This window comes from Flavobacterium sp. 38 (assembly GCF_057799715.1).
The window spans coordinates 55,787-171,129 of the sequence record NZ_JBYNWZ010000003.1 but is presented as its reverse complement, the minus strand read 5'-3'; the positions used below and the strand labels follow the sequence as shown (position 1 = coordinate 171,129).

Here is a 115,343-nt window from a genome sequence, read left to right as displayed (position 1 = left end):
ACTCACAAATTCAGTTACTGAACTGTCAATGCTTAGTTTTTTCTTTTTTCCGGTTGATTTTACTGGAATTTTTTTAGTAGTTTCTTTTATGAAAAAAGTATCGACTTCGATTTTTAGTTCTACTTTTTTTGAAAGCAGTTTTTTGATGTTATTGTCTTTTTCAACATCCGTATAAGCCATAATCGGAATCTTTCTGTTTTTTCCTAAAAGTACCAAATGGCTTAAAGGAGTCTGAAGCTCATTCACAATAATTCCTCTTACGTTTGGGAGAATATCTGGTGTTCCGTCCAAAATAATAATTTCATCAGCATTTGGTTTTACGCTTTCTAATTCTTTGATTTTGTATTTTTTTAGAATTCCAATATTACTGCCGCGTACGACTTCCTGATATTTTAATTCGCCAAAAATATAATCAGATTTCACACACGGAATTTTAAATTCTTCTCGCTGAAACCAATTCATCATATCTGGATTGTTGAGATAAAATTTCAGTTTTTCGCCAATAAATGTTGATTTTTTGACCATATTAAAAAAACGCTCGATTAATGAAATGGGCATGTGATCGGATGCAGCTAGTTCAAAAATCCATTTGTCTGTTCCTTTAATGTGATTTAAATTTCCGAGAAGAAAATCTCTGTTTTTTTCGGTATCACTGTAATTTTCATTGTTGAATACTTCAAGATCTTGGCTGTAGCCTAAATAATTGACCACAAAATCGTAATGAAGCGGAATAAGACTGCTGTTGAAATAATACATTTTTTGTTTTCGAAGATCGTAAATCACTTTTACTGATTCGATATTCGAAAATTTATCAGACAAAGGTTTTCCTTTAAAAGCTTTATATGCCTCATAATCTTTTAAAGACGATGAAAATCGCTGCGCACTTAGAGAAGTAAAAGCGAGCAAAATAAATAAGCAGTAAAGGACTTTTTTCATTTTTATGGGTTTTTTAAGCAAGTCTTTTTATACGCTGATGAAACGGATTCGCTTCGCGAAAACGCTGATTTACGCAGATTTTTTTAAATTGCAAAAAAAATGAAATCCGTTTTTTTCCGCGTTTTCGCGATAGCGAATTTGTGTCATCCGCGTTATGTATCTTCATGAATTATATGACAATAAATGTACTTAAAAAAGCAATAAGTTTTATCTACTGCGGGATTACTTAAACTAATGCAAACCATTGCGAGATTTTCTACTATTTGGCGTACCTTTGCAACCTTAAAAATTAAACATTTCAAAATGAAACGAGTAGTTGTTGGACTTTCAGGTGGAGTAGATTCTAGTGTTGCAGCTTATTTATTGCAGCAGCAGGGATACGAAGTAATTGGCCTTTTTATGAAGAATTGGCACGATGATTCGGTTACTATTTCTAACGAATGTCCGTGGCTTGAGGACAGTAACGATGCTTTGCTTGTTGCTGAAAAACTAGGAATACCGTTTCAAACCGTTGATTTGAGCGAAGAATACAAAGAAAAAATCGTGGACTATATGTTCAATGAATACGAAAAAGGACGAACTCCAAATCCTGACGTGCTTTGTAATCGCGAAATCAAATTTGATGTGTTTATGAAAATTGCTTTGAGTCTTGGTGCAGATTATGTGGCAACGGGACATTACTGCCAAAAAAGCGAAATTGAAGTTGACGGAAAACCAGTTTATCAATTAGTTGCTGGAGTTGACAATAATAAAGACCAATCTTATTTTTTATGCCAATTATCTCAAGAGCAATTGTCTAAAGCTTTGTTTCCAATTGGTGCTTTAACAAAACCTGAAGTACGTGAAATCGCTGCTGAAATGGAATTGGTTACGGCAGAAAAGAAAGATTCTCAAGGTTTGTGTTTCATTGGAAAAGTTCGTCTTCCAGAATTTTTACAACAAAAACTACAGCCTAAAGAAGGTAAAATTGTTCAAGTGGATAAAAATGATCCGATTTATAATGCTGAAAAATCAGAAGGACTTTCTTTAGAAGAGCAATTAAAATTAGAATCTAAAAAGTTAGAATATCTGCCAACAATGGGAAAAGTGGTTGGAAAACACCAAGGAGCTCATTATTTTACCGTTGGACAAAGAAAAGGTCTAAATGTAGGCGGAACAACAGATCCGTTATTTGTAATCGCTACAGACGTAGAAAGCAATACTATTTATACAGGTTTATCGAGCCAGCATCCTGGTTTGTTCAAAAAAGCACTTTTCGTTGAAAAATCTGAAGTACACTGGATTAGAGAAGATATGACGCTGAAAGCAGGTGAGAAAATGGAAGTGATGGCGAGAATTCGTTACCGTCAGCCTTTGCAAAAAGCCGTTTTATATCAGTTTGAAGACGTTATGTACGTTGAGTTTGAAGAACCGCAATCTGCTATTACAGAAGGACAATTTGTTGCTTGGTATTTAGAAAATGAATTAGTTGGTTCGGGAGTAATTTCTTAGCTTTATACTTTAATTGGGGTAATCCCTATAAAGTATAAATTGATGAGATATAACTTTACCTTTCTTTTATTACTTCTTTCGTTTGCGGTATTTGCACAAGAAGATGCATGGGTTTATTTTAATGGAAAACCCAATGCACAAGCTTTTTATGATAATCCGTTAACTGAACTTTCTCAAAAAGCTTTAGATCGAAGAACGAATCAGAATATAGCATTGGATGTTACCGATGCACCTTTAGAAACTTCGTATGTAAATCAGATTAAAGCGAGTACAGGAATCACGGTTATGGCACAATCTAAATGGCTGAATGCGCTTCATATTCGTGGAAATCAATCTAATATTAATGCTTTAAAAGCATTGTCTTTTGTGACTAAAGTAGAGTTTGCAGACAGGACTTTAAATTCTACTTCAAAAAGTGTGTCTACCGCAAAATCAAGTCAAATTGCAGATAAATTAGAAACTGCAGTTGATTATTCTTATGGCAATTCGGCGAATCAGATTCAAATGCTAAACGGTCAGGTTTTGCATCAGCAGAATTATACAGGAGCAGGAAAAACAATTGCTGTTTTAGATGCAGGTTTTCCGGGCGTGGATACGGCTCAGCCATTTGAGAATCTTAGAAATAATAACAGAATTTTAGGTGGTTACGATTATACCACACGAAGCAGTAATTTTTATGCTGGAGGCGATCATGGTACAAAAGTGCTTTCTACAATGGGAGGCTACAAAGAAAATGCTCTTGTAGGAACAGCTCCAAATGCTTCTTATTACCTATTTATTACCGAAATTGTCGCGATAGAAAATCCTGTAGAAGAATCGTTTTGGGTAGAAGCTGCTGAAAAAGCAGATGTTCTGGGCGTAGATATTATCACAACTTCTTTAGGGTATTTTGAAGATCGAACCGAACCAAGATACAATCATGTTTACAGCGAGATGAACGGAACGACTACTTTTATTTCCCGCGGTGCAGAGATAGCGTTCAATAAAGGAATATTGGTTTTGGCTTCTGCCGGAAATGAAGGAACACAGCCAGAAAATCATATTGGTTCTCCCGCCGATGCTGTTTCGGTATTGTCAATTGGTTCTGTAAATGCTACAAAAACAAGATCGAGTTCTAGTTCTATCGGTCCAAGTTATGACGGAAGAATAAAACCTGATGTAATGGCGCAAGGCGTTTCTGCTGTAGTGGCGAATGCAAACGGAACTATCGGAACGGCGAGCGGAACTTCATTCTCATGTCCGATTATGGCAGGAATGGCGGCTTCGCTATGGCAGGCTTTTCCGTCCAAAAGCAACAAAGAAATCAGACAGATGATTTTGGCTTCTGCAGATCGATATGCTAATCCAGATAATAATTACGGATACGGAATTCCAAATTTTGGAGCCACATTAAGTGTAGACAGTTTTATAGCTGAAGCTTCTTTTGCGGTATATCCGAATCCAGCTAAAAATGAAGTTTCGTTTTCTTTTTTGAATGAAAACAACACGGCATCGGTGACTATTTATTCGATATTAGGACAAAAATTAATCGAAGAAAAAATCAATAATTCAAATCCAGTTCTTTCTTTGCAATCCCTTCAAAGCGGACTTTATGTTTATAGTTTTGATGCTGGTACTCTGCATAAAACAGGAAAGATAATCAAGCAATAAATTTTAATGAATAAAATCACGCAGCTTTTCAATATAAAATACCCAATCATTCAAGGCGGAATGATCTGGAACAGCGGTTACAAATTGGCTTCAGCAGTAAGTAATGCAGGAGGTTTAGGACTCATTGGTGCAGGCTCTATGTATCCAGAAGTTTTAAGAGAACATATTCAAAAATGCAAAAAAGCAACCGATAAGCCTTTCGGTGTCAATATTCCGATGTTATATCCAAACATTGAAGAAATCATGAATATTGTGGTTGAAGAAGGAGTAAAGATTGTTTTTACTTCGGCAGGAAATCCTAAAACATGGACTTCTTTTTTGAAAGAAAAAGGGATTACAGTTGTTCATGTGGTGAGCAGCAGTGTTTTTGCCTTAAAAGCGCAAGACGCAGGTGTAGATGCCGTCGTAGCGGAAGGTTTTGAAGCGGGAGGGCACAACGGGCGTGAAGAAACCACTACTTTGACGCTAATTCCGATGGTTAAAGAAAAAATACAAATTCCTTTAATCGCCGCGGGTGGAATTGCCACAGGAAGAGGAATGTTGGCTGCAATGATTTTAGGAGCAGATGGTGTTCAGGTTGGAAGCCGTTTTGCCGCATCTGTAGAATCTTCTGCACACAATAATTTTAAAGATACGATAGTTAATACTACAGAAGGAGGTACTCAATTGACATTGAAAGAATTGGCTCCTGTAAGATTGGTGAAAAACAAATTTTATCAGGATATTCAAGACTTGTATCAAAAATGCCCTTCTAAAGAAGAATTAGTACAGCTTTTAGGGCGTGCGAGAGCCAAAAAAGGAATGTTTGAAGGTGATTTGGAGGAAGGCGAATTAGAGATCGGCCAAGTGGCAGGACTGATTCATGACATTTTACCAGTTGAAGAAATTGTTCAACAAATGATAGCCGAATTTGAAGTCGCATCCAAAGAAAAGACTACATTTGAGTTTTAATTGACGGCAAGAAATAATTTATGAATTCTATACGCACTTATATACTATTACTTTTTTTAGGATTTGGTCTTCAACAAGTTCAAAGTCAGTCCTATCATTTTAAGACTTCAGGCTTTAGCGTTCTAGAAAAAAACGAAAGAGGAAAATGGGGTGAGTGGTCGAATCTCGATTTGGTAAATCTTTCAGTCGTTTTAGATACCAATAAACATAGAATTGTAGTTTATTCTCAAGAAATCCAACTTTTCAGTATTTTAGATTACATCGAAAGAGAAGAAAATGATACTGATATAACCTATTCTTTTTTGTGTAAAGACAACGACGGAAAAGAGTGCAAACTGTCAATCATCACCCGAAAAAAACAAGACTACCGCAAACAGCTTTATATCAATTATGACGATCATATAATTGTATATAATATTTTTAATGTGTAAGTAAAATATTATATTTTTGTTTGAGATTAAATTTCTGTTTCTTCTATAAGTTATTACGTTCTATCACAATGGATAAAAAAAAATACTTAGTATTAATATTATTATTGAATTTATTGATTTCATATGGCCAACAATGGAAACAAAATTTTAAAATTGTTGAACCTGTAAGAGTTAGAGATAATGCTTTTGGTTTTTCTGTTTCTACTTCTGAGGGTTATGCGGCATATTCAGCTGATGAAGCTAATATTGGAGGCATCGAAAATGCTGGTAAAATTTATATAGCTAAGCAAGATTGTGACGGATGGTCAATTTATCAGGAATTAACTCTTCCTGATGCTATCAATTATTGTGGTTTTGGAACTTTAATAATGATGGAGGGAAAAACGCTTGCAATCGTAGGTTGCGATCCTGTAAGAGGACTTGGCGGAAAAGCAATATATATGTATGAAAGAGATTCAGATGATTTATATAAATTGACTCAAAAGATAGCTCGATCTGAAAATATAATATATGATAACTACGGAACTACTCTTGCAATATCTGGAGATTTTATGGTTGTTGGTGCTTTTTATAATAGTACAGATGGAAATTTATCAAATTATTTGGAGAATGCTGGAGCAGCATATATTTATCATAAAAATTCAAATGGTAGTTGGGATTTTATTCAGAAAATAGTTGCCAGTGATAGAGAAAGAAGAGATAATTTTGGAAATTCTGTTTCTATTTACGGAAATACTATTGTCGTTGGAGCAGTTGAAGAAGGGATTAATTGGGCAGGCGCCGTCTATGTTTTTGAAAAAAATAGTAATTCAAATACATGGAGAGAAGTTCAAAAATTAACTGCATACGATTTTCGAGGTTTGCAGGACAGATTTGGTGAAACTGTGAAAATTTATAAAGATGAAATCATGATTTCTGCCCCAAGTGAAGATGATTATGATTCAGATTTAAGTGGAGATGGCGGAGGACCTTTAACTTCTTTAGGTTCAGTTTATATTTATCGAAAAAATGCAGGTAATCAATGGACAGGATTTCAAAAGATAAGAGCTTCTAACTCCTCGGTTTCTGCTGGTTTAGGTGGGAAAATAGAAGTTTTTAATGATAAAATGGCAGTTGGGGGTGGAGAAAGAGAATATGACAATAATGGAACTTTAACGAAAGTGTTTGGTCGTGTTTATATGTTTCAAAAAGATAGCAATAACAGATGGAATGAATCTCAGATTGTTTACCCTAAGATAAAAAACAATAGTGATATGTTTGCTAGTACAATCTCTATGGATAAAGACGATCTGTTTGTTGGAGCATGCTGGGCAGCATTAGATGCTAATGAGCAAAATTATGTGGGTTATGCGGGTGCTGCGTATATATTTAATACTTATGATTTTGTGCCTACAGAAAAGCCAACTTTAAAATCGGTTCCAATTTTAACTTCATGTGCCGATTTAGGAAATGGATATTCGTCCAATTTTGATATGACTTCAATAGAGGAAAATTTAGTTGAAAATGCAAGCAATTATGTTTTTACTTATAAAGACCAAAACGATAATATTCTCTCGTCACCATTACCTTTAATGTATTCAAATTTAATTCCTTTTGAAGAAAAAATTAATGTTAGAATAGCGAATAAGAATAATCCTGCCTGCTTTGAAGACACGCATATTGAACTAAAAACAATAGCTACTTTTAGTGTAAATAGCATTCCAGAGTTTTATGAATGTGATTATAATAAAACAGGATACGCAAAGTTTGATTTATCAAATATTAATTCGCTTTTAATAAATGATCCAAGTCAATATAAAATAACTTATTTTGATAATGAAGGAAATGACATAACTTCAAAAATTAACGATTCATACATTAATTCAAATAAGAATCGAGAAGAAATTTTAATTAAAGTGCTTGATTTGAATACTTTGTGTGAAGTTGCTTCTAAAATAATTTTAAATGTGTCAGATTATAGTCTAGATTGCACATCAAAAGAAGAAGAAAAAGAATATGTTATTCCAAAGTTTTTCACACCAAATGGAGATGGCATAAATGATATTTGGGAGATAAGCGGTACTATCACTCATAAATATCGTATTGATATTTATGACCGATATGGAAAGCTTTTAAAACAATTACAAACTAATTCAGGCTGGGATGGTAATTTTAATGGAAAACCTATGCCTTCAACTGATTATTGGTTTCAACTAATTTTTGAAAATGGTAAAACGGAGTCAGGACATTTTTCGCTTAAGAGGTAAAATATCTAATTATTCAACATCCTTAATAAACTCATCATATTCTAAGTAGAACATTTCCAGCGCATGCATTTTTTCATTGAAAAAATCGAAAATAGTCTCCCAAGTATTTTTATTGCTAAAACCAACGCCTAGTTTTTCGACCCAAATTCGGCTGATGTTTTTACCGCTTTCTAGCGTATAATTTTTTTCAAAAACTAGATCTTTAATAAACTCTTCTTCTAGAATATTTTTTAAAGCTTCCAATTTTTCGAAGTAGGCAATACGTTTCTCATCGCTTCGGTGTTCAATGTCAATTAAAACCTGTGCCTTTTTATTGTCAACGTAAAATTTAAAAGAGAAATCTTTGATTTTGGTATCATAAAGCACCCATTTACGAGGGTATTTTTCGGCAAATGCTACCCAAAATTCTCTTTTTATTCTTTGCGATTCTTCTCTGCTGTACATTTTTTTAGGCTTTAAGATTAGAAAACTTGCGGTACTGCGTTTTCTGGAGTATATTTATGTTTTATTTGAAAATACAAAAATAAGCTTTGATTATGAATTTTCAAGACTTTTTAAAATATGTTCCCAATATAATTCCAATAGAATTATCAGCAGTGACATCACACTTAAAAATGGCTCCCAAAGAGCGTATAGAGGGATTAAAAAATCTTGATATTGAAGGACTAAACGCTAGAATGGCGGGAGTAATGATGCTGTTTTATCCAAAACAGGAAAAAACACATCTGGTTTTGATCGTCAGAAATGCTTATGATGGAGTCCATTCGGCTCAGATTGCATTTCCAGGAGGAAAGTATGAAAAGGAAGATTTAAATTTTGAAACCACAGCACTTAGAGAAACACATGAAGAAATAGGGATTACGAGAGATAAAATAGAAATTATCAAACATTTCTCTCCAATGTATATTCCGCCAAGCAATTTTTTGGTGCATCCGTTTTTGGGAATTGCCAAAGAAGAACTTTCTTTTTATCCCGATGTGCGAGAAGTAGCCGGAATTATTGAATTGCCCATTTCTGTTTTTTTAAATGATGATATCATTATCGATGCCAGATTATCAACTTCTTATGGAGCAAATATTTTGGTTCCTGCCTTTAATATTCAAAATCATGTGGTTTGGGGAGCCACAGCAATGATTTTAAGTGAATTGCGAGATGTGCTGAAAGCTGCAATCGCGAAATAAATTTAGTAAAGTTTAGTTAACGATTTGATATTCATTTGGATAACTGCAAATCGTAGAAATTGTGTAAAAGTGTTGCTAAAAGAATAATTTTTGTATGTTTGCGAACTCACAAAAAATAAGACAAATTAGTTATGGGATTGTTTAAGCGAAATCCTTTTGGGCATATATTATTCATCAAGAAATGGTTAATCCGAGTTCTTGGTGCGATGACTCATAAGAGATATAGAGGTTTTAATGAATTGCAGATTGAAGGATCTGAAATTATTAAAACGCTTCCAGATACTAATGTTTTGTTTATTTCCAATCATCAAACTTATTTTGCAGACGTTGTAGCTATGTTTCACGTCTTTAATGCCAGTTTATCAGGACGTCAGGATACCATTAAGAATATTGGTTATTTATGGCAACCAAAAATGAACATTTATTATGTTGCGGCCAAAGAAACGATGCAAGCTGGATTATTGCCAAGAATTTTAGCCTATGTTGGAGCTATTACAGTTGAAAGAACTTGGCGCGCTAAAGGTGTCGATGTTACTGAAAAACGTGATGTAAACCCAAATGATACGGAAAATATCAGAATAGCGCTTGAAGATGGTTGGGTTATTACTTTTCCACAAGGAACTACAAAATCGTTTAAACCAGTTCGTAAAGGAACTGCACATATCATCAAACAGCACAAACCAATCGTTATTCCGATTGTAATTGATGGTTTCCGTCGCTCGTTTGACAAAAAAGGACTTCGACTAAAGAAAAAAGGAATTCTGCAATCTTTCATCATCAAAGAACCTCTTGATATTGATTATGAAAACGATACCATCGAGCAAATCGTAGAAAAAGTAGAATACGCAATCGAACAGCACCCTTCATTCTTAAAAGTTATTCCAGCTGAAGAAATAAAAGCGCAGGAAGAACTCAACAGATTGAGACAGTGGGAGTATTAGAATTTTAGATTGTTTTTTGTTTTGTTGAGTTAAAATGAAGCTCAACTTTACGCCCTTCGACTTCGCTCAGGGTAACAAATAAGTTTGTTTCAAGTTTAGGGTTTTTAGTTCAAAAAACTTTGTCCCTTTGTAACTCTGGACCTTTGTAACTTTGATTAAAAATCTATCTTCTTCAACTCTTTATAATTCGCGTATAATCTGCGTAAAAGCGTTCCGTAGATAACTCTGTAAAAACACCAGAACAATCCGAAGAAGCCTAAGATTACAAGAAACAAGATGCCGATTGTAACAAACATGGCTTTTCCGTTCATGGCTAGTTTATTTCTAAGAAATTCCATATCCGGATTGTATACAAAAGCAATAAAGAAGCTCAGAATCGCTGTAATTACAATCATTCCTAAGTTATACCATACGTAATACTGAACCGTTTTACGAGTCTTTAAAATAGCGCTCATCAGCGATTTTGTAGCTATTGTGGTAGAAATTGTTTTATAATTTTTATAAAAGATGTAAACAAAAATCAATACAACTATATAATTGAAATACGTTAGAAACTCTAAAGCAGTTACAATTTCAGGGTGATTCATTTTATGCAATACATCGTCTGTATTGATGAATAAATTCGAAAATGTCCAGAAAGAAATTTCCAAAATGCTAATAATCAAAATCCATTTTACAATAGAAGATGATTTTTTGTGAATCATTTTGTAAATCTCCGTTTCAGAAATTTGTTGAAAAGAAGCAGCGCTCTTTTGCCAGTCTTTTTTTAGTAAATCCAGTTCTTTCATAATAATTTTTAAGGATTTAGTATTTTTTTAAGTTTCCCCTTAATTCTGTTCATTTTCACGCGCGCATTCACTTCGCTGATCCCTAAGGTTTCAGCTATTTCTTGATAATCTTTGTCTTCTAAATACATAAAAACTAATGCCTTTTCAATGTCATTCAATTGATAAACTGCTTTATACATCAGTTTAATCTGTTCTTCTTCTTCATAATTGTAGTCAACATCTTTTACAAAATGCTGATGGTTTTCATAATCTACGGTCGAAATAGTTCTTTTGGTTTTTCGGTATAAGGTAATTGCTGTGTTTAAGGCAACACGATACGTCCAAGTCGAAAATTTACTGTCGCCTCTAAATTTTGGATAAGCTTTCCAAAGCTGAATGGTAATCTCTTGAAACAGATCTTTGTGAGCATCTTCGCCAGCAGTATATAATCTACAAATCTTGTGGATTATATTCTGATTTGCCTGCAGCTGCGCAACAAATGACTGTTCTAGATTTTCGCTCATATTTATATTAGTAGTTGTGAAATCATTTTTGTTACAGTTGAAAATGTTTTTTTTGCCACAGATTAAAAGATTTTATTGATTTTTTTTTGAAATGTTTTATAAATCCTTTCTAATCCTTTAATCTGTGGCGAAAAAACTAGAAATTTTTATCTCGATAATAATTAATCGTTAAATCTATGAACTTACTATAACTTTCGATTCCATCTTTTTGGTTGTTCGTTTTTAAAAAATTATCCCAAAGAAAGTGAAAACCTTCGTCTATAAACGTGTCGTATTTTTTCCAGAAATCTTGGCTTTCTTGATAGTTTTTTAAAATTCCAACGTGAACAGTTTTCTTCAACTGGTTAAATATCTTTTCATTTTTATATTTCCAAATTCCTAAACAATAACTTAAGGTAAAGCTGTATCCTGAATATTGATAATAAAGATTTTCGTTTTTAACAGAAGCCAAAACTCCAATAAAATTGCATTCACTTTCGCTTGCAAAACCAATCTGATGTGCCATTTCGTGAGATGTGGTTAGAGGAAAATTGTACATTGGTAATAAATAATTGATCTGAGCTTCGTTTGTAAACGGATTTAAATAACCGCCAAATCCCATATAAGTTAATGGAACGCTGAATAGTGATTTTTTTACGCTTAAAGTTTTGTATTTAAAATAGGGATGTTCTTTTGCTAAATTATCATAACCATTTAAAATCATCTTAAATGATTCTTTCTGCGAATACGGAAAAACAACTTTAGCACTATCGTTTTTTGTGATTTGAAATTGAACTTCATTTGTTTTTGCAATCAATCTTTTAGTAAAAGCTAATAGATCGGCATCGGTATATTCTCTTTTAATTTCCATTTTTTGGAAGAGAGGTTCGCGATAATAATTAAAAGCCCATAGCAGATGGAAGAAAAAGTAAAAAACAGAGATTTTGCCTAAGATGGTTAAAAGGTGATCTTTCCAATCTGTTTTCCAGGTTTTTCTAATTTTCCAAAACCAGCTGATAATAGAAATAAGTAAAAGGCCATAAATGATGTCGCCGACAGAAAAAGGAATTTTACCTAAAAGCATTCTTGAAAAATGAGAAATTCTAATGAATAAATTCTTGCTGTAAAAGCCTTCAACAAAATCGGGAAAGTAGGGAAGGATTTTATAAAAAATGATTTGGACAAGAAGAAATAAAGGTAAAACGTATTTTGATTTCACAGTAATTTTTTTGGATTCGTAAATATAAAAAGAAGTTAGCCACGAATTGCACGAATTTTCACTAATTGATTAATTAGATAAACTTTGGAACCATTATAATTTGTGCTAATTTGTGAAATTCGTGGCAAAAAAGCGTTAAACTTTGTAACTTTGAGGCTCTTAATTGTTAAACATCAAACAAAATATAATGAGTCAAGAAATTAGAAATCTGGAACCAAAAGCACTTTGGAACAAATTCGCAGATTTAAATGAAGTTCCGCGTCCATCGAAGAAAGAAGAGCGTGTAATTGAGTTTATGAAAAACTTTGGAAACAGCTTAGGTCTAGAAACTTTCGAAGATGAAATCAGAAACGTAATTATAAGAAAACCAGCGACTCCAGGAATGGAAAATCGTAAACCGATCGTAATGCAAGGGCATTTGGATATGGTGCATCAAAAAAATGCTGATACTATTTTTGATTTCGATACGCAAGGAATCGATATGTATGTTGATGGTGACTGGGTTCGCGCGCGTGGCACAACACTAGGTGCTGATAATGGATTAGGAGTAGCGACAATTATGGCTATTCTAGAAAGTAAAGATATTCCGCATCCTGCAATTGAAGCTTTGTTTACGATTGACGAAGAAACGGGAATGACAGGTGCTTTAAACCTAAAAGGCGGTATTCTTCAAGGCCAGATTTTATTGAACTTGGATACAGAAGAAGATGATGAAATTGATATTGGATGTGCTGGCGGAATTGATGTAACAGCAACTAGAACCTATCATGAAGAAGAAGTTCCAGAAGGTTCTGTTGGCTATACTATTACAGTTAAAGGCTTAAATGGCGGACATTCAGGAATGGATATTCATAAAGGTTTAGGAAATGCCAATAAAATAATGAATCGTTTATTATTTGATGCATTTGAGAATTTTGGTTTGCAAATCGTTGAAGTAAATGGAGGAAGTCTTAGAAATGCAATTCCGAGAGAAAGCGTTGCGAAAGTAATTATTTCTCAAATGTTTGATGAAGCGTATGTGTATGATATGCAGGAAATTATTTCTGATATCAAAGCAGAATACAAAACAACTGAGCCTAATTTGTCTATTGAAATCGTGAAAGGCGATTTGCCTGAAAAAGTAATGGATTTAGGAGTTCAGGAAGGGATTATCAGAGCGATTTATGCTGCTCAGAACGGAGTGTATAAAATGAGTGCAGATATGGCTGATTTGGTTGAAACGTCAAACAATATTGCTCGCGTAGTGATTAAAGATGGAGAAATCTTAGTAGGCTGCTTAACACGTTCTTCTGTTGAATCTTCAAAATTTGATTTGGCTAATTCATTGCGTTCTGCTTTTGAATTGGTTGGTTGCGAAGTAGAGCTTTCAGGTTCTTATCCAGGATGGACTCCAAACGTGAACTCTGAAATCTTAGAAGTTTTAAAAGATATTTACGAAAAACAAAATGGAGAACAACCAAAAGTTGTGGCTTGTCACGCAGGTTTAGAATGTGGAATTTTAGGAACAAATTATCCTGATATGGATATGATTTCTTTTGGACCAACTATTCACGGCGCACATTCTCCAGATGAAAGAGCAAGTATTTCTTCTGCTCAAAAATATTGGAAATTCGTTTTAGAAATTCTTTCTAATATACCAGTTAAATAGAGTGTTCAGTGTTCAGTTTTTTTAGTGTTCAGTCTAAAAAAGTGATTAGTGATTAAAGTATAAAAAAAGTGGCCATTGGCCACTTTTTTTGTTTTATAAGAGTTTGTTTTTAAAAGAACAGTAAAACACTGAACACTAAAAAAACACTGAACACTGATTACTAATTTCTCTTTAAGACTTTATATTGTTCGTAACAAGCGCTGATTGCATCCATAATCTGGAGATCATTTGCACTTTGAATGAAAGAATCAGAATAGTTGCAGCGATGCATGATTTCGGGGATTTCATCTTTGCTGATGCCTAATAATACGGCTACTGTTTCTCGGTCGTATTTCGATTCTAAAAGCGTTCGTACCGTATCGTCTTTTTTCATTTCCTTTAGTTTCTTGAGTTCTCTGGCATTTTTACCAAAAAAACCATAGAGTACGTCGGCGGGATTAAAAATAGATCCGAGGACTTTTCCGAAAGCATTTGGTGCGTATTCTCCAGCCTCGTAACCTTGAGTAAGTCCAGATATGCTATAACGATAGTTTTCTTTTGTTGGAATTAATTTAGAATCGATTTCAAGATAGCCTGTCAAAGAAAAAGGAGCAATAACAACTTCTTCCAAAGCAATTGCTTTTTCGGTAAGTTGAATTCTAGTCACTTTATTTTTTATCCAGTCATTTGTAACTCTGATTCTTAACGATTGAAATCCTAGAATAGAAAAATGTAGTGTATCGTTGACTTGAACATCAATTTCGAAATATCCTTTTTCGTCAGATTTTGCACCACGTACTTTATTGGTGTTAATGATGTTTACCCCAGAAAGCGGTTGCTTGCTGTCGTCATTAATAACATAACCTGATACTCTTTGTGGAACTGTTGGCTGTGTATCTTGCGTATCTTGCGCAAAACCAAGGTTGGCGAGAAGTGTAAAAAAGAAAACTGCGAAATATTTCATATCCTGATTTAAAGCTCTAAAAGTAGTAAATCGGGATTAAATATCTCATAGTCTTGGAATTTAATTATAAGAAAATTAACAAAGGCAGCAGTATTGCTTTTTTGAATTGCAAAACTCATTTAAAGACAATGAAATTCTAGTAAAAAAAATCCCAAATTCCAAGTATGTCTGGAATTTGGGATTTTGTATTTAAGAAATTGAATTATTAATCTCTTCTTGATCTTCTTGGTCTTGAGCTATCACCGAAGTTGTCTGAACGTCTTGGAGCTCTGTCTGAGCCACCTTCTGTTCTTGGAGCAGAACTTCTGAAACCGCCTTCTCTTCTTGAAGATGAGTTTCTGTCGCTTCTAAATCCTCCATCTCTTGAGCCACCATCACGTGAACCTCCGTCTCTTGAAGAATTTCTATCACTTCTAAATCCACCTTCACGTCTTGGAGCAAAGTTTCCGTCTCTTCTAGATCCAGAATCTCTTCTTCCGCCACGGTTGTTGTGGTCACGTCTTCCGCCACCATCATTTTTAGAAATCTCAACATTAATACGACGACCTTCTAATTGAACATTGTTTAAAACGTCCATTACTTTGTCTGTAAATTGTGGATCTGTGTTAAAGAAAGAGAAACCTTCTTTTACATCAACTTTAAAGATGTCATCACGACCTAAATCTAATGTTTCTTTCAGGTAATCTTTTAAAGACATCCAGTCGAAGTTGTCTCTTGAACCGATATTTACGAAATAACGAACTGCTCCGTTGTTGCTAAATTCTCTTGGTTCAGAATCTCCTCTTTCACGTCTGTCTGAAGATTGAGTAGAAATATCTCTGTTCTTTTTGTAATAAGCAATAAAACGGTTAAACTCTACTGAAACCATTTTCTTAATCAACTCTTCTTTAGATAAATCTTCCAAAACATTGTTGATTGCTGGTAAGTAGTTGTCAATTTCGTGATCAACCTCAGTATCTTTAATTTTGTTTGCTAAGTGCAATAACTGAATTTCGCAGATTTCAATTCCAGATGGAATAGTTTTTTCTTCAAATTTCTGTTTGATGATTCTTTCAATAGAAGAAATTTTACGTAATTCACTTTTTGTAACAATTACAATAGAAGTACCTAATTTTCCAGCTCTACCAGTACGTCCAGAACGGTGGTTGTACGTTTCAATTTCGTCAGGCAATTGATAGTTCACAACGTGAGTTACGTTATCAACGTCAATTCCACGTGCAGCAACGTCGGTTGCAACAAGCATTTGGATTTGTCTTCCACGGAAAGATTTCATTACACCATCACGTTGCGCTTGAGATAAATCTCCGTGTAACGCAGCGGCGCTATATCCATCTTCAATTAACTTTTCTGCAATAGCTTGCGTGTCTCTTTTTGTACGACAGAAAACTACAGAAAAAATGTCTGGATTAGCATCAGCTAAACGCTTTAAAGCTTCGTAACGATCACGAGCATTTACTAAGTAAAATTCGTGAGATACTGTAGAAGAACCAGAATTTTTAGTTCCTACAGTAATTTCTACTGGTTCGCTCATGAATTGTTTTGCAATTCTGGCAACCTCTTGCGGCATAGTTGCAGAGAACAACCATGTGCTTTTTTCATCTGGAGTATCTGATAAAATAGATACAATGTCTTCGTAGAATCCCATGTTTAACATTTCGTCTGCCTCATCAAGAACACAGTAATCTATGTTTTTAATGTTTACCAAACCTCTGTTAATCATGTCTTGCATTCTTCCTGGAGTTGCCACAATAATTTGTGCACCTCTCTTTATTTCTCTTGCTTGCTCTGTTATACTAGCTCCTCCGTAAACTGCTACCACATTAATACCTTTTTCGTATTTTGAGTAGTTTTTAAGTTCGTTAGTAATCTGTAAACATAACTCGCGAGTTGGCGATAAAACTAATGCTTGTGTATTTCTGTTGTCAGCATCAATTTTTTGGATTAGCGGAAAACCGAAAGCTGCCGTTTTCCCTGTCCCTGTTTGAGCCAACGCAACCATATCCGTGTCTTTTTCCAATAATAGGGGAATCGCCTTTTCCTGTACCTCTGACGGATTTTCAAATCCTAGATCTAAAATCGCCTTCAGTAACGATTCATTCAATCCTAATTGTTCAAATTTATTCATATGTGTTTTAAAATAGGGTGCAAAATTACTGTTAATTATTCAGATAAACTAATGCAGTTTTAATAATTATGCATTTGTTAAGAATTGATTATCAAAAAGTTACAGTTTTATTAAAATTATTTTTCAGATACAATGAAGAAATACGCTAAAAAACACGTCGTAAAATGTAAAATTTAGCGTCTAAAATGTTGTATTTTAAACAATTATTTTGTGGTGCTCAGAAAATCAATTAGTTGCTTAACAGCTTTTCCGCGATGACCTATAGTGTTTTTGGTTTCCAAAGGCAGTTCTGCAAAGGTTTCAGTAAAATTTTCAGGTTTAAAAATAGGATCATAACCAAAACCGTTTGTTCCCGTTTTTTCCTGTGTAATATTTCCTTTTGCAATTCCGGTAAACAAATATTGCTGCCCTTTTAAGTTTAGAGTGATAACGGTCTTGAACTGGGCGCTGCGATTTTCTTCATTTTTTAAAGCCTCCAAAAGCTTGTTCATATTATCATCTGCATTTTTTTGCTCGCCTGCATATCGGGCAGAATATACTCCAGGTTCTCCATTTAAAGCGTTTACTTCTAATCCCGTATCATCTGCAAAACAATCGTAGCCATATTTTTGAGTTACATAATCGGCTTTCAAAATGGCGTTTCCTTCAATAGTATCAGCAGTTTCTGGAATGTCTTCCAAACAGTTAATATCTTCTAAGCTTAATATTTTAATGCTTTCAGGAAGCATACTTTGAATTTCTGCGATTTTATTTTTGTTGTTTGAAGCGAAAACGAGTTTCATAGAATTAAAGTATTTAAATGATTTTCAACACAAATTTAGAATTCTTATATTTGATATGTTAGCTAAAATTCAAATAAATGCAATTATCAGTACTTTATAAAAAAATCTTGCCTTTTGTAAAGCCGTACAGAAAAATGGTAATCGCAACTTTACTGCTAACTTTTTTAGGATCGTTTGCAGCTCAGGTAAATGCTGTCATCTTAAAATATACTGTAGATACCATCAATAATTTAATGGTTGCTCATGAACCATTATCAAAAGGATTTCATTTACTCGGAATAATTAGCATTGTTTTGTTAACTAAAGAACTGGTCAATTCGGTAGTTCAGTTTGGACAAAAATTCTACGGAGAAAAACTCCGCATTTTTATCACTCGTGATATTTCTCAAACGATCGTCGAAAAAATTCTAAGCTACAGAATGGAATTTTATACCTCAGATGAAAATGAAAGCGGTAAACTGCAGACTAGAATAGATGCCGGAATTAGTAGTTTGACACGATTGGTTCAAAACTTTTTTATAGATATTCTCCCTCTTTTTGCAAATGCATTTGTGGCTTTGGTTATTATGTTTTATGCTAATGTGTATGTTGGCTTGGTGAGTTTATGCATTATTCCTATTTACTTTTACATTAGTCAGTTACAGGCAACGAAATTGAGCGGTTTTAGAAGAAGAATGCGTAATTATCGCGAAACAAAAAACAACGGAATCATCAGTTTAATCGAATCGATAACGGTTATAAAATCGTTTGTTCGTGAGCCTGCTGAAGCCGATCGTCATCAGAAAATTCAATTTGAAATGACCGAAAATCAGCTTGAAACGAGAAAAACGAGTTTTATTTTTGAGAGCATAAAAAGTTTTGTTGAACAGATTGGAGTGGTAATCATTATTATTCTGACAGCTTATTTTGTTTTGAATAATCAAATGACAATTGGAGCGATCATGTTTCATATTATGTTGTTTAATAATGTTTCGTCGCCAATTCGTCAATTGCATCGAATTTACGATGAAGTAAACGATGCTTTGATTTATTCTGAAGGTTTCTTTGATATTTTGGAAGCGGATAATGAAATTGAAACTACGGGAGATTTTATTCCAGAGAAAATTATCGGATTAATTGAAGTTAAAAATGTAGATTTTAAATATCCAAACGGCACTCAGGCACTTTATGATGTTAATTTTACGGTGAAACCAAACGAAACTACGGCATTAGTCGGATTAAGTGGAGCTGGAAAAAGTACGATTATTAATTTATTGGATAAATTTTATTTGCCTTCTTCGGGACAAATACTTTTGGATGGAAGAGATCTGAAAGATTACAACACCGATTTTCTTCGAAAAAATATTGGCTTGGTTCTACAGAAAAACCATATTTTTAAAGGTACAATCGCAGAAAATATTCTCTACGGAAATCCAGAAGCCACGCATGACGAAGTCATAGAAGCAGCAAAACAAGCCTATATTCACGAACAAGTTATTCAATTGCCAAAAGGCTACAATTCTGATGCGCATTTGCTTTCTGGCGGACAGCAGCAGCGTATTGCGATTGCAAGATTGTTTCTAAAAAATCCCCCCATAATATTTCTGGACGAACCAACCGCCAGTTTAGACGCTATTGCAACAGAGCAGATTAAAAAATCTTTGGATGCTATAAAGAAAGACAGAACCGTAATTATTATTTCGCACAGCATTTCGCAGATTATTGACGCTTCAAATATTGTGGTGCTAGAAAAAGGAAGATGTGTAGAAAAAGGAACACATGATCAATTGTATGATAATAAAGGAGTCTACTATCAAATATTTATGGCAATGGCCAATAGTTTAAACATCGAGAAAATTACGCAAACTTTCGATTGAAACTAAAAACAAATTTATCTACTGAAAAAGCAAATGCAATTCCGAAGGTATACGCTAGAATATCCGACCATAAAAATCCTTGTCCTAGAACATATCTACCAAAAAGTGTTTTTCTAAGTTCAATCATCCATTCTCCTTGATAAAGCTGTAAAAACTCAATGCAATAACAAATAAAAAGTGAAATTGCTGCTAAAAAGAAAAAGCTTTTTAGAGGGAAAATGATTCTAATCAGAAAGTAAATCATAACGGCATAAAGAAAATCGCCAATCCAGAGAGGGACAAATGAGATTTTTCTCGAAAGTATTCCCAAAATAATGACGCTCAGGAAAATTATAAGATAATAGATTCTTGGTTTGTTCAATTTGATTATTTTATAGAAACAAATCTACAATTCTTTTAGACAGTTTTGATGTGTCCACTTTGTCAAAGTTCCAAACTTTGACAAAGAGAAAATATTTTAGTAGGAGAAGTTTTTTAAGTCTATCCTGTTTTTTAGTCTGAGTTTTTTTGTCTGGCTGAGCGGAGTCGAAGCCTTACTAGTACTCATAACGTATTTCTATTTGTGTTTTTATTTTTTCAAAGCTTTGCTGACACTAAATGTTATAGAATAATTTCCTCGTTTTAAGTCTTCCTGAGCGGAGTCGAAGGACATGCTAGAAACTCGACAAAGAGAATCGACAATCTTTGCGGGGCTTCGACTCCGCTCAGCCTGACAAATGGCAATCTATTTGCAAATCTTTGCGTAGACGCACTGCTGTGCGTCTCTACAGAATATCTTTGCGTTTCTTTGCGGTAAAACTCGTCCTATATATTCTCAAAACACCTTTAATAGTACATTTTTGCGGTACAAAAAATACAAACACCCATCTACATTACTTTATTTCATAAATTTATCGGTTCAATTAACTCACTATCAAAATAACCACATGAAGGCAAAAATTTTTACCCTGATTGCAGCTTTGTTTCTTTTCTTAAATCAAGGCTATTCTCAAAAAGACAATTCGTTTAATATTAAAAAGCAATTGGATTATTGCGCAGAACAAGCATCAAAAACCTTAAAAGTAATTCCGAATGACGGAACTTCTCCGAGAACAGTTCCAAACGGAAGCAAAGAATGGAAATTTGTTGGCTACAAAGATTGGACAAGCGGATTCTGGCCTGGAGAATTGTGGTTTTTGTACGAAGCAACCAAAGATAAAAAATGGGAAAAGGAAGCCGATAAATTTAGCCGTTTTCTAACGCCATTGTCTGTTTCTAAAGCGGGAGATCACGATTTAGGTTTTCAGGTTTTTAATAGTTTTGGAAACGGGTATCGTTTGACAAAAAATCCAGAATACAAAGAGATCATTTTAAAAACTGCTGATACATTGGCAACACTTTTTAATCCGAAAGTGGAAACAATCCAGTCTTGGCCTCACAATAAAATGGGCGGTCACAATACCATTATTGATAATATGATGAATTTGGAGCTTTTGTTTTGGGCTTCAAAAAACGGAGGAAGCAAAAAACTATATGATATTGCTGTAAAACACGCCGAAACCACAATGGCAAATCATTTCAGACCAGATAATACTTCTTATCACGTAATTATTTATGATTTCGAAACGGGTAAAAAGATAAAAGGCAGAACCGCACAAGGTTATAGTGATGACAGTATGTGGGCGCGAGGGCAGGCGTGGGCTATTTATGGTTTTACAATGACTTACAGAGAAACAAAAGATCCTAAATTTTTAGATTTTACTCATAAATTAGCTCGTGTTTATTTGGATAAATTAACAACAGAAGATTTAATTCCTTATTGGGATTTTAATGCGCCAAATATTCCAAACGAACCAAGAGATGCTTCTGCTGCGGCAATTGTTTCTTCTGCACTTTTAGAATTAAGTTCGTACACAAAAGACAAAAATTTAAAAAAAGAATATTTAGCAAAAGCTAAAAAGATGATTGTTTCGCTTTCAGATCATTATCAAAGTCATGATGTTAATTCAGCATTTTTATTGCATTCAACGGGTCATAAACCTGCAGGAAGTGAGATCGATTGTTCTATAAATTACGCAGATTATTACTATCTTGAAGCACTTTTAAGACTTCAGAAACTAAAATAAAAGATTATGCTAAAGAAAATAAGCCCAATTGCATTTGCGGTAATCACAGTTTTAATGCTTGTAAGCTGTAAAAACACTAAACAAAAACTGCAAGAGTATGTTGTTACGTATAACAAAACGATAGCTCCAAGTTTTAGAGCAGATAATGTAACCCTTACTACAGCAAGAGGTTATATTAACGATGATAAGATCGAATTGCGTTTTGAAACCGATTTAGAGCAAAATGAAGCAAATAAATCGGCTGCAGTTATTTCTTTTCCGAAATTGATCAAAGGAATGATTGATAAAGATCAAGTTCCAAGACAATTGATTGAAGAAGGAGTTCAGTTTGATGTTTATTTTCTAGCAGATGATAATACAGTTCTAGACAAAGAAGTGCTAACTGGCGAATCTCTGAAAGATTTTTTGAAATAATGAGGTAAGTTTTACAGTAAAATAAACCGTTTTAATTCTTACATATTAAAAGTCTCTTTAAACTTTATTTAAAGAGACTTTTTTGTATTTGAACTAAAAGTAAAATCTAAAACAAACGTTTTTATTCTTACAATTTTTTCTTTTTTAAGTACATAATGAGTTTGTATTCAAATAATTATACAAGTGTTTTTTGTTACTGGGTGTTGTTTTTATGTTGTGAATTAGTTATGTTTGAGTTAAAAAATAACTATTAAACCAAAAAATTATGAAAAAAATTACCCAAATCGCATTTGCTGCTGCTTTTGCATTGTTTTTAGTTAGCTGTAAAAATACCAAGCAGAAAATCCAAGAACATGTAAGTAATTATAACAATTCTTCTTCTATAAAAGGAAGCGGTATTACGAGCACAACGGCAAAAGCTTTTCTAAATGAAAATAAAATCGAAATTAGGATTGAAACCAATTTAGAAGAAAATGATGCAAACAAATTAGCCTACAAAGAATCTTTTCCAGCTCTGTTAAAAGAAATGGTTAAAAACGATCAGATCTCTTCTTCGCTAATTGCAGAAGGAGTAAAGTTTGATGTTTATTTCTTGGCCTACAATAATGCTATTTTAGCACAAGAATTGGTAGATCAGGAAGAATTGGCAGTTTTGGAAGGAGCCGCGAGCCCAAATAAAGAAACGGCAAAATTATAGTTTTAAAAAAACCTCTTCATCTGAAGAGGTTTTTTTAATTTATGAGAACTGCGTAACGTTTTTCAAATTATCTGGGAAATATTGATCAGATAAATTGGCAAATTCGTCACCTCGCATGAAAATACTAATGTCTACGTCTGCAAAACTGCTTTTCCCTGCCGCAGCCAAAAGTTCATTTGCAGCATGAAGTGTATTTTTATGAAAGTGAAAAACTCGTTCAGACTTATCTGTTACGACCAAACCTTTCATCAGCATTTTATTTTGCGTTGCCACTCCAGTTGGACATTCGTTATTATGGCAGCGAAGCGCTTGAATACAGCCTAAAGAAAACATAAATCCTCTCGCACTGTTGCACATATCGGCTCCCAATGCAATTGCATGTAAAATAGAATAGCCAGAAATAATTTTCCCGCTTCCGATAATGCGCATTTTTTCACGAATCCCTAAACGGACTAAAGTTTTATTAACGAAAATTAATGCAGGTTCAAAAGGCATTCCAACACCATCTGCAAATTCTAGCGGAGCTGCTCCAGTTCCACCTTCTGCGCCGTCAACCGTTATAAAGTCTGGATAAATATCTTCGTTGATCATCTCTTGGCAGATCGCTTCAAATTCGGCAGTATTTCCAATACACAATTTAAATCCGATTGGTTTTCCGTTAGATAAATCGCGTAATTGTTTAACGAAATGAATCAATCCTTTCGCATCAGAAAAAGCATGATGACCGGGAGGCGAAAGAATTGTAGTATGCGGCTGCACGCCTCTAATTTTGGCAATCTGTTCGGTGTTTTTTGCCGCCGGTAATACACCTCCGTGACCCGGTTTTGCACCTTGCGAAAGTTTAATTTCGATCATCTTTACATTCGGAAGATTGGCTTTTGCAGAGAAATTTTCGGGACTAAAATTTCCTTCTGCATCACGGCATCCAAAATATCCCGTTCCGATCTGCCAAGTAATATCTCCGCCTCCTTCTAAATGATAATCGGTTAATCCTCCCTCTCCAGTATTCTGGTAGAAATTTCCTTTTTTTGCACCAAGGTTAATGGCACGAACGGCATGTTCGCTTAACGAACCAAAACTCATAGCCGAAACATTAAATAACGAAGCAGAGTAAGGCTGTTTACAATCTTTTCCGCCAACTAAAACGCGAGGAAGTTCCTCATTTACTTTTGCCGGAAAAATAGAATGCTTTATTCCTTCGTAATTTTCTGTGTTTAAGTTTAATTGTGTTCCAAAAGGAGTATTCGAATCAATATTTTTGGCTCTTTGGTATACTAAAGAACGCTGATTTCTAGAAAAAGGCTTTCCGTCTGTAGATCTTTCAATAAAATACTGTTGGATTTCAGGCGCAATCATTTCAAACAAATACCTGAAATAGCCCAAAACCGGAAAGTTTCGTAAAATAGCATGTTTCTTTTGCGAAGCATTGTAAACTCCAACAATCAATAAAAGAGGAATAATAAAAACGAGTAAATAACCGCGTCCAGTATAGTAGTAAATTGCAGCAACAATTAGAAACAATAAGAATCCGTAAATAAAGAATTTTTTTCTCATGTTTTTAAAAAATTAAATAGGTAATAAATGTAATCTTAGTTGAATCTTAAACGCACATAAACGTGTTTGATTCCTTTTTTGTCCGATTCTCTTTCGTCGATTTCTAAAATATCGGTCAATGATTTAAGCATCGGAGTCAGTTTAGAATAACCATAATTTCGAGGATCAAATTCAGGTTTTTTCTTCACAATCAAATTCCCGACATCTCCTAAAAATGCCCAGCCATCGTCGTCTTCAATGTCGGTAATGGTGTCTTCTATCAGTTCTATAGTCTGTTTATCTATTTTGTGAAGTGCCTTGTCCGAAGGTTTTTCTACAGGTTTTTTAGTATCAGCAGCGACTGCTTTTGGCTTTTTCTTTTGAGTGGCGCCGTCTAATACTTCAATATAAATAAATCGGTCGCAGGCAACAATAAACGAGTTTGGTGTTTTCTTTTCTCCAATACCAATCACTTTCATACCCGATTCGCGAAGTCTTATGGCAAGTCTTGTAAAATCGCTATCACTAGAAACAATGCAGAAACCGTCTAATTTGCCAGAATAAAGCAAGTCCATGGCATCAATAATCAAAGCAGAATCTGACGAATTTTTTCCAACTGTATAACTGTATTGCTGAATAGGAGTAATAGCATGTTCTAATAAAACGCCTTTCCAGCCATTTGCATTAGGTTTTGTCCAGTCGGCATAAATCCTTTTTGTGGTTGGCGTTCCTAATTTTGCAATTTCTTCCATCATACCTTTTACATTACTGTAAGGCACATTGTCTGCATCAATAAGAACTGCCAGTTTTAAATCTTTTGAATTGCTTAAAGGCATTATTTTAATATTTAAAATTAAATACTCTCAAAGTTAAAATTAAAATTGGTTTTTATAAGAATCCAATGCCGAATAAGTTTTTCAATTAGCACTAATTAGTTTCATTATAAATAATATTCAGTAGTTATAAAATTAATTAAAGATAAATTTGTCTTTTATATAAAACCTATATATCTTTGCTAAGAATAATTAAAGGATGTATGTTTTCAAAAGCGTGTGAATACGGAATAAGGGCTTCAATATTTATTGCAACCAAATCTTCAAAAGGGATTAGGGTTGGAATAAAAGATGTTGCAAAAGAAATCGATTCTCCAGAACCATTTACCGCCAAGATTATGCAGATTTTGACCAAAAATGGCATTATTCATTCGGCAAAAGGAGTAGGGGGCGGTTTCGAGGTTTCTCCAGAAGCATCAAAATCAATAAAATTAATTCAGATTGTAGATGCGATAGATGGAAATAAAATTTACAGCGGCTGCGGTATTGGTTTAAAAGAATGTTCAGAAGAGCATCCTTGTCCTGTTCATCATGAATTCAAGAAAATACGAGGTTTGCTTTTAGAAATGCTGACTAAAACTACTTTAGAACAACTCGCTTCAGACGTAAAATCGGGCGATTTCTTTTTAAAAACATTGAATATAAACGATTAATATTAAATAAATTATCTTAAAAATGAATACAAAAACCAAAATTTCACTATTAATCCTAATGGGATTTTTAACAATAACTTCTTGCGGTAAAAAAGAAACAGCTCCAGCAGATCAAACTGAGACAACTGAAACTTCTACAGAAGGAGAAGCAGCTCCTGTAACCCCAGCAGCAGAAGAAAATGTATTAGTTATTGAAGGAAATGATCAAATGCAGTTTAATACAAGTGAGTTGAAAGCGGTTGCAGGGAAACCAATCAAACTGACTTTAAAACATGTTGGAAAAATCCCTAAAGAAGCAATGGGACACAATTTAGTGATCTTACAAGAAGGAACAGATCAGTCAAACTTCGCTTTAAAAGCAAATGACGCTAAAGCAACTGACTATATTCCAGAATCTGAAAAAGCTTCAATTATTGCGCACACTAAATTATTAGGCGGTGGAGAAGAAGATACAATCGAGTTTACAATAGACAAAAAAGGCTCTTATCCGTTTATTTGCTCTTTCCCTGGCCACGTGGCTATGATGAAAGGTGTATTAATTGTTGAATAAAAAAACAAAATAAATACCACAGACTCCAATGTTTTAAGTTGGAGTTTTTTTTAAAACTAATAAAAGATAAAATTGTCTTTTATTTCAAATTCCCCCCAAGGAAATGAAAAGAGAAAAAAAATTATGGCTAATTTTTGCACTAGTGATGAGCATATCATTTGCAGTGCTTGGTTATTATGGTTACGAAATTTATCAGCAGGCACCCCCAGTACCGAAAGAAATAGTAACCGATTCAGGAAAAGTTGTTTTTAGCGAAAGCGAAATTAAAGACGGACAAAATATCTGGCAAAGTATAGGAGGCCAGGAAGTGGGATCTATCTGGGGACACGGCGCCTATGTGGCCCCAGACTGGACCGCAGATTGGCTGCATAGAGAGGCACGTTTTATACTGGATATTTATGCAAAAAAGGATTTTAATAAGAAGTATGCCGAGTTGGATGCCGAAAAACAATCGGCTCTGAAGATTCGTCTGCAGCAGGATGTGCGAACAAATCGTTACAATGCCGAAACAGGTGTTCTTACTATTTCTGAAAACCGTTTGGCTGCGATTGAATATTTAAGCGAATATTATAAAGGTCTTTTTACGAATGATCCAAAATTTGATAAACTGAGAGGCGACTATGCAATTCCTAAAAACTCTATTACAGATGTAGATAGAATGCATAAAATGAATGCCTTTTTCTTCTGGGCGACTTGGGCAACAGTAACCAATCGACCTGACGGAAATATTTCATATACACACAACTGGCCTTCAGACGAATTGGTTGGAAATGTTGCAACCACAGAACTTTTGGCTTGGTCTGGAGTAAGTATCATTTTGTTGATTTTGAGTGTCGGAATCTTAGTTTTCTATCATGCAAAATCAGGAGAGGAAGAAGAATTTCCGCTGCCAAAAGAAGATCCGATTATCAAACAAGGCAAAACCAAATCGATGGGATTGGTAACCAAATATTTCTGGATTGTAAGTTTACTGATGGTGCTGCAAATGGTGTTCGGAATTATAACGGCGCATTATGGAGTTGAAGGAAATGGACTCTACGGAATCCCAATTGATAAAATTCTGCCGTATGCCGTAACGCGTACCTGGCATACGCAATTGGCTATTTTCTGGATTGCAACAGCTTGGCTGGCAACAGGATTATATATTGCTCCAGCAGTTTCTGGTAAAGATCCTAAGTTTCAATGTTTTGGCATTAACTTCCTGTTCATTGCTTTATTGATTATTGTTTTAGGTTCAATGGTCGGACAATGGTTTGGAGTAATGCAAAAACTGAATTTAGTTCAAAATTTCTGGTTTGGGCATCAAGGTTACGAATATGTTGATTTAGGTCGTTTCTGGCAAATTTTCCTTTTGGTAGGACTGTTTTTATGGCTGGCTTTAATGATTCGTCCGTTGCTTCCAGTTTTAAAGAAAAAAACAGAAGAGAAAAACCTAATCATATTGTTCTTAGTTTCTTGTACTGCAATCGCAATGTTTTACGGAGCCGGATTAATGTGGGGAAGACAAACCAATTTAGCCATTGCAGAATATTGGAGATGGTGGGTTGTTCACCTTTGGGTTGAAGGTTTCTTCGAAGTATTTGCAACTGTTGTAATTGCCTTTTTATTTGTTCGCTTAGGATTATTAAAAACCAAAACAGCGACTTTAAATGTGTTGTTTGCCACCATTATTTTTATGGCTGGAGGAATTTTAGGAACATTCCACCACCTGTATTTCTCTGGAACACCAACGGCGATTATGGCATTAGGAGCAACTTTTAGTGCTTTAGAAGTGGTTCCGCTGACTTTAATTGGATTTGAAGCGTATCAAAATTATAAACTGTCAAAATCAACAAAATGGATAGCCGATTACAAATGGCCAATTTATTTTATGATTTCTGTAGCATTCTGGAATTTCCTTGGAGCAGGAATCTTCGGATTCATTATTAATCCGCCAATAGCACTGTATTATGTGCAAGGATTAAATACAACGCCTTTACATGGACATACGGCTTTGTTTGGAGTTTACGGAATGTTAGGAATTGGTCTCGTATTATTTGTACTAAGAAGTTTATACCGAAATGTAAGCTGGAATACCAAACTGCTTAGTATTACTTTCTGGTCTTTGAATATTGGTTTATTTCTGATGGCCATTCTAAGCCTTCTTCCAATTGGAGTTTGGCAAGCAATTGAAAGTATTAATCATGGAATGTGGTACGCGCGTTCATCAGAATTAATGCAACAGCCTGCAATGATTACCTTAAAGTGGCTTCGTGCCATCGGAGATTCGATTTTCGGAATCGGGTTCATTACTATGGCCTGGTTTGTATTTGAACTCACATTAAAAAACAAAAAATAAAACACAAAACTTAAAAAATGATTATCATGGAAAATTTAAAAAACAAAACAATTGGATCATTTGTAGCTGAAGATTTTAGAACAGCTGCAGTATTTTCTAAATACAAAATAGATTTTTGCTGTAAAGGAAACCGAACAGTTACCGAAGTTTGCGAAAAACAAAATATTGACGCAGATGCATTATTAGAAAATGTTCTACAGGTTGCACAATCAGAAAATAACGGAAACATTGATTTCAATTCTTGGCCTTTAGATTTATTGGCAGATTATATCGAGAAAACACATCATCGTTATGTGGAAGAAAAAACGAACGTAATTCTTCCGTTTTTAGATAAATTATGTAAAGTTCATGGAGCAAATCATCCAGAATTATTTAAAATAAATGAATTGTTTATTGGGTGTGCAGGTGAATTGTCTCAGCATATGAAAAAAGAAGAATTGGTTCTGTTTCCATTTGTGAAAAGAATGGTGAAAACGAAAGAATCTGATGGAATTTTATCGCAACCATCTTTCGGAACGGTTTCTAATCCGATTGCGATGATGATGAACGAACATGATAATGAAGGAGAGCGTTTTAGAGAAATTGCTGCTTTAACCAATAATTATAATCCGCCGGCAGATGCTTGTACCACTTACCGAGTAACTTTTGCCATGCTGAAAGAGTTCGAAGCAGATTTGCATAAACACATTCATTTGGAAAATAATATCTTGTTTCCAAAAGCAGTTCTTCTTGAAAAAGATTTTGTTGAAGTAGAATAAAGGTTAATTTAATAGTTGGAAAAGCACCGATAAAATATATCAAAATGATAATTGTCGGTGTTTTTTTTTAGCCACGAATTTCACGAATTGCACCAATTTTTTAATTTTAATTCAATTTCTCAAATTTTGCATTTGCATTATTGTAGACAAAGTAAATATTAGTGAAATTTGTGAAATTCGTGGCTAAAAAAAATAATAAAAATGCACGTTATGAATTCTCAAAAAAGCTGGATACTCTGCTGTTTTTTTAATTTTCTGATTGCCTGTATTTTCGGATTATTAATGCGTTTTATGTATCTCTTTCCGTTAGATTTTCTAAACTACAGCTTTCTGCTTCATGCGCATTCGCATACAGCTATGTTGGGCTGGGTTTATTTGATCGTTTATGTTTTGATCGTTCATTTTTTTATTCCAAAAGAAAAAAGTCAGAAACCTATTTATAACCGTTTGTTTTGGCTGACAGAATTTTCAGTAATCGGAATGATGATTGCTTTTCCAATGCAAGGATATGCTTTGTTTTCTATTGTTTTTTCGACCTTGCATATTTTACTAAGCTATATTTTTTGCCGTTTAGTTTGGAAAGATTCACCCAAAGAAAAAACTCCAGCGCAAAAACTTTTACTGACTTCTATTTTGTTTATGATTTTATCTACTTGTGGAGTCTGGTGTCTTGGACCGGCCGTAAGCACGTTAGGAAAACAAAGTGCTTTTTATCAGATTGCCATTCAGTTTTTTCTTCATTTTCAATTTAATGGCTGGTTTATATTGGCAATTTTAGCTTTGTTTTTAAAACAATTTCAAAATAAAATTGATGAGATAAAATTTAGAAAGTTTTACTTCTTTATGGTTATTTCTACGCTTTTAACCGTCTGCTTTCCAATTCGCTGGTTTGTCGAAAATGATATTTTGAGTTCTATCAATGTAGTGGGAGTTTTAATTCAATTGGGAGCTTTTATTTATTTCTACAAAATGCTAAAATCTCAAATTAGCACTTTTAAAAGTTCTTTAGATAAAACAACTAAATTGGTTTATGGTTTAGCTTTAACTTCCCTGTTTTTGAAAGTCGGAATCCAATTGCTGACCATTTTTCCCAATTTGGCTGAGGTTTCACACCAAATCAGAAATTTTGTAATTGGTTTTATTCATTTAACGACTTTAGGAATCATAACCGGATTTTTGTTTGGGATTTTGATCCAGAATAAAATGCTTTCTTCCAATTCTTCTGCTTTAAAAATAGGAGTAAAGATTTTTATTTTAGGATATATTTTGACTGAAGTTTTATTGTTTTTGCAAGGCTGGTTTTTCTTTTTTGGAGGAGGAAGTATTTCAGGATATTTTCAGAGTATTTTGATATTCAGTATTCTTTTGGTTTTAGGCTTAGCTTTAATTATGGTTTCTATAATAAAATTGAAATTTGAAAATTTAAAAAAAGCCACAGATTAAGAAAAAAGTCTCAGAGAGACGACATGTTTGTAGAAAAATAAGATAATAAAGAAAAGAAGCTCCAGCGGAGCGACATATTTATATATTCATATTAGGAATATAATTTTGCTAACGTGATAAATATGTCGCTCCCGCTGGAGCTTTAAAACGTGACGTGTAATGTTTCTATAAATATTTCGCTTCTCCGAAGCTTAAATGAATTCCATTATATAAAAAAACAAGAGCCGATTTTATCATAAACCTGCTCTTGTTCTTACTAATTAACCTATTTAAAATATCTATATTTTCCCTGCTTCCTGATTTATGGTTTCAATAGTCTTTTCATTATTTACTCCTAAACCTTCCTGCTGAAAAATTAATTCTCCTTCTGGATTAAAAACACTAATAATATTCGAATGCGAAAAATCTATTGGAGATATTTTTTTGTAATTAACGGCTAAAACTGCTGCAAATTCACGTGTATTTTCTTCCGTTGAACGAAGGAAAATCCAAGGATCTTGATTCATTTTATTTTCTATGGCAAACTTTTTTAATCTTTCTGGAGTATCAGTTTTTGGATCTATACTCACCAAAATCAGTTTTACGTGTTGTTTTGTTTTGGCATTCAGTTTAGATTCAATATCTCGCATATCGGCTACCAATCTTGGGCAGGCTGCTTTGCAGCTGGTGTAGATCATTACCATAACCAAAACATTTCCTCTAAGCGATTTCAATTCAATATTTTTTCCGTCCTGTGTTGTCCATTTAGATGGAAGATTGTAAATCGATAAATCACTAATTTCCTTCTTTGTTTCTGCTTTATTTTCTTTTTTATCTGCTTCTTTACAGCTGTAGAAGGAGAAAAGAAGAATAAAAGCAATTGCTATGTTTTTCATTTTTAACTAAATTAAATTTTAGGTTTTGTCGTGCTGGCACATCTAAATCATAGATTTCGTGTTGAATATTGTGCTTTCAAACTTCCTCTAAAAGCATATCGCATAAAAGCGGCATAGTCCATTAGATCGGATGCGTTTACAGAGGCGCCTCCGCAGAAGAGATTTTTATCACTGCTTTTGTCTTTTCTAGATTCTCCCGATAAAAAAATGCTGTTAAAATCAGATGTCCATTCCCAAACTAAACCGTGCATGTCGTAAACTCCCCAATAATTTTTGAAAGTTTTTCCAATCTCATTTTCATACGTCTTCGATTTCTCGTACCAGGATAAGATATACTCGTTAAATTCTTTTTTAGTTCGTGCGTCTATTTTTTTAGTGTCGGCCATAGCTACATATTCCCATTCGTCCATTGTTGGCAAGTGTTTTCCTTGACATTCGCAGTATTTTTTTGCTGCAAACCAAGAAACGCCGGTTACTGGAGATTTGGCTTTTGCATTTCCAAAATCAAGATCAGTTGACCAGTAAGCCAAATAACTTTTATCGGCAAAAATTCCTTTAATCTTTGATTTTTGATAAGAAGGATTTTTCTTGACAAATTCTAAAAACTCAGCATTTGTCACGGGATAAATGTCAATATAAAAAGATGTTACAGTTACTGGTTTTTGAGAAACGGCTCCATAAAGAGGGACAAAAGATCCCTCTTTTATGAAAGCCATTCCTTTTTCCTGAGCTTTCATGACACTAAGTGCAGAGAAAAAGAGAATAATAAGTATGAAAATGTATTTTTTCATGCTAGAGTTTGCTGTTATCTTAAAGCTTTTACCATTTCTGGAGTAACTTCTGTTTTATTATTTCCCCAGCTGTTATAAATGTAGGTAAGCACATTAGCGATTTCATCATCAGATAAATTCTGAGCTGGCATTATGTTGTTGTATTTTTTCCCGTTAACAGTTACTTCTCCCGTTAAACCATGCAAAATTGTTTTAATAGCACGTTTAGAATCGGCATTTAAATAATCTGATTTTGCCAAAGGAGGGAAAGTACTTGGAATTCCTTGTCCTTCAGATTGGTGACAGGCAAAACAAGTTGTTCCAAAAATTTCTTTACCAATTTTAATTTTCTCTTCAACGGTACGTTTTGGAATCGCTGTTGTTTTTGAAGCTCCAGTTTCAGGTATTTTCTGGATTGTTCCGCCCTCAGGCAAATAAATACCTTCTTGAATAGTTCCAGAATAAATGTTTTTATTTTCTTTTCCTTCTACTTTTAGCATTCCTAGTGCCCCTTTATTAAATGCTCTGAAAATAGAGTGGTCAACCAAAATAAAAGTTCCTGGTGTTTCTACTTTAAAATCAACAATAGCAGCGCCACCAGCAGGAATCAAAGTAGTCTGTACATTTTTATTGACAACAGTTCCGCCTTCAACATGAACATTGTCGAATATTTCACCAATAACATGGAAAGAAGAAACCAAATTTGGTCCACCGTTTCCAACAAATAAACGAACGGTTTCACCCACTTTTGCTGTTAATTCATTTCCATTTGTTAATGACCCCACTTTTCCGTTAAATACAACATAATCAGGAGTTTCTTTTACTGCCTTATTCATGTCAAATGGCTGAAGGCCTTTTGCTCCATATTCGCCTTGAGTGTAAAAATCACCCTGCATTACGTAATATTCTTTGTCAACTGGTGGAAGTCCGCCTTCTGGTTCAACCAAAATCAATCCGTACATACCGTTTGCAATGTGCATCCCCACAGGAGCAGTTGCACAGTGATATACATATAAACCAGGATTTATCACTTTAAAACTAAAAACTTTTTCATGACCAGGAGCCACAAGAGAAGAAGTTGCTCCACCTCCTGGACCAGTTACAGCATGTAAATCGATATTGTGAGGCAATTTATTATCCGGATGGTTTTTTAAATGAAATTCTACTTCATCGCCCACACGGGTTCTAATGAAACTTCCGGGAACTGAGCCACCAAATGTCCAATAGGTATATTTTACCCCATCTGTCATTGTGCCTTCTTGTTCCTTGATTTCCATGTTTAATTTTAACTTCATTGCGGTTCTGTCGCCAACAGGTTTTGGAACGTGAGGAGGAGCTGTAAGTTCGGCCTCCATTTCGCCTTGAGTTGTGATGTCTGCGTAAATTTTATCTTGCTCTTTTTTACAGCTTCCTAAAATTAGCAGCATAAATAACGAACAGATTAGAGCACTCGTTTTAATCCGGGTTTTGGTAGTTTGTTTCATGATCTATTATTTTGTTTTGTGTTAAATTTTTAAACAAAAATAAAAGACTTTTTTATCCTTTATTATGATATTAATCATGTTTTGGCATAATTACAGCGTGAAACAGGGCTTTTTGGGAGCAAACAAAGAGGCGCAAAACTGTATTCTTTTTTTGCAGCAGAATATTTTTTAATAAAAATAATTGAGGCTCTTCATTTTAAATTAATAATGATTATTTTTGCTCGCTGATTAAGTAAAAAAAATTACTACATATATTATGGTAAAAGATTTATTCGAAAGAATTCAGGACAATAAAGGACCTTTAGGAAAATGGGCTTCTCAAGCAGAAGGTTATTATGTTTTCCCAAAGTTAGAAGGAGAGTTGGGTCCTAGAATGCAATTTCACGGAAAAAATATTTTAAACTGGAGTTTAAATGATTATTTAGGTTTAGCTAATCATCCAGAAGTTCGTAAAGCAGATACAGATGCAGCAATTCAGTTTGGTGCAGCTTATCCGATGGGAGCTCGTATGATGTCTGGACACACTACTTACCACGAACAATTAGAAAATGAATTGGCAGAATTTGTAATGAAAGAATCTGCTTATTTATTAAATTTTGGTTACCAAGGAATGGTGTCTATTATTGATGCTTTGGTTACTAAAAATGACATTATTGTTTATGATGTTGATTCACATGCATGTATCATTGATGGTGTTCGTTTGCACATGGGTAAACGTTTCACATACAAACACAATGATTTGGAAAGTATGGAGAAAAACTTGCAACGTGCTACTAAAATGGCAGAAGAAACAGGCGGAGGTATTTTATTTATTACTGAAGGTGTTTTTGGAATGCGCGGACAGCAAGGAAAATTAAAAGAAATTGCTGAATTAAAGAAAAAATACAATTTCAGATTATTAGTAGACGATGCTCACGGTTTTGGTACTCTAGGAAAAACGGGTGCTGGAGCAGGTGAGGAGCAAGGGGTTCAAGATCAGATTGATGTTTACTTCTCTACTTTTGCAAAATCTATGGCTAATATTGGTGCTTTCGTAGCGGCTGATAAAACAGTTATCGATTATTTGAAATACAACTTACGTTCTCAAATGTTTGCTAAAGCATTGCCAATGATTCAAACTATTGGTTCTTTAAAACGTTTAGAGTTATTGCGTCAGTCTTCTGCAATTAAAGACAAACTTTGGGAAAATGTAAATGCATTACAAAGCGGTCTTAAAGAAAAAGGATTTAATATTGGTGATACAAATACTTGTATCACACCAGTTTACCTAGAAGGAAGTATTCCTGAAGCAATGGTAATGGTAAACGATTTAAGAGAAAATTATGGTATTTTCCTTTCTATTGTAGTTTATCCAGTTATTCCAAAAGGAATTATCTTATTGAGAATGATTCCTACGGCTTCTCATACTTTAGCTGATATCGAAGAGACTTTAACGGCTTTCGAAGCAATTCGTGAGAAATTAGTTAACGGAACTTATAAAGAAATTGCAGAACGTACAACTGTTGACGTTTCGTAAATTCTAAAAAAAAAAATAGATTTCCTTAAGTGGGAATTATGTAAAAAATCCATTTGTTCTACGAATGGATTTTTTTTTGAATTGAATTAACTTTATACTATAATCACAAAATAAAAATGGAAAATATGAAAAAAGTACTAACACTAACAGCAGTACTTGCCTTGTCGATTTTTGCTTCATGTAAAAAAGAAACAACGACAACAGAGCCAGTACAAATTACGCCTAGTCCACCTAAAGAAGCAGAAATTGTAGAACCGGCAGGGGATCAATGTTATGCTTGGAGAGCTAACGGAAGTGTTATCGAGATGAGTTTCAACGTAAATTCTCATCAAGAAGTAAACGGGACAGTAAGTTATAATTTGGTTGGAAAAGATAAAAACGAAGGAAGTTTAATTGGAAATATGAAAGGAGATACTTTGGTCGCAGATTATACTTTTAATTCTGAAGGAGTTTCATCTGTTAGAGAAGTTGTTTTTCTTCAAAAAGACGGAACTTTTATTGAAGGATATGGAGATGTAGTAGAAGCAAATAACAAAGTTTCTTTTAAAGATAAATCAAAGCTAAAATTTGATCAAAAAAATACTTTGGTAAAAGTAGATTGCAAAGTAGAGTAATGATGTGTTTTATAAAGTGAAAAATCCATTCGTTTTGGGGACGAATGGATTTTTTTATTTTTTACTTTTAATTTTGTCAATGTATGTAGAAGAATTTCCGTTCCAATAGCATTTAGAACAATGTTCATCAATAAATTCATGCTTACAATTTTCATATCCATAAATATAATGTGCACATTCAGGACATAAATTTCTCATCTGTGACTTATCTATAAAAAAATCACTTTTGCATTCATCGCAGGATGCTACTAAAGTTTTATTAAAATTCATTAAACTAAGGACTAGGCACTAAACACACTAAGGACTAAAAAAAAACTAAAGATTCTTCAAATACGTCTTTCTCTGACAGTGAATAGTAGGATTAAAGTTTTTCCAAAGCAAATGAATTGCATTGTTCTCTAATAGCTCAGGAGTTCTGATACAAGTTTGAATTCCTTTGGCAGAAAACGTTTTATAATATTCATCAAAAATAATAGCTGTAACACCCTTGTTTTGATAGTCAGGATGAACTCCGATGAGGTAGAAAACAACGTCTTTACTGTGTTTTTTAGCTTTTAATAACTGCAGGAATCCAAATGGGAACAATTTTCCTTTTATTTTTTGCAAAGCTTCAACAAAACTCGGCATTACGATACTAAAAGCTACTAGATTATCATCCTTATCAACAACAAATTTGATATATTCTGGATTAATAAAGCTGATATATTTCTTTTTAAAATATTCTTTTTGAACGTCAGAAATAGCGACAAACGAAGCCAGTTTTTCGTAAGATTCATTAAACAAATCGAACATTTTGTCTACGTGAGGCATAATGTCTTTTGTTTTGGTAAAATTAAGCGCTTTTAATCCGTAGCGCTTTTTGATTAACTCTTGCGCTTTCTGAAAGAATTCTGGTTTTACATTCGAAAAAGGAAATATACTTTCTATATATTGTTTTTCAACCTGAAACCCTAATTGCTCCAAATGCGTTACATAATACGGGTGATTGTACCATGTAATCATGGTTCCAATTTGGTCATATCCTTCAGTAAGAACCCCAACTTTATCTAGATTCGAAAATCCCATTGGGCCTTCAGCATGCTCTAAATTGTGTTTTCTTCCCAGTTCATACACTTTTTCAAGCAATGCTTTTGTAACTTCAATATCATCAATTACATCAAACCATCCAAAACGCACTTTTCTCTTATGCTGATTATTAACTTCAGACCAATTGATAATGGCAGTAATACGTCCAACAATTTTATTGTCTCTGTAAGCCAAATAAAAGTAAGCTTCGGCATTGTCAAAAGCAGGATTTTTAGTTTTATCAAAAGACTCCAATTCGTCTGAAATAATAGGCGGCACCCAATATGGGCTATCCTTATATAGTGAAAAAGGAAATTTGATATATTCGGTTAATTCTTTTTTGCTTTTAGCTTCTTTAATTGTAATCATTAAGGTGGTATTGAGTGTCCTCTATAAAAGGGTCTAGTTATTCAGTTTATTCGTATTTAGCTTTACGCTTTCGTTCTTTTTCTTGATAGTCAATAGCTTTTTCATTATCAGGATTCTTTTTTGCTCTAGCGGCTGCTTTATCTTCAACCACCTTCTCTTTGTACCATCCATCATAACGCCATGATACGCCAACACCGCCATATAATATAGAAGGTGTATTTTTGAAATTGGTACTTATAGAAGCATCAACCTGCATGTTGGAAGAAAGCAGAAAAGCAGCTCCTCCGCGAAGAATCGAATCGCTGTAGAAATCGCTTTTATAGCCTTGATTTTCAACGAAACCAGACCATCTGTCATTAAATCCGTGCGTCAAAGTTAATACATATCCGTAACTTGGATAGTCAGTTCCAATATAATCTGCAATAATATTAGTCACAAAAACCCAAGCTCCGCCTCCTAATAAATTTTGTGTGATAATCGAAACTTTAGGAGAAATAGCGCCATCAGGAGAAAAATAATAAGGATTATCGGCTCCAACAAAATTAGCTCCTGCAAAAACAGAAACAGCCGGAATAAGCTCTCGCCATTGAAAATTTCTATTGGCTTTATAGCTGTAGATGTTTACTTCTTTTTTGTAATTTTTGTACGGATCATAAACAAGATATTTAGCTCCTAAAACCGTGCGTCTAAAATTATTCTTTTTGTAGCTGGTGTACGGAGTATCAAAATTCTCGGTTTGATATTGTAAATCAGCGATGAATTCTAATTGTTCTAGAAAAGCACCATATCGAATAGTTAAATCTGTACCAAATCCGCTGGCATCGTAGTCTAATAAGTCGTGTTTTTCTTTAATGCCGTAAACACCTAATTCGGCTTGAATAACAGATTTTCCAACGGCGTAGGCAGACATTGTTTCACCTGGGCGATTTGAGTTAATGACGTCAGTATATTGCGCAAAAAACAGTTGTGGAATAAAAAAAAGTACCGGGGCAAGTAAGTTTTTAATTTTGAACATATAATTTTTTTTGAGTTGAAAAATAATAACGCATTTCAAATGTACATATTTTATTATTTATTTAAGATTCATATTTTATTTTTAAGCAACGGATTTATTAATTTTGGAAAAAAATATATAGTTATGCAAGAAGCATCTTTTTCAGGTTTGTTCAAGACCATCATGTGGGTTATAGCTTTTTATTACATTTTTAAATTTTTAGCTAAAATCTTTTTGCCTGTGTTGGTTAAAAAGGCAGTAGAAAATGCCAGTGAAAATTTTCAAAGACAACAGCAACAATATAATCAAGGTAATAGATATCAGAACAATAGCAATACAAATAATAATGATGAAATAATCATTAATACAGCTAATGCTAAAAACCCGCGCGAAACCAAAAAAGTGGGTGAGTATGTTGATTACGAAGAAATAGATTAGATTTGTGTCCTGAAAATTTAGGATTCATTTTAACCCAAACCAGCCAAAATTGAAAATAGTAAATAAGTTCTATCCGCATGCCCTTGTAGTTCTGGGCTTTATTCTTGTTTCATTAATTTATTTTTATCCAGTTCTGCAAGGAAAACAAATTTTCCAGTCTGATATTGCTCAATACACCGGAATGGCAAAAGAGCAAAATGACTTTAGAGCAGTAGAAAATGCAGAACCTTATTGGACGAATTCTGCTTTTGGCGGTATGCCAACATACCAGCTTGGTGCAAATTATCCGAACGATTTTATAGGTAAAGTTGATGACGTATTGCGTTTTCTTCCGCGTCCTGCAGATTACTTGTTTTTATATTTCCTTGGCTTTTATGGCTTATTATTAGTTTTAAAAACAGATCCGCTAAAAGCTTTTATAGGTTCAATTGCGTTTGGTTTTTCAACTTATATGATTATTATTCTAGGAGTTGGGCATAATGCCAAAGCGCACGCCATTGCTTATATGCCTTTGGTTATTGCAGGTTTTATACTCGTTTTTCAGAAAAAATACATTTGGGGAGGTTTGCTCACCATGTTTGCCGTGGCATTAGAAATTAGTGCCAATCACTTCCAAATGACCTATTATTTATTGATTTTCTTATTGATTCTAACAGGTTATTACGCTTTTAATTTTATAAAAGAAAAAGATTTTAAAGGACTTTTAATTTCTTGTGGCGTTTTATTAGTTGCGGGGATTTTTGCGTTAGGTGCCAATGCCGGTAATTTAATGGCAACACAAGAATATGCTAAATACAGTATTAGAGATAAAAGTGAGCTGACATTTAATCCAGACGGATCTAAAAATGAAACGACTGCTTCTATGACTACAGACTATATTACAGAATATAGTTATGGAATTGCAGAAAGTTTGAATTTAATTGCTCCAAGAATATTTGGAGGTTCAAGCCATGAAAATGTAGGCACAGACAGCCGTATGTACGCCTTTATGGTAGAGCAGGGAGTTCCTTCGTCTCAAGCTCAAGATTTTGTTTCTGGAATGCCAACGTATTGGGGAGATCAGCCAATTGTTTCAGCGCCAGCTTATATAGGGGCTGTCGTTTTCTTCTTGGCTGTTTTAGCTCTATTTATTGATGATAGAAAAATTAAATATGTTTTCCTTGCTGGGGCGCTTTTCACTTTAGTGCTTTCATGGGGAAAAAATTTCTCTTTGCTGACAGACTTTTTTATTGAATATGTTCCTCTTTATGATAAATTTAGAGCTGTTTCATCCATTCAGGTAATTCTAGAGCTATGTTTTCCTGTTTTGGCTGTTATGGGATTACAGTCATTCTTTAAAGCTAAAGACGAACCAAAATTACAGCAGAAAGCATTAGTACAGACAGGAGTTTTTGGTTTGGGAGTATTGGTAATTTTGTTAATAGCAAAAAGTTTCTTCCATTTTACAGGAGCGAGCGACCAATATTTCATGGAAAGCTACGGACCAGGTTTTGTTGACGCTTTAAAAGAAGACAGAATGACGATGTATTATGCAGATATCTTACGATCTGGATTTTTAATCGTGGTTACTTTTGTTGTATTATGGATGTTTATTAAAAACAGATTCTCTCAAACTACAACTTTAATCGTTATTGGAATTGTAATGATTTTTGATTTGTTTTTTGTGGATAAAAAATATGTTTCGGCAAAAGATTTCGTAAGTCCGGTTCAGATTGCAGCGCCTTTCCAAGAAACTCAAGCAGATGCTCAAATTTTAAAAGATACTTCTGTTTATCGTGTATTCGATCTTCAGGGACAATTACAGGGAAGATCTTCTTATTTCCATAAAACAATTGGAGGTTATAGTGCTGTAAGACCTAGAAGAATGCAACAATTATACGATTATCAAATTGCTAAAAATAATCTAGAAGTGCTTAATATGTTGAATGTTAAGTATGTGATTCAGGTGGACAGTACAGGAAATCAAATTCCGACTGTTAATCCAGATGCTAACGGAAATGCTTGGTTTGTGGAGTCTGTAAAATTGGTAAACAAGCCAGATGATGTCATGAAAGCCTTGAATACTTTGGATACTAAAAAAGTTGCAGTATTTAATGTTCACGAGCATGAAAATAAATTTCAAAATGCGAGATTAAAGAAACCTTTAGATACAACTGGAACGATTAAAGTTGTTACTTATAAGCCAAATTACATTAAATACAAATCAGACAAAGAAAATGATGGTTTAGCTGTTTTCTCTGAAATGTATTATAAAAATGGCTGGAATGCTTATATAGACGGTAAATTAACAGATCATTTCCCTGTTGATTATGTTTTGAGAGCAATGGAAGTTCCTGCAGGAAAACATACTATCGAATTTAAATTTGAGCCTCAGATTATCAAAACTGGAGGAACAATTACTTTAATAAGTTCAATTGGAATGTTGTTGCTTTTAGCTGCGGGGATTTATTTCGAAAAATTCTACCGCAAAGATTCACAAAGTAGTCACAAAGACACACAAAAATAATTTAGAAAATCTTTGCGATTCTTAGCGAGCACTTTGCGAATCTCTGTGAAACAGAATAAATCTTAAATGGAACAAAAAAAACTTTTAATAATTACCTATTATTTTCCGCCTGCGGGTGGGCCGGGAGTACAGCGTTGGTTGAAATTTGTGAAATATTTGCCAGAATTTGATGTACAGCCTATAGTTTATGTTCCAGAAAATCCGACTTATCCAATTGTTGATGAAGGATTGGTAAGCGAAATATCAGATAAAGTAATTGTTTTAAAGAATAAAATTTGGGAGCCGTACCAATTGGCCTCTGTTTTTTCGAAAAATAAAACCAAAAAAATCAGTTCGGGAATTTTTCCTCAAAAGAAAAAACAGACTTTCTTAGACAAAACGTTTCTTTGGGTTCGAGGAAATCTTTTTATTCCAGATGCGCGTGTTTTTTGGGTAAAACCGTCTGTTTCTTATTTAGAAAAATACATTCAGGAAAATAATATCGATACGATTGTAACTTCTGGACCACCGCATAGTTTGCATTTGATTGGTTTGGAATTGCAGCAAAAATTGAAAGTGAAATGGTTTGCCGATTTTCGTGATCCTTGGACAACGATCGGATACCACAAAGCACTTCGATTATCTTCTTATGCGGAGAAAAAACATAAAAGTCTTGAGCATAAAGTACTCAATTCTGCAGACGAAATTATCGTAACAAGTAAAACTACTAAAACTGAATTTGAAGCGATTACCAATAAGCCAATTACGGTAATTACAAATGGTTATGATGTTGAAACGGTTGAGAAACAAACATTAGACACCAAATTTACTTTAGCTCATATTGGTTCTTTCTTATCAGACAGAAATCCGCCATTTCTCTGGGAAGTTTTGGTTGAATTGCTAAAAGAAGTTCCAGAGTTTAAATCTCATTTAGAAATAAAATTAATTGGAGCCGTAAGTCAGGAAGTTTTAGATGCGATACAAGAACATCAGTTAAATGATTATTTGAACTTGGTGGGTTACGTTTCTCATAAAGAAGCGGTTGCACATCAAAGAAAATCTCAGGTTCTGCTGTTAATCGAAATTAATTCTGAAGATACGAAAAGCATTATTCCAGGAAAATTGTTTGAATATATGGTTTCAAACCGTCCAATAATTGCTATTGGACCTCAAGGTTCTGACTTTGCAGATATCGTTACTCAGACCAATACAGGAGTATTTTTTGATTATTCTGAAAAAGCGAAGTTAAAAAGTGTAATTTTGGACTTTTTTAATCAGTTTTTGGAAGGGAAACTGCAATCGCACGGAATTGGTTTACAGCAATATTCGAGAAAAAACCTGACTAAGCAATTAGCACAGCTGATTAAAGGATAATCATTAAAATTTCAAATACAATCTAAACTCAAGAAATGGGTATTGTCTTAAATCAGTCTTTTAAAAATACTATAATTACATACATTGGTTTTGGTATCGGAGCCATAAATACTTTATATCTTTATCCCGTTTTTCTTGGGGCAACTTATTACGCTTTAACAAATTACGTTACTTCTGCAGCAAATGTGATTATGCCTTTGTTCGCGATCGGAATGCAAAATACGCTTGTGAAATTTTATTCGCAGTATAAAACAGAAGAAGAAAGAGAGCAGTTTTTGTCTTTTACGGCGTTGTTTCCGCTTTTAATGTGTATTCCGTTAGGACTTATCGGAATTTTCTTTTACGACGACATAACCGATTTTGTTTCGAAAGAAAATCCTATTGTGCGCGAATTTATGCTGCTTATTCCGTTTATCGGAATCTGTATGGCTTATTTTGAAATTTTTTATGCGTGGGCTAGGGTCCACATGCATTCTGTTTTTGGAAATTTTATAAAAGAAGTTGGTTTAAGATTGCTTTCGACTTTTGCTTTAATAGCGTTGTATTTCAATTGGATCAGTCTGGTTCAGTTTGTTTATGTAACGGCGGCGATTTATTTTATAGCTTTTATCGTAACGATGTTTTATGCTTTTTACGTTAAAAAGCCTAATTTTCAAATTTCTATACCTGAAAATGTAAAAAGTGTAATGGAATATACTTTTTATATTATTTTATCTGGAAGTGTTGCGAACTTACTTTTAGACGGCGATAAGCTGATTTTGAATCAGTATATGAAAATCGAAAATATCGCCTATTACTCCGTTGCGACTTACATTGCTTTGGTCATTTCAGTTCCAAGTCGTGCGATGCATCAGATTGTGTACCCGATTACAGCTAAATTAATGCACGATAACAAATTCGACGAATTAAATCAGCTTTATAAAAAGACTTCGATCAATTTGCAGATTGTGGGCGGTTTTGTAATGCTTTGTATTTTTGTCAATATTAACAAATTATACGAATTAGTTCCGAAAGAATATAGTGGCGGAATTTCTGTAGTTTTTATGATTGGTCTTTCTAAATATTTTGACCTGATTTTAGGAAACAATAATGCTATTATTTTCAATACCAAATATTACCGTATGGTATTGTATTTAGGATTAATGCTCGTTGTTTTAACCGTAATTTTAAATTTGATCTTTATTCCTATCTGGGGAATTTTTGGTTCTGCATTTGCAACTCTGCTGTCGATTACTTTATATAGTTTGGCAAAACTGCTGTTTGTGGTAAAGAAACTGCATTTGTACCCTTTTACAAAACAGACCATTGATTCTATGCTGCTTACTTTTGTATTGTTTCTGCTGTTTTATTTTTGGGAATTTCCATTTTTCCAGTTAATAAGTATCGCTTTAAAATCGATTTTGGTAACAATATTATATGTTTATCTGAATTATAAATTTAAAATTTCGTCAGATATCAATAATGTTATTGATTCGATCTTTAAGAAATTAGGGTTTAAAATTTGATCTGATTTTTCTGTAAAAAAGAAAGCAATTTAAAAAATCATAACTTTTTTGTTTTTATATTTGTTAGAAAGGATAACTAACTTATTTCTAATTGAATATGAAAATAAAAGTACTTAGGTTATTAGCTTTCTTCTTTATTTTATTTTCTTTTTCAGTATTTGCCCAGACTCCCGATCTGAAAAGCACTGATAAAGAGATTTCGACAGTAAAACTACAAGGTTATCCTGTAAAGCCTTTCAAGGACACACTTTTTTTTGTTTATCATAAAGTTGGTTCTTTTTCTGCAAAGGAGCGGGCAGAATATATTACCAATAAAATAAAAAGACTTTACAACGAATCTTTCTTTGAAAAAGATTCGCTTAAAGTTGTTCCTTCGGATGCTTCGATGGATATTATCTATCAAAATGATTTAGTCATAATGTCTGTTTTTGATGCTGATGCAAAAGCAGAAAATAGCACTATAACTAAAATTGCCAATAGAAATCTGGCGAAAATTAGAAATGCGATCCTATACCAAAATGAAAATTATTCTCAATTGCCTAAACGAATCGGATATACGGCTTTATTAATTCTTATAATTAGCTTGGTTTTGTTTTTGGTCGGGAAGCTTTTTAATCTGATTAGAAATTATATCGTCAAAAATAAAGCTAGATATTTTAAAGGAGTCAATTATAATACAATCAAAATATTATCTCCAGAAAGACAGCTGGTTTTATTTCTCCGTTTTTTTGGTTTTATAAAAATAGTAACACTTATTTTAATTGTTTACTTGTCGCTTCCTGTTTTATTCAGCATATTTCCAGCTACTAAAGATTATACAACAATGCTTCTTAGATGGATTTTGACGCCGGCTAAATCTGCATTAATGGGATTTCTTGGGTTCTTGCCAAGTCTGTTTACGATTATAGTAATTGTTATCATTTTTAAATATGCGCTCAAAATCATTAAGTTTTTCTTTGACGAAATAAAATCTGAAAACATAAAAATTGACGGATTTTATAGCGATTGGGCATTGCCAACATTCAATGTAATTAGACTGCTGATGTATGCTTTTATGCTGGTTATTATTTTTCCGTATTTGCCTGGTTCAGATTCTCCAATTTTTAAAGGGGTTTCGGTATTTGTCGGGGTTCTGTTTTCTCTTGGTTCTTCTAACGCTATTGCTAATATGGTGGCAGGTTTAGTAATTACGTATATGCGCCCGTTTAAAATTGGTGATTATATAAAGATTGGTGATGTAAGCGGAGAAGTAATAGAAAAAACGGCATTGGTTACCAGAATAAGAACGCCAAAATTTGAAGATATTACGATTCCGAATGCTACAGTTTTGTCCAGTACTTCGACCAATTATTCGGCAAACACCAAACAGTCAACTGCCGGATTGCTTATTCATACGACAGTCACGATTGGTTATGATGTGCCATGGAAAGACATTTACGCCGCTTTGATTGATGCTGCATTAAAAACTGAAATGACCGAAAAAGAGCCAAAACCATTTGTATTGCAAACGAGTTTAGATGATTTTTATGTTTCGTATCAAATTAATGTTTACACTAAAGAGCCAACGAAACAGCCAAGAATTTATTCCTCATTGCATCAAAATATTCAAGATTCTTTCTTTGAGGCAGGAATAGAGATTATGTCGCCACACTACAGTGCTTTCAGAGATGGAAGCGCAACAGCAATTCCGCCAGAATACTTGAAAGAAGAGTAGCTAGAATTCAATTTTCAAGGTCATTTTTAAGGTTAAATAATTGACAATTAGGTATTAAAAAATAAACTTTAACACCTGAATATTTTGTAATTAATCGAATTAAAATTAACTTTATACTAAAGGTTTAGCATTACTTTGAAGAAATTGCATAATTATTTCTAACAAAAATACCTAAATATGGGTATTGTTTTATCCTTTTGAGCGAGATAAATTTGCAAGAAATAGTAGACGAAATTAGTTATTGGATTAATGGTAGATTAAATTAATTATGAAAAACAATCATCTCAGCCAGGAACAAAGCATGCAAGTATTTTCTAATATGATTTCAAACAAAGTTCATAATGGATTTACTTTAGAAGAAAGAAATGATGAGTTGCTTTTCGCAGTCTTATCTAAAGGAGGAAAAGTGGTTAACCACAGTTTGAATTTTATTATTTTTTGTTTAACTCTAGGTTTATGGTCATTTGCTTGGCTGTATCTTACCTTTGAAGCTTCAAAACAAAAAAAGATTTTAGTAGCTATTGACGAGGATGGTCTTCCGTTTGAAGAAAGATGTCTAGTAGCTTAATTTTTAGCTACAAAGTTAATAAGGTTCTAAGCTACTAAGTTTTTTACAAACTAGTAATTTAGAACCTTATTTATTTTAAGTTAAACTCTTAGCACCTTAGCACCTTAGAATCTTTTTTTTTTACAATTTATCTTTTAAGTAAACACCAGTTACAGATTCTTTTACTTTTACAATATCTTCGGGAGTTCCAGAGGCAAGTAAATGACCTCCATTTTCTCCACCTTCAGGACCTAAATCAAGAATCCAGTCTGCACATTTTATAAGATCAAGATTGTGTTCGATAACGATTATAGAATGTCCTTTTTCGATTAAAGCGTCAAACGAAGCCAAAAGTTTTTTAATGTCATGAAAATGCAGTCCCGTTGTAGGTTCATCAAAAACAAATAAAGCTTTGTCTTTTGTCGCGCCTTTAACCAAGAAAGAAGCCAATTTAATACGCTGTGCCTCTCCACCAGAAAGTGTAGAAGAAGATTGTCCTAATTGAACATACCCTAAACCAACATCTTGTAACGGCTGTAGTTTCTGAGTGATTTTAGTCTGCTTATTTTTTTCGAAAAAAGCAATAGCATCATCAATGGTCATTGTCAGGATATCATTAATATTCTGATTGTCAAAAGTAACCTCTAAAATTTCTTTTTTAAATCGTTTTCCGCCACAGGTTTCGCAAGGAAGAGAAACATCGGCCATGAAAACCATTTCGACATTTATAGAACCTTCTCCTTTACAAGTTTCGCAACGGCCTCCGTCAACATTAAAAGAGAAATGTTTAGCCTGATAACCTCTTATTTTTGATAATTTTTCTTTGGCATACAAATCACGAATATCATCATACGCTTTGATATACGTTACAGGATTTGATCTTGAGCTTCTTCCAATCGGATTTTGATCTACGTACTCAATATGTTTGATCTGCGAAAATGATCCTGAAATTTCAGTAAACTGTCCGGCTTTTTCAGCAGCGCTTTCCAGTTTTTTCTGCATAGCTGGAAACAAGATTTTCTTAATCAGCGTACTTTTTCCACTTCCAGAAACACCGGTAACTACAGTTAAAACATCTAACGGAAATGTAACATTAATGTTTTTTAAGTTGTTTTCGCGTGCACCGATTATATCAATATGATTTTTGAATTTTCGTCTTTTCTTCGGTACAGAAATCTCTAAATCACCATTTAAATATTTCGCAGTCAAAGAATCAGATTGCAGAATTTCATCATAAGTTCCTTGCGCAACTAGTTTACCACCAAAAGTTCCAGCTTCTGGACCAATATCAATAATCATATCGGCAGCTTTCATGATATCTTCATCATGTTCTACCACAATTACGGTATTTCCTAAATCGCGAAGAGAAAGCAATACTTTGATTAATCTTTCAGAATCTTTAGGATGCAGACCAATACTTGGCTCGTCCAAAATATACATCGAACCAACCAAACTACTTCCTAATGAAGTTGCCAAGTTAATACGTTGCGATTCTCCTCCAGAAAGTGTTGCCGAATTTCGATTTAAAGTAAGATAATCTAAACCAACTTCTGTTAAAAAAGACAAACGATTATTGATTTCGACCATCAAGCGTTTCGCAATCTGCTGTTCGTAAACGTTTAATTCTATATTTTTGAAAAACGTAACCAAATGTTTAATTGGTAAATCAACCAAATCAGAAACTGTTTTTCCGTTGATTTTTACATAAGAAGCTTCTTCGCGCAAACGTTTCCCTTTACAAGCGTGACATTTAGTTTTACCACGATAACGTGAAAGCATTACACGGTTCTGAATCTTATAATTTTTTTCTTCTAATTCTCTAAAGAAATCATTTAATCCCTGAAAATATTGATTTCCAGTCCAAATTAAATCTTTTTGTTCGTCAGTTAATTGGAAATAAGGCTTATGAATAGGAAAATCAAATTTATAAGCATGTTTTACCAATTCGTCTTTATACCAGCTCATGCTTTCGCCGCGCCACGGATAAATAGCACTTTCATAAACAGACAAAGCAGTATTTGGAACAACCAGATCGGCATCAATACCAATAATATTTCCATAACCTTCGCAAACCGGGCAAGCCCCATACGGATTGTTGAAACTGAATAAGTGAACATTTGGCTCGAGAAAAGTTATTCCGTCAAGCTCAAAATTATTCGAATAAGAAAATCTCTTTTCTGCATTTAATTCTTGCAGATAACAAATTCCTTTTCCTTCAAAAAAAGCAGTTTGCACAGCATCTGCTAAACGGTTATAAAATTCTTCTTCCTCTTTTACAACAATACGGTCAATAATCAGTAAAATGTCTTTATTATCTAATTGATGCAAATCTGAAGCAGAAAATTCATCTAGACGAATCATTTCGTTATCAACCAAAATACGTGCAAAACCTTGCTGCAGAAGCACTTTTAGTTTATCTTCTAATTGCCTTCCTTCTTCAAGATGTATAGGAGCAAGCAAAAGCCATCTGCTGTCAAGAGGAAGACTCTTTACATCAGAAATAACATCTGTAACGGTATTTTTTTTAACCTCTTGTCCAGAAATAGGAGAGTAGGTACGCCCAATTCTCGCAAACAAAAGTTTGATATAGTCGTAAATTTCAGTAGAAGTCCCAACAGTCGAACGAGCATTAGTCGTATTTACTTTTTGCTCAATAGCAATTGCAGGCGCTATACCTTTAATATATTCTACTTTTGGTTTGTCTAAACGGCCCAAAAACTGACGCGCATAAGAAGATAAACTTTCTACATAACGTCTTTGTCCTTCGGCATATAAAGTATCAAAAGCTAAACTCGATTTTCCTGATCCTGAAAGACCAGTAATGACAACCAGTTTATTTCTCGGAATAACCACATCTACATTTTTTAGATTATGTACCTGCGCTCCTTTAATTATAATATTTGATTTCGGATCTATTTTAGAAAGGTCAATTTGCATAAAAAAGTCAATTTTTACAAAAGTAATCAATTTTGAATTGGATTTAGTTAAGGATTTAGTTCCAAATTTTAACTATTTTGCTCTAACTGAAAGACTTTTTGAAGCAGATTTAGCTGTAAAAGTGTACTTTTTTAGAGCTGTATTGGTCCAGTTTAACACAGTCTGCAAAAAAATATTCTGCAATTGTCGGATTATTTCAATAAAAATTGTAATTTGAAATCTGATTCAAAGAAAAGAATAAAAATTATCTCATTAATTATTAGGTGTTTAGGTTTATTTTTTAACACTTTTTCCTAGCATTTGTTTTACGGATTTTTAGCACTTTGTACGTAAATTTTATGTTTATTGTACATTAATAAAAGTTTTACTAATAATAATTAATGATTTATTTGCATTTTAAAATTAAAAATTGTTAAATTTGGTCACAATATTAACATAACCTAAAAAAAGAAACGCCTATTTAAAAAAACTACTTTTTAGAAAAATACTCCAAATTTTTAAAATAAAACTAAAAAAGTAGTTATTATGGCTGATCTGCATACTCCAGACGCTCTATTAGTAAAAAATTATGTTGACGGCAGTGAAGCTGCACTGGCAACATTAATAAAAAGGCATGAATCTAAGATATATGGTTTTATATATTCTAAGATTGCTGATAGAGATATTTCAAATGATATTTTTCAAGATACATTTATTAAAGTAATCAAAACTTTAAAAAGTAATTCTTATAACGAAGAAGGTAAATTTCTGCCTTGGGTAATGCGTATTTCTCACAATTTAATCGTTGATCATTTTCGCAAAACCAAAAAAATGCCGATGTACAGAGAAACAGAAGAGTTTTCTATTTTCTCTATCATGTCTGACGATGCACTGACAATAGAAGGCAAAATGATTGTTGACCAAGTCGAATTGGATCTAAAAAAGTTGATAGAAGAACTTCCAGAAGATCAAAAAGAAGTATTGGTAATGCGTATGTACCAAGATATGAGTTTCAAAGAAATCTCAGAAATTACAGGCGTAAGCATCAATACAGCATTGGGAAGAATGCGTTACGCACTAATGAATTTGAGAAAAATAATAGATAAACATCAAATTATTTTAACCAACTAATACTATTTTGATATTTAGTCCGTTATACTAGTATAAATCATTTTTACAGTATGGGGAAAATTTACTCAAAAAAAGCATTAGCTTCCAAAAATCTTAAACCTAATAAAGAAGTCGTTTCTTTCTTATTGAATTATTCTAAAGCCTTGACAGTAGTTAAGATTGAAGATAAAAATTTTGAGATAATAGCTAACTAAACACCCCACTGCTCCTGTCGGATGTTTATTAAAAATAAACCGAATGGTCGTTTCGGTTGAAAAAGCTCACTGTTTGTATTTCTTATACAAATAGTGAGTTTTTTATTTTGTTTATATTTTGAACTTAAAAAATATAAGTTTTTTACATCATTTTCCTCGTGTTTTGTTAAAATTTAATATTTTGATGAGATTTTATATGTTTATTTAGTTTTTAATTTTATTTTAGTTAAAAAACTAGCTTTTTGTTCGATAAAAATGATTTCGCAAGTATTATTCGTATAAGAGTGCTGGTTTTATTCAAAGAATTAGAAAAATAACAACGTAATAACTAAATATTTAACCCCAAAACAGATTGTTTATGAAGAAAAACTACCCTGCTTTATTTTGTTAAGTTTTGATGCTCATTTGATTTTGAGAAAATAGTTGGACCAGCAGTATTGACTCAAAAAATAGTGATAAGATAATTTTTAAACCAGTTTAATTGTCTTTTGCTATTGCCTCAATAAAATAAGAAAATCATTTAATCACCAAAACTTAACCGTAAAATGAAAGAGAACATTAAAATGTTGTCGTGCTTATTAATGATCAGCATTGGCGCATTTGCCCAAAAAGACAAAATTAAGGAAGCGCAGTCTTTATTTGATAAAGGAAATAGCCAAGATGCTTTGGCAATTTTAACCAAAACAGAATACCTTATTCTTAATGCATCTGATGAAGACAAGTCAGATTATTATTTCTTAAAAGGTAACGTATTAAAAGATTTGGCTGTAAAAAACATTGATGCTGCCAATAATTTTACATTGGCGTCGCAATCCTACCAAGATGTATTTTTATACGAAAACGAATCAGGAAAATTTAAATGGACAGTTAAGGCTAATATGGCTTTAAAAGATATGAAAGCCAGTCTTGTAAATGGCGCAATGGCAGATTTTAAAGCTGGAAACTTCAAAGAAAGCGCAGAGAAAAGTTACAAGGTTTATTTGTTTGATAAAAAAGACACTTTAAACTTGTGTAATGCCGCAGCTTCATCTATAAATGCAAAAGATTTCAATGCTGCTGTTACTTACTATGAACTTCTCAAAAAGATTAATTATTCTGGAAAAGGAGTTCTGTACTATGCTACAAACAAAAAAACAAAAGAAGAAGATACCTTTATTTCTCCAAAAGCCAGAGAATCTGCAATTCAGCAAGGTTTATACGAAAAGCCAAGAACAGAATCTATTCCATCCAAAAGAATAGAAATAAACAGCAATCTGGCGTATGCCTATCTTGAAAAAAAGGATTATCCGAAATCAGAAGCGATTTACAATTATGTACTGGAATTAAATCCAAATTATATTGATGCGTATATCAATCTAGCTTATCTGAAATTGCAAATGAAAAAAGATCTTGCCGATGAAATCTCTGCACTGGGAACGACTCCGGCAGAAATGAAGCAATACGATAAGCTGAATGCCAGAAAAGATGATATTACAAGAAGTGCGATTCCATATTTGAAAAAAGTCCTAACGCTTGAGCCAAAAAATCCAGATGCAACCAAAACGTTATTAGGTGTTTACAGATCACTTGATATGAATACAGAATACAACGCTTTAAAAGCGGGAATGTAAATTAGATAATTTTATTGATTAGATAATTAGATAATGTGTTTTAATAACAGACAATTATCTAATTATCTAATTTTTTTCATTGGCACATTAAACAGCTTTTTTCAAAGCTATTTTCTCCATTTCTTCAATAAGAGATTTTTTGCCAACGGTTTTAGTGATAATGTCTTTCTCCAAATTCCAGCCTCTTGCAGGCGAATATTCTCGACCGTACCAAATAATCTGCAAGTGCAAATCGTTCCATAGTTCTCTCGGAAATAATCTTTTAGCATCTTTTTCAGTCTGGGCAACATTTTTTCCGTTAGATAAATTCCATCTGTGCATCAAGCGATGAATGTGCGTGTCTACGGGAAAAGCAGGAACACCAAAAGCTTGCGACATTACCACACTAGCCGTTTTATGTCCAACAGCAGGTAAAGCCTCAAGCGCTTCAAAACTTTGCGGAACTTCTCCGTTATGTTTTTCTATCAAAATTTCAGACAAACCATGAATTCCCTTCGATTTCATCGGAGACAAACCGCACGGGCGAATAATTTCTTTAATTTCTTCCACCGACATTTTAACCATATCATACGGATTATCAGCTTTTGCAAACAAAAGAGGCGTAATCTGGTTCACACGAACATCTGTGCATTGCGCAGACAATAAAACCGCAATTAAAAGCGTATACGGATCTTTATGATCTAGCGGAACAGGTATAGTAGGGTAGAGTTCTTTCAATTTGTCGATAACAAACTGTACTCGAGCTTCTTTATTCATTTCGATGATTTTATTGATTGTAAAAATACTATAATTTTAATGATGTGCCTAATCCAGCTTTCCGTTTCAACTCCTCATTATGTCAGTAACATTTTTAAGCATTTAAAAGAGCTTCCTTCGGTCGCTTTTTAAATGCAAAAAATGTAAACTATCATAATTCCGGGGTTTCCACTTCAATCTGGGGCATGAAAAAAGTTGTGAATTATAAGTTATGAGTTAAAAGTTGTACGCTATCTTTGTTTTAGTCTAAAATCAACAATCTAAAGTAAATAATATCTACAAGGCATTTAGCAAACCTTGCGGGAATCTAAAATCAATAATCTAAAATTAAAAAGATATGACAACATTAAAAGCAGGAGATAAAGCACCCAATTTTTCAGGAACAGATCAAGACGGAAAAACACATAAACTGGCAGATTATGCCGGGAAAAAACTGGTTGTCTTCTTTTATCCAAAAGCAAGTACTCCTGGCTGTACAGCCGAAGCATGTGATTTAAGGGACAATTTTCACCGTTTTCAAGCCAATAATTACGAACTTCTTGGAGTAAGTGCCGACACCTCAAAAGCACAAGTAAAATTCAAAGAAAAGTACGAATTGCCTTTTCCGCTAATTGCAGACGAAGATAAATCGGTTATTAATGCCTTTGGAGTTTGGGGGCCAAAGAAATTCATGGGAAGAGAATACGACGGAATTCACAGAACCACTTTCGTAATCAACGAAAAAGGAATTATCGAAGAAGTAATAGAAAAAGTAAAAACAAAAGAACACGCTTCGCAGATTTTGAAATAATTTTTTTTGTTTCAAGTCATTATTTTACCGCAAAGCACGCAAAGATTTTACGCAATGCACGCAAAGATTGGACTGTAGAGACGCACCGCAGTGCGTCTAACGTTTGTATTACCGCAAACACACGAAAATATTATTAATTAATGCTGAACCTGCCATACTTTGCGTAGACGCACTGCGGTGCGTCTCTACAGTCCAATCTGTGTAGAAAACCTTTGTGTTAAACAATATAAAGCAAAAAAAAAGTCCCATCAAAGGGACTTTTTTATTATGCATTTTGCTCTAATTCTTTCTGCGGATGATACCCAAAAAGATGATGTTCTTTTATAATTTCAGGAATTCCAGGAGGAAGCATTGGTTCCCATCCAGGTTTGCCTTGATTGATCATTTTCAAGATCTCTCTAGAGAATACATCCAAAATATTCGGATCATAATCTTCAATATCAACCACTTTTCCGTTGAATTTAAAGAATTTGTATAATTCTTTCATTCTAGGATGAACTTTCAAATTGTTTGAGTTCATTAATGAGCCATCTTCATCTAACATCGGATAAAGGAAAACTTTCATATCACGATAGAATAATTTTCCAAACGCTTCCAGAATTCCTCCACTTAAATGACGATAATATTTCTCATCAAAAATATCAACAAGATTGTTTACACCCATTGCCAATCCCATACGGGCTTTGGTATAGTTGGCGAAATATTCTACTACTTTATAATATTCTTGGAAATTCGAAATCATAACCGTCTGACCAAGCGAACAAAGTAATTCGGCTCTGTCCATAAAGTCACGTTCGTCAATTTCACCGTCAGAACGTAAATTCGAAAGAGTGATTTCAAAAATTACAAGCGTATTGTTCTTTTCAACTTTATTTTCCTTGAGAAACATTTCTAATGATTTCTCGTACATGTCCATATTTACTTTCGTAACAGGACGGAAACTTCCTCTTAAGGCTAATAAATTCTTTTTGTAAAGAATAGCTGCTGGCAGAATATTTTTCCCTTCAGGATTGAACATTACGGCATCGGTCATTCCATTTTTAACCAATTGTAAACTCATCAAACGATTGTCTACATCGGCAAAACGAGGTCCAGAAAAGTTAATGGTATCAATCTCTAACTGATCTTTGTCTAAGTGATCGTATAAATAACGAAGTAATCGTTTTGGATCGTTGTATTTGTAAAAAGCACCGTAAATTAAGTTTACCCCTAAAATACCAAGTGTTTCTTGTTGCAGTCTTGCGTCAGTCTCTTTAAAACGAATGTGAAGAATAATTTCGTTATAAGCTTCGTCTGGTTCGATTTGGTAACGAATTCCAACCCATCCGTGACCTTTAAATTGTTTGGCAAAATCTATTGTGGCAACCGTATTGGCGTAACTGAAAAAAAGTTTGGTAGGGTGTTTTTCTCGGCTTAAACGCTCTTCGATGATTTGTCCTTCATGGGTAAGCATTTTTTTCAAACGCTCTTCTGTCACATATCTTCCATCATTTTCAGCTCCATAAACGGCGTCACTAAAATCTTTATCATAGGCAGACATCGCTTTTGCAATAGTTCCCGACGAACCTCCAGATCTGAAAAAGTGTCTAACTGTCTCTTGTCCAGCGCCAATCTCAGCAAATGTTCCGTAAATATTTTCGTTTAAATTAATGCGTAACGCTTTGTCTTTTATAGAAGGAATCTGTTCGATGACCTTGTCACCCTTGAGTTTTATTTCTGTACCCATTTTGTTTTAAATAGATTTGTTACAAAGTTAGTAAATTAGGCTTCTAATGAAAGAGAAATAATCCTATTTTTGTAAAAAAATTAAGTTCAATTGAAGGTTTATTTTTTAGGTACAGGTACTTCTCAAGGCATTCCAATTATTGGAATCGATCATCCAGTTTGTAAAAGCACTGATGCTAAGGACAAAAGGCTTCGTGTATCCATTTGGATAACATGGAACGAGCATTCGTATGTGATAGACTGCGGTCCCGATTTCAGGCAGCAAATGCTTTCTTGCGGATGCCGAAAACTGGACGCTATTTTATTTACACACGAACATTCTGACCATACAGCTGGCTTAGACGATATACGCCCGTTTAATTTCAGACAGGGCGAAATTCCGATTTACGGACACAAACGTGTTTTAGATAATCTAAGACGCCGTTTTGATTATGTTTTTGAGACGGTAAACAAATATCCAGGAGCACCAAGCGTAAAAACAATTGAAGTGCATAATAATGCTCCTTTTGCTGTTGGAGACAAAATGGCGATTCCTATAAATGCCATGCACGGTGATCTTCAAGTTTTTGGGTACCGAATCGACGATTTTGCTTATTTGACAGATGTAAAAACAATCGAACCAGCAGAAGTTGAAAAACTGAAAGGATTGAAAGTTTTGGTGGTAAATGCTTTGCGCGTCGAACCTCATGATACGCATTTTAACCTGCAGGAAGCGCTAGATTTTATCAATCTTGTCAAACCCGAAAGAGCTTATTTAACTCACATCAGTCACGTTTTAGGTTTTCACGAAGAAGTGCAGAAAACACTTCCTGAAAATGTTTTTTTGGCTTATGACAATTTAGAAATTACAATTTAATTATACCACACAATGAAAAAATCCTTAATGCTTTATCTTTTTATTTTGGCTATTTTAATGAACGTTTTTACGTATGCATTTTACAGCGGCGAAGTGAAATTTGGAGAGCAGCGATATGAAAAGACAACAAAAAAACTAAGAGATAGCATTAGTCTAATGAAAAATAAATTGGCAGAAGCAGATTATTTTTCTTTAGAACACAATGAAAATGCACAAAATTACTTTGATAACAGTGCTTCTGGAGGTAAAGTCATTTTGTATGAAAAACTAATTCCAGTTGTTACAGAAAAACTATTAGATTTAAATTCAAATCCAAAAGGCAATCCGTATACAGGGCAAGATCAAATAGGTCCAAACAAATTTATCATCAATAAAGTAAAGATTTTAAACCACAGATGGATTATTGCAGACTACAGTAATGGAGAATTGTGGGGAGAAGTCTTGTTAAAGTATTTTGTTGATAACGATGATAACATTACCTTTGAAGTAAATCAAACTTGGTTATATCAAAAATAGGATTTTATAATCCTATTTTTTTTGACCTTTAAATAAATAGGATTATGAAGAAGATATTTTTGTTTTTGATGATTGTAAGCGCATTTTCTTGCGCTAAAAAAGTTTCTCAAGAAAAAGAAAAGATAACTCCAAAAGAACCACAAAAAGAAGCCGCTGTTGGAGCTGATTCTGATTCTCATGGATGCAAAGCTTCTGCTGGTTATACTTGGTCAGAACTCAAAAAAGAATGCATCCGAGTTTTTGAAGGGACAAAACTTTCTCATTATGATGACGGTAAAACATACACGACCGCATCTTACGTAATTTTTGACGGAAATAAAGCGGAACTTTTCTTAGATACTCAAAAAGAATCTATCATTTTAGAAAGAAAATCTGAAGGTGATTCTTGGGTAAATGGCGATTGGCAATTGATTCCCTGGAAAGGATATGTTTTGAAGAAAGGGGAGAAGATTCTTTATACTGGAGAGTAAATTCCAAATTAAAAATTCCAAATTCCAAAGCTTGTATTGAAAAAAAACTTTGTCAAAGTTTTAAACTTTGACAAAGTTGTACTGAAACTTAGATATTAAACTAAACAATTTCTTTAATAAAATCAGAATTTATTACTTGAGCAAATTCTTCGTTTAAACTTGCCAAAGCAGTTTGATGAATTAACTCTGCAAAGAAAACTTCTCCGTTTACACCTTTTTTATTGAAAGTAGCTGTTGCATCAGAAACAAGATAAACGTTATATCCGTAATTCCCCGCCATTCTGGTTGTCGTAGAAACGCAATGATCTGTAGTTAAGCCGACAATTACAAGATTGGTAATTTTGGCATCGTCAATGAGCTCTTTTAAGTTTGTTCCTATAAAAGCGCTGTTGACATTCTTTTTAATAATTGTCTCTCCTTCCAGAGGTTTTACGACATCTTGAAATTCATTTCCAGGATTTGTTTCGTTTAAAATTGAATTGGGGTTTGAAGAACAATGCTGTATATGAAAAATAGGTAATTTTTTGGATCTCCAAATTTCTAAAAGCTCACCTGCTTTTTGTTCTGCGTCAATATTATTTCGATCTCCACCCCAGTAAGCAACATCATGAAAACCTTTCTGGATATCAATTAAAATTAAAGCAGGGTTATCAAGTTTTGAGATGCTCATTTTTGGATAGATTAGTGTTAACAGAGATTTAAAACGATAACTGGATGCTAATTAAGCAGTCCACTAGGAGAATAAGGTTTGTAAGTTGAGTTTTTTATATAATTTTTATAAATTGTAACTATGATTATATTTATTAGATAAATTTAAAATTTTGAGATAAAATAAGAAAAGGAGGATTTAAAACTTGGCTTTTTTGTATTCATAGAATTATAAAAAGCTTGAATTTGTTTACCCATTAATATACTCGGTTTTTCAATGTAAATAAGTGAGATATAAGCGATTGGTATTGATATACTTACTGCTGTGAAAAAATGTAATCCGGCGTATATTGTACCAAAGTAGAAGTAGATTATTTGTTGTATTAAAAATCCCCAAAGATATATCCCGTACGAAATGTCATATTTAGGTTTGAAATTCAAAATAAATTCTCGAGAGCTGGTAAAAATGATTAAGTTACAAAAAGCAACGATAAGAAATAATTCCTCTGCTTGATGGCCTCTAAATAAAAAATAAACAAAAATTGATAAAAGAACAATCTGTAAATTCATTATAAATCTGTTTTGATTTATTGCTAAAAAGACTCCATAAGCAAAAGAAATAGGCAGATAGTAAATTTCTGGATTATTGCTTAATTTGCTAAGTATGAAGTTTTGTGGTAAAACGCTTAGCATAAAAAGCGCTATAAAACCTATATTAAAAATAAAAGTTCTTTTGTTTTTAATTAATAAAAATACAAACATTAAGACAATGTAACATTTTACCTCATAATTTAAACTCCATAGTGATCCGTTAACTGCATCTTTGTATAAATTGTCATTAAAAACACCGGTTAGTATATATTGTGTTTTAAAATATATATTTTTTATTAGATATCTATAATTCGTGTAGTCTGAAAAGTATTCTGAGATACTTACATTAGTAATGGTGGGGCCAATTAAAAAAACAGTAATTAGTAAAAGAAATATCAAAGCAGGCAAAATTCTAAATAGTCTTGAAATTGCAAAATATACGAAACTGTCATTTTTTAGATAACTATTCGTAACAACTAGGCCGCTTATAAAAAAGAAAAGCTTTACTGCGAGTGCTCCTGAGTAAGTTACTGGAAAAAATAAATTTACAGGATCCGTCCAATATGGTGTTATTCCATTTAATGTACTTGTATGTCCAAGAATTACAGTACAGGCTAGTAAGATTCTAATTAAATCTAAATTATTGTTCTCTTTATTTAAAAAGTCAGTTATTTTCATTTTAACTATCTTCTGCAATAATGACTAAATAGCCAGCCAATTCTTAAAATCAAAGAAATTCTGTGGTGCAACTCCATGCCCGACAGGATATTCTCTGTAAACAACAGGAATATTTAATTTCTCTAAAATCGCTGGTGTTTTTCTGGCCCATTCAATTGGAATAACCTGATCTACAGTTCCGTGAGAAGCGAATATTTTTAGGTTTTTAAAATCGTTGTTTTCAAAACCTTCTTTAATAATTTCTTCATTGAAATAACCGCTCATAGCAACCACTCGCTGAATTTTTTCTGGATAAGAAAGGGCAGTTGCATAACTTAAAATAGATCCTTGGCTGAATCCAATTAAAGTTACATTATTAGCATCAATAGGATAATTAGCTACTAATTCATCTATAAAAGCAACAATTTTGTCTCTTGAGATTTTTGCCTGTTCGTTGTCCGAAAATTTATTTTGGTCAGCATCGAAGTTAATCGCGTACCAAGCGTAAGCACCATATTGTAAATCGTAAGGCGCTCTCGCCGAAATGATGTAATAATTATCTGGAAGTTCAGAAGCAAAAGAGAATAAATCGGCTTCGTTGCTTCCGTATCCGTGCAATAAAAGCAGTAACGGATTTTTATCTAAAATTACTTTTGGTTCTTGTATTTTGTATTCTAAAGATAGATTCATTTTTTTAGTGTTCAGTGTTCTGTTTTCTAGTGTTCAGTTTTCAACTTTGGCAAAGTTAGCGACGTGCAAGTGGAATTTGGAATTTCAAAAAAATGGAATTTGTTATCCAATAGATTTAAACCATTTCTGAAACAATTCTCCAACAAGCGGAATCGGTCTCATTTGTCCTTGGATAGCAGTAAAAATACCATAAGTCCATAAGATGGAAACGCAAATCCACATTGGAAAAGTGATAAAAAAGCTGTCAAAATTACTGGTTAGCGCTCCAAAAGAAATAAAAGTTAGAGATAGACCTAAAGCCTGACGGATATGAAAAGAAGCAAAGCTATTTTTATTTTCAGAATTCATAGACATGGCAATGAGCACTCCAACGATTAAAATATAACTTGTAATAGCGATTGGCTTTCCTTCTTCGACTGAATTATTCATTGTATTATTTTGTAACTAGTTGATTTTGATTTAAAATTCCGTAGACAGAACCTTTAATTTCAGTTCCTAAGAAAGCAGAATTTTTAGATTTTGAAAGAATATTTTCTTTCGTAAAAGTTGATTTCCCTTCTGTTGTAAACAAGCTCAAATTTGCTTTTGCACCTTCTTCAATTGTATGGTTTTCTAAACCGAAAACAGTTCTTGCAGCTGTTAATTTTGCTACAATTGTTTCTACAGGTAAAACCGTTAATAATGCAGCAAAAGCACTTTCTAAACCAATAGTTCCATTTTTAGCGGTATCAAATTCCATTTTTTTGAATTCAATATCAATAGGGTTGTGGTCAGATGTAATCATATCGATTGTCCCGTCGGCAACTCCATTCAGTAAAGCTTGTTTGTCTACTTCAGTTCTTAGCGGAGGCGTAACTTTAAAACGAGTGTCAAATCCGTCCAGTTTTTCATCAGTTAAAACTAAATGATGTACAGAAGCGCTGCATGTTACATGTAATCCTTTGGCTTTCGCTTCTCTAATTAATTCAACCGATTTTGCGGTAGAAATGGTCGGGATATGAAGTTTTCCGCCCGTATATTGTAGTAAAAATAAGTTTCTCGAAATTTGAAGTTCTTCTGCTAAATTCGGAATTCCTTTTAATCCTAATCTCGTAGAAACAATTCCTTCGTTTGCAACACCATTTCCTTTAATGTTCGGATCTTGCGAATAAGCGATTACCAATCCGTCAAAATCCTGCACATATTGCAAAGCAATTTTTAGAATATTGGCATTGTCAATACTTTTGTTGTAATCTCCAAAAGCGATTGCTCCCGCATTTTTCATATCAAAAAGTTCTGCCATATCCTTTCCTTCGCTGGCTTTAGTCAAAGCGCCAATTGGAAAAATTTCTGTTGCAAAACCGTTTGCTTTATTTTTCACAAAATTTACCTGAGATTGGTTGTCGATAATCGGTAAAGAATTGGGTTGTAAGGCGATTGCTGTAAAGCCGCTTTTTGCTGCAACATTCAATCCGTTTGCAATAGTTTCTCTGTCTTCATAACCTGGCTCTCCAAGCGAAACACTGCTGTCAAACCATCCTTGAGAAACATGAAGATTGTCAAATCGCACTACTTCAGCATCATCGTTTGGAAGTGAAACTCCTATTTTTTCTATTAAACCATCTGCAATTAAAAGATCAACGGTCTGATTGTGAAACGGACTTTTGGAGTCGATAATTTTGGCGCTTTTGATGATTAGTTTCATATTTTAAATATTTATTTTATTCAAACATTAAATGTTTTGTTTTCTACCATTAAGAAATTAAGGTCATAAAGAAAGGAGCTTAATTGTCTGGGTATTTGAAATAAGATCATAAAGGAAAATACTTAATAATCTTAATACCTTAATGGTCAAAAAAAAATCACTTTACAAATTTTATAATTGCCATTTCTAATGCTAAAAATAACAGTGCAAAGATAACAAACCATTTCCAAATTTGGCTGTCAGTTCGCTCTGTTTGTAGTGTATTAAAAATGGTCGAAATGGTATCGGCAGTTTTAAAATCAGAAACCACATTGGTGTTTACCTGACTCAAATCGCTTTCGGTTCTTTTGTAATTAAAACTGATATTTTCAACCTGTTGTTTTTTATCAAAAATGCTATAATTTCCAGCGGTTTCAGGAAAATCATTAAAGGTTAGTTTGACCTTATTATTTAAAATTTGCTGAATTGGAATAAAAGAATCTTCAGTTCCTTTTACTTCTAAAATGGCATCTTTAGTCAGTAAAACATCTACAAAATAAGGCTGATTATTTCCAATTGTCAAAGCATTTACACCAGTCTTCTGATTGTTCTGAGCGATTTTATAAAACAAAGGAACAATTAAAGGCGATTGTTGAAAATTAGAATTAGCACTATTTATTGGCGCTGTAAAAACCGTTATTCCAGAAACTTGATTTTGAACCGATGCTACAAAAGCAGTCTGATCTTCAAATGAGAGCACAGCCGGATACGGACTTGAAACAGCAAACGAACTGTTTACTTTCGGATATTGGAAATTGGTTATTTTATTTTCGAAAACTCCTGAAAATAAAGGATGATCAAAATTGATTTTCGTGATTAATTTGCTGTTGGTTTGTAAATTTTCGAATTGAATTTTTCCAAACTGGCCCAACAAAGCATTCAAACTTGAAAGCGAACTTTTCTCAGACGGAATTACAACCAAATTTCCTCCTTTAGAAACAAAAGCTTTTAAAGTTGTCTGCAATGCTTGCGGAATGTCAATTAGCTCATTTAAAATAATCGTATTTTGTTTTTCTAAACTATTGTAATCTAAAGCGCCAATCGAGTAATTGTTATAGTTGAATTCGCCAGAAGTATAAATTCTCGATAAGAAATTGCTTTTTTCTGGTTCCCCAATGCTAATAACGTTCGTTTTTTTGTTTTTAGAAATGCTGAAAAACAATTTATTGTCATAAGTTAGTCCATTGTCTTCAATCGCAACATAACCATGAAAAGCCTCTTTTGGAATCGTAAAGTTGATTTTCTTTTTCTTCGTGTCAAAATTGACAATCGTTTTAGCGATTAATTTGTTTTGATTGTAAAGAGCTGTCGAAACAGGCTTAAAATCTTCGCCATAAGCCGATAAATTAATTCCAATTTCGTAGAAGTTTTCTAATGTCTGATTGATGTATACGCTATCAATCGAAATGTTATTTTTCTGTTCTGCTTCGGGAACTATGAAATAGGGTTTTTCGTCAAAATCTATACTTTTAATAGCTGCTTCTTGTAACCCAACAGCATCTGTAATAATAACTATATCTTTTTTATGAGCCGATTTGTGCGCTTTTATTTTTGCTGTAATGGCCGAAAGATCGAAAGAAGAAGCGCTGTATTTTAAGTTTTGTAAAGCACTTTTAGATGATTTGATATCGGTATTCCAAAAGTTTTCGGTATTGGTTAAAAGTGAGAATTGGGCGTTTTCTGGAGTGTTTTCTAGCAATTCCTGAACGGCTCTTTTTAATAATTCTCCTTTTTTGCCTTTTGCCTGCATACTGAAAGAATTGTCTAGAACAATATACATTTCGTTAGAAGCGTTCTTACTGTCGGCAGCTTCAAAAAAAGGCTGTGCAAATCCAATAATCGCACAAGTAAGCAATAGTAAACGTGTGGCTAATAAAAGTCGCTTTTTTATTTTAGAGCTCTTACGAGTCTGAATAGCAAGTTCTTTTAAGAATCGAACATTGGTGAAATAAGAAGTTTTAAATCGTCTTAATTGAAATAAGTGAACCAGAATTGGAACGATCAATAAAAACAGAAAGTATAGAATCTCGGGATGTTTAAAATGCATTCTGGCTTCGATTTACTTGTCAAAAGTACGAATTAAATTATTTTAAACCATATAAGTTCGGGGAAGAGATTATTAAAGAATTAAGAATTAAGAATTAAGAATGCTTCAATAACTTACATGAACTTATATGGTTTAAAAAACATCAAAAAATGTAACTTTTGTAATTTCTTGTGTAGAAGATGTGATTTCGAAACGATTTTATTGCTTATTTTAGCTAATTCAAAAAACAAACTATGAAAAAAATATATCTAGTCTTATTTTCAGCTTTATCAATAACCGCGGTAAAGGCTCAAAATAAATTTAATTTATTAGTTGGTACTTACACCAATACCTGCCAAAGCAATGGGATTTATGTCTATGAATTCGACGCTTCTACAGGTGAGTATAAATTAAAAAGCTCTTCTGAGAATGTTGTAAGTCCGAGTTATCTTTCAGTTTCTGCTGATAATAAATTTATTTATGCAGTAAATGAAAATGGGACGCAGAGTACTGTAAGTTCTTTTTCGTACGATTCTCAATCTGGAAAAGTTAGCCTTTTAAATAAAAATGATGCTTTAGGAGCAGATCCGTGTCATTTAATAAATGATGATAAACATGTAATCGCTGCCAATTATTCTGGCGGAAGCATCGCGGTTTTTAAGAAAAATACTGACGGAAGCATTACAGAAGTACAGCAGTTAATTCAGCACGAAGGAAAAGGGCCAAATGCGGCGCGTCAGGAAAAAGCACACGTGCACATGGTTGTTTTTTCTCCAGATAAAAAGTTTGTGCTTTCGAATGATTTAGGTTTGGATAAAGTGTTTATTTATAAATACAATCCAGCGGCTAAAAACGAAATTCTAACGCTAAAAGGAAGTGTTGATGTAAAACCAGGAAGCGGTCCAAGACATTTGACTTTTAGTAAAGACGGAAAATTTGTGTATTTAGTTCAAGAACTAGACGGAACTTTGACGACCTTAAGCTATGATAAATCAGGAAGTTTAAAAGTAGTAGCAGAAACAAGTATTCTTCCAAAAGATTTTAAAGGAGGAACGGGAGCTGCGGCAATCAAACTTTCGCCAGACGGAAACTTTTTATACCTTACAGATCGTGTAGATGCAAATTCTATTTCAGTTTACAAAATTCTAAAAACAGGAGCGTTAGAATTGGTAGAACAGCAAAGCACATTAGGAAAAGGTCCTCGTGATTTTGCAATTGACCCAACAGGAAATTACGTTTTAGTAGGTCATCAATATACTAATGATATAGTTATTTTTAAAAGAGATATCGCAACAGGAAAACTGACAGATACTGGCAGAAGAATTCAGATGTGTTCGCCAGTGGGATTGGTGTTTACGAAAATATAGTTCTTTTTAAAGGTTCAAAGTAACAAAGGCTCAAAGTAACAGAGGTTTTAAATCTGCGCTTTTGAGCCTTTTTTATTACTTTGTCACTTTGTTACTTTGAACCTTTGTGACTAAAAAAAACACTTGTTATTTTTTTTTCTTCTTCTCATTTCTTGTCTTCAACATATTTCTGTTGACAGAACCGTGAGTTTTTTTCTTCGTTTTGGAAGGACCTCCAAGATTGATTTTTTGGTTCTTTTTTGATTTTTCGTGAAAAGCGCCGTCACCTTCAAGTTTTGGTTTTTTCATTAAAAACTTTCTTGGCAATTTGTCTTTTTCAGCTTCGATCAGTTTTTCTGAGATCTCAACTTCTTCAGGGAAATCAGCGATTTCAAGCTCCTGATCCATTAAAAGTTCAGTTTCTATTTTGAATTCTTCTTCTCTTGGCGTAACAAAACTTATCGCAGTTCCCGTTGCATCTGCACGACCTGTACGACCAATTCTGTGCATGTACAATTCTGGTTCTTCTGGAAGTTCAAAGTTAATGACGTGTGTGATGTTAGAAATATCCAAACCTCTCGCCATAACGTCGGTTGTAATTAAACCGCGCAAATTTCCTTCTTGAAATTCAGCCATTGTACTCAAACGGTAATTTTGAGATTTATTGGAGTGAATTACACCAAATTGGCCTTCAAAAAGCTCATCAATACGATTGAAAAGCATATCTGAAATCTTTTTGTTATTTACGAAAACCAAAATACGGCTCATGCTTTCATCAGTTTCCAGTAAATGTTTTAAAAGATTTACTTTGGTATTGAAATTTGGAACGTTATAAGTAAGCTGTGTAATTTTTTCAAGTGGAGTTCCTGATGGAGCTAGAGTAACTTCTTCTGGAAAATCGAAATAATCATTTAATAAATCATCAACTTCATCTGTCATCGTTGCAGAGAACAAAATATTTTGACGTTTAGTTTTCATCATTGCAAAAAGAGCTGTTAGCTGTGGTCTGAAACCTAAATTCAGCATTTCGTCAAACTCGTCAATAACCAGTTTTTGAGTTTCGTCAAAACGAACTACAGCGTCAAGAGCCAAATCCATTGTACGTCCAGGCGTTCCAACTAAAATGTCAACACCTTCGTAAACAGCTTTCTTTTGTGTATTGATGTTTACACCTCCATAAATACCTAAAGTTTTAACCGACATATAGGTAGTCAGTTTTTCCACTTCTTCAACCACCTGAACTACTAATTCACGAGTTGGAACTAGAATAACGATTTTTGGCGTATTGGTATGCGTAAATTTGTAAAGCTTTAAAAGAGGCAGTAAATAAGCAAATGTTTTACCGGTTCCAGTTTGTGCAATTCCCATCATATCACGTCCAGACATGATTACAGAAAAAGATTTTTCTTGAATAGGAGTAGGCGTAACAAATCCTAATTCGTCAACTGCTTTTTGTAATGATTTTGGAAGATTAAATTTTTCGAAAGTGCTCATTTGCTTTAAATTTTGTGCAAATGTACGTTAAATTCATGGTTTTTTGTTGATTTTGTAATTTTAGATGTCTTTTTGTCACCCTGAGCGATCCAGAAGCTTCGGGAGAAGGGCGTGCCGATTGGAACGCGGGCTTCGACTCCGCTCAGCCTGACAATGATTTTTTTAACCGTTAATTCATAAATTAAATTAGAAAGAAATTCGTGTAATTTATGGCTAAAAAACAACTTACAGATTCTCCGCCACGAATTCACGAATTGGTTAGATAAAAATTCGGGAATTCGTGGCGAAAAACAATTCTGGCAAAAAACTTCGAAAAATTGTCTATTACTTCGCGGATTTTCTAGTGTGATCCTTCCTTCATCAGGATGACAAATAGGGGCGTTAGTTATATTGATAGAAGTAATAAAGTGTCTTTAAAACCCTTCAAAAACCCCTAACCCAAACAAAGCAAAATCGTATTTTACAGGATCTGAAGCATCCATTTTGCGAAGTGCTAAATCTAATTCTGCTAATGCTTTTGCATCGTTTTGCTTTCGCGAAAGAATTCCAAGTTTACGTGCAACATTTCCCGAATGAACATCGAGGGGACAAGATAATGCAGAAGGCGAAATAGTTTTCCAGATTCCTAAATCGACTCCTTTTGCATCTTGGCGCACCATCCAGCGCAGGTACATATTGATTCTTTTGGCTGCTGAATTGTTTAACGGATCTGAAATGTGTTTTTGAGTTCTCGCTAAATGATCTGTTTCGAAGAATATTTTTTTGAATTCGCTGATGCTTTTCTGTAAGCTATCTTTTTCCTGATTTTTTGCAAAAACATTTTCTAATCCGTTGTGGTTTTGATAGATATGTTTTAAGCCTTTTATGAAACCAGCAAAATCATGTCCGTTGAAAGTTCTGTGCACAAAAGTTTCCAGTTTGGCCAAATCTTCATCAGAATGTGACATAACGAAATCGTAAGGTGTGTTGCCCATCAATTCCATCATTTTGTGTGAATTTTTGATAATCATTTTACGGTTTCCCCAAGCGATTGAAGCGCTTAGAAAACCAGCAATTTCGATATCTTCTTTTTGAGTAAAAAGATGCGGAATCTGAACAGGATCACTTTCTATAAAATCCTGATTGTTATATTGAATGACTTTTTCGTCTAGAAATTCTTTGAGTTCTTTTTGGTTCATTTTAAATCAAATCTTCTGATGAATTTGAGTGCCCTAGCCCTGATGGGAGCGGCATCCTTTTTCTGGCTTCTTTAGCCAGGAAAAGATATAGCGGACAGCAGGAAATAGCTCCTGATTAACTTAATTACTAATCTGTCCGTCGACCATAACTAATTTTCTATCGGCCATGTTTGCCAATTCTTCGTTGTGGGTTACAATGACAAACGTCTGTCCGAACTCGTCTCGAAGCTGAAAAAACAGCTGATGCAGGTTTTCTGCTGAATGTGTATCTAGGTTTCCAGAAGGTTCGTCGGCAAAAATGACATCTGGTTTGTTGATTAAAGCTCTTGCAACTGCAACACGCTGCTGCTCACCGCCCGAAAGTTCGCTTGGTTTATGATTGATTCTGTGCGAAAGTCCAAGATAGCTTAAAAGTTTTTTTGCTTCTTCTTCTGTTTCGGCTGTTTTTTTACCTGCAATGTGAGCCGGAATACAAACGTTTTCTAGTGCTGTAAACTCAGGTAAAAGCTGATGAAATTGAAAAATGAATCCTAAATTTAAGTTTCTGAAATCGGATAGAACTTTATCTTGTTTGCTTTTCTTTTTAAAGTAGCGGCTGTAGTAAATAGCTAATAGAAGAGTAGGCAGGAGTATTACCGCCCATGTCCCGTAACCGAAAATGTCGTTTTCTATTTTGTTTCTAAAAAACAATACAAATACAGCTAATAAAACAAAATATAAAGTTCCTAACCAAGTGATAATTTTGAACGCTTTTTCTTGATTCGAGCTTTCGTTTTTGACGTTCTGCAATTCTAAAACATTTTTTCCATTGATCGTCAGAGACGAATCTGGATTATGATCTGGCTTGTCTAAAGTTCCTAAGATTTGCAACAAAGTCGTTTTTCCAGCACCAGAAGCACCAACGATAGAAACAATTTCGCCCTTTTTAATATGTAAATCGACTCCTTTTAAAACTTCAAGTTTGTCGTAAAATTTATGTATGTTTTTTGCGTGTATCATGTAGTGAAACTGTTTTTACAAAGAAACGAAGATTATGGTCAAAATCACAATGTTTTTAAATTCCAATTTTTGAAATCCCAAATTCCAAAAAAGCGAAGCTTTTTTTAAATCTAAAATCTAAAATCTAAAATCGGTACGCAAATTGATATGGGAATAATGGAAATTAAATTTAAGAAAGAAATAATACAGTTTCGTAAATAATTTTTTAATTTCGATTAACTTAAAAATGAATGTGTTATGCAAGATTTAGAAGTTGTAGAAGATAACAGAATGTCAAAATTACTAATCGGATTGGCTTTGGATGGAATTGGAATGATTTCTTTCTCGATTCCGTTTTTGGGTGAATTTTCAGATGTGGTCTGGGCGCCCATCGCCGCGATAATTATGGCAAAAATGTATAAAGGACGAGTAGGGAAGGTTGCGAGTGTGCTGACTTTTCTGGAAGAGATTATTCCTTTTACAGATGTGATTCCGTCTTTTACCTTAACTTGGCTTTATACTTATTTCTTTACGCGACAGCCCAAAGAATTTAAGGAACAATAAAACAAAGGCAGCTTAATTTTTTAGCTGCCTTTTTGTTTGAAACTTATTGGATAATAACTTTTTTGAGGTATAAAATTTTTCTGGTGTCTGGATCTGTCACTTTTAAGATGTAAACCCCTTTTTTATTTATGGAAATATTTTCCTGTGTTTGTCCGCTTATAGTTCGTTTTTGAATTTCTCTTCCAAAAATATCGTAAATTCTAAGTTCGGCTTCATCTACATCAACATCTAGTAAAATCGAGAAATTTCCTGTGTTTGGTACTGGCCATACTTTAAAGCTGTCGATCAGATCTTTGATTACTTCATTTATAGGAGAAGTTGAATAACCGCTAAGTACATTTACTTTTCGTGTCATTGTTCCGCCTTCAGAATCTGTAACCGTAAATTTGAAAGAGCATAAACCTTTTGCGTTTGGTTTAAATTCGACAGTGTTTCCAGACAACGTTGCGTTTCCATTTACTACCTGAGATAGAGAATAAGATACTCCGCTTGTAAAACCTCTAGATAATTTTTGAATATCAATATAAATTTTGTTTCCTAAAACAGCATCATAATGAGGTTCAGACATCCATTGTAAATATTTGTCCAGATTGGTGTAACCATCTAAATCAGGATCAGCATTTGCATCTGAGAAATCACCAATTCCAGAATTTACATTGGTTCCAATTATATTTTCCCACCAGTTTGGCAATCCATCTTGATCGCTGTCCCAGTTTTGAGGTCTAACTACAGTTGGATAATCTTCAAAACCTCCAACGTCTGCTTCGTTATCTGGGAATCCAGGTTTTCCTGTTACGCTTCCAACTGCAGAATAAGTGCCGTTTAGAGTTTCTGAAATAATTCGCTGATCGTGATCGTCAAATTCAGGTTGTGTGCATCCAACATCAGAAAGTACAATTTTATACGCATTTTTTGCCGATTGCGTCGTTACGTACGATGGGAAAAACGGTGCGTCTACGAAGTTGTTGTAAGGAACGGTATTGCCAGAAGCTTTTCTTCCTAAAGTCTGATTCGATTCATCGAAATAGCCCGGCATCACATTTCCGTTAAAATAGCATCTTTGCATTCCAGTTCCAACTCCTTCGTTTTGCTGATTAAAAGCAACAAATATTTTAGATCCAGCGCCTGGTTTGTAATAATTATTTACAAAGTTCACTTCTTTGGTTCCGCCGTCGGTTGTTCTTCCGCCCCAGTTGTAAACAACATTGTTGGTGATGTCCATTTTTCCTGTGTACGCACCGCTTCCGTCTAGTCCGCCGCCAAGACTCCAGTTTCGGCCGTAGCAATGTGCCAATAAATTATGATGGAAACTTCCGATATCTCCGCCAATTGTAGCCGCATAACCGTGTTCTGTTCCTGCTGGATAATTTTGATGGTTTGCTGCGTTTAATGCTTCAGATATAAGAGTTCTTTGTAGCGTAATGTTTTTTCCAGATCGTGAACTGAAAGATTCATCAATCGTCCAGCTGATAGAGCAGTGGTCAATAATACTATTGTCTGCGCCTGTTAATCCCATTCCGTCATACGTTGGTCCAGCGCCGAGTCTCACTCTTAGATTTTGTACAATCGCGTCGTTTCCTGTCACGCCAAATGGAGCCGAACGAATTGTAATTCCTTTTCCAGGAGCGGTTTGCCCAGCAACGGTAACATACGGTTGGCTAAGAACTAAACGAGATTGCAGTTGAATTACTCCCGAAGTATTAAAAACAATGGTTCTTGGACCGATATCATTGGTAACAGCTTCTCGGAAACTTCCTGGTCCGCTGTCATTTAAATTGGTAACCGCTACAACTTTTCCGCCTCGTCCGCCACGTGCAAAACGGCCGTAGCCTTCCGCTTCTGGAAAAGCAAGCTGTGCAGGACGAAAACGCCAAACATTTCCTTTTTCGACTCCATTTGCTAAAACTTCGTCAACACGCCAAAAATAAGTTTCTCCAGTGTACAATCCGTTTACTTGATAAGAAGTATTGGCTAGAGCTTGGTTTCCTTTATATTCTGGAGATGATGTCGTCGCATTATCAACGGCTGCCTGGTCAGTTCCAAAATAAACATTATGTGAAACCGCATTTGCGGCAGCAGTCCATTGCAATACTTTTCCGCCAGATGTTAATTCGACATGTTCATCGTTTTGCTTCGGATTTGGATTTGTGGCCTGATAAAAAATATTAGGCGTATTTAATTCAAAACCATTTAGCACGAAGTTTTTAATATTTTCTGTTCCTGAAGTTTCTGCAGCCATTAGAATCACAACATCGGTTCCTGCAGTAGCTTCAAATTTTAAATAAGCAGATTGGGCATCAGCAGTTTTGGTTGCTCTTACAGTTGGAATCAAATTATCAACCACTAAATTTCCATCTACAGAAATATCAATCGGACTGAAAGTATTGGTTGTCGGACTGTCTACATTATTAAAAAAGGCTAATAAAGTGTGTTCTCCCGTTGCTAGTCCTCTTATTCTAATTTCGATTTGAGCGCCGAGATTTGCGGTTGAGCCTTTTACCGTAAGTCCGTCGCAGACCAATCTAGCATAATACGGAGCTTGAATTCCGGCTTTGTACCAATTGGTTCCTAAGTTATCTCCATTGTTTCCAACACGATTAACTGTAAAAGTAATGCCGTTTTCGGTATAAGTGTTGGTGTTGCCAGAAGCGATTACCCAAGCGGTGTAATCAGGGTCATTTACTTCGGCTTTAGGTCTTGCTGACTGATCAAAGTCAATTTTTACAATCGGATTTTGGGCAAAAATCTTGTTGATTGGTGCAATGAGACAAATTATCGTCGCCATTACGGAGATTTTAAAGTAATTTTTCAGCATGTCAAATTGTGGTTTGGTTAGTAAGTAATAACTTTAATTAGAAAAACTAAACAACTGATTATCAGTTTTAAGTAGTCTCGCTAACTATTGTAAAGTTTGTTATTACGTCAAATAAAACTATCCTGCACCATCCTGTTCTGCTTGCCGGATTATTACAGAAAAGGTATTTAAAAAATGTAATATGTTTTTTAAATGCTAATTTTTTGAAGACTTAATATCTGATAAATGCTAGGGTTGATAAAAATGCATTCAATAAAAGTGCATTTCGAGAAAAAATATAAATTAAATCGAAAATTTAAGATTAAAGGAAAATCTTACCAGAACGGTTTTAATTAAAAAGAAAGAAATAAAGTAGAATTAGTCTTTGAATAAAAATCCAAGTCCCATATTTTTAAGCATTTTCTTTTCGAAGTTCCAAAAGAATTTATACTGCCCAAAAATAGTTCCGATGGCAACTAATAAAACCTGATAAATAGGGAAAATAATAATAAGGCGAATCAGTGTAAACCAGCCTCCGAAATCTTCTTTAGTAATTCCAAGCCAAATGCAGAAAGGTTTAGACAGCCAAGCAGATGCCGATCCTGTGATGGCAAAAACGATAAGTATAATGACGGCTTGTAAATTGGAGGTAATTCCCCAACGTTTTTTTAATCTATTCATTGCTATTTGTAATGATTACAAATATAGTATTATTATCTTGATGGAACATAGCCCCAAAGCTTTTGTTTGTAAGTATTTTGAAAATAAATCATGTAATTGTAAATTAAGTAATTTACCTCATAGCCGTAATGAATGTCTGGACGGTAGTCAATTGACATTTCGTATAAATTTGGATTATAACGCTGTGGCTGTAAAACACGATTATTCCATTCTGTTACATACAAATTGTTTTTATTTTCAAGATAAGATAATGAATGATAGTTTCTAGGATAAGCTCGAGAAGCAAGCCAGTTTGTGAATCCGTTGTCGATTATAATGACTTCGTATTCTAATGAATCATTTGCGATTCTCACGGTATCATTTCCTTTTTTAATTGATGTAGCAGTATCAGAACTGGCAATATTCTTCGATGCCGTAGAACACGCGACAATAGTAAGTAAAACAATTAGTATGGAAATGCATTTTTTCATGTTTTAAATTTACGAATATTTGACGAGAGGAGAATAGGGTTTAACATCATTCTAAGATACTAAGCTTCTAAGGTGCTAAGTTTCTAAGCTTTTTTAGTTTCTGAGCTTCTAAAGTCTGGAATACGGCTTTTTTTTTTTTAGATAAAAAAAAGCTGTTTGCATTGCAAACAGCTTTAAATATTTTACTTAAAATCTCATGGACTTAGAAGCTTAGAAGCTCAGTAGCTTAGCGCCTTAGAGGCTTAGAACCTTAGAAGGCTACTTCCCTCCAAATATCTTCCCGATAAATCCGGCGATTCCTCCTTTGCTTTTGGTGACTACAAGTACATCTGCCACGTCTACTTTTCCGTCATTGTTTTGGTCAAGTCCAAATTGCATTCCGTATTTAGAGATGGTATCCATTATTCCAGAAGCTTGTCCGCTGTTTCCGGAAATAGCACTTATTATATCTGAAATTTGAAAACTGCTATCGTTTGGATCTTTGGCTTTATTCACTAAAGAGCCTAAAATCTGCGGAATCAAATTAGAAGCAACTCCGTTTGAGTCTGCACTGCTTAATCCGAATTTTTGGCCAAGACTGCCGCTTAATTGCTGCTGAATTTGTTGTACTACCGGATTAGAACTGTCAATCGCTGTATTTCCATTAAATAAGCCAGCAATCTGATCGGTTCCGCCTTCAGAAACAATCTTTTTTAATCCTTCAAAAATAGAATTGCTTGTTTCGCTTATTACGGCTTCATTATGCTCATTTGGGACAGCGTTATTGTTTACAACAGCATCGCCTCCATATTGCTGTACTAATTGGGTCAATTGTTCAAACATAATATATAAGGTTTAAAATTACACGCCAAATTTAATAAAAAAAGAAAGGGATTTACTACAAATAAGTGGTAAATCCCTCTAAAGGTAATCTATTTTTTAATTACTTAGCTTAATAAAGTAATAATTTGTGAAGCTAATTCCGTTCCAATTCTATCTTGTGCTTCTCCTGTAGCTGCTCCAATGTGAGGAGTCAAAGAGATTTTAGAGTGCATTAAGATTGCCATTTCTGGTTTTGGTTCGCTTTCAAAAACGTCTAAACCTGCGAAAGCTACTTTTCCTGAATCTAAAGCTTTAACTAAAGCAACTTCGTCGATAACTCCACCACGAGCACAGTTTACGATACCAACTCCGTCTTTCATGATTTCAAGTTCTTTTTCTCCAATGATGTAACCATTTTGAGCAGGAACGTGCAATGTGATGAAATCAGATTCTTTAAATAAAGATTCTAAAGATTGAGAAACGATTTTAGTTGTAATTGACTGTCCGTCGAAAAATTCAACTTTAATGTCAACCTCTGGAATAAAGCTATCAGCAGCGATAACTTTCATTCCTAAACCAAGAGCCATTTTTGCAGTAGCTTGTCCGATACGACCAATACCAACAATACCTAAAGTTTTACCTCTTAATTCCGTTCCGTTTGCGTAAGCTTTTTTCAAACCGTCAAAGTTTGAATCTCCTTCAAGAGGCATGTTTCTGTTAGAATCATGTAAAAAACGCACACCAGAAAATAAGTGTCCGAATACTAATTCTGCAACAGATTCTGAAGATGAAGCAGGAGTATTGATTACGTGAATTCCTTTGCCTTTTGCATAATCCACATCGATATTATCCATACCAACACCACCACGACCGATGATTTTGATGCCTGGACAAGCATCGATAATATCTTTACGAACTTTAGTTGCACTACGAACTAAAATTACGTCAATATTGTTTTCATTTATATAGTTAGCTACTTGTTCTTGAGCTACTTTTGTAGTGATAACTTCAAAACCACCTTTTTCTAAGGCTAGAATTCCGCTTTTAGAAATTCCGTCATTTGCTAATACTTTCATTGTTGTGTTATGTCTTTGCGAGGAACGAAGCAATCTCATCCTCAATTTTAATTTTTCTTTTTTTTATTAGGAGCTAATCCCGCTATCCGTTACAATCTTTTTTGTTTTTAAAGAAAAAACAAAAAAGGATTTCCACTTCTATCGGGGCTAGGGCACCTGTCTTCGGTTGCTGTTTTTGTGTAAGCTGAAAACTAAACTTTAGTTTCTAAAGCTTTCATTACATCAACTAAAACCTGAACGCTTTCAATTGGCATAGCGTTGTAGATAGAAGCTCTGTAACCACCAACAGAACGGTGTCCTGGCAATCCAGAAATGTTTGCTGCTTTCCATAAAGCGTCAAAAGTTTCTGTGTGCTCTGGGTTGTTCAATAAGAAAGTAACGTTCATGTTAGAACGGTCTTCAACTTTTGCAGCGCCTTTAAACAATGGGTTTCTGTCGATTTCAGCGTAAAGTAATTCAGCTTTAGCGTTGTTTAATTTCTCAACAGCAGCAATTCCTCCTTTTTCTTTAATCCATTGTAAAGTTAAAAGAGAAACGTAAACAGCAAATACAGGTGGAGTATTGTACATACTTTCTCCTTTGATGTGTTTAGCGTAATCTAGCATACTAGGAATTGTTCTTCCGTTTTTGCCTAAGATTTCTTCTTTAATTACCACTAATGTAGTTCCTGCAGGTCCCATATTTTTTTGAGCTCCAGCATAGATGATATCGAATTTAGAAAAATCTAATTCACGTGAAAAAATGTCAGAACTCATATCGCATACAACTGGAACATTAGTTGATGGGAATTCTTTCATTTGAGTTCCAAAGATCGTATTGTTGCTAGTACAGTGGAAATAATCAGCATCAGCTGGAATTTCGTATCCTTTTGGAACGTAAGTATAATTGTCTTCTTTTGAAGAAGCTACGACAACAGTTTCACCGAAAAGTTTAGCTTCTTTGATAGCCGCAGTTGCCCACGTTCCTGAATCTAAATAAGCTGCTTTTCCGTTTTCTTTCATTAAGTTATATGGAGCCATTAAGAATGCTGTACTGGCACCACCTTGTAAAAATAAAGCCTGATAACCTTTTCCCTGAAGTCCTAATAATTCTAAAGCAAGGGAACGAGCTTCCTCCATAACAGCAACGAAATCTTTGCTTCGGTGCGAGATTTCAAGGATAGATAACCCTGAATCATTAAAATTTAAAATTGCTTTTGATGCCTTCTCAAAAACTTCCTGAGGTAAAATACTTGGTCCTGCGCTGTAGTTGTGTTTTTTCATGGTTGTTGTTAATAGTCGAAAATTTTAAAGACGCAAATTTCGGCAATAAGAGCCGAAAAAGCGTTAAAATATTCGAAATAATTAAACAAATTATTACTTTGTTGTTAACAAAAACGTTATAGTATCGACATTATCTGCGTAATCCCACAATTGAGGTTTTTGCGTTTCTCCAAATGCAATACTATTTGCAGTTAAATTGCTGCTGACAATGCATTGAATTTGATCTGCATCTTCCTGAAGACGTTTTTCAAGTTCTTCAAGGCTGTCGTAATACTCATAAAAAACACTCGAGATAGGCGAGGCGTAGCTTGAATCTTCTTTTAAAGTCAAAAAACCGTTATCTAATAATTTGAAGTTACTCATTAAAAATACGGCTTTATTATAGTCATAATTGTTAGCGTATTTTTCATAATGAATGACATCTTGATATTTAAACATAGCTTGAAAAAAAGCCTCAAAAGAATACTCTTTCGGAATGAAAAGTTTAGAAACATTTCGGCATCCTAAACCAAAATATCTAAAAATATCTTCTCCTAAAGCTTCCAATTCTTCGTTGGTTTCTTTTCCAGTTAAAATCGCAGCAGAGTTTCTGTTTTTTCGAATAATCGACGGTTTGTCTTTAAAATAATATTCAAAATAACGAGCAGTATTATTACTTCCAGTTGCAATTACAGCATCGAAGTTTTCTAGTTTTCCTTCTACGAAAGTGATGCTGTCTTTTAAATTTTCATCAACAGCAATTAAATATTTAGCCAAAAACGGCAATAAATGCTGGTCGTTTGACGAAGTTTTGATTAAAGCTTTATTTCCTGTAATTAAAACAGATAAAAAATCATGAAACCCTACAAGCGGAATATTTCCGGCCAAAATTAAAGCAACCGTTTTGCCCGATTGAGCGGAGTCAAAAGAATAAGCAGAAAGCCATTTGTCAATATTTTCAGCTGTTAAGGCTTCTGCCCATGATTGTATGGAAAAATAAACCTGTTCTGGCGTATACCATCCATTATGAGATTGTGATAAACGAATCAGATTTTCGAAATCATCAAAGAAAATATCATTATATAAAACGTCAGATTTTGGCGCTGAAGCACCTTCAGAAAACTGACTTAGAAATTTTCCTAATTCAACAAAAACACTTTTTTTTGTTTCTAATGTCATAATGTTTGTTTATGAATTGTTTTGATTGTAATTTTGCACAAAAATAAGCTATATTACGTTATAAGGCAAAGTAGTTTTGAATCTTTCAATCTTTAATCTACAAAACCTATATAACTTTTAACAAAACGAAGAAAAAGATGGCAATTATTATAACTGACGAATGTATCAATTGTGGGGCTTGCGAACCAGAATGCCCTAATACAGCAATATATGAAGGAGCGGATGATTGGAGATATAAAGACGGAACAAGTCTTTCTGGAAAGATCGTATTACCTGATGGAACTGAAGTTGACGCTGATGATGCGCAAACTCCAATTTCTGACGAAATCTACTATATAGTACCTGGAAAATGTACAGAATGTAAAGGTTTCCACGATGAGCCGCAATGTGCTGCTGTTTGTCCTGTTGACTGTTGTGTGCCAGATGACGATCACGTTGAAGATGAAGAAACGTTATTAGAAAGACAATCGTTTTTACACGGAGAGTAATGGCTCGTGTACTTTAAAATATATAATCCTGAGTTTTTACTCAGGATTTTTTTTACCCTGTTATCAGGTAATTTTAAAAGTTAGTTTCTTGATAACGAATGTTTTGTTTTTTTTGACTGTTGCTTTATTGTTAAAAAAATAATACTTTAGTTGAAAATTTAACAAACGCCTATGAAGAGATTGCTACTTTTATTTGCTGTATTATTATTAAATATGAGCGTTTTTGCGCAAAGCGAAGAATATTCTATTATCGTTAAAGATATAGAAACGCAGCTTCCTATTGAGAATGCGACAGTGGTAATAATGAAAACCAAGCAAATTTTATTGAGCAATGAAGAAGGTAAGGTAACCTTTATGCTAACTGGCGGTTCTAATGTTCAAGTTTCTGAAACGAATTATGAAGATATAACGGTGCGCTGGACCTCTCTAAACGGAGATCAGAAATTTGTTATTTATCTTAAAAGTAAAGATAACAAACTAGATGAAGTGGTTTTGTCTAAAGAAGCTCCAGACAAAATACTGCAGAAATTAGTCAACAATTCCATAAAAAAAATCAGCATTTCGCATAGGCAAAAAGTGTATGTGCGAGAGTTTTTTATGCTCGACAATCAATATTCGTATTATAATGACGGATTGGTCAATTTTCAGTTTGATAAAAACAACAATGCGACCACTTTGCTTGTAGAACAAAATAGATCTTACGGACTTCTGGAAACCGATATAAGTGCCGATTTAAGAGGGTATAATTTGAATAATATAATGGAGAATTATTCGAACTTTAAATATTTTGATCCGCTTTTAGATTCGAAGTCAAGAAAAGAATATGATTTTACCATAAAAGGACATTCTACAAATAAGGATTATTATGTGATGTCTGTGAGTCCTTTGGATAAAGCGAAAGAGGCAATTGATAATTTTCAGATAATTTATGATCCGTTGAAGAAACTTATTATGGAATTTACGATTTCGGTAACTCCATTAAATCTTGATAAAATTGAAGAAAAAACAAAAGAAGGCGAAAAAAATATGACGAAATCTTTTGTGAAAGTGAATTACCGCTGGGACGGAACAGATTATTATGTTTTGAGTTCTAATGAAGAAATCGGCTATAGCATTATTCAAAAAGAAAAACCGAAAAATATTCAAGTTCGAAACAGTTTTATAACTACAGGATTTAACAAACAAAATTTCACGTATAAAGAAAGTGATGTTTTTAAAGAGAAATCCCTTTTCAATAAAAAGAATAAAATCCTAACCAATTATTGGGACATTTCAGGTTTTACCGCAACCGATGAAGAAAAAGCTATCATCGCATCTTTAGAGTTTAAATTGTAATTAATAAATAGAAAAGAAAAATCCTGAACTGTGAAGTTCAGGATTTTTTGTTTGTTGTCAAATTGGTTGAATTCGTTTTGTCAGGCTGAGCGGAGTCGAAGCCCCGCAAAGATTGGCAGATTCTCTTTGACGAATTTCTGGCGTGTCCTTCGACTCCGCTCAGGAAGACAAAAAATGAGATAATATATTGTACAAAGTTTATGCTGTTTGTCAGGCTGAGCGGAGTCGAAGCCCCGTAAAGATTGGCAGATTCTCTTTGACGAATTTCTGGCGTGTCCTTCGACTCCGCTCAGGAAGACATAAAATGAGATAATTATATTGTACAAAGTTTATGCTGTTTGTCAGGCTGAGCGGAGTCGAAGCCTAGAAATTAAACCCAAGTCTTGCATAATAATACGCTCCGCTGAAACCCATTTGTACAGCATCCCAATAACCACCAGCTTCTGTATTGCCTTGTTCGTCTTGTTTGGTCGGATATACATTAAACAAGTTATTGCTTCCGATTGTTAGTTTTAAACTTTTAGTAAATTGATAGCCAAGCGTTAAGTCAGTAACAACTCTTGGGTTGTAAACATCATCTTCGTCAGCATAATCTACGAGAACTACTTTGCTAAATCTGGTAAAAGCCAAACCTGCATCAAATTTCTTTCTGTTGTAAGTTAAGTTTAAAGCAAATTTATTGTCTGGCGCAGAAGCTAGTAAAAATGCTCTTTCGCGTTTTCCAAAGAAAGTCGCTTCGTCTAAAGTACCATTTTGCACTTTGTCAATTTTCATATCATTGATATTTCCAACCAAAGTTGCGCCAAATTGCGATTCTCCAAATCTCTTTTTCCAAGATAAAACCAAATCTAGACCGTGAGTGCTTGTGTCTACGCCGTTAACAAAAAACTGAGCCTCAGAAACGCCAAGATCTAAAGACGAAGCATCAAAATATCCTGTAAGAACGATACGGTCTTTTACCTGGATATAATAACCGTCTACTGTAGCCGTAAAATCGCCAAAAGAAGCCGTAAGTCCCAAGGAAGCATTTACCGCTTTTTCTTCATTTAATTTTTGGATTCCGAAAGCTCTTGTTACCGGACTGTCATTTGGAGCCAGTAAAACTTCAGTCGCACCGCTGGCGTTAAAATTGGTAAAACGCAAATTATAGTATATCTGAGCTAATGATGGCGCACGGAAACCTGTACTTACAGAACCTCTTAAATTAATATGGTCTGTAATTTTAAGGCGTGAAGCTAACTTTCCGTTTAAAGTGCTTCCAAAATCGCTGTAATTTTCAAAACGAACCGCGCCGCTTACCATTAAGGCTTCTGTAATATCCAATTCGGCATCTGTGTAAAGAGAAAAATTAGTACGGTCTTTATTAACTTCATTTGCTGGACTATAACCTGGGAAACCTTGAGAACTTCCCGGCCTCGGAATGGTTGGAGAAGAATCTGGATCTGTAGGGTCATAATCTGGATTTGGAATCGTAGGTGCACTTTGAGTTGTCGGATCAGTAATAGGCTGTCCGTTGGTGTCGTAAGTGGTATAAGAACCTTCTTCTCCTGCAAAAATCTCAAATTGCTCGACTCTAAATTCTGCTCCAAAAGCAATATTCAAACCGCCTAAAATATCTCCGTAATTTTTTGAAATATCAAAATTGGTCGTGTTTTGAAGCAAGCTGTGACCTCCAGCGTCAAATTCATGAGGAGAATTTTCTTCAAGCGAAGCATTTATTGTTCCTTTAATATCGTATTGAAATTTATTTTTTCCGAAAGTATTACTCAAATCAAATTTCCATCCTCCAGCAGATTCTGTTCGAATTCCCGCAGCGATTGAATTATCATTTATTTTGGAAGTAATTCTTGGCGTATAACCTCCAGGATAAACCGATTCTACGACTCTTTCTCCGTCATTTCTGGTAAAAGCATAAGCATCGGTATCTCTAAAATTGCTTCCTCCAAAAGCATAAAATTCCGTTTTATCTGAAATTGGAATAGCAAGATTTGCAAATAAGTTTACACCTGTCATTTCAGCATCACCAAAGCCTTTTCTAAAATCATAAGCAGGTCTTAAGGTCTTGTTTTTATTTAGAAATTCTCCCGTAACATTTACGTATCCGCCTTTTGATCCAATTCCAGTTCCATAATTTGCAGCAATTCTTACCGAGCCTCCGTCAAAATCCTGATCTTTTCCGTACGAATTTCCGTTACCATTTTTATCCAATCTATAGCCTTTTGTATTTGGGGTTCCAGGTAAAAAATCCCCTTTTGCATCAGTATTAAAAACACCATAAGTTATAGATCCCGTTAATTCATCAACAGTATCATTGGTAACAATATTAATTACGCCAGAAATAGCATCAGAACCGTATTGTGCAGAAGCGCCATCGCGTAAGATCTCAATTCTTTTAATAGAAGCTGCTGGAATGGCATTTAAATCTGTACCCGTGTTTCCGCGTCCGCGCGTTCCAAACAAATTGATTAAGGAAGATTGATGTCTTCTTTTTCCGTTAATCAAAACCAAAGTCTGATCTGGCCCCATACCTCTCAAAGAAGCTGGATCTACGTGATCGGCTCCATCAGAACCAGATTGTTTATTCGCATTAAACGAAGGAGCTACGTATTGCAAGAGTTGGTTAATCTCTATTTTTCCGCTTTGAGTCGTAACATCCTTCACATTAATAACATCAATAGGAACGGCCGAATTGACAACTGTTCTTTTTGTGTTTCTGGAGCCTACCACTACAACATCATTCAGAATCTGACCATCGTTTTCGCTTAAAGCAATTTCTATTTTTTCGCTTGAAGCGGATTTTTCAACTGTCGTAAATCCGACATAACTGAAAATTAATGTAGCGCCTTCTTTTACTTTGATTCTAAAGCCGCCTTCAAAATCAGTTGAGACTCCGTTTGAAGTTCCTTTCTCAGTAACATTAACACCAGGCAGCGGATTGCCTGTTTTGTCTTTTACATGGCCCGAGACTTCTTTTTGGGCAAAGAGAAATGCTGAATGCAGCAGGAATATTAATAATGCAATCTTTTTCATGGTAACTGGTTTTTTGGTTTGTTTTTTGTTGACTAGTGTTATAAAAGTAATGTTTTTTAACAAAAATTTAATAAAATGTTTGAAAATTTTCAGAAATAGCGCTAAAATTATATTATTGAACATTTTTACTTCGTGCAAGAGCTATTAAATCTTATATTTGCAAAATTTTAAAGCCGAAAAATGTTATTTTGGCAGAAATAAAGAAAAACACGTAAAACATAATGCATTAAACAACAAGGTTTAATGTTTGAGATCTTAAATAAGATCGAATAAATAATATACAAACAAACAGATGAAAGCAGGAATTGTAGGATTACCAAATGTTGGAAAATCAACATTATTTAATTGTTTATCTAATGCAAAAGCGCAAAGTGCCAACTTTCCTTTTTGTACAATCGAACCTAATATTGGTGTTGTAAACGTTCCAGATCCAAGAATTAATAAATTGGAAGAATTGGTAAAACCAGAGCGCGTTCAAATGGCAACTGTTGATATTGTAGATATTGCAGGTTTGGTAAAAGGTGCAAGTAAAGGTGAAGGTCTTGGAAACCAGTTTTTAGGAAACATTAGAGAGTGTAATGCGATCATTCACGTTTTACGTTGTTTTGACAATGATAATATCGTACACGTTGATGGAAATGTAAACCCAATTCGTGATAAAGAAACTATTGACATCGAATTGCAGTTAAAAGATTTAGAAACAATCGACAAACGTTTAGAAAAAGTAAAACGTGCTGCAAAAACTGGAAATAAAGAAGCGCAGACAGAAGAAGCTTTATTAAACAGAATTAGAGAGGCATTGTTACAAGCAAAATCTGCAAGAACAATCGTTCCTCAAAATAATGACGAAGAAGTTTTGATGGAAGCTTTCCAATTGATTACTGCAAAACCAGTTTTATACGTTTGTAACGTTGACGAAAGCTCTGCTGTAAACGGAAACAAATATGTGGATCAAGTTCGTGAATTAGTAAAAGACGAAGATGCTGAAGTTATTGTGCTTTCAGTAGGGGCTGAGGCTGATATTACAGAATTAGAAAGCTACGAAGAGCGTCAGGTTTTCTTAGAAGATATGGGATTAGAAGAGCCAGGAGCATCAGTTTTGATCCGTGCGGCTTACAAACTTTTAAAACAACAGACTTATTTTACAGCTGGTGTAAAAGAAGTTCGTGCTTGGACAATTAATATTGGAGCTACTGCACCACAAGCAGCTGGAGTTATCCATACTGATTTCGAAAAAGGATTTATCCGTGCAGAGGTAATTTCATACGACGATTACGTACAATACGGTTCTGAAGCAAAAGCAAAAGAAGCTGGAAAATTCAGAGTAGAAGGAAAAGAATACGTAGTAAAAGATGGTGATGTAATGCACTTCCGTTTTAACGTTTAATTCTTTTTTAGAGAATAGAAGTTAGAAAATAGAATAAAGAAAATAGAAGGAACCGCTGGAGAAATTCAGTGGTTTTTTGTTTTTTACCGCAGAGATTCGCAAAGAGTTTTCGCAAAGACACACTAAGGATTTTATTCACAAAAATTTTCTGTAGAGACGCACTGCAGTGCGTTTACGCAAAGGTTTACCACAAAGGCGCAAAGGCGCAAAGGATTTTTACAAAGATTTTCTGTAGAGGCGCACTGCAGTGCGTCTACGTAAAGATTGTCGATTCTCTTTGAGGAATTTCTAACGTGTCCTTCGACTCCGCTCAGGAAGACAAAAAATGAGTAAAAATTATTCTATTATGTTTATTGCGATTTGTCAGGCTGAGCGGAGTCGAAGCCCCGCAAAGATTGTCGATTTGCTTTGTCGAGTTTCTAGCGTGTCCTTCGACTTCGCTCAGGAAGACAAAAAAAGAAACAAAAAATCCGTTTAAATCTGCGCTTTCGCGAAAGCGAACCCGTAAAATTCGCGTCCAATTTCAGCGTAAAGAATTTTTGGCTCAAAAATTGGTTAGAGAAAATTAACCAATTACTAATCTAAAATCAACCAATCAAAATGCTAAAAAAATCTTTCAAAATTTTAGGCTGGACACTATTTGGGTTTTTCAGTTTTCTTGCTTTGTATGTTACATCAGTTTTAATCATTTCAAAAATCACGGTCAATTCTGATATTGAAAAAGTAGAAGAGCAAAATGCGATTCCGATTTATATTCTTTCGAACGGAGTACATACCGATATTGTGGTTCCAATTAAAAACGAAATCAAAGATTGGAGAAACGAAATTCAATTCAGCCAGACAAAATCAAAAGATTCGTTGATGAATTATATTGCTTTTGGTTGGGGTGACAAAGGTTTTTATCTCGAAACGCCAGAATGGTCAGATCTAAAAGCTAGCACAGCATTTAAAGCCGCATTCGGAGTCAGTTCGTCAGCAGTTCATGCAACATTTTTCAAACAGTTAAGAGAAGGAGAGGACTGCAAGCGTATTTTGATTTCAAAAGAAAATTATCAGAAACTGGTAACTTATATTTCAGATAGTTTTAGCGATCCTCTTCATCCGCAATGGATTGAAGGTCACAGTTACGGAAGAAAAGATGCTTTTTATGAAGCCAAAGGAAGTTACAGTTTATTTTACACCTGCAATACTTGGGCAAACAACGCTTTGAAAGCCGCAAATCAAAAAGCAAGTTTGTGGACAGTTTATGATAAAGGAATTTTTTGTCATTATAAATGATATTAGAATTCCCGTTTGTCAGGCTGAGCGGAGTCGAAGCCTCGCAAAGATTAGTTTTCTTACTTTATAGTTGCTTGTGTGTGATTCTGTCGAAACTTCGGAACGCTCGGGAAGGCAAAATGAGAAAATAAACATGGAAAAAATATAAAATTCGACTAAAATCCAAAAATCCAAAAAATCTTATTAATGCTTAAATTTGAGTGAATATCAAAAATCAGCAAAATGAGAATCAAAAATATTTTTTCAAAAACATGGTTCCTGTTAAAGAATACATTTTTAGAATTCAACGATGACAATGCCATAAAACTTAGCGCAGCACTTTCTTATTACACCATATTTGCACTGCCTCCTTTATTAATTATTATAATAACAATCTGTGGTTTTTTCTTTGGAGAAGAAGCAGTTACAGGTCAGTTATATGGGCAGATAAATGGGTTGGTTGGGAATGGAGCTGCAACGCAAATCCAAGAAGCTATTAAAAATGTGGAGTTATCAGGAAGTAATGTTTTTGCAACTGTATTTGGTGTTATAATGCTATTAATAGGAGCTTCTGGGGTTTTTGCTGAAATTCAAAGTTCCATCAATTATATTTGGGGACTTCGTGCAAAACCAGATAAAGGAGTTAGAAAATTTATACAAAACAGATTAATGTCATTTTCAATGATTGCGTCTGTAGGTTTTTTAATGATAGTCAGTTTATTTGTCAATACTTTATTAGATTTGGTTAGTGCGCGTTTGAAAATGTATTTTCCTGAAAGTACAGTCTATTTATTTTATGTACTCAATATTGTCATTGTACTAGCGAGTATAACACTTTTATTTACCATAATCTTCAGAACTTTACCTGATGGAAAAATCAGATGGAAGGATGCTATTATTGGATCCAGTGTGACTGCCATACTTTTTATGATTGGTAAATTTGCTATCGGATTGTATTTAGGTAATTCTACAGTAGCTTCAGTTTATGGTGCTGCAGGATCTGTAATCATTATTTTAGTTTGGGTTTATTATTCGGCAATTATTCTTTACTTTGGAGCAGAATTTACGAAAGTCTATGCAAAATCATATGGAGGAAAAATTTATCCAAATGAGTACTCAGTAGAGATTGCAAAAGAAGTTTACGAGATCGAAAATGTAACACAAGAATCAACACAACAAAGATAACAAACGAGAAACCATGAAAATAATAGCTTTTGGAGGAAGTAACAGTAAACAGTCAATCAATAAACGTTTAGCAACTTACGCATCTAGTTTATTTGAAAATGCAGATGTTGAGGTTTTAGATCTTAATGATTTTGCAATGCCTGTTTTTAGTGTTGATCTTGAAAAAGAAGTAGGTCAGCATGAAGTGGCTCAATCCTTTTTAAACAAATTAAAAGAAGCTGATATTTTAGTGGTTTCAATGGCAGAAAATAACGGAAACTATTCTGTTGCTTTCAAAAATGTTTTCGATTGGAGTTCTCGTATCGAAAAAGATGTTTTCCAGCACAAGCCAATGTTGTTATTGGCAACTTCGCCAGGAGGAAGAGGTGGGGCATCTGTTTTAGGAATTGCACAAAATCTTTTTCCTCGTTATGGCGCCGAAATAAAAGGAACTTTCTCATTACCAGCATTTGGCTCGAATTTTGATTCAGAACAAAATAAGATCTCTAACGTTGAGCTAGATACTGAATTGAAAAATATTATTAAATCAAATTTTTAAATGCCACAAAAAAAGATTTCATTTTTATTTCTATTATTTCATATTATTTCTTTCAATTTTACTTTTTCACAAAAGATAAATGAAGTTGATAAAATTGTTGCAAAATATCCGAAAAGCTTTAGCACTACCGAAAAATTAGCCGAAAGAATCGAAAAAGATTTTGACTCTGATGCTGAACGCGCGCGAGCTATTTACAGCTGGATTGCTTTCAACATAAAATACGATTATAATGCCTATTTGAATCCGCCAAGAGTGCAGGGATTTAGCTATTCTTCTGAAGCTGAAAAACAAAGAAAAATAAAACAGCTAAATGATAATCTTATTCAAAAAACTTTCAAATCGCAAAAAGGAGTTTGTGAAGGATTTACTGCTTTATATCAAAATTTGGCAGAATTAGTTGGCTTAAAATGTGAAATAATTCGCGGTGATTCAAAAACCAGTTTGCGAGATATCGGACGTAAAAACACTTCATCTAATCATGCTTGGAATACCGTTTTAATTGGAAGAAAATGGATTTTGGTTGATGTAACTTGGGGACAAGGTTACTACGACAGCAGAAAAGGCCGTATGGTTAACGATTTTAATCCCGCGTATTTTGACACCGATCCAGATTATTTCTTTGCGAAACATTATCCAGATTCAGGAACTTTTCTAGGAGAAAGAATCAGTAAAAGTGATTTCTTAAACGGCCCTTTAATTTATAACAAAACAATCGAAAACGATTATCGAATAAAAGCTCCAAATTCAGGAATAATTGAAGCTAAAAACGGAGATAAGATTACTGTCGAGATTAAAAATGTCTCAAAATCTAATCAGGTTTTTTATTTGAATAAAAAGAACCAGCCAGTTAAAGTTCTCAATCCAAAAGAGAAGCGTGGAGGCTTAGAATTTCAAATTTTGGTTGATAGCAATATTGGAGATTATGTCACTATTTTTATAGATACTGATAGTGTGGTTTCTTTTAAAATTGTTTCGTAGTAAATTAAGAAAATCTACATTTTTGTCTTTTGCAAAATTGCCGTATCTTAGCAGGAAATGAAAGAATTTGAATGCTATGGAAACTACTTTTTTGAAATCAATCTTAGACAATGATTTCTACAAATTTACGATGCAGCATGCTGTAATAAAACTTTTTCCAAAAGCAAAAGTCCGTTACGGATTTATAAATCGCGGTAAGCATATTTTTCCAGAAGGATTTGCGGCGTTACTTCGCCATTCTGTTGACGCCATGGCAGATCTTCGTTTAACAAAAGAAGAAAAAAGTTACCTGGCCCATTATTGCCCTTATTTAGATCCTACTTATTTAGATTTTCTGCAAGGATATCGTTTTGATCCTTCTGAAGTAGAAATCAGCCAAGAAGGTTCAGAAATTACCGTTAAAGTTGAAGGATTCTGGTACAGAACTATTTTATGGGAAGTGCCTTTGATGGCTCTGATTTCGGAGCTGTTTTATAAAGCAAATCATTTAATCCGCTTGAATGATGAAGCGATCAAAAATCTTACTAAAGAAAAAATCGAAAACTATAATAAGTTAGGAGTTTCAGTTTTAGAATTTGGTACCAGACGACGTCATTCTTATGAAGTACATGATTTAATAAATGAAACTTTGAAAACATATGGCGGACAAAGTTTTATTGGTACAAGCAATGTGCATTTTGCGATGGTCAATAATAAACGTCCGTTAGGAACTCATGCCCATGAGTGGTTCATGTTTCATGCCGCACAATATGGCTTTAAAATGGCTAATTTGATAAGTTTAGAACATTGGACGCAGGTTTATGGCGGAGATCTCGGAATTGCCTTAACAGATACTTATACTACCGAAATATTTTTCAATCAATTCGATAAAAAATATTCCAAACTTTTTGATGGGGTTCGCCACGATAGCGGCGATCCAATTGAATTTGCCCAAAAAGTAATCTCGCATTATACCAAAATGGGAATTGATCCAAAATCAAAAGCCATTGTATTTTCGGATTCGCTCAATTACGAAAAAGTAAAAACGATTGTAGATTTCTGTCATGATAAAATAAAAATGTCATTCGGAATCGGGACAAATTTCACTAATGATGTAGGACTTCCAGCAATGAATATGGTGATCAAATTAACCGATACAAAACCCGATAATACACATTGGCAAGGAGTTGTGAAATTGTCTGACGAAAAAAATAAAAATACGGGAACGCCCGAAATGATTGCGCTGGCGAAAGAAGTGTTGGGAATCAAATAGATTTGTTTTTGCTGAAAAAGCAATTTTTACTTGATTTTAGCACCCGTTTTATTTTAAAATCAATTTAAATACATTTTAAACTGTTATTATTCATAACAAAAAAGAAATACGCTTTTATTTTTTACCGATAAATGGTACATTAGCCAAAAATCCTAAATTCATTTATGCTAGAGCAAAATCAATACAACGAAGATAATATTCGTTCACTCGATTGGAAGGAACATATTCGTATGCGTCCGGGTATGTACATCGGGAAATTAGGGGACGGATCATCACCGGATGATGGTATTTATATTCTTTTAAAAGAGGTTATGGACAACTGTATCGATGAATTCGTTATGGGTGCCGGAAAAACTATTGAAATAACCATAAAAGATAAGACGGTTTCGGTTCGTGATTACGGACGTGGAATTCCGTTAGGAAAAGTAGTCGACGTAGTTTCTAAAATGAATACCGGAGGAAAGTACGATTCCAAAGCTTTCCAGAAATCTGTAGGTTTGAACGGAGTCGGAACAAAAGCAGTAAATGCTTTATCGAATTATTTCCGTGTAGAATCAGTTCGTGATGAAAAACAAAAAGGGGCAGAGTTTTCTGCTGGAAATCTAGTTTTAGAAGAAGATATAATCGATACGACAAAACGTAAAGGAACAAAAGTAACTTTTACGCCAGACGAATCTATTTTCAAGAACTATAAATTCCGTTTAGAATATGTGATCAAAATGGTCAAAAACTATTGTTATTTGAACAATGGTTTGACGATTATTTTTAATGGTGAAAAATACTATTCAGAAAACGGTCTTCGCGATTTATTAGAAGAAACAATCAACGAAGAAGATTTAGAATATCCGATCATTCATTTGAAAGATCATGATATTGAAGTGGCGCTTACGCACAGTAAAACACAATACAGCGAAGAATATCACTCTTTTGTAAACGGTCAGAATACCACACAGGGAGGAACTCACTTAGCTGCTTATCGTGAAGCAGTTGTAAAAACCATCCGTGAATTTTACAATAAAAACTTCGAAGCATCAGACGTTCGTAAATCGATCGTGAGTGCGATTAGTATTAAAGTGATGGAACCTGTTTTTGAGTCTCAGACCAAAACGAAATTAGGTTCTACCGATATGGGTTCAGATGACGGAACGCCACCAGTTTCTGTTCGTACTTTTGTAAACGATTTTATCAAAACCAAATTAGATAATTATTTACATAAAAACCCGCCTACAGCTGAAGCTTTATTGCGTAAAATTCTTCAGGCAGAACGCGAAAGAAAAGAATTATCAGGAATTAGAAAACTGGCAACAGATCGTGCTAAAAAAGCCAATCTGCACAATAAAAAATTAAGAGACTGCCGTGCGCATCTTCCTGATACTAAAAATCCTAGAAACTTAGAAAGTACGCTTTTTATTACCGAGGGAGATTCGGCTTCTGGATCGATCACGAAGTCGCGCGACGTAAATACACAAGCCGTTTTCAGTTTGCGTGGTAAACCGTTGAATTCATACGGGATGACTAAAAAAATTGTGTATGAAAACGAAGAATTCAATTTATTGCAGGCTGCACTTGATATTGAAGATGGACTGGAAAAACTACGTTACAACAACATCGTAATCGCAACCGATGCCGATGTCGACGGAATGCACATTCGTTTGCTGTTGATTACGTTCTTTTTGCAGTTTTTCCCAGAATTAATTAAAGAGGGACATTTGTATATTCTTCAAACACCGCTTTTCAGGGTTCGAAATAAAAAAGAAACGATTTACTGTTATTCTGAAGAAGAAAGAAAAGACGCGATTGAAAAACTGAAACCAAAACCAGAAATCACGCGATTTAAAGGTTTGGGAGAGATTTCGCCAGACGAGTTCAAAAATTTTATTGGAGACACAATTCGCCTTGATCCAGTTATGATGGATAAACATACGTCAATCGAGCAGTTATTATCTTTTTATATGGGGAAAAACACGCCAGACAGACAGGATTTTATTATCAAGAATCTGAAGGTGGAGATTGATGAGCTTGAAGAGGCTTAATATTTTAAATAAAATTAATATTGTCAAAAGATCTTCAAAATAAAGTTATTTTTCAACAAGTTGCCGAGTTATTGCAAAATGCCCGACAGCAGGTTTTGCGTACGGTAAATTCAACCATGACCATAACTTATTTTGAAATTGGAAGAATTATTGTTGAAGAAGAGCAGAATGGAAAAGATCGTGCTGAGTATGGAAAGCAATTACTAAAAGGGCTTTCTCAACAATTGACGAAAGAGTTTGGGAAAGGGTTTTCTGTAAGAAATTTGGAGCAAATAAGGCAATTCTACATGGTTTATTCAAAATCCGAGTCACTGTCTCGGATTTTCGAAATTCAAAAAACGCAGACAGTGTCTGCGGAATTCAAATCTCAAAAAACGCAGACAGTGACTGCGGAATCTAATAAGTTAGATTTTCAAACTTTATCCTCGTTTTTTAGATTGACTTTTAGCCATTATGTTTTTCTGATGCGAATTGATGACGAAAAAGAAAGGCGATTTTACAAAATAGAATCCGAGAAAAACAATTGGAGTCTTCGCGAATTAAAACGTCAATACGACACAGCTCTCTATACAAGATTGGCTTTAAGCCGGGATAAAGAAGGTATTTTAAAACTTTCGGAACAAGGACAGATTATAGAGAAGCCAAAAGATATCATTAAAGATCCTTACATTCTTGAATTTTTGGGATTGCCAGAATTAAATCAATATTCTGAATCAGAATTAGAAGAAGAAATTATCAATAAATTGGAGAATTTCCTTCTGGAATTAGGCCACGGTTTTACTTTCGTTGGAAGACAGCAAAGAATTACTTTTGATGATAAACATTTCAGAATTGATCTAGTTTTTTACAATAGAATATTAAAATGTTTTGTTCTGATTGACTTGAAAATTGGCGAATTAAAACATCAGGATTTAGGACAAATGCAAATGTATGTAAATTATTATGACAGAGAAATGCGTTTGGAGGACGAAAACAAAACGATTGGAATTGTTCTTTGTCAAAATAAAAGTGAAGCAGTAGTTCGATATACTTTACCAGAAGATAATGAACAGATTTTTGCCAGTAAATATAAAACGGTTTTACCAAGTGAGTCTGATTTAAAAAGACTTATCGAAAACATATAACATCAAATTTATAATTTCGAATATAAATAATGAAAGACGAAGAAGACGATAACATAATTCCAAACGACGACGAAAATAGTCAGGACGAAAACCAGCTTGATGCCAATCAAAATGGAGATGACGATGAGATTGTCGATGTAGATGCCAAACATTTTGAAGGACAGCATTTTTACGAAAATCAGGAAGAAGAAGGCGAAGACGTGATTACCAAAGTAACTGGAATGTACAAAGACTGGTTCTTGGATTATGCTTCGTACGTAATTCTGGAACGTGCTGTACCTGCAATCGAGGACGGATTTAAACCGGTTCAGCGTCGTATTATGCACTCGCTTAAAGAACTAGACGATGGTCGTTACAATAAAGTTGCAAACGTTGTTGGACACACCATGCAGTATCACCCACACGGAGATGCGAGTATCGGTGATGCTATGGTGCAGATTGGTCAAAAAGATTTATTGATTGACTGCCAGGGAAACTGGGGAAATATATTAACAGGCGACGGTGCGGCAGCTTCGCGTTATATCGAGGCACGTTTATCTAAGTTTGCTCTGGAGGTTTTGTATTCTCCAAAAATTACTGATTGGGGTGTTTCGTATGACGGACGTCGTGCAGAACCAAACAATCTTCCGGTTAAATTTCCATTGCTTTTGGCTCAGGGAGCAGAAGGTATTGCAGTTGGTCTTTCGACCAAAGTTTTGCCTCATAACTTTAACGAATTAATCGACGCTTCGATTAAAATCTTAAAAGGTAAGCCGTTTACGCTTTACCCAGATTTTATGACTGCTGGTATTGCCGACGTTTCAAATTATAATGATGGAATGCGTGGCGGACGTGTGCGTGTACGTGCTAAAATTTCGCAGTTAGACAAAAATACATTGGTGATTACGCAGATTCCGTTTTCTACCAATACTTCGACTTTGATTGACAGTATTTTGAAAGCCAATGAAAAAGGTAAAATCAAAATCAAGAAAATTGAAGATAATACTGCTGCTGATGTTGAAATTTTAATTCACCTTTTTCCAGGTGTTTCTCCTGATAAAACAATCGATGCACTTTTTGCTTTCACAGCTTGTGAAACTTCTGTAGCGCCTTTAGGTTGTGTTATTGAAGATAATAAACCGTTATTTATCGGAGTATCTCAAATGTTGAAAATTTCGACAGAAAGAACAGTTGATTTACTGCGTCAGGAATTAGAAATTCAGTTAGAAGAATTAAAAAATAAATGGCATTTTTCTACTTTGGAGAAAATCTTCATTCGTGAAGAAATGTATATCGATTTCAAATTATACGGAGACAGAGAATCATTATACAAATATTTGTATGACAGATTTGAGCCTTTCAAAAAATCATTCGTAAGAGAAATTACCGATGATGATTTGCAAAGATTGACTCAAATCCCAATGATTCGTATCACTCGTTTTGATTCCGATAAAGCCGATGAATTGATTTCTAGGTTGGAAGAAGAAATGAAAGAGGTAGAATACAATTTGGAGCATCTTACGGACTTTGCAATTGCTTATTTTACTAAATTAAAAGAGAAATACGGAAAAGGACGTCAGCGTCAGACTGAACTTCGTGTTTTTGATAACGTGGAAGCTACAAAAGTAGTTTTAAGAAATACAAAATTATACGTAAACCGTGATGAAGGTTTCGTTGGAACGAGTTTAAAGAAAGACGAATATGTAGGAGATTGTTCTGATATTGATGATGTAATTGTATTTCTACGAGATGGTACCATGATGATTACAAAAGTTGATGCCAAAACTTTTGTCGGTAAAGACATTATTCATGTCGCTGTATTTGATAAGAATGATAAACGTACCATTTACAATATGATTTATCGTGACGGAAAATCGGGGCCATCTTACATCAAACGTTTCAATGTTACTGGAGTTACCAGAGATAAAGCGTATGATTTAACGAATGGGACTAAAGGTTCTCAAGTGGTTTATTTTTCACATAATCCAAATGGAGAAGCTGAGGTTGTAACAATATTGCTGCGTCAGATTGGAACTATTAAGAAATTAAAATTTGATATTGACTTTGCCGCTTTAGCAATTAAAGGTCGTGGTTCGAAAGGAAATTTGGTAACCAAATATCCGATCAAGAAAATCGAATTGAAAGAAAAAGGAATTTCAACTTTATTACCAAGAAAAGTTTGGTTTGATGATACAGTAAAACGTCTGAATGTAGATGCAAGAGGAGAATTGTTAGGCGAATTTAAACCAAGCGATAAGATTTTGGTGATCAGTCAATCTGGAAAACTAAAAGTGATTATTCCTGAATTATCTACTCATTTTGAGGAAGATATGATTGTTTTGGAAAAATGGAAGCCTAAGAAACCAATTTCTGCCATTTATTATGATGGTGAAAAAGAACGTTATTTCTTAAAACGTTTTCTTGTAGAAAATGAAGGTAAGGAGGAAAGCTTTATTACAGACCATCCAAATTCTCAGTTAGAGATTGTTTCTACAGATTATCGTCCGGTTGCGCAATTAGTTTTTGCAAAAGTAAAAGGAGTTCAAAAAGACGATCTTCATATAGATGTGGAGGACTTTATAGCCGTAAAAGGTTTTAAAGCTCTTGGAAATCAATTGACAACAGAGAAATTGAAACAAGTTAATTTATTAGATCCTCTTCCATACGAAGAACCTGTAGAAGAAGTTCCAGAAAAACCAGAACTATCAGAAGATGATTCGGTTGAAACGGAGCTTGATGACGATGGGCAAATCGGATTGGTTTTAGAATAAAAATGAAAACCGCTGAAATTAGTTTTTCAGCGGTTTTTTTTATCTGTAAAAATTTATTTCTCTGCAGAAATTATTTCTTCCTTAACCCATTTGACTTCATTATTTTCTATAATCACTTTAATGGTATCGCCATCTTGGACTTCACCAGAAATTATTTTTTTTGCCAAAGGTCTTCTTAAATGGCTTCGAATAATGCTTTTAATTGGTCTTGCACCATACTTGGCATTATAGCCATTTTCAGCAAGATAAAGTTTAGATTCTACTGGAATTTCAACGTTAATATTGATGTTTTTTAATAAATCGGTAAACTCTTTTTTAAGGTGAATGTCAAGAATTGCCAAAGCATTTTCCTTACTGATAGGAGCAAAAGGTACAATTTCTGTCAATCGTCCTAAAAATTCAGGTCTGAAATAATTGCCCATAATATCCATTAAAGAACTTGAATTCGGAATTTCACCTTTACCAAAAGTTTGAATAATATGATCAGAACCGATATTTGAGGTAAAAAGAATAATGGCATTAGAAAAATCACCTTCCTTTCCTAATCTATCGTGCAACTTTCCTTCGTCCATAATTTGTAGAAAAACATCAAAAACAGAAGTATGTGCTTTTTCAATTTCGTCAAAGAGAACTATAGAGTAAGGCTTTTGGCGAATTTTGTTTACTAATAAACCACCTTCTTCATAGCCCACATATCCAGGAGGAGCACCGTAGAGTGGAATTATCTCTGCGACAGCTTTATGAAAAACTTAAAAAATAGATCGTCGAATGTTTTTCCGTATCGAATGTTTGTAAATTAAATAAAAAAACGCCGGAAACTGTCTGTTTTTCGGCGTTTTTATCGTTTTGGATTTATTTTGGTTTTACTGGTATTTCTTATCAGTCAACGTTTTCATAAAAGCGACAAGGGCTTTTTCTTCATTTTTGGTTAGTTTCAATTCATCAAAAGGAAGTGTCTGGTTTTCGACTTCATAACCTAAACCTTGTCCACCTCCTTTGTTATAGAAATCAACTACTTCTTCGAGAGTTTTGAAAACGCCGTTGTGCATGTATGGAGCCGTAACCGCTGCATTTCTAACTGTTGGAGTTTTAAAAGCGCCAACTAACTGAGGCATTTTGTTGTATAAATAGCGTCCTTGATCTGAGCTTAATTTTTTACCTGAAACATCTTGCGGTGTACCAATAACTTCGTGTTCGCTTTTGGAATAACTCGGCGGAACAGTTCCGTTAAACAAAGGCGTAAAGTGGCAAGTGGCACATTTTGCTTTCCCCATAAAAAGGTTCATTCCGTTAATTTCCTCTTTTGTCAGGCTGTTTTTATTTCCTCTCATATATTCATCAAATCGAGAATCGAAAGCATTTAAAGACCTTACATAGCTAGCGATTGCATTTTGAATCTGCCATGCTTCTGGTTTTTGAGTTTTTGGATAAGCCTTTTTGAACAGATTGATATATGCTGTATTCAAAAGAATTTTAGCGTGAATATCGTCCATAGAACCATGCATTTCATCTTTATTTTGAATTACATCAACACTTTGTTTTTCCAGATCTAATTGACGCATATCCCAAAATTGCGCATTCTGTAAAGAAGCGTAAGTAAGGGTAGGAGTATTTCTCGCTAAGTTTGATCCTGTTAGCGAAACATTGGTTTTTAATCCGTCTGTAAAAGCTTTTTCTGGATTATGGCAGGTAGCACAGCTTCTGTTATTGTCTTTTGACAAGCTGTTATCATAAAAAAGCTTTTCACCCAATTTTGCTTTATCAGCTGTAAAATTGTAATCTTTAGATAGCACAAAAGCGTTTACATCAAAAGCATTTTTGTCGAATAAAGTTTCGATATCTTGTTTTAACGGACTGGTTTTATTTACGTTTTTAATATTCTCTTCTTTCTGAAAAGCTTTAATTTTTTTAGAGATCGGATTTAAATATTCCGTTATAAAAAAAGCTCTGTCAAAAGCATTGAAATTGTTGTTTTCTTGGCAATATTGCTTTGCTTTTGCTGTTAGCTTCTTTAAATCAACCAAAGCTTTATTGTTGGAATTGATTGTTTCAAGAGGTTCTAAAATCGAAAGTAAACTCTCTCCCGCTTCAGGAATAGAAGATTGCAGAACGGGACTGTCAAAACCTGTAATTCCTAATGCAATTACTCTAAAAACATTTTGTTCAAGAGCGTCCAGAACATAATCATCACTTATTGTGATAGCTTCAAAATTACTATTTAACTGCTTGATATTCGATTGAAAAATATTCAGCTCACGAATCACATTTTCTTTGTCTTCAATTTTATATTCGGGATAAATCATTTCTTCAATAACTTGAAAACCATGTGGTTCAAAAGATCTGTTTTCTTCCAGTTCCATTTCGTCCAAAGCTGGACCATTCATAAAACGGCCCGTTTCGGGAATAAAATATTCAATTGCCCATTCTACTTTTTTATAAAATAAGCGGGACTTTTTAAATTGTTCGACAATTTCTTTTGGAGCTGCATTATCATTTACAAGTTTCTGGAATTGTACGATTTCATTATTCAATTTATTTAAATCAATAAGAAGATTCTGTTTGATTGTGGTTTTTGAAGTTTCATTTTTCTGACACGAAAAGAAGAAGCAAAGTGCTAAAAACAGAAAAGAAAAGTGCTTTAATTTCATAATGATATTTTAATAGAAACAACCCTTATTGAAAAAAATAAGGGTTGTCAATAAATTTTGGAAGTAATTATTATCGTTGTACGTTTCTAATAATTACAGTTTGTCCGCCTTCTTTATTAGTTTGAGTTCCAGAACCGTCTGCATTTTTAAATGCATCACTCTGCCATGTGTGCGGGTGAACGTTTACGGTAAAAGTATCTGGAACACCTATGATGTCAGAGATGTCTTCCATAGCACCAAACTCCCAGCTTCCAAATCTCATTTCTCCTGTTTGGTTGTAAAGCGTATTCCAAGTTGGATCCGTTCTTTTGTGGTTCATATTTAACCAAGCTTTGTTTTGTTTCGTAGCAATGTTGTATTGCCAGATATATGAATCGTGTTTTGCATCAGCATAATAACTATCACCGTCTTCTTGAATGTAAACGAAGTTTTCAGTTACACATAAGTTATCAGGATTGATAATTCCAGTTCCAGGAGTACTGTCGCCTTCAACAGCTAGTTCAAGAGTTCCTTTTAACGGATTTGTAGCATCCAATTTCAGTTTATAAACTCTTCCCCACATCGTGTAGCCTTCTACAGGAGCATTGTTTGTTGCCTGACCTGTTGCAGTAAAGTATACTTCTCTGTTATTACTTGCGCTTCCTTTTCTGTAATCTACGTCTTCAACTCTAGAAAAACGGATTGCTTTTAAGTCATTAACGGTTGTATTGATTACAGCTCCAGTTAAGTTTTTAGCGTTTGGAATTTCAACAAATTCTACTGGATATGAGTTGTTTAAAGTCATAGACGTTTCAACTTGATTTCCGTCTGTTCTCTTTAAAGCGTATAATTTTCCGTTTGACAAATCACCAACCGTACTTACGTACATAATCACCTGACCTGCACTTGCGTGAGAAGTTGCATAAGACTGATCTTCTCCAATTAAAATAACAGTTTTTCCTGGATAAGCCTCTTTTGTAAGCGGAACAGCATTTTCCATACTAGCTTTTCCTAAAGCTGGTAAAACTCTGTCAGTTCTTGCTTTATCTGAAGATTGTCCTAACGGATTGATTCCGTGAACCATACTTTCTTGACCGCTTTCTCCTGCAGTTAAAAAGATTGGTCCAAATCCGTGGATTTCTGGAGTTGCCAAAGTTGCAGAACATAAACGAGTTAAACCTCCAACACCGTCTACGATATAATCACCTTTTACAGGTTTAAATGTTTTGTCTAAATAAACTCTAGAAACAGACTGTAGAATCTCGTGATTTGTAATCATGATATAACCGTCTCCGTTTGGATCTTTCATTAATCCAGCACCGTCTGGCTGCGCTCCGTAAACAAAAGAAGGAGATTGTGGCAATACATCTGAACTCGCGATTAGCGTACTGATTTTTAAATTTTCGAATCCAGTCATCGGATAAACAAAAGCAGGAACTTTTGAATGTGAAGTAAAATCGATGTTTGCGTTAACACCATTTGATCCGTCTTTCTTGTCGTCGTCATTACAGCTTATTGCGGTAAATCCTGCAATTCCAAGCACGGCGATAGATTTTAAAAAGTTAGCTTTCATAATTGTTTTTTGTTTTTTTGATTAGATCAAAACTATCTATACAAAACAAAATACATGTTATGCCTATTTTTTCTTTTTGCTAATTTTTATAAGTCATGTATTACTAAAAGGTAAATTATAATGCCTAAATGTAAATTTAATAGTCATAAAAAAATCTTAAAGCGGTTTAAAAAGCTGATTAAGATTGGTTGCCCTTTTTTCTTTTAATTTTTTGACTATTTTAAGAAAAGCTATGGCAGTTATGTACGCGTCGCCCAAAGCAGTATGACGATCCTTCTTAGAAATATCAAATTTGTCGGCAAGATCGTCTAGCGTATAATGATCTTTTCTTTCAAACAAATGCGATTGAATCAAAGTCTTTTTATACAAATAAGCCGTATCTAAAGTTTTATTGGTTAACTGCGGCAGACCATTACGTTCCAGAGCCTTGTTAATCATTGTGACATCAAAAATCGTGTGATGCGCAATAATTATAGCATCGCCTAAAAAATCTAGAAATTGCTGTAAAGCTTCCAATTCGGTAGGACGCTGAATAACAAAAGCTTTCAGGATTCCATGAATCTGAGCCGTACTTTTATCATAATGATCCTGTTCGATATAAACCTCAAAACTTTCCTGAACCGAAATAATTCCGTTTTGAAGAACCAGAGCGCCAATACATAAAATACGATCATTATCGTAATCAAAACCAGTAGTTTCGGTATCTAAAACCACAAACCGAGTTTCTTCAATCGTGATATTTTCATCGAACAGATTGATTTCCTCTTTTTTCCAAAAATTGAATAAACTCATTTTATACCAGATTTGAAATATTAAAACGCACCGAAATAAGTTCCTGAAGTTCTTTAATGGTTTTAAAAGTACGTTTCAGTTTGATTTTTTCCATTTTGGTTAACGATTCCAATTCTATAAACTGACCCGAATCATGATGCAAAAGACCCTGTTTTGTTCTGAATTTCAATAAAGCTTTAAACGAATAAGAACAAGATAGATACAACTCTCTGTTGTTCGGTTCTAATTCCGCCAGTTTTTCAAAACGTTCAGCCGTGTTGCTAATTCCTTTTACCGAATGCGATAAAATAAGAACACGCGCCGCATCTGTTAAAGGCATTAAGGCACGTCTTTTAATATCAAAATTATCTTTGTTGGCACCATCTTGTTCAACCAAAAATTGTCTAAAGAAACCAGTAGGAGATGGGCTTTGCAGAGCACCGCTTACCAAATGCATATAAAAAATTGGATTTGCTTTTATGGTTTCAAAAATGTAATCAGATAATTGGCTTGCAACTTCTGTATCGCCATAAGTCACGCTGTAATCAAAGAAAATAAACGATAGCAGAACCTCATTTTTACCCGGATTGGTAATCCAATGATGCACCTGATTTTTCCATTCATCCAAACTCATACACCATTTTGGGCTCGAAGCCATCATGTCTGCAGGGCAGTAATCGTAGCCAATTTCGAAAAGGCCTTTATTGACTAATCCAGCAAATTTTGAAAAATAAACTCTGGTTTCATCTCTAAAAACCTCATTTACATTTTCGTATACAATAGCATTGTCCTGATCGGTATGAAGCATTTGTTCGCCTCGTCCCTGGCTTCCCATGGCCAGCCAAGCAAATTTTACGGGCGGTGGACTACTCATTTTATCAATGCAGATTTCGATTACTCGCGTTGTGCAGGCTTCGTTAAGTTCGGTAATGATTTTGGTAATCAAAGTCATCGGGATATTTTGATCCAAATAACCTTGCAGCAGCTGCATAATTCGATTGCGAATAGGCTTTATTTCCTTGATTTTTTTAGCTCTTTTCAAAGCCTTAATCAAAACAGCAGGATTGTTTCCAAGCGCGACCATAACGTCGTGTTTAGATAAAATTCCAACCGCTTTTGTATTTACGGTTCCGTCTTTTGTTAAACATAAATGACTGATATCACTTTTCATCATTGCCATTTGCGCCTCGGTAACCGTCATCTTTTTAGAATACGTAATAACCGGTTTTGTCATTATCGTTTCTGCCGTTGTTGTAATTGGAAAATCTCCGGTCACAATTTTATTTCGAAGATCTTTATCAGTCAGAATACCAATCGGAAGCATTTCGTCTACAATCAAAATAGCACCGACTTTTTTCTTGCTCATTATTTTTGCAATATCTCTAGCGGTTGTTGACGGACTGCAGGTTACAATTTTCTTTGAATATTTAATGGGCGCCAAATCAAAAGAATGATTGCTCGAATGCAAGTTTTCATCTAAAATATCATCGCCGTATAATTTGTCTTTATGAATATCCGAATACGGATTTCGGGTGTTTGAAGCATAACTTTCAATAAGGAAATTTCCAATATTTCTGTTTTCCAGCGCATACGGCTTAAAAACAGCAATAGGAATCGCATACAAAATACTCTCTTCGTGCGCTACAGCTTCCATAATATAATTTTCCTGCGCCAAAAGCGGACGCAATCCAAAAATATCTCCTTCATCGCACATGTCCAAAACAGTGTTTTTAGTGCTTTTTTTCAAGGCAACCGCACCTTTGTGTACCACATAAAACGAATCGTGTGTTTTATCGTTTTCAGCAAAAATTACACTGTCTTTTTCTTTATAAATTATAGAAATCTGCTCAGAAAGTTTTTCCAGTTCTCTTTGATGAAGAAAATTAAAAGGCGGATAATTCTTTAAGAAGTCAGCAACTCTTTGCGAAATCGTATTTTTCATTGGTCGGTTAGATTAGAGTTCTAAAATACTATTTAAAATAGAAATGTAAAAGAAACAATTATAATAATTTGCCACAAAGGCACAAAGTCACAAAGTATTTAATTCTTTGTGTCTTTGTGCCTTTGTGGCATAAAAAAGTATGGTAATTAACGTTTAATCTACTTTATAAACCGTGCCTCTTTGTTTTTCTTCAGAGCCAACTAAGCCAAATTCAAACGTATATGAATCTTTAGAAGTGTTTAAAATCTTCATGCTGATTGCCTTTTCTTCAGCCATATTTTTAGGATGTTTTTTTTGTAAAACATATTCGCAATCGCTTACCCAGCGTATCGTTGCCGTATCTGTTTTCCCTTCAAAAGTTTCGATTTCAATATCGCCTTTACGCTCAAAATAAGTCGTTTTTTTCTCGCCGTTTACTTCAGTTTCAAACTTGAATTTTCCAGTTTTAAAATCTTTACAGTTATGTTCTGTTTGGTAACAAGAAACTAATGCTAGAAGAGGAAATAAGAATATAATTTTTTTCATTTTAAATAAGTTGATTTTTTAGGAGCTAATTCCTGCTGTCCGCTATATTCCCGATTAACAAAAACTACGACTAAAAAGTCTTGTTTTTCTAAATCGGGAGATGCCGCTTCCATCAGGGCTAGGGCATTCGTTTTCAAAAGATCTTTTTTTAATTAAAGAATAAAAAGAAAATCACCAAAGTTAGAAAAGTCAGAAATATCAAATTTCGTTTCTTGTTTTTAAAACTTTGTTCTTCAGTTAAATTTGTTCTACAAAATTTAATTAGGATCCACCAGCATGTTCCGCCAAAATTTGCATAGTAATTTATCATTTCAATCTTTTTAATTCTTCGTCTGTAAAGTTCTTGATTTCTTTTTCTTTGGCAAACTTTTCAGCATTGTAATTTCCAGATTTATTCTTCGGAATTGACAAACTTGTCCATTCGCTGTTTTTCAGTTGCTTGGCATAAAAAACAATCTGCCCAACATGATACGGATAATGCGCCAGCTGACGATTAATGGCCTCAATAACCGTATGGCCTTCATTTCGAATGTAAATAATATCTGAAAGTTGTTCAGGATTTAAATTTTCTAAAGCATTTTCGAGACAATTCCATCCTTTATTCCAGAGATCGAGAACTTCTTCTTTAGACTGCAAATCATTTTCAAATTCGGAGTCGCGGTTGCGCCATTCTTTCTCGCCATCGGTGGTTAAAAAGTCTGTCCATCGCGAAAGCATGTTGCCAGAAATATGTTTTACGATTGTCGCAATAGAGTTGGTATTATCATTTAGAGAAACAAAAAGCTGTTCTGGTTCAAGCTGAGCCATTGCTTTTTCACCAAGCATTTTATAATATAAAAATTGTTTTTTTACACTTTCAAGATAAGATTCATCTGCTTTCATGGCTTTTGAGTTTAGTTTTCACGCTACAAATTGCATGAATTATTCATTCAATTTTATAAAAAATAATTAGTGAAAATTCGTGAAATTCGTGGCACAAAAAAATATTAAACAATTTTAATGTCATATTTATCCAACAAGCCGACAATTCCATCAGTAGAGAATCGTGCTTTTTTCATCGGATTAAATTCAGGATCGATTTTATAATTGTAAGCTGTTCTAAAATCTACACCAGCCAATTGTGTTTCATTAAAAATGGCACCATCCAAATTACAATTGTCAAAAACAGAATTGGTTAAGTTGGTTCCGATAAAAGTCACTTCGCGAACAGAAGAATTGAGAAACTGGGTTTTTGGCATTTTTTTATTAGAAAATAAAGCATAATCCAAAACACATTCGTCAAAAGAAACCTGAAAAAGGAAATCGTCACATTCGCTAAAAGGGATTCCTAAAAGCTTACAATTTTTGAAAATAACATTTTTTAAACTCGTTCCCGCTAGACTTGTCATAGAAAGATTGCAGTCTATAAATTCGCAATCTAGAAAGGTATTAGAATTAAAATTACTATTAGAAAAGTCACAGTTTTTAAAAACACAATCTTCAAACTCACGATTGTTTATTTTTTTGTCGATATAAACAACTTTCTCAAATGTTTTCTGAATGTGAATTAGACTTTCCATGAATGTTTTTTTATTAAGAAACCTGACAGGTTTTTAAAACCTGTCAGGTTTACTATTATTTTGAAGAATTAGTCATTAAATATCCCTTTCATTATAATTTTCAATCCTAAAAAGATCAAAAACATAGAACTGAGGCAAGCTACAATTCCAATTCCTAAAACCAGATAATGCCAGTTAGTATGCTGATTTTGAAATGCATTATAAATTAAAGTTGGCCCTAAAAACATTAAAGGTAAAGCACCGCTTAAATATTTAATTCCTTTTCCTAATAATTTTTTATTTGTTGCCATGTCTTTTTTGTTTCAGGTTTTAGTTTTTTTGTTTCGGGTTTCAAGCTTAAAAAAAATAACAAAGTTGGAAAACCTTAGTACCTTAGTTTCTTTACACCTTTGGACCTTGTAAATAATTATCCACAGCATTTCTCACGCTGCCATATTTTTTTAATAATTCGGATCCTTCTTCATAAGAAACCGGAATTTCGTCCATAATCATTTTTACGCCGCGGTCAACCAGTTTTATATTGCTTAACTGCATGTCGACCATTTTATTGCCTCTTACTTTTCCTAGCTGAATCATAGATGCAGTCGAAATCATGTTTAAAACCAATTTTTGTGCAGTTCCAGCTTTCATTCTCGAACTTCCGGTTACAAATTCTGGTCCAACCACAACTTCAATTGGAAACTGAGCAGTCAAAGCCAACGGACTTCCAGCGTTACAAGTAATACATCCTGTAACAATATTGTTTTGATTGCAAGTTTCTAAACCGCCTATAACATACGGAGTAGTTCCAGAAGCTGCAATTCCGATTACAACGTCATTTTCTCCTATATTATGATTTTGCAGATCAATCCAAGCTTGCGTCGGATTATCTTCTGCATTTTCTACTGCGCGTCTTATGGCCGTATCGCCGCCTGCAATAATGCCATTTACTAAATCAAAAGGAACACCAAAAGTTGGCGGACATTCAGAAGCATCAACAACACCAAGTCGGCCAGAAGTTCCAGCTCCGATATAAAACAATCTGCCGCCCAATTTTAATTTTGCAACAATCTGTGGTATTAAAGCTTCTATTTGCGGCAAAGCTTTCTCGACTGCATAAGGCACAGTTTTGTCTTCTTGGTTTATATTTGATAACAATTCATGAACAGACATTTTTTCTAAATGTTCGTATTTCGATGATTGTTCTGTTGTTTTCGTAAATGTCATTTTAATGTTATTTAGACGGGGTCAAAATTAATATTTTTTATCTCAATCTTGCAAAGTCTCAGAGATTTAAAATCAATTTTTTTCTTCAATTTTTTCTCTACAAAGACGAGTTTAATTGAGCTTTGTTACAAAAGCGAAAACATTATATTTGTTCAATAATAAAAACTGGAATGGATAAATTGGCATTTTTAGATAGCGTTGCCCGTATTGCTGTCTTTATTTCGTTATTGCTTGCACTTTTTTTACTTACAGTAAAAACGGAAAATAAATTAGCTAATAGATTATTTGCTTGTTTTATTATTTTCTCGGCTATTGATTTCAGCGGACTTTTAGCTTATTCATTTCCTTTAGAATATATGGATCTGGAATTCTTTAGAAGTACAATATGTTTGCTAGAAATGCCTTTGATCTATTTGTATGTTTTGGCAGTCTGTTATTCTGATTTTAGATTAAAATGGAAGCATTTAATTTACACGATTCCTTTTCTGGTTATGAATTTGGTTTTAATGCCGAGGATATATTTGAAATCGGGTCCCGAAAAAATGTATGCTTTAGAGAATTACAACTCTATGTTTGAGATTTATTTTTTTCAGATTTTAATCGAATTTCAATATTGGTTTTATATAATCAGCATTTTTTTGATTTTAAGGAAGTATAAAAGAATTTATTTAGAAAATTATACTAATCCCAGTACTTCGACCTACAAATGGCTTTTTCAGATGAACTGTGTTTTTTTAGTAATGCATTCTATTACGGCTTCAAAAAATTTATTGCGCTATACAGCTTCGCGAGATATTTTTCTGTGGGGAAACGTCTTGATGGTCGTTATGGCTTTATGTGTAATCTGCTGGTTCGTCATGAAGGCCTTAAATCATCCGGAACTTTTTAGAGGGATCAATTCTAATTTGCAATTAACAAAAGAGTTTCTTTCTAAAGAAAATGAAGATAAAATCGAAAAAACAGTAGAGATTGAGGATAACGCTATTTCGTCTCAAATTGCGACATTAAAACAATATATGGCAGAGAAAGAACCTTATCTGGATCCGTCACTTACCATTCAGGAATTGGCAAATCAGATTGATATTCCGGTTCGAGATCTTTCGGTTTTAATTAATCATCATATGGATCAGCATTTTTTTGATTTTGTAAACGAATATCGCATTAAAAAAGCAATGCAAATTCTAAAAAATCCTGCTCAAAATGATCTCACGGTTTTGGAAATCTTGTATGAAGTCGGTTTTAATTCGAAATCATCCTTTAATACTTCTTTCAAAAAATATACAAATTTAACGCCGACAGAATACCGAAACGCTTCATAATAAAGAGTTTGTAAAAAGTCGAACGTCGCATCAAATAAAGTCGAACTTATTTCTTAATGAGAAATTGGTTCGACTTTTTTTGTCGGTCGCATACGCAGATTTTCTAAGGCAATTTTGCTTCAAATTAATCAAACAAGTAAAATTAGAAATCATGAAAAAATTACCTCTTTTAATCTTTTTAGTATTGCCACTATTTTGTTTAGCACAATCGACATTTAAATTAAAAGGAAAAATAGCGAGCGAAACAAAGCTTTTAGAATGGGCTGAAGTTTCAATCTTAAATGAAGAAGGAAAAATTATTACTGGGACAACAAGTAAAGCTGATGGCTCTTTTGAAATTGATCTTAAAAAAGGGTTGTATAAAATAGAAATCAGTCTTTTGGGTTTTACGGATCTTGAAAAAGAGATTTCAGTAGAAAAAGACACCGATTTAGGAACTGTAATTCTCAAAGAAACCACAACAAATTTAGTAGAAGTTGTGGTACAATCTAAAAAGAAAACTATCGAACAAAAAACAGATCGTTTGATCTATAATCTGGAAAACAATGTAGCCAATGTTGGAGGAGATGCTTTAAGCGCTATAAACACCGCGCCTGGAGTTGTGGTTCAAAATAATACAATTAATATATTAGGAAAAGGAACTTCAAGAGTTATGATTGACGGAAGGATTATTGAATTAACAGGCGAAGAATTGAATAATTTTTTGAAATCAATTTCTGCGGCGGATATTAAGAATATTGAAGTTATAAGTAATCCGCCTGCAAAATATGAAGCTGATGGATTTGGCGGACTAATTAATATTGTAATGAAAAAAGGCGTTCGTGATTCTTGGAAGAATTCAACAACGGTTTCTTACGATCAGAATAAATACGGAATTTTCACTTTGAGAGATAATTTCTTTTACAGCAAAAACAAATTTCGTTTGTCGGCAAGCTTTAATGGAAAAACGGGATATAAAAATGTAGATGAAATCTCGGACGTTTATTTTGAGGATGGACTTTCGAATTTGAATGCGAGAACAAAAGCAAAAAACGAAAATCTATCAGGAAAATTAGCTTTGGATTATGATTTTTCTGAAAAAACTACAGTTGGTTTTCAAATTTTAAATGATAGAAATAGTCCTGATTTTCAGTCAGATATTGTGGTTAAAAAGTACAATACGCAAAATCAATTGCAAAATTACATTGTCAACAACAGTTTTGCAGACAGAGCATCGGGTAATCAAACTTATAATGGGCATTTGATTACAAAACTGGATACGTTAGATCGGAAATTATCATTTGATGTGGATTATTTTAACTACAACTCAAAATTTGATCGTGAGTTTACCGCAAATAATTATTCAGCAGATGGAACTTTTGTCGATGTGAATCAGTCTGGAAGAAACATTTCGAATCAGGATATTGATAATCTAAGTTTTAAGGCAGATATGGAACATCCGCTTCAGGCTATGAATTTATCGTATGGAGCTAAAGTGAGTTTTACCAATAGCATAAGCGATGTGCTTTTTTATGATACAATTACTGGAACTCCAGTATTAGATCCCAATCAGTCGAACCGTTTTAAATACACCGAAAATAATCAGGCAGTTTATATTAATGGTGATAAAAAAATAAACGAAAAATGGAATCTTCAATTGGGATTGCGACTTGAAAACACAGAAACTACTGGATTTTCTGAAACATTGAATCAAGAAACGGTAAATAATTATTTGAAATTGTTTCCAACTTTTTTTGCTTCATACAAAAAGAATGATAATAACAGTTTTAGTTTGAATTATGGAAAAAGAATCAACAGACCTCGTTTTGACTTACTGAATCCGTTCCGAATTTATATTAGCAGTAATAGCTACGCGGAAGGAAATCCGTTTTTGAAGCCTTCTTTTAGTGATAATTTTGAGTTTGCCCATTCGTATAAAGAAATTTTAAGAACAAGTGTTTTTGTAAACCTTATTACGGACGGTTATGGCGTTTTATTTACTTCAAACCCAGAAACAAGTACGCAAATCATAACGCGTGACAATTATTTTAAAAGCTTGAATTATGGTGTTGGCGAAAGCTATTCGGCAGGTTTTGCAGAGTGGTGGCAGAGCGAAAATTCATTGTATTTTTTAGGCGCAAAAACAGACTTTATTAAAGACATCAATGCAACGCCATCGAACAGTTTGCAAATTGATTTTACGACTAATAATACTTTTGTATTAGGAAAAAACACGAAGCTTCAAATTGATTTTAATTACAGTACGCCTTTTAAAAGCGGTTTGTATGAAATAGGTTATGCCTCAAGTTTTGATATTGGATTCAAACAGGATTTGTTGAATAAAACGCTTCAAATTGCATTTCTGGCCAATGACATTTTTAATACATCTTATTTAAAAGATTTCACCTCGGTTGTCAATGGCGTAAAGCAAGTGTACAGCAATAACGAAAGCAATCGTTTTGTGCGTTTGTCTGTGATTTACAATTTTGGAAATAAAAAGATAAACGTGAAAGAACGCTCTTTTGGAAATCAGGAGGAAAGAAAGAGGGTTTCTAATTAGATAATGTGTCAATTTGGTAATTAGAAAATGATAATTAAAAACGGGAATATTTTGGGTGTGACCACATTTACAAAAGGCGCTATTTAACAAGCCGCTTATGTGCGCCTTTCGTAAATGCGGTCGGGCTATCCGCTCCGCTGCGGCGGATTGCTACTATCCCTCACACGAAAAAATCAATAATGAGAAAATTAGTCAATTAGATAATGAGTCAATGAGAATTATCTAATTATCAAATTGGCAAATTATCTAATTATAAAAAGAAAGCTAGAAGAATACCTAAAACAATCATCGAGACCTTAGCAATGTTGAATTTATGTCCTTCACTGCTTTCAAAAATGATTGTTGATGAAATATGGAATAAAATACCAATTACAATGGCTGTTATTTCAGTATAATATTTGTTTAAAAAAGGTAAATATTCAGAAGCCACAGTTCCTAGCGGTGTCATGATGGCAAAAGTCAGCATGAAGGCAAAAATGGCTTTTTTGTTTAAATCGGCATTAATGAAAAATGTCGTTAAGATAACGGCAATAGGCAAGTGGTGAATAGCTATTCCGATTGCTAAACCATGATGGTGACTTACAGGAAAACCTTCTAAAAAAGCATGAATACACAAACTGATAAATAAAAGCCATGGAATCTGAGACATTTTTGCATGCCCGTGAACGTGTCCGTGTTCAGCGCCTTTTGAGAAAAATTCGAGAATAATCTGGAATAAAATTCCGATCATAATAAAAATTCCGATACTATGATTGTGCGATTCGTAAACTTCTGGCAAAAGATGCATTACGGTTAGAGACAATAAAAAAGAACCGCTGAACGCCAGCAGTAATTTTAAATTGGTTTTGTTGTTTGGTTTTATAAACAAAGCCACGCTATATCCTAAAAGTACAGAAAATAAGGGTAGTAAATAATTCATTCTTTTTGTTTAAAACAGAAATTATTTTATAAAAATATAAAAATACTAGTGATTTTCTTAACACGTAGAAGCATAGTTTCTATGTGTTAAAATATTCTTTGGTGTAAATGAATTCTATTTAAAAATCATGATTAATCTTTCGCTTTCTGTTTTATGGAATTTTTTGAGTTTGTAATCTCCAAAAATGTCCAGAAGGAAAATTCCCGCTTCGTCCATTAAATCTTGAAAGTCTTTCAAAGTTAGTGCTTTTACTTTTTCTGTAAAATGATATTTTCGGCCTTGGTCTTCAAAATCGATTTCTTTTAAAATATGTCCGTCTTCAACATATCTTTTGATATGAAAATCGATATCATCAACGGTTTTTACCTCTTCAGGAACCAGATTTTCAATAACGTTTGCCACGTTCATAAAATCAATAACGGCAAACCCATATTCAGACAAGCTTTCTTTAATTGCTTTTAAAGTCGTAAGGTTGTCATCGTCGCTTTCGAAATAGCCAAAACTGGTAAAAAGATTGAAAATAGCATCAAATTTTTCTTCAAAAGGCTCGCGCATGTCGTGCACTTTAAAATGAAGTGTTTCGTTGCTGTTTTTGCTGGCTTCGGCAATGCTATTCTCAGACAAATCGGCTCCTAAAACATCGTAGCCCAATTGATTTAAATAAATAGAATGACGGCCTTTTCCGCATGCTAAATCCAAAACTTTTGCTTTCTCAGGCAAGTTCAGATAATGCGTTAAATTGTCCATGAAAATTTGAGCTTCACGATAATTTCGATCCTTATAAAGAATGTGATAATATGGCGTATCAAACCATGAAGAATACCAGTTTTGATTGTCGTCTTCTTGATTCGGGATCGATGCGTTATGTTCTGCAGACATTTATTCTATTTCAATTAATTCAAAAGTCCGGCAAATTTAGTGTATTTTTGCCGAAAAATAACTATGTCGCTTCGATACGTATTTATACCAGTATAATAAAATGTTATAGCGATTGGCTTTTTTTAATTAAAAAAGAAATGGAAGAAAATTTTAAAATGATTGCCAAATGTTTTTTTGGCTTTGAAGAAATATTAGAAAACGAATTGCGCGCACTTGGGGCTCAGGATGTTGAAAAAGGCGTGAGAATGGTGAGCTTTAAAGGAGATAAAGGTTTTATGTATAAAGCCAATTTATCTTTGCGTACTGCACTTAAAGTCTTAAAACCAATTTATTCTTTTAGAGCCAATAATGAGCAGGCTTTGTACAAAGGGATTTCGGGCATGAACTGGTCGAAATATTTAAATGCCAATCAGACTTTTGTGATCGATGCAACGGTGCATTCTACTTATTTCAATCATTCTGAATTTGTTTCTCAGAAATGTAAAGATGCGATTGTAGATCAGTTTAGAGAAAGAACCGGGCAAAGACCAAGTATCGATAAACAGCATCCAGATTTACGTATTAATATCCATATCGATAGAGATCAAGTTTCTGTGGCTTTAGACACTTCTGGAGCTTCACTGCATCAGCGTGGTTATAGAACGGCTACCAATATTGCGCCTATTAATGAGGTTTTGGCAGCTGGAATTCTTTTATTGTCAGGCTGGGACGGGCAAACTCATTTTCTAGACCCAATGTGCGGTTCTGGAACTTTCTTGGCAGAAGCAGCAATGATTGCCTGCAACATTCCGGCAAACATCAACAGAAAAGAATTTGCTTTTGAAAAATGGAAAGATTGGGACAATGATCTTTTTGATACTATTGTTGACAGTTTAATGAAAAAAACGAGAGAGTTTCATTATACGATTAAAGGTTATGACAAAGCGCCAAGTGCTGTCAGTAAAGCCAAAGACAATATTAGAAATGCCAATTTAGAGGATTATATTTCTATACACGAAGAAAATTTCTTCGATACAGAAAAAGAAACAGAAGGTAAACTGCATATTGTTTTCAATCCGCCTTATGATGAGCGTTTAGATATTCATATGGAAAGATTCTACGCTAGTATTGGAGACACTTTAAAGAAAAACTATCCAGGAACAAACGCTTGGTTTATTACAGCCAATCTAGAAGCTTTAAAATTCGTGGGATTAAAACCTTCAAGAAAAATCAAACTTTTCAACGGAAGTCTTGAAGCACGTTTGGTAAAATACGAAATGTACGAAGGAAGCAAGAGAACGAAATTTCAAGTTTCTGAATAGTGACAAAGAAACAAAGGTTCAAAGAGGCAAAGTGAAAACTTTGTCTTGAAAATTTGATTTTTAAAAATATAATTAACTAATAGTTCAGATGTTTAAAGTTTAAGAAGCAAAAGAAAAACTTTGCCTCTTTGAACCTTTGTAACTTTGCAACTTAAAATAAAAAAAATGTCAAAACTACAACTACGAGCTTTTTTATATCAATTAGCAGCTTTTGCAATCTTGTTTATTGCATTTCGATTTTTAATTGCAGCTTATACGGGATTAACGGGAATCTGGATTCCGCTGACGGCTTTTGTAATTGGAACAATTGTTGGGCCTAAATTTCAGGCAGTGAGAACTAAAGACGGTGAAAAGCTTTTTATGAAATGGCTTTTTATAAAAGGAATCAAAGAAATTCAATAATATAAAAATGTTTATATGAGGAAAATTGGACTTATTGGCGGAATCAGCTGGGTTTCTACATCAGATTATTATACTTTAATTAATAAAGGAATCAATGAAAAACTCGGTGGACTAAATTTCTCTGAGTGTCTAATTTACTCTTTTAATTATGCCGATATTAAAAAGAATAACGATGCCAACGACTGGGATTCGACTTTTACGATGCTTTTAAAAGCTGCAGAAGTTTTAAAATCGGGCGGGGCAGAAGCTATTGTTTTATGTGCCAATACCATGCATTTAATTGCTGATAAACTACAGCAAGCAATTGGAATTCCTCTTATTCATATTGCAGAAGAAACAGCAATTGAAATCCAGAAAAAAGAAATCAAAAAAGTGGGTTTGCTGGGAACGAAATTTACAATGGAATTGGATTTCTTTAAAGACAAACTTGCTGAGAAAGGAATTGAAGCTATAATTCCAGAAAGTGAAGAAGTTAAGGATTTTATTCACTATACTATTTTTGAAGAATTAGGAAGAGGAATTGCAACCGAAGAAACGAAAAAACGTTATCTGGAAATTGCAAACGAATTAATCAAAAATGGCGCAGAAGGAATTATTTTAGGATGCACCGAAATTCCGCTGGTAATAAAAGAAGGCGACTTAAATGTTCCTATTTTTGATACTACTTTAATTCATACAAAAGCAGCGATTAACTTTCAGTTAGCTTGAAAAAAGGTGCTAAGATCCTAAGATGCTAAGGTTCTAAGTTTTCTTTTAGTGTCGTAAAACAGAAAAGCCTCAAATTCAAGAAATTGAATTTGAGGCTTTTTTGCTTAGTTCCTTAGCACCTTAGTATCTTAGTAGCTACAAAAAACTACTTTTTCTTCTTCTTAGCTTCTTCTATTTTAGCATTTTCAGATGCCATTGTTTTTTTCTTGTAAATCGGAATAAAGTAAGAAACCGTGTAGTTGAATCCAACACCAAAACTTCCGTCGTACGTTCTATTAAATCCTGGGATATATAGATTTTCAAAATTACCGGGCTCTTTATTCATAGCCAAAAGTTTAAGTTGGACACCAAAGCCAACAAATACATTATTAAAAACTTTCGCTTTTAATCCTAATGCAACTTCAATCCAAGCAGCTGTAAGTCCGCTGTACTTTTGGCCTTCATTTATTGGTGGTAATTCTCCCCAATACGGATTTGGATTGTAAATTTTATAATTAATCAGTTCTTGACTAAAAGTACTGAATCCGCCACGCATTCCTATCGTGATCAGGTTTTCCATGTCTAGCCAGTTTTGGTAAAAATTATAGTCAAAACCTGCTTTTACATAAGTTCCAGTAGCCGAAGAAGTCAAACGATCGTCCTCAGTAGTTTTGTCTTCAAAACCCAATTCGGCTGCCAAATAATACTTTTTTGTTAAGCGCCAATCTCCAACAAACTCGATTCCTTTATAATCTTTGTCATATAGTCCGCGAGTAAGTTTGTACAAATCTACGCCAACACGAAGTCCGTATCGATCTGTTTTTACAACGCTGTCTTTTAAAATTTCCTTTGGAGCTTCCTTAATTTCAGGTTTAGCCGTTTTTACCTTTTCTGTCTTTGGCTTTTGGGTCACTGTTGAATCCAAATTTTTAGAAATCTCAGGCACATCCTGAGCATAACCTAAAAACATTGAAAACAATAATGAAATGCTAGAAATAAACTTTAATGTGTGTTTCATTTTCAGATTCAATGTTAGGGTTTTCTAAATCAATTCTAGTCATCCAGACAGTATCTCCATCAGGATCAGTACGAATAAAAGGATCGGTGTTATTTAACTGGAAAATAGTTTTAAAGCCGCAAGCCCTTGAAACATATACATTTTGTGTACTATAGTTAAATTTAAGCACATCAGTATTAACCGCAGCAGGATTTGTGTTTAAAGAATCAAAAGTAAGCTTGAAAGTTGTAGTGCTGTCATTTACTTTTAATGGTAGTAATACTTGGCTCCCATTAGTTACATATCTTAACGTGTCATCAACAGCAAGGTTTTCGTTAAAAACAATTCCCTGCTCCATTCCCTCGCCAATAACTTGTAGATTGGTTACATTTTTAGTTTTTGTCGGATTGGCACTATCATAAAACGTAATCACCAATCTTGGTGTAGTTGGTGTGTTAGCATCACAGATATCATCTTTCTCACAGCTGGATAAGCCAAAAGTAAAGAGCAGTAAAATAGCGATTATTTTTTTCATGTATTTTTTATCGAAGTTCTAAAAGTACAACATTTTCAACATGATGTGTCTGCGGAAACATATCTACAGGTCTCACACGAGTTACTTTGTATTTTTCGTCCATTAAAGCCAAATCACGCGCCTGAGTTGCAGAATTACAGCTTACATAAACGACTTTTTCTGGAGCAATTTTTAAAATCTGTTCCACAACATCTTTATGCATTCCGTCACGAGGCGGATCTGTAATAATTACGTCTGGTTTTCCGTGCTGAGCAATAAAAGCTTCATTAAAGACCACTTTCATATCACCAACAAAAAACTCACAATTTGTAATATTATTGCGTTCTGCGTTGGCTTTAGCATCAATAATTGCTTCAGGAA

Annotated in this window: 100 protein-coding genes and 3 pseudogenes (2 of these 103 running past the window's edge); 50 read left to right on the top strand and 53 right to left on the bottom strand. The window is 34.0% G+C overall.

The genetic code is table 11. The features are described from left to right. A protein-coding gene (locus AC3E9W_RS09490) for a PEP/pyruvate-binding domain-containing protein (protein WP_488768165.1) crosses the window boundary here: on the bottom strand, positions 1-936 show its beginning. 942 nt of this gene lie to the left of the window's left edge; the window shows 936 of its 1,878 coding nt (coding positions 1-936); its start codon is at positions 934-936; its stop codon lies off the left edge, out of view. 303 nt (positions 937-1,239) lie between these two features. On the opposite strand from AC3E9W_RS09490, the gene mnmA reads away from it, so the two are divergent. The 5 genes from mnmA (at position 1,240) to AC3E9W_RS09465 (ending at position 7,705) form a co-directional block, all read left to right on the top strand. Further along, positions 1,240-2,427, top strand: a complete 1,188-nt coding sequence (gene mnmA, locus AC3E9W_RS09485; protein WP_488768164.1) for a tRNA 2-thiouridine(34) synthase MnmA — start codon at positions 1,240-1,242, stop codon at positions 2,425-2,427. Positions 2,428-2,469: 42 nt separating this feature from the next. Beyond that, positions 2,470-4,077 carry a S8 family serine peptidase gene (locus tag AC3E9W_RS09480; RefSeq protein WP_488768163.1) on the top strand — a complete coding sequence of 536 codons (1,608 nt, stop codon included), beginning with the start codon at positions 2,470-2,472 and terminating at the stop codon, positions 4,075-4,077. A 6-nt stretch (positions 4,078-4,083) separates the two neighbouring features. Continuing rightward, positions 4,084-5,028, top strand: coding sequence for an NAD(P)H-dependent flavin oxidoreductase (locus tag AC3E9W_RS09475; RefSeq protein WP_488768162.1), 945 nt, complete (start codon positions 4,084-4,086; stop codon positions 5,026-5,028). Positions 5,029-5,048: 20 nt separating this feature from the next. Then, positions 5,049-5,459: a hypothetical protein gene (locus tag AC3E9W_RS09470; RefSeq protein WP_456893475.1), complete on the top strand. Its 411-nt coding sequence runs from the start codon at positions 5,049-5,051 to the stop codon at positions 5,457-5,459. A 68-nt stretch (positions 5,460-5,527) separates the two neighbouring features. Beyond that, positions 5,528-7,705 (top strand): T9SS type B sorting domain-containing protein, encoded by a 2,178-nt coding sequence (locus AC3E9W_RS09465; protein WP_488768161.1) that lies wholly within the window; start codon positions 5,528-5,530, stop codon positions 7,703-7,705. A gap of 9 nt (positions 7,706-7,714) precedes the next feature. Here AC3E9W_RS09465 and AC3E9W_RS09460 read toward each other — a convergent pair whose 3' ends face one another. After that, the gene (locus tag AC3E9W_RS09460; protein ID WP_488768160.1) at positions 7,715-8,149 is read right to left on the bottom strand and encodes a DUF4268 domain-containing protein; all 435 of its coding nucleotides are present in this window, start codon (positions 8,147-8,149) and stop codon (positions 7,715-7,717) included. Between the two features lie 92 nt (positions 8,150-8,241). On the opposite strand from AC3E9W_RS09460, the gene AC3E9W_RS09455 reads away from it, so the two are divergent. Both AC3E9W_RS09455 and AC3E9W_RS09450 read left to right on the top strand, forming a co-directional pair. Beyond that, a complete protein-coding gene (locus tag AC3E9W_RS09455; RefSeq protein ID WP_488768159.1) occupies positions 8,242-8,886 on the top strand; it encodes an NUDIX hydrolase in 645 nt (214 codons plus the stop codon). Between the two features lie 131 nt (positions 8,887-9,017). Beyond that, positions 9,018-9,827: a lysophospholipid acyltransferase family protein gene (locus AC3E9W_RS09450; protein ID WP_306156643.1), complete on the top strand. Its 810-nt coding sequence runs from the start codon at positions 9,018-9,020 to the stop codon at positions 9,825-9,827. 155 nt (positions 9,828-9,982) lie between these two features. Here AC3E9W_RS09450 and AC3E9W_RS09445 read toward each other — a convergent pair whose 3' ends face one another. The 3 genes from AC3E9W_RS09445 to AC3E9W_RS09435 all read right to left on the bottom strand — a co-directional run bounded on the left by AC3E9W_RS09445 (position 9,983) and on the right by AC3E9W_RS09435 (position 12,316). Further along, positions 9,983-10,615, bottom strand: a complete 633-nt coding sequence (locus AC3E9W_RS09445) for a DUF8845 family protein (RefSeq protein ID WP_456893469.1) — start codon at positions 10,613-10,615, stop codon at positions 9,983-9,985. 8 nt (positions 10,616-10,623) lie between these two features. Continuing rightward, positions 10,624-11,118: an RNA polymerase sigma factor gene (locus AC3E9W_RS09440; RefSeq protein ID WP_008462500.1), complete on the bottom strand. Its 495-nt coding sequence runs from the start codon at positions 11,116-11,118 to the stop codon at positions 10,624-10,626. Positions 11,119-11,254: 136 nt separating this feature from the next. Continuing rightward, complete coding sequence (locus tag AC3E9W_RS09435) at positions 11,255-12,316, bottom strand: DUF3810 domain-containing protein (protein WP_488768158.1); 1,062 nt, start codon at positions 12,314-12,316, stop codon at positions 11,255-11,257. A gap of 187 nt (positions 12,317-12,503) precedes the next feature. On the opposite strand from AC3E9W_RS09435, the gene AC3E9W_RS09430 reads away from it, so the two are divergent. Beyond that, the gene (locus tag AC3E9W_RS09430) at positions 12,504-13,964 is read left to right on the top strand and encodes an aminoacyl-histidine dipeptidase (protein ID WP_488768157.1); all 1,461 of its coding nucleotides are present in this window, start codon (positions 12,504-12,506) and stop codon (positions 13,962-13,964) included. A gap of 160 nt (positions 13,965-14,124) precedes the next feature. Here AC3E9W_RS09430 and AC3E9W_RS09425 read toward each other — a convergent pair whose 3' ends face one another. From AC3E9W_RS09425 to AC3E9W_RS09415, 3 genes are all read right to left on the bottom strand, one after another. Further along, on the bottom strand, positions 14,125-14,907 hold the full coding sequence (locus AC3E9W_RS09425) for a carboxypeptidase-like regulatory domain-containing protein (RefSeq protein WP_306156629.1): 783 nt from the start codon (positions 14,905-14,907) through the stop codon (positions 14,125-14,127). A gap of 205 nt (positions 14,908-15,112) precedes the next feature. Continuing rightward, positions 15,113-17,032: a DEAD/DEAH box helicase gene (locus AC3E9W_RS09420; protein WP_306156628.1), complete on the bottom strand. Its 1,920-nt coding sequence runs from the start codon at positions 17,030-17,032 to the stop codon at positions 15,113-15,115. 203 nt (positions 17,033-17,235) lie between these two features. Continuing rightward, positions 17,236-17,814 (bottom strand): non-canonical purine NTP diphosphatase, encoded by a 579-nt coding sequence (locus AC3E9W_RS09415; protein ID WP_488768156.1) that lies wholly within the window; start codon positions 17,812-17,814, stop codon positions 17,236-17,238. A 77-nt stretch (positions 17,815-17,891) separates the two neighbouring features. Between AC3E9W_RS09415 and AC3E9W_RS09410 the strand changes: the two genes are divergently transcribed. Next, on the top strand, positions 17,892-19,670 hold the full coding sequence (locus tag AC3E9W_RS09410) for an ABC transporter ATP-binding protein (protein WP_488768155.1): 1,779 nt from the start codon (positions 17,892-17,894) through the stop codon (positions 19,668-19,670). Here the strand turns inward: AC3E9W_RS09410 and AC3E9W_RS09405 are convergent. After that, positions 19,651-20,031, bottom strand: a complete 381-nt coding sequence (locus AC3E9W_RS09405) for a ribosomal maturation YjgA family protein (protein ID WP_488768154.1) — start codon at positions 20,029-20,031, stop codon at positions 19,651-19,653. The two genes, AC3E9W_RS09410 and AC3E9W_RS09405, sit on opposite strands and share 20 nt — an antisense overlap. A 565-nt stretch (positions 20,032-20,596) precedes the next feature. Between AC3E9W_RS09405 and AC3E9W_RS09400 the strand changes: the two genes are divergently transcribed. The 3 genes from AC3E9W_RS09400 (at position 20,597) to AC3E9W_RS09390 (ending at position 22,886) form a co-directional block, all read left to right on the top strand. Beyond that, a complete protein-coding gene (locus AC3E9W_RS09400; protein WP_488768153.1) occupies positions 20,597-21,775 on the top strand; it encodes a glycoside hydrolase family 88 protein in 1,179 nt (392 codons plus the stop codon). 6 nt (positions 21,776-21,781) lie between these two features. Next, a complete protein-coding gene (locus AC3E9W_RS09395) occupies positions 21,782-22,189 on the top strand; it encodes a hypothetical protein (RefSeq protein WP_488768152.1) in 408 nt (135 codons plus the stop codon). A gap of 265 nt (positions 22,190-22,454) precedes the next feature. Beyond that, a complete protein-coding gene (locus tag AC3E9W_RS09390) occupies positions 22,455-22,886 on the top strand; it encodes a hypothetical protein (RefSeq protein ID WP_488768151.1) in 432 nt (143 codons plus the stop codon). Between the two features lie 39 nt (positions 22,887-22,925). Here the strand turns inward: AC3E9W_RS09390 and AC3E9W_RS09385 are convergent, their stop codons facing one another. Together AC3E9W_RS09385 and AC3E9W_RS09380 are read right to left on the bottom strand one after the other, a co-directional pair. Next, entirely contained in the window at positions 22,926-24,440 is a 1,515-nt protein-coding gene (locus AC3E9W_RS09385; protein WP_488768150.1) for an FMN-binding glutamate synthase family protein, read from the bottom strand. 35 nt (positions 24,441-24,475) lie between these two features. Further along, on the bottom strand, positions 24,476-25,255 hold the full coding sequence (locus AC3E9W_RS09380) for an NYN domain-containing protein (RefSeq protein ID WP_306156613.1): 780 nt from the start codon (positions 25,253-25,255) through the stop codon (positions 24,476-24,478). A gap of 200 nt (positions 25,256-25,455) precedes the next feature. Here AC3E9W_RS09380 and AC3E9W_RS09375 point away from each other — a divergent pair, with 200 nt between their 5' ends. From AC3E9W_RS09375 to AC3E9W_RS09355, 5 genes are all read left to right on the top strand, one after another. Next, complete coding sequence (locus tag AC3E9W_RS09375; protein WP_306157028.1) at positions 25,456-25,905, top strand: RrF2 family transcriptional regulator; 450 nt, start codon at positions 25,456-25,458, stop codon at positions 25,903-25,905. A gap of 22 nt (positions 25,906-25,927) precedes the next feature. Further along, the gene (gene azu / locus AC3E9W_RS09370; protein ID WP_306156611.1) at positions 25,928-26,455 is read left to right on the top strand and encodes an azurin; all 528 of its coding nucleotides are present in this window, start codon (positions 25,928-25,930) and stop codon (positions 26,453-26,455) included. A gap of 103 nt (positions 26,456-26,558) precedes the next feature. After that, positions 26,559-28,793, top strand: coding sequence for a nitric-oxide reductase large subunit (locus AC3E9W_RS09365; protein WP_488768149.1), 2,235 nt, complete (start codon positions 26,559-26,561; stop codon positions 28,791-28,793). A gap of 26 nt (positions 28,794-28,819) precedes the next feature. After that, entirely contained in the window at positions 28,820-29,551 is a 732-nt protein-coding gene (ric, locus tag AC3E9W_RS09360; RefSeq protein ID WP_456893443.1) for an iron-sulfur cluster repair di-iron protein, read from the top strand. A gap of 210 nt (positions 29,552-29,761) precedes the next feature. Continuing rightward, a complete protein-coding gene (locus AC3E9W_RS09355; protein ID WP_488768148.1) occupies positions 29,762-30,994 on the top strand; it encodes a hypothetical protein in 1,233 nt (410 codons plus the stop codon). A 278-nt stretch (positions 30,995-31,272) separates the two neighbouring features. On the opposite strand, the gene AC3E9W_RS09350 is transcribed toward AC3E9W_RS09355, so the two are convergent. The 3 genes from AC3E9W_RS09350 to nirK are packed head-to-tail and all read right to left on the bottom strand — an operon-like array spanning position 31,273 to position 34,123. Beyond that, on the bottom strand, positions 31,273-31,869 hold the full coding sequence (locus tag AC3E9W_RS09350; protein WP_488768147.1) for an SCO family protein: 597 nt from the start codon (positions 31,867-31,869) through the stop codon (positions 31,273-31,275). A gap of 47 nt (positions 31,870-31,916) precedes the next feature. Beyond that, positions 31,917-32,660, bottom strand: coding sequence for a formylglycine-generating enzyme family protein (locus AC3E9W_RS09345; protein WP_488768146.1), 744 nt, complete (start codon positions 32,658-32,660; stop codon positions 31,917-31,919). Between the two features lie 14 nt (positions 32,661-32,674). Further along, the gene (nirK, locus tag AC3E9W_RS09340) at positions 32,675-34,123 is read right to left on the bottom strand and encodes a copper-containing nitrite reductase (RefSeq protein WP_488768145.1); all 1,449 of its coding nucleotides are present in this window, start codon (positions 34,121-34,123) and stop codon (positions 32,675-32,677) included. Positions 34,124-34,379: 256 nt separating this feature from the next. Here nirK and capB point away from each other — a divergent pair, with 256 nt between their 5' ends. Further along, positions 34,380-35,639, top strand: coding sequence for a cysteate-C-fatty acyltransferase (gene capB, locus AC3E9W_RS09335; RefSeq protein ID WP_306156598.1), 1,260 nt, complete (start codon positions 34,380-34,382; stop codon positions 35,637-35,639). Between the two features lie 125 nt (positions 35,640-35,764). Then, a complete protein-coding gene (locus AC3E9W_RS09330; RefSeq protein WP_488768144.1) occupies positions 35,765-36,253 on the top strand; it encodes a hypothetical protein in 489 nt (162 codons plus the stop codon). Positions 36,254-36,568: 315 nt separating this feature from the next. Here AC3E9W_RS09330 and AC3E9W_RS09325 read toward each other — a convergent pair whose 3' ends face one another. Beyond that, a complete protein-coding gene (locus AC3E9W_RS09325; RefSeq protein ID WP_488768143.1) occupies positions 36,569-37,687 on the bottom strand; it encodes a GTP cyclohydrolase in 1,119 nt (372 codons plus the stop codon). A 46-nt stretch (positions 37,688-37,733) separates the two neighbouring features. Next, entirely contained in the window at positions 37,734-38,702 is a 969-nt protein-coding gene (locus tag AC3E9W_RS09320; RefSeq protein ID WP_306156592.1) for a transporter, read from the bottom strand. A 123-nt stretch (positions 38,703-38,825) separates the two neighbouring features. Between AC3E9W_RS09320 and AC3E9W_RS09315 the strand changes: the two genes are divergently transcribed. The 6 genes from AC3E9W_RS09315 (at position 38,826) to AC3E9W_RS09290 (ending at position 46,765) form a co-directional block, all read left to right on the top strand. Continuing rightward, positions 38,826-39,119: a DUF4834 family protein gene (locus AC3E9W_RS09315; RefSeq protein WP_456893428.1), complete on the top strand. Its 294-nt coding sequence runs from the start codon at positions 38,826-38,828 to the stop codon at positions 39,117-39,119. 49 nt (positions 39,120-39,168) lie between these two features. Beyond that, positions 39,169-41,625, top strand: a complete 2,457-nt coding sequence (locus AC3E9W_RS09310) for a YfhO family protein (protein WP_306156588.1) — start codon at positions 39,169-39,171, stop codon at positions 41,623-41,625. Positions 41,626-41,691: 66 nt separating this feature from the next. Then, the gene (locus AC3E9W_RS09305) at positions 41,692-42,978 is read left to right on the top strand and encodes a glycosyltransferase family 4 protein (protein WP_488768142.1); all 1,287 of its coding nucleotides are present in this window, start codon (positions 41,692-41,694) and stop codon (positions 42,976-42,978) included. Positions 42,979-43,013: 35 nt separating this feature from the next. Then, positions 43,014-44,483: an oligosaccharide flippase family protein gene (locus AC3E9W_RS09300; RefSeq protein ID WP_488768141.1), complete on the top strand. Its 1,470-nt coding sequence runs from the start codon at positions 43,014-43,016 to the stop codon at positions 44,481-44,483. Between the two features lie 97 nt (positions 44,484-44,580). Further along, positions 44,581-46,197, top strand: coding sequence for a mechanosensitive ion channel family protein (locus AC3E9W_RS09295; protein ID WP_488768140.1), 1,617 nt, complete (start codon positions 44,581-44,583; stop codon positions 46,195-46,197). Positions 46,198-46,465: 268 nt separating this feature from the next. Next, the gene (locus tag AC3E9W_RS09290; RefSeq protein WP_306156580.1) at positions 46,466-46,765 is read left to right on the top strand and encodes a DUF8108 domain-containing protein; all 300 of its coding nucleotides are present in this window, start codon (positions 46,466-46,468) and stop codon (positions 46,763-46,765) included. A gap of 120 nt (positions 46,766-46,885) precedes the next feature. On the opposite strand, the gene uvrA is transcribed toward AC3E9W_RS09290, so the two are convergent. Continuing rightward, positions 46,886-49,681 carry an excinuclease ABC subunit UvrA gene (gene uvrA / locus AC3E9W_RS09285; RefSeq protein ID WP_488768139.1) on the bottom strand — a complete coding sequence of 932 codons (2,796 nt, stop codon included), beginning with the start codon at positions 49,679-49,681 and terminating at the stop codon, positions 46,886-46,888. Between the two features lie 525 nt (positions 49,682-50,206). Between uvrA and AC3E9W_RS09280 the strand changes: the two genes are divergently transcribed. The 3 genes from AC3E9W_RS09280 (at position 50,207) to AC3E9W_RS09270 (ending at position 52,595) form a co-directional block, all read left to right on the top strand. Beyond that, entirely contained in the window at positions 50,207-50,791 is a 585-nt protein-coding gene (locus AC3E9W_RS09280) for an RNA polymerase sigma factor (RefSeq protein ID WP_111366804.1), read from the top strand. A 50-nt stretch (positions 50,792-50,841) separates the two neighbouring features. Continuing rightward, positions 50,842-50,985, top strand: coding sequence for a hypothetical protein (locus AC3E9W_RS09275; protein WP_164515274.1), 144 nt, complete (start codon positions 50,842-50,844; stop codon positions 50,983-50,985). Between the two features lie 545 nt (positions 50,986-51,530). Then, positions 51,531-52,595 carry a tetratricopeptide repeat protein gene (locus tag AC3E9W_RS09270; RefSeq protein WP_306156573.1) on the top strand — a complete coding sequence of 355 codons (1,065 nt, stop codon included), beginning with the start codon at positions 51,531-51,533 and terminating at the stop codon, positions 52,593-52,595. 87 nt (positions 52,596-52,682) lie between these two features. Here the strand turns inward: AC3E9W_RS09270 and AC3E9W_RS09265 are convergent, their stop codons facing one another. Further along, complete coding sequence (locus AC3E9W_RS09265; protein WP_306156571.1) at positions 52,683-53,351, bottom strand: endonuclease III domain-containing protein; 669 nt, start codon at positions 53,349-53,351, stop codon at positions 52,683-52,685. 337 nt (positions 53,352-53,688) lie between these two features. Here AC3E9W_RS09265 and bcp point away from each other — a divergent pair, with 337 nt between their 5' ends. Continuing rightward, the gene (gene bcp / locus AC3E9W_RS09260) at positions 53,689-54,141 is read left to right on the top strand and encodes a thioredoxin-dependent thiol peroxidase (protein WP_488768138.1); all 453 of its coding nucleotides are present in this window, start codon (positions 53,689-53,691) and stop codon (positions 54,139-54,141) included. A 265-nt stretch (positions 54,142-54,406) separates the two neighbouring features. On the opposite strand, the gene AC3E9W_RS09255 is transcribed toward bcp, so the two are convergent. Further along, a complete protein-coding gene (locus tag AC3E9W_RS09255) occupies positions 54,407-55,867 on the bottom strand; it encodes a TonB-dependent receptor (RefSeq protein ID WP_306156567.1) in 1,461 nt (486 codons plus the stop codon). Positions 55,868-55,957: 90 nt separating this feature from the next. Between AC3E9W_RS09255 and AC3E9W_RS09250 the strand changes: the two genes are divergently transcribed. From AC3E9W_RS09250 to AC3E9W_RS09240, 3 genes are read left to right on the top strand one after another with little or no spacing between them, the layout of a single operon-like run. Then, positions 55,958-56,722, top strand: a complete 765-nt coding sequence (locus AC3E9W_RS09250) for an MBL fold metallo-hydrolase (RefSeq protein ID WP_488768137.1) — start codon at positions 55,958-55,960, stop codon at positions 56,720-56,722. Between the two features lie 12 nt (positions 56,723-56,734). Next, positions 56,735-57,238, top strand: a complete 504-nt coding sequence (locus AC3E9W_RS09245; RefSeq protein ID WP_488768136.1) for a hypothetical protein — start codon at positions 56,735-56,737, stop codon at positions 57,236-57,238. 44 nt (positions 57,239-57,282) lie between these two features. Next, the gene (locus tag AC3E9W_RS09240; protein ID WP_488768135.1) at positions 57,283-57,708 is read left to right on the top strand and encodes a hypothetical protein; all 426 of its coding nucleotides are present in this window, start codon (positions 57,283-57,285) and stop codon (positions 57,706-57,708) included. Positions 57,709-57,808: 100 nt separating this feature from the next. On the opposite strand, the gene AC3E9W_RS09235 is transcribed toward AC3E9W_RS09240, so the two are convergent. The 6 genes from AC3E9W_RS09235 to AC3E9W_RS09210 all read right to left on the bottom strand — a co-directional run bounded on the left by AC3E9W_RS09235 (position 57,809) and on the right by AC3E9W_RS09210 (position 64,064). Next, positions 57,809-58,378 (bottom strand): cysteine hydrolase family protein, encoded by a 570-nt coding sequence (locus AC3E9W_RS09235; protein WP_488768134.1) that lies wholly within the window; start codon positions 58,376-58,378, stop codon positions 57,809-57,811. Positions 58,379-58,521: 143 nt separating this feature from the next. After that, positions 58,522-59,625, bottom strand: coding sequence for an acyltransferase family protein (locus AC3E9W_RS09230; protein WP_488768133.1), 1,104 nt, complete (start codon positions 59,623-59,625; stop codon positions 58,522-58,524). A gap of 24 nt (positions 59,626-59,649) precedes the next feature. Continuing rightward, a complete protein-coding gene (locus AC3E9W_RS09225; protein ID WP_488768132.1) occupies positions 59,650-60,294 on the bottom strand; it encodes an alpha/beta hydrolase in 645 nt (214 codons plus the stop codon). Between the two features lie 102 nt (positions 60,295-60,396). Then, the gene (locus AC3E9W_RS09220; RefSeq protein ID WP_306156553.1) at positions 60,397-60,723 is read right to left on the bottom strand and encodes a hypothetical protein; all 327 of its coding nucleotides are present in this window, start codon (positions 60,721-60,723) and stop codon (positions 60,397-60,399) included. A gap of 4 nt (positions 60,724-60,727) precedes the next feature. Next, positions 60,728-61,978 (bottom strand): dihydroorotase, encoded by a 1,251-nt coding sequence (locus AC3E9W_RS09215; RefSeq protein ID WP_488768131.1) that lies wholly within the window; start codon positions 61,976-61,978, stop codon positions 60,728-60,730. Between the two features lie 157 nt (positions 61,979-62,135). Continuing rightward, complete coding sequence (locus AC3E9W_RS09210) at positions 62,136-64,064, bottom strand: BatA domain-containing protein (protein WP_488768130.1); 1,929 nt, start codon at positions 64,062-64,064, stop codon at positions 62,136-62,138. Between the two features lie 233 nt (positions 64,065-64,297). On the opposite strand from AC3E9W_RS09210, the gene AC3E9W_RS09205 reads away from it, so the two are divergent. Continuing rightward, on the top strand, positions 64,298-65,410 hold the full coding sequence (locus tag AC3E9W_RS09205) for a lactonase family protein (RefSeq protein ID WP_488768129.1): 1,113 nt from the start codon (positions 64,298-64,300) through the stop codon (positions 65,408-65,410). A 126-nt stretch (positions 65,411-65,536) separates the two neighbouring features. On the opposite strand, the gene AC3E9W_RS09200 is transcribed toward AC3E9W_RS09205, so the two are convergent. The 4 genes and pseudogenes from AC3E9W_RS09200 to AC3E9W_RS09185 all read right to left on the bottom strand — a co-directional run. Beyond that, positions 65,537-66,883: a DEAD/DEAH box helicase gene (locus tag AC3E9W_RS09200; RefSeq protein WP_488768128.1), complete on the bottom strand. Its 1,347-nt coding sequence runs from the start codon at positions 66,881-66,883 to the stop codon at positions 65,537-65,539. Positions 66,884-67,296: 413 nt separating this feature from the next. Next, positions 67,297-68,061, bottom strand: coding sequence for a TIGR02757 family protein (locus AC3E9W_RS09195; RefSeq protein WP_306156543.1), 765 nt, complete (start codon positions 68,059-68,061; stop codon positions 67,297-67,299). A gap of 120 nt (positions 68,062-68,181) precedes the next feature. Next, positions 68,182-68,631 (bottom strand): annotated as a pseudogene (locus tag AC3E9W_RS09190) (ABC transporter ATP-binding protein); the annotation flags it as partial. A gap of 216 nt (positions 68,632-68,847) precedes the next feature. Beyond that, a pseudogene (locus tag AC3E9W_RS09185) lies at positions 68,848-69,060 on the bottom strand (ATP-binding cassette domain-containing protein); the annotation flags it as partial. A gap of 237 nt (positions 69,061-69,297) precedes the next feature. Here AC3E9W_RS09185 and AC3E9W_RS09180 point away from each other — a divergent pair. After that, positions 69,298-69,603 carry a hypothetical protein gene (locus AC3E9W_RS09180; RefSeq protein WP_306159710.1) on the top strand — a complete coding sequence of 102 codons (306 nt, stop codon included), beginning with the start codon at positions 69,298-69,300 and terminating at the stop codon, positions 69,601-69,603. Positions 69,604-69,646: 43 nt separating this feature from the next. Here the strand turns inward: AC3E9W_RS09180 and AC3E9W_RS09175 are convergent, their stop codons facing one another. From AC3E9W_RS09175 to AC3E9W_RS09145, 7 genes are all read right to left on the bottom strand, one after another. Then, complete coding sequence (locus AC3E9W_RS09175; RefSeq protein WP_488768127.1) at positions 69,647-72,388, bottom strand: T9SS type A sorting domain-containing protein; 2,742 nt, start codon at positions 72,386-72,388, stop codon at positions 69,647-69,649. Positions 72,389-72,775: 387 nt separating this feature from the next. Then, positions 72,776-73,078 carry a DUF6787 family protein gene (locus tag AC3E9W_RS09170; protein ID WP_456897342.1) on the bottom strand — a complete coding sequence of 101 codons (303 nt, stop codon included), beginning with the start codon at positions 73,076-73,078 and terminating at the stop codon, positions 72,776-72,778. 32 nt (positions 73,079-73,110) lie between these two features. Next, positions 73,111-73,548 (bottom strand): DUF6146 family protein, encoded by a 438-nt coding sequence (locus tag AC3E9W_RS09165; RefSeq protein ID WP_456897344.1) that lies wholly within the window; start codon positions 73,546-73,548, stop codon positions 73,111-73,113. A gap of 258 nt (positions 73,549-73,806) precedes the next feature. After that, positions 73,807-74,370, bottom strand: coding sequence for a DUF937 domain-containing protein (locus tag AC3E9W_RS09160; RefSeq protein ID WP_456897346.1), 564 nt, complete (start codon positions 74,368-74,370; stop codon positions 73,807-73,809). 104 nt (positions 74,371-74,474) lie between these two features. Continuing rightward, the gene (locus tag AC3E9W_RS09155; protein ID WP_125719419.1) at positions 74,475-75,425 is read right to left on the bottom strand and encodes a D-2-hydroxyacid dehydrogenase; all 951 of its coding nucleotides are present in this window, start codon (positions 75,423-75,425) and stop codon (positions 74,475-74,477) included. Between the two features lie 191 nt (positions 75,426-75,616). Beyond that, positions 75,617-76,687, bottom strand: coding sequence for a 3-phosphoserine/phosphohydroxythreonine transaminase (gene serC / locus AC3E9W_RS09150; protein ID WP_306159721.1), 1,071 nt, complete (start codon positions 76,685-76,687; stop codon positions 75,617-75,619). Positions 76,688-76,780: 93 nt separating this feature from the next. Further along, entirely contained in the window at positions 76,781-77,845 is a 1,065-nt protein-coding gene (locus AC3E9W_RS09145; protein WP_488768126.1) for an acyl-CoA reductase, read from the bottom strand. 137 nt (positions 77,846-77,982) lie between these two features. Between AC3E9W_RS09145 and AC3E9W_RS09140 the strand changes: the two genes are divergently transcribed. After that, positions 77,983-78,333 (top strand): 4Fe-4S dicluster domain-containing protein, encoded by a 351-nt coding sequence (locus AC3E9W_RS09140; RefSeq protein ID WP_125719425.1) that lies wholly within the window; start codon positions 77,983-77,985, stop codon positions 78,331-78,333. A 171-nt stretch (positions 78,334-78,504) separates the two neighbouring features. After that, on the top strand, positions 78,505-79,668 hold the full coding sequence (locus AC3E9W_RS09135; protein WP_456897350.1) for a peptidase associated/transthyretin-like domain-containing protein: 1,164 nt from the start codon (positions 78,505-78,507) through the stop codon (positions 79,666-79,668). A gap of 363 nt (positions 79,669-80,031) precedes the next feature. Here the strand turns inward: AC3E9W_RS09135 and AC3E9W_RS09130 are convergent, their stop codons facing one another. Further along, the gene (locus AC3E9W_RS09130; protein ID WP_488768125.1) at positions 80,032-82,698 is read right to left on the bottom strand and encodes a TonB-dependent receptor; all 2,667 of its coding nucleotides are present in this window, start codon (positions 82,696-82,698) and stop codon (positions 80,032-80,034) included. Between the two features lie 292 nt (positions 82,699-82,990). Between AC3E9W_RS09130 and ychF the strand changes: the two genes are divergently transcribed. The 9 genes from ychF to AC3E9W_RS09085 all read left to right on the top strand — a co-directional run bounded on the left by ychF (position 82,991) and on the right by AC3E9W_RS09085 (position 95,202). Beyond that, complete coding sequence (gene ychF, locus AC3E9W_RS09125) at positions 82,991-84,085, top strand: redox-regulated ATPase YchF (protein WP_125719432.1); 1,095 nt, start codon at positions 82,991-82,993, stop codon at positions 84,083-84,085. Between the two features lie 600 nt (positions 84,086-84,685). After that, positions 84,686-85,363 carry a TIGR02117 family protein gene (locus AC3E9W_RS09120; protein ID WP_488768124.1) on the top strand — a complete coding sequence of 226 codons (678 nt, stop codon included), beginning with the start codon at positions 84,686-84,688 and terminating at the stop codon, positions 85,361-85,363. A 222-nt stretch (positions 85,364-85,585) separates the two neighbouring features. Continuing rightward, on the top strand, positions 85,586-86,527 hold the full coding sequence (locus tag AC3E9W_RS09115; RefSeq protein WP_488768123.1) for a YihY/virulence factor BrkB family protein: 942 nt from the start codon (positions 85,586-85,588) through the stop codon (positions 86,525-86,527). A 13-nt stretch (positions 86,528-86,540) separates the two neighbouring features. Beyond that, entirely contained in the window at positions 86,541-87,065 is a 525-nt protein-coding gene (locus AC3E9W_RS09110) for an NADPH-dependent FMN reductase (RefSeq protein WP_488768122.1), read from the top strand. Then, positions 87,066-88,043, top strand: a complete 978-nt coding sequence (locus AC3E9W_RS09105; RefSeq protein WP_488768121.1) for a transglutaminase domain-containing protein — start codon at positions 87,066-87,068, stop codon at positions 88,041-88,043. It abuts the gene before it with no gap. A gap of 76 nt (positions 88,044-88,119) precedes the next feature. Continuing rightward, positions 88,120-89,295 (top strand): nicotinate phosphoribosyltransferase, encoded by a 1,176-nt coding sequence (pncB, locus tag AC3E9W_RS09100; RefSeq protein WP_488768120.1) that lies wholly within the window; start codon positions 88,120-88,122, stop codon positions 89,293-89,295. Between the two features lie 164 nt (positions 89,296-89,459). Further along, complete coding sequence (locus AC3E9W_RS09095) at positions 89,460-91,328, top strand: DNA topoisomerase IV subunit B (protein WP_456897363.1); 1,869 nt, start codon at positions 89,460-89,462, stop codon at positions 91,326-91,328. Between the two features lie 20 nt (positions 91,329-91,348). Beyond that, a complete protein-coding gene (locus tag AC3E9W_RS09090; protein ID WP_488768119.1) occupies positions 91,349-92,452 on the top strand; it encodes a PDDEXK nuclease domain-containing protein in 1,104 nt (367 codons plus the stop codon). Between the two features lie 29 nt (positions 92,453-92,481). Then, positions 92,482-95,202 carry a DNA gyrase/topoisomerase IV subunit A gene (locus AC3E9W_RS09085; protein WP_488768118.1) on the top strand — a complete coding sequence of 907 codons (2,721 nt, stop codon included), beginning with the start codon at positions 92,482-92,484 and terminating at the stop codon, positions 95,200-95,202. Between the two features lie 53 nt (positions 95,203-95,255). Here the strand turns inward: AC3E9W_RS09085 and AC3E9W_RS09080 are convergent. The 11 genes and pseudogenes from AC3E9W_RS09080 to murQ all read right to left on the bottom strand — a co-directional run. After that, positions 95,256-95,918: pseudogene (locus tag AC3E9W_RS09080) on the bottom strand (AAA family ATPase); the annotation flags it as partial. Positions 95,919-96,065: 147 nt separating this feature from the next. Beyond that, positions 96,066-97,850 carry a cytochrome-c peroxidase gene (locus tag AC3E9W_RS09075; RefSeq protein ID WP_488768117.1) on the bottom strand — a complete coding sequence of 595 codons (1,785 nt, stop codon included), beginning with the start codon at positions 97,848-97,850 and terminating at the stop codon, positions 96,066-96,068. 70 nt (positions 97,851-97,920) lie between these two features. Continuing rightward, complete coding sequence (locus tag AC3E9W_RS09070) at positions 97,921-99,402, bottom strand: PhoX family protein (RefSeq protein ID WP_306159750.1); 1,482 nt, start codon at positions 99,400-99,402, stop codon at positions 97,921-97,923. Between the two features lie 156 nt (positions 99,403-99,558). After that, positions 99,559-100,194 carry a 3'-5' exonuclease gene (locus AC3E9W_RS09065; protein WP_456897369.1) on the bottom strand — a complete coding sequence of 212 codons (636 nt, stop codon included), beginning with the start codon at positions 100,192-100,194 and terminating at the stop codon, positions 99,559-99,561. Between the two features lies 1 nt (position 100,195). Continuing rightward, positions 100,196-102,115 (bottom strand): DUF294 nucleotidyltransferase-like domain-containing protein, encoded by a 1,920-nt coding sequence (locus AC3E9W_RS09060; protein WP_488768116.1) that lies wholly within the window; start codon positions 102,113-102,115, stop codon positions 100,196-100,198. A gap of 153 nt (positions 102,116-102,268) precedes the next feature. Then, entirely contained in the window at positions 102,269-102,640 is a 372-nt protein-coding gene (locus tag AC3E9W_RS09055; RefSeq protein ID WP_306159757.1) for a DNA topoisomerase IV, read from the bottom strand. Then, positions 102,637-102,777, bottom strand: coding sequence for a hypothetical protein (locus AC3E9W_RS09050; RefSeq protein ID WP_488768115.1), 141 nt, complete (start codon positions 102,775-102,777; stop codon positions 102,637-102,639). Before AC3E9W_RS09050 ends, AC3E9W_RS09055 begins: the two co-directional genes overlap by 4 nt. A gap of 169 nt (positions 102,778-102,946) precedes the next feature. Next, positions 102,947-103,522, bottom strand: coding sequence for a DUF1572 family protein (locus tag AC3E9W_RS09045; protein WP_488768114.1), 576 nt, complete (start codon positions 103,520-103,522; stop codon positions 102,947-102,949). Between the two features lie 104 nt (positions 103,523-103,626). After that, positions 103,627-104,199 carry a pentapeptide repeat-containing protein gene (locus AC3E9W_RS09040; RefSeq protein WP_488768113.1) on the bottom strand — a complete coding sequence of 191 codons (573 nt, stop codon included), beginning with the start codon at positions 104,197-104,199 and terminating at the stop codon, positions 103,627-103,629. A gap of 68 nt (positions 104,200-104,267) precedes the next feature. Continuing rightward, entirely contained in the window at positions 104,268-104,489 is a 222-nt protein-coding gene (locus tag AC3E9W_RS09035; protein ID WP_306159765.1) for a DUF6095 family protein, read from the bottom strand. A gap of 91 nt (positions 104,490-104,580) precedes the next feature. Next, positions 104,581-105,405: an N-acetylmuramic acid 6-phosphate etherase gene (gene murQ / locus AC3E9W_RS09030; RefSeq protein WP_306159767.1), complete on the bottom strand. Its 825-nt coding sequence runs from the start codon at positions 105,403-105,405 to the stop codon at positions 104,581-104,583. 170 nt (positions 105,406-105,575) lie between these two features. On the opposite strand from murQ, the gene AC3E9W_RS09025 reads away from it, so the two are divergent. Next, positions 105,576-106,724: a helix-turn-helix domain-containing protein gene (locus tag AC3E9W_RS09025; RefSeq protein WP_488768112.1), complete on the top strand. Its 1,149-nt coding sequence runs from the start codon at positions 105,576-105,578 to the stop codon at positions 106,722-106,724. Between the two features lie 151 nt (positions 106,725-106,875). Then, positions 106,876-109,263: a TonB-dependent receptor gene (locus AC3E9W_RS09020; protein ID WP_488768111.1), complete on the top strand. Its 2,388-nt coding sequence runs from the start codon at positions 106,876-106,878 to the stop codon at positions 109,261-109,263. Positions 109,264-109,513: 250 nt separating this feature from the next. Here AC3E9W_RS09020 and AC3E9W_RS09015 read toward each other — a convergent pair whose 3' ends face one another. Both AC3E9W_RS09015 and AC3E9W_RS09010 read right to left on the bottom strand, forming a co-directional pair. Then, a complete protein-coding gene (locus AC3E9W_RS09015; protein ID WP_306159773.1) occupies positions 109,514-110,182 on the bottom strand; it encodes a ZIP family metal transporter in 669 nt (222 codons plus the stop codon). Positions 110,183-110,296: 114 nt separating this feature from the next. Further along, on the bottom strand, positions 110,297-111,061 hold the full coding sequence (locus AC3E9W_RS09010; RefSeq protein WP_488768110.1) for a class I SAM-dependent methyltransferase: 765 nt from the start codon (positions 111,059-111,061) through the stop codon (positions 110,297-110,299). 137 nt (positions 111,062-111,198) lie between these two features. Between AC3E9W_RS09010 and AC3E9W_RS09005 the strand changes: the two genes are divergently transcribed. The 3 genes from AC3E9W_RS09005 to AC3E9W_RS08995 all read left to right on the top strand — a co-directional run bounded on the left by AC3E9W_RS09005 (position 111,199) and on the right by AC3E9W_RS08995 (position 113,472). Then, a complete protein-coding gene (locus AC3E9W_RS09005; RefSeq protein ID WP_306159777.1) occupies positions 111,199-112,362 on the top strand; it encodes a THUMP domain-containing class I SAM-dependent RNA methyltransferase in 1,164 nt (387 codons plus the stop codon). Between the two features lie 165 nt (positions 112,363-112,527). Next, the gene (locus AC3E9W_RS09000; protein WP_125719469.1) at positions 112,528-112,764 is read left to right on the top strand and encodes a hypothetical protein; all 237 of its coding nucleotides are present in this window, start codon (positions 112,528-112,530) and stop codon (positions 112,762-112,764) included. Positions 112,765-112,779: 15 nt separating this feature from the next. Beyond that, positions 112,780-113,472 carry an aspartate/glutamate racemase family protein gene (locus AC3E9W_RS08995; protein ID WP_488768109.1) on the top strand — a complete coding sequence of 231 codons (693 nt, stop codon included), beginning with the start codon at positions 112,780-112,782 and terminating at the stop codon, positions 113,470-113,472. A 145-nt stretch (positions 113,473-113,617) separates the two neighbouring features. On the opposite strand, the gene AC3E9W_RS08990 is transcribed toward AC3E9W_RS08995, so the two are convergent. The 3 genes in view from AC3E9W_RS08990 to rlmD are tightly spaced (at most 7 nt apart) and all read right to left on the bottom strand, a layout consistent with a single transcriptional unit that may run on beyond the window. Further along, the gene (locus AC3E9W_RS08990) at positions 113,618-114,469 is read right to left on the bottom strand and encodes a DUF6048 family protein (RefSeq protein ID WP_306159781.1); all 852 of its coding nucleotides are present in this window, start codon (positions 114,467-114,469) and stop codon (positions 113,618-113,620) included. Next, the gene (locus AC3E9W_RS08985; RefSeq protein ID WP_488768108.1) at positions 114,441-114,983 is read right to left on the bottom strand and encodes a DUF6452 family protein; all 543 of its coding nucleotides are present in this window, start codon (positions 114,981-114,983) and stop codon (positions 114,441-114,443) included. The genes AC3E9W_RS08990 and AC3E9W_RS08985 overlap by 29 nt, the downstream gene beginning before the upstream one ends. Positions 114,984-114,990: 7 nt before the next feature. Further along, positions 114,991-115,343 carry the 3' portion of a 23S rRNA (uracil(1939)-C(5))-methyltransferase RlmD gene (gene rlmD / locus AC3E9W_RS08980; RefSeq protein ID WP_306159785.1) on the bottom strand. It continues 1,060 nt past the right edge of the window, so 353 of the gene's 1,413 nt are visible here — the last part of the coding sequence; its start codon lies beyond the right edge, outside the window; it ends in the stop codon at positions 114,991-114,993.

Coding starts and splice junctions, on each gene's coding strand:
- AC3E9W_RS09275 (WP_164515274.1), top strand. CDS start 50,842: ATGGGGAAAATTTACTCAAAAAAAGCATTAGCTTCCAAAAATCTTAAA.
- AC3E9W_RS09460 (WP_488768160.1), bottom strand. CDS start 8,149: ATGTACAGCAGAGAAGAATCGCAAAGAATAAAAAGAGAATTTTGGGTA.
- AC3E9W_RS09160 (WP_456897346.1), bottom strand. CDS start 74,370: ATGTTTGAACAATTGACCCAATTAGTACAGCAATATGGAGGCGATGCT.
- mnmA (WP_488768164.1), top strand. CDS start 1,240: ATGAAACGAGTAGTTGTTGGACTTTCAGGTGGAGTAGATTCTAGTGTT.
- AC3E9W_RS09060 (WP_488768116.1), bottom strand. CDS start 102,115: ATGAAAAATACGATTTCGCAAAGAGTTGCTGACTTCTTAAAGAATTAT.
- AC3E9W_RS09365 (WP_488768149.1), top strand. CDS start 26,559: ATGAAAAGAGAAAAAAAATTATGGCTAATTTTTGCACTAGTGATGAGC.
- ric (WP_456893443.1), top strand. CDS start 28,820: ATGGAAAATTTAAAAAACAAAACAATTGGATCATTTGTAGCTGAAGAT.
- AC3E9W_RS09140 (WP_125719425.1), top strand. CDS start 77,983: ATGGCAATTATTATAACTGACGAATGTATCAATTGTGGGGCTTGCGAA.
- AC3E9W_RS09390 (WP_488768151.1), top strand. CDS start 22,455: ATGAAAAAAATTACCCAAATCGCATTTGCTGCTGCTTTTGCATTGTTT.
- AC3E9W_RS09020 (WP_488768111.1), top strand. CDS start 106,876: ATGAAAAAATTACCTCTTTTAATCTTTTTAGTATTGCCACTATTTTGT.
- AC3E9W_RS09380 (WP_306156613.1), bottom strand. CDS start 25,255: ATGCCTTTAAGCAATTCAAAAGATTTAAAACTGGCAGTTCTTATTGAT.
- AC3E9W_RS09175 (WP_488768127.1), bottom strand. CDS start 72,388: ATGGCGACGATAATTTGTCTCATTGCACCAATCAACAAGATTTTTGCC.
- AC3E9W_RS09000 (WP_125719469.1), top strand. CDS start 112,528: ATGTCAAAACTACAACTACGAGCTTTTTTATATCAATTAGCAGCTTTT.
- AC3E9W_RS09280 (WP_111366804.1), top strand. CDS start 50,207: ATGGCTGATCTGCATACTCCAGACGCTCTATTAGTAAAAAATTATGTT.
- murQ (WP_306159767.1), bottom strand. CDS start 105,405: ATGACATTTACGAAAACAACAGAACAATCATCGAAATACGAACATTTA.
- AC3E9W_RS09395 (WP_488768152.1), top strand. CDS start 21,782: ATGCTAAAGAAAATAAGCCCAATTGCATTTGCGGTAATCACAGTTTTA.
- AC3E9W_RS09270 (WP_306156573.1), top strand. CDS start 51,531: ATGAAAGAGAACATTAAAATGTTGTCGTGCTTATTAATGATCAGCATT.
- capB (WP_306156598.1), top strand. CDS start 34,380: ATGGTAAAAGATTTATTCGAAAGAATTCAGGACAATAAAGGACCTTTA.
- AC3E9W_RS09225 (WP_488768132.1), bottom strand. CDS start 60,294: ATGAATCTATCTTTAGAATACAAAATACAAGAACCAAAAGTAATTTTA.
- AC3E9W_RS09095 (WP_456897363.1), top strand. CDS start 89,460: ATGCTAGAGCAAAATCAATACAACGAAGATAATATTCGTTCACTCGAT.
- AC3E9W_RS09195 (WP_306156543.1), bottom strand. CDS start 68,061: ATGAACCAAAAAGAACTCAAAGAATTTCTAGACGAAAAAGTCATTCAA.
- AC3E9W_RS09205 (WP_488768129.1), top strand. CDS start 64,298: ATGAAAAAAATATATCTAGTCTTATTTTCAGCTTTATCAATAACCGCG.
- AC3E9W_RS09290 (WP_306156580.1), top strand. CDS start 46,466: ATGAAAAACAATCATCTCAGCCAGGAACAAAGCATGCAAGTATTTTCT.
- AC3E9W_RS09070 (WP_306159750.1), bottom strand. CDS start 99,402: ATGAAAGCTAACTTTTTAAAATCTATCGCCGTGCTTGGAATTGCAGGA.
- AC3E9W_RS09010 (WP_488768110.1), bottom strand. CDS start 111,061: ATGTCTGCAGAACATAACGCATCGATCCCGAATCAAGAAGACGACAAT.
- AC3E9W_RS09305 (WP_488768142.1), top strand. CDS start 41,692: ATGGAACAAAAAAAACTTTTAATAATTACCTATTATTTTCCGCCTGCG.
- AC3E9W_RS09445 (WP_456893469.1), bottom strand. CDS start 10,615: ATGAAAGAACTGGATTTACTAAAAAAAGACTGGCAAAAGAGCGCTGCT.
- AC3E9W_RS09235 (WP_488768134.1), bottom strand. CDS start 58,378: ATGAGCATCTCAAAACTTGATAACCCTGCTTTAATTTTAATTGATATC.
- AC3E9W_RS09320 (WP_306156592.1), bottom strand. CDS start 38,702: ATGTTCAAAATTAAAAACTTACTTGCCCCGGTACTTTTTTTTATTCCA.
- AC3E9W_RS09465 (WP_488768161.1), top strand. CDS start 5,528: ATGGATAAAAAAAAATACTTAGTATTAATATTATTATTGAATTTATTG.
- AC3E9W_RS09385 (WP_488768150.1), bottom strand. CDS start 24,440: ATGAGAAAAAAATTCTTTATTTACGGATTCTTATTGTTTCTAATTGTT.
- AC3E9W_RS09450 (WP_306156643.1), top strand. CDS start 9,018: ATGGGATTGTTTAAGCGAAATCCTTTTGGGCATATATTATTCATCAAG.
- azu (WP_306156611.1), top strand. CDS start 25,928: ATGAATACAAAAACCAAAATTTCACTATTAATCCTAATGGGATTTTTA.
- AC3E9W_RS09110 (WP_488768122.1), top strand. CDS start 86,541: ATGAAAATAATAGCTTTTGGAGGAAGTAACAGTAAACAGTCAATCAAT.
- AC3E9W_RS09345 (WP_488768146.1), bottom strand. CDS start 32,660: ATGAAAAAATACATTTTCATACTTATTATTCTCTTTTTCTCTGCACTT.
- AC3E9W_RS09440 (WP_008462500.1), bottom strand. CDS start 11,118: ATGAGCGAAAATCTAGAACAGTCATTTGTTGCGCAGCTGCAGGCAAAT.
- AC3E9W_RS09480 (WP_488768163.1), top strand. CDS start 2,470: ATGAGATATAACTTTACCTTTCTTTTATTACTTCTTTCGTTTGCGGTA.
- AC3E9W_RS09055 (WP_306159757.1), bottom strand. CDS start 102,640: ATGAAAAAAATTATATTCTTATTTCCTCTTCTAGCATTAGTTTCTTGT.
- AC3E9W_RS09065 (WP_456897369.1), bottom strand. CDS start 100,194: ATGAGTTTATTCAATTTTTGGAAAAAAGAGGAAATCAATCTGTTCGAT.
- AC3E9W_RS09265 (WP_306156571.1), bottom strand. CDS start 53,351: ATGAATAAAGAAGCTCGAGTACAGTTTGTTATCGACAAATTGAAAGAA.
- AC3E9W_RS09135 (WP_456897350.1), top strand. CDS start 78,505: ATGAAGAGATTGCTACTTTTATTTGCTGTATTATTATTAAATATGAGC.
- AC3E9W_RS08995 (WP_488768109.1), top strand. CDS start 112,780: ATGAGGAAAATTGGACTTATTGGCGGAATCAGCTGGGTTTCTACATCA.
- AC3E9W_RS09415 (WP_488768156.1), bottom strand. CDS start 17,814: ATGAAACTCGTTTTCGCTTCAAACAACAAAAATAAAATCGCAGAAATT.
- AC3E9W_RS09400 (WP_488768153.1), top strand. CDS start 20,597: ATGAAGGCAAAAATTTTTACCCTGATTGCAGCTTTGTTTCTTTTCTTA.
- AC3E9W_RS09315 (WP_456893428.1), top strand. CDS start 38,826: ATGCAAGAAGCATCTTTTTCAGGTTTGTTCAAGACCATCATGTGGGTT.
- nirK (WP_488768145.1), bottom strand. CDS start 34,123: ATGAAACAAACTACCAAAACCCGGATTAAAACGAGTGCTCTAATCTGT.
- AC3E9W_RS09425 (WP_306156629.1), bottom strand. CDS start 14,907: ATGAAATATTTCGCAGTTTTCTTTTTTACACTTCTCGCCAACCTTGGT.
- AC3E9W_RS09035 (WP_306159765.1), bottom strand. CDS start 104,489: ATGGCAACAAATAAAAAATTATTAGGAAAAGGAATTAAATATTTAAGC.
- AC3E9W_RS09215 (WP_488768131.1), bottom strand. CDS start 61,978: ATGAAACTAATCATCAAAAGCGCCAAAATTATCGACTCCAAAAGTCCG.
- AC3E9W_RS09410 (WP_488768155.1), top strand. CDS start 17,892: ATGCAATTATCAGTACTTTATAAAAAAATCTTGCCTTTTGTAAAGCCG.
- ychF (WP_125719432.1), top strand. CDS start 82,991: ATGAAAGCAGGAATTGTAGGATTACCAAATGTTGGAAAATCAACATTA.
- AC3E9W_RS09075 (WP_488768117.1), bottom strand. CDS start 97,850: ATGAAATTAAAGCACTTTTCTTTTCTGTTTTTAGCACTTTGCTTCTTC.
- AC3E9W_RS09355 (WP_488768148.1), top strand. CDS start 29,762: ATGAATTCTCAAAAAAGCTGGATACTCTGCTGTTTTTTTAATTTTCTG.
- AC3E9W_RS08990 (WP_306159781.1), bottom strand. CDS start 114,469: ATGAAACACACATTAAAGTTTATTTCTAGCATTTCATTATTGTTTTCA.
- AC3E9W_RS09115 (WP_488768123.1), top strand. CDS start 85,586: ATGAGAATCAAAAATATTTTTTCAAAAACATGGTTCCTGTTAAAGAAT.
- AC3E9W_RS09145 (WP_488768126.1), bottom strand. CDS start 77,845: ATGACATTAGAAACAAAAAAAAGTGTTTTTGTTGAATTAGGAAAATTT.
- AC3E9W_RS09040 (WP_488768113.1), bottom strand. CDS start 104,199: ATGGAAAGTCTAATTCACATTCAGAAAACATTTGAGAAAGTTGTTTAT.
- AC3E9W_RS09155 (WP_125719419.1), bottom strand. CDS start 75,425: ATGAAAGTATTAGCAAATGACGGAATTTCTAAAAGCGGAATTCTAGCC.
- AC3E9W_RS09025 (WP_488768112.1), top strand. CDS start 105,576: ATGGATAAATTGGCATTTTTAGATAGCGTTGCCCGTATTGCTGTCTTT.
- AC3E9W_RS09105 (WP_488768121.1), top strand. CDS start 87,066: ATGCCACAAAAAAAGATTTCATTTTTATTTCTATTATTTCATATTATT.
- AC3E9W_RS09330 (WP_488768144.1), top strand. CDS start 35,765: ATGAAAAAAGTACTAACACTAACAGCAGTACTTGCCTTGTCGATTTTT.
- AC3E9W_RS09220 (WP_306156553.1), bottom strand. CDS start 60,723: ATGAATAATTCAGTCGAAGAAGGAAAGCCAATCGCTATTACAAGTTAT.
- serC (WP_306159721.1), bottom strand. CDS start 76,687: ATGAAAAAACACAACTACAGCGCAGGACCAAGTATTTTACCTCAGGAA.
- AC3E9W_RS09470 (WP_456893475.1), top strand. CDS start 5,049: ATGAATTCTATACGCACTTATATACTATTACTTTTTTTAGGATTTGGT.
- AC3E9W_RS09300 (WP_488768141.1), top strand. CDS start 43,014: ATGGGTATTGTCTTAAATCAGTCTTTTAAAAATACTATAATTACATAC.
- AC3E9W_RS09350 (WP_488768147.1), bottom strand. CDS start 31,869: ATGAAAAACATAGCAATTGCTTTTATTCTTCTTTTCTCCTTCTACAGC.
- AC3E9W_RS09200 (WP_488768128.1), bottom strand. CDS start 66,883: ATGAGCACTTTCGAAAAATTTAATCTTCCAAAATCATTACAAAAAGCA.
- AC3E9W_RS09210 (WP_488768130.1), bottom strand. CDS start 64,064: ATGCATTTTAAACATCCCGAGATTCTATACTTTCTGTTTTTATTGATC.
- AC3E9W_RS09015 (WP_306159773.1), bottom strand. CDS start 110,182: ATGAATTATTTACTACCCTTATTTTCTGTACTTTTAGGATATAGCGTG.
- AC3E9W_RS09475 (WP_488768162.1), top strand. CDS start 4,084: ATGAATAAAATCACGCAGCTTTTCAATATAAAATACCCAATCATTCAA.
- AC3E9W_RS09375 (WP_306157028.1), top strand. CDS start 25,456: ATGTTTTCAAAAGCGTGTGAATACGGAATAAGGGCTTCAATATTTATT.
- pncB (WP_488768120.1), top strand. CDS start 88,120: ATGGAAACTACTTTTTTGAAATCAATCTTAGACAATGATTTCTACAAA.
- AC3E9W_RS09325 (WP_488768143.1), bottom strand. CDS start 37,687: ATGATTACAATTAAAGAAGCTAAAAGCAAAAAAGAATTAACCGAATAT.
- AC3E9W_RS09245 (WP_488768136.1), top strand. CDS start 56,735: ATGAAAAAATCCTTAATGCTTTATCTTTTTATTTTGGCTATTTTAATG.
- uvrA (WP_488768139.1), bottom strand. CDS start 49,681: ATGCAAATTGACCTTTCTAAAATAGATCCGAAATCAAATATTATAATT.
- AC3E9W_RS09120 (WP_488768124.1), top strand. CDS start 84,686: ATGCTAAAAAAATCTTTCAAAATTTTAGGCTGGACACTATTTGGGTTT.
- AC3E9W_RS09430 (WP_488768157.1), top strand. CDS start 12,504: ATGAGTCAAGAAATTAGAAATCTGGAACCAAAAGCACTTTGGAACAAA.
- AC3E9W_RS09230 (WP_488768133.1), bottom strand. CDS start 59,625: ATGAAAATAACTGACTTTTTAAATAAAGAGAACAATAATTTAGATTTA.
- AC3E9W_RS09085 (WP_488768118.1), top strand. CDS start 92,482: ATGAAAGACGAAGAAGACGATAACATAATTCCAAACGACGACGAAAAT.
- AC3E9W_RS09165 (WP_456897344.1), bottom strand. CDS start 73,548: ATGAAAAAATGCATTTCCATACTAATTGTTTTACTTACTATTGTCGCG.
- AC3E9W_RS09180 (WP_306159710.1), top strand. CDS start 69,298: ATGCAAGATTTAGAAGTTGTAGAAGATAACAGAATGTCAAAATTACTA.
- AC3E9W_RS09170 (WP_456897342.1), bottom strand. CDS start 73,078: ATGAATAGATTAAAAAAACGTTGGGGAATTACCTCCAATTTACAAGCC.
- AC3E9W_RS09045 (WP_488768114.1), bottom strand. CDS start 103,522: ATGAAAGCAGATGAATCTTATCTTGAAAGTGTAAAAAAACAATTTTTA.
- AC3E9W_RS09130 (WP_488768125.1), bottom strand. CDS start 82,698: ATGAAAAAGATTGCATTATTAATATTCCTGCTGCATTCAGCATTTCTC.
- AC3E9W_RS09455 (WP_488768159.1), top strand. CDS start 8,242: ATGAATTTTCAAGACTTTTTAAAATATGTTCCCAATATAATTCCAATA.
- bcp (WP_488768138.1), top strand. CDS start 53,689: ATGACAACATTAAAAGCAGGAGATAAAGCACCCAATTTTTCAGGAACA.
- AC3E9W_RS09295 (WP_488768140.1), top strand. CDS start 44,581: ATGAAAATAAAAGTACTTAGGTTATTAGCTTTCTTCTTTATTTTATTT.
- AC3E9W_RS09005 (WP_306159777.1), top strand. CDS start 111,199: ATGGAAGAAAATTTTAAAATGATTGCCAAATGTTTTTTTGGCTTTGAA.
- AC3E9W_RS09420 (WP_306156628.1), bottom strand. CDS start 17,032: ATGAATAAATTTGAACAATTAGGATTGAATGAATCGTTACTGAAGGCG.
- AC3E9W_RS09255 (WP_306156567.1), bottom strand. CDS start 55,867: ATGGGTACAGAAATAAAACTCAAGGGTGACAAGGTCATCGAACAGATT.
- AC3E9W_RS09240 (WP_488768135.1), top strand. CDS start 57,283: ATGAAGAAGATATTTTTGTTTTTGATGATTGTAAGCGCATTTTCTTGC.
- AC3E9W_RS08985 (WP_488768108.1), bottom strand. CDS start 114,983: ATGAAAAAAATAATCGCTATTTTACTGCTCTTTACTTTTGGCTTATCC.